Annotated in this window: 73 protein-coding genes, 1 tRNA gene and 1 pseudogene (1 of these 75 only partly in view); 36 read left to right on the top strand and 39 right to left on the bottom strand. The window is 65.0% G+C overall.

Going from position 1 to position 82174, the window contains the following annotated elements; translation table 11 throughout:
- A protein-coding gene (locus UB43_RS13450) for a CsiV family protein (RefSeq protein ID WP_045211671.1) crosses the window boundary here: on the top strand, nt 1–391 show its 3' portion. The gene continues 272 nt to the left of window position 1, outside the view; the window shows 391 of its 663 coding nt (coding positions 273–663); its start codon lies off the left edge, out of view; the stop codon is at nt 389–391.
- Nucleotides 392–526: 135 nt separating this feature from the next.
- Here the strand turns inward: UB43_RS13450 and UB43_RS13455 are convergent, their stop codons facing one another.
- From UB43_RS13455 to UB43_RS13470, 4 genes are read right to left on the bottom strand one after another with little or no spacing between them, the layout of a single operon-like run.
- Nucleotides 527–1264, bottom strand: a complete 738-nt coding sequence (locus UB43_RS13455) for an S-methyl-5'-thioinosine phosphorylase (RefSeq protein WP_045211672.1) — start codon at nt 1262–1264, stop codon at nt 527–529.
- 9 nt (nt 1265–1273) lie between these two features.
- Nucleotides 1274–2272 carry a beta-N-acetylhexosaminidase gene (gene nagZ / locus UB43_RS13460; protein WP_045211674.1) on the bottom strand — a complete coding sequence of 333 codons (999 nt, stop codon included), beginning with the start codon at nt 2270–2272 and terminating at the stop codon, nt 1274–1276.
- Nucleotides 2273–2283: 11 nt separating this feature from the next.
- The gene (locus UB43_RS13465; RefSeq protein ID WP_045211676.1) at nt 2284–2808 is read right to left on the bottom strand and encodes a L,D-transpeptidase; all 525 of its coding nucleotides are present in this window, start codon (nt 2806–2808) and stop codon (nt 2284–2286) included.
- Nucleotides 2809–2864: 56 nt separating this feature from the next.
- Entirely contained in the window at nt 2865–3581 is a 717-nt protein-coding gene (locus UB43_RS13470; RefSeq protein WP_045211678.1) for a TetR/AcrR family transcriptional regulator, read from the bottom strand.
- Nucleotides 3582–3832: 251 nt separating this feature from the next.
- On the opposite strand from UB43_RS13470, the gene lexA reads away from it, so the two are divergent.
- Nucleotides 3833–4447 carry a transcriptional repressor LexA gene (gene lexA / locus UB43_RS13475; protein WP_026079098.1) on the top strand — a complete coding sequence of 205 codons (615 nt, stop codon included), beginning with the start codon at nt 3833–3835 and terminating at the stop codon, nt 4445–4447.
- A gap of 13 nt (nt 4448–4460) precedes the next feature.
- Nucleotides 4461–4934, top strand: a complete 474-nt coding sequence (sulA, locus tag UB43_RS13480; RefSeq protein WP_045211680.1) for an SOS-induced cell division inhibitor SulA — start codon at nt 4461–4463, stop codon at nt 4932–4934.
- Nucleotides 4935–4978: 44 nt separating this feature from the next.
- Here sulA and UB43_RS13485 read toward each other — a convergent pair whose 3' ends face one another.
- The 6 genes from UB43_RS13485 to fadB form a co-directional block, all read right to left on the bottom strand.
- Nucleotides 4979–5218: a hypothetical protein gene (locus UB43_RS13485; protein WP_045211682.1), complete on the bottom strand. Its 240-nt coding sequence runs from the start codon at nt 5216–5218 to the stop codon at nt 4979–4981.
- A 107-nt stretch (nt 5219–5325) separates the two neighbouring features.
- A complete protein-coding gene (locus UB43_RS13490) occupies nt 5326–5847 on the bottom strand; it encodes a DUF6586 family protein (RefSeq protein ID WP_045211685.1) in 522 nt (173 codons plus the stop codon).
- Nucleotides 5848–5914: 67 nt separating this feature from the next.
- On the bottom strand, nt 5915–8521 hold the full coding sequence (gene topA / locus UB43_RS13495; RefSeq protein ID WP_045211687.1) for a type I DNA topoisomerase: 2607 nt from the start codon (nt 8519–8521) through the stop codon (nt 5915–5917).
- A 92-nt stretch (nt 8522–8613) separates the two neighbouring features.
- Complete coding sequence (locus UB43_RS13500; protein WP_045211689.1) at nt 8614–8877, bottom strand: DUF1653 domain-containing protein; 264 nt, start codon at nt 8875–8877, stop codon at nt 8614–8616.
- 123 nt (nt 8878–9000) lie between these two features.
- On the bottom strand, nt 9001–10176 hold the full coding sequence (fadA, locus tag UB43_RS13505; RefSeq protein WP_045211692.1) for an acetyl-CoA C-acyltransferase FadA: 1176 nt from the start codon (nt 10174–10176) through the stop codon (nt 9001–9003).
- A gap of 30 nt (nt 10177–10206) precedes the next feature.
- On the bottom strand, nt 10207–12354 hold the full coding sequence (gene fadB / locus UB43_RS13510) for a fatty acid oxidation complex subunit alpha FadB (RefSeq protein ID WP_045211694.1): 2148 nt from the start codon (nt 12352–12354) through the stop codon (nt 10207–10209).
- 475 nt (nt 12355–12829) lie between these two features.
- Here fadB and UB43_RS13515 point away from each other — a divergent pair, with 475 nt between their 5' ends.
- On the top strand, nt 12830–13636 hold the full coding sequence (locus tag UB43_RS13515; protein WP_045211697.1) for a hypothetical protein: 807 nt from the start codon (nt 12830–12832) through the stop codon (nt 13634–13636).
- Nucleotides 13637–13663: 27 nt separating this feature from the next.
- On the opposite strand, the gene UB43_RS13520 is transcribed toward UB43_RS13515, so the two are convergent.
- Nucleotides 13664–14098 (bottom strand): hypothetical protein, encoded by a 435-nt coding sequence (locus UB43_RS13520; RefSeq protein ID WP_045211699.1) that lies wholly within the window; start codon nt 14096–14098, stop codon nt 13664–13666.
- An 81-nt stretch (nt 14099–14179) separates the two neighbouring features.
- Between UB43_RS13520 and UB43_RS13525 the strand changes: the two genes are divergently transcribed.
- Nucleotides 14180–14620, top strand: coding sequence for a universal stress protein (locus tag UB43_RS13525; RefSeq protein WP_024766849.1), 441 nt, complete (start codon nt 14180–14182; stop codon nt 14618–14620).
- Nucleotides 14621–14663: 43 nt separating this feature from the next.
- Here the strand turns inward: UB43_RS13525 and UB43_RS13530 are convergent, their stop codons facing one another.
- Together UB43_RS13530 and UB43_RS13535 are read right to left on the bottom strand one after the other, a co-directional pair.
- Nucleotides 14664–15350 (bottom strand): hypothetical protein, encoded by a 687-nt coding sequence (locus tag UB43_RS13530; protein ID WP_045211703.1) that lies wholly within the window; start codon nt 15348–15350, stop codon nt 14664–14666.
- 62 nt (nt 15351–15412) lie between these two features.
- Nucleotides 15413–17323, bottom strand: a complete 1911-nt coding sequence (locus tag UB43_RS13535; RefSeq protein WP_045211705.1) for an ATP-binding cassette domain-containing protein — start codon at nt 17321–17323, stop codon at nt 15413–15415.
- A 210-nt stretch (nt 17324–17533) separates the two neighbouring features.
- Here UB43_RS13535 and UB43_RS13540 point away from each other — a divergent pair, with 210 nt between their 5' ends.
- Together UB43_RS13540 and UB43_RS13545 are read left to right on the top strand one after the other, a co-directional pair.
- Entirely contained in the window at nt 17534–19459 is a 1926-nt protein-coding gene (locus UB43_RS13540; protein WP_045211708.1) for a transglycosylase SLT domain-containing protein, read from the top strand.
- 62 nt (nt 19460–19521) lie between these two features.
- Entirely contained in the window at nt 19522–19902 is a 381-nt protein-coding gene (locus tag UB43_RS13545) for a lysozyme inhibitor LprI family protein (protein ID WP_045211710.1), read from the top strand.
- A gap of 173 nt (nt 19903–20075) precedes the next feature.
- Here UB43_RS13545 and UB43_RS13550 read toward each other — a convergent pair whose 3' ends face one another.
- The 3 genes from UB43_RS13550 to yegS all read right to left on the bottom strand — a co-directional run bounded on the left by UB43_RS13550 (nt 20076) and on the right by yegS (nt 23011).
- Nucleotides 20076–20885 carry an MOSC domain-containing protein gene (locus tag UB43_RS13550; RefSeq protein ID WP_045211713.1) on the bottom strand — a complete coding sequence of 270 codons (810 nt, stop codon included), beginning with the start codon at nt 20883–20885 and terminating at the stop codon, nt 20076–20078.
- A gap of 162 nt (nt 20886–21047) precedes the next feature.
- Nucleotides 21048–21977: a chemotaxis protein CheV gene (locus UB43_RS13555; RefSeq protein ID WP_045211715.1), complete on the bottom strand. Its 930-nt coding sequence runs from the start codon at nt 21975–21977 to the stop codon at nt 21048–21050.
- A 113-nt stretch (nt 21978–22090) separates the two neighbouring features.
- Complete coding sequence (gene yegS / locus UB43_RS13560) at nt 22091–23011, bottom strand: lipid kinase YegS (RefSeq protein WP_045211717.1); 921 nt, start codon at nt 23009–23011, stop codon at nt 22091–22093.
- A gap of 207 nt (nt 23012–23218) precedes the next feature.
- On the opposite strand from yegS, the gene UB43_RS13565 reads away from it, so the two are divergent.
- Nucleotides 23219–23698 (top strand): hypothetical protein, encoded by a 480-nt coding sequence (locus UB43_RS13565; protein WP_177329796.1) that lies wholly within the window; start codon nt 23219–23221, stop codon nt 23696–23698.
- Nucleotides 23699–23701: 3 nt separating this feature from the next.
- Here UB43_RS13565 and UB43_RS13570 read toward each other — a convergent pair whose 3' ends face one another.
- From UB43_RS13570 to UB43_RS13580, 3 genes are read right to left on the bottom strand one after another with little or no spacing between them, the layout of a single operon-like run.
- Nucleotides 23702–25261, bottom strand: a complete 1560-nt coding sequence (locus UB43_RS13570; RefSeq protein ID WP_045212511.1) for an FGGY-family carbohydrate kinase — start codon at nt 25259–25261, stop codon at nt 23702–23704.
- Between the two features lie 25 nt (nt 25262–25286).
- Complete coding sequence (locus UB43_RS13575) at nt 25287–26864, bottom strand: glycerol-3-phosphate dehydrogenase/oxidase (protein WP_045211724.1); 1578 nt, start codon at nt 26862–26864, stop codon at nt 25287–25289.
- A gap of 4 nt (nt 26865–26868) precedes the next feature.
- Nucleotides 26869–28464, bottom strand: coding sequence for an FAD-binding oxidoreductase (locus UB43_RS13580; protein WP_045211726.1), 1596 nt, complete (start codon nt 28462–28464; stop codon nt 26869–26871).
- 148 nt (nt 28465–28612) lie between these two features.
- Between UB43_RS13580 and UB43_RS13585 the strand changes: the two genes are divergently transcribed.
- Nucleotides 28613–29641: an AraC family transcriptional regulator gene (locus tag UB43_RS13585; protein WP_045211728.1), complete on the top strand. Its 1029-nt coding sequence runs from the start codon at nt 28613–28615 to the stop codon at nt 29639–29641.
- Between the two features lie 213 nt (nt 29642–29854).
- On the opposite strand, the gene glp is transcribed toward UB43_RS13585, so the two are convergent.
- Together glp and moaB are read right to left on the bottom strand one after the other, a co-directional pair.
- A complete protein-coding gene (gene glp / locus UB43_RS13590; RefSeq protein WP_045211731.1) occupies nt 29855–31069 on the bottom strand; it encodes a gephyrin-like molybdotransferase Glp in 1215 nt (404 codons plus the stop codon).
- Nucleotides 31066–31605: a molybdenum cofactor biosynthesis protein B gene (moaB, locus tag UB43_RS13595; protein ID WP_045211734.1), complete on the bottom strand. Its 540-nt coding sequence runs from the start codon at nt 31603–31605 to the stop codon at nt 31066–31068. Before moaB ends, glp begins: the two co-directional genes overlap by 4 nt.
- Before the next feature lie 71 nt (nt 31606–31676).
- Between moaB and mobA the strand changes: the two genes are divergently transcribed.
- The 3 genes from mobA to UB43_RS13610 all read left to right on the top strand — a co-directional run bounded on the left by mobA (nt 31677) and on the right by UB43_RS13610 (nt 32799).
- A complete protein-coding gene (gene mobA, locus UB43_RS13600; protein WP_045211736.1) occupies nt 31677–32264 on the top strand; it encodes a molybdenum cofactor guanylyltransferase MobA in 588 nt (195 codons plus the stop codon).
- A gap of 91 nt (nt 32265–32355) precedes the next feature.
- Nucleotides 32356–32577: a YgdI/YgdR family lipoprotein gene (locus UB43_RS13605; protein WP_045211738.1), complete on the top strand. Its 222-nt coding sequence runs from the start codon at nt 32356–32358 to the stop codon at nt 32575–32577.
- 145 nt (nt 32578–32722) lie between these two features.
- Nucleotides 32723–32799 (top strand) — tRNA-Pro (locus tag UB43_RS13610).
- Between the two features lie 116 nt (nt 32800–32915).
- Here UB43_RS13610 and UB43_RS13615 read toward each other — a convergent pair.
- From UB43_RS13615 to UB43_RS13625, 3 genes are read right to left on the bottom strand one after another with little or no spacing between them, the layout of a single operon-like run.
- Nucleotides 32916–33791, bottom strand: coding sequence for an NAD(P)-dependent oxidoreductase (locus UB43_RS13615; protein ID WP_045211740.1), 876 nt, complete (start codon nt 33789–33791; stop codon nt 32916–32918).
- 52 nt (nt 33792–33843) lie between these two features.
- Nucleotides 33844–34083, bottom strand: a complete 240-nt coding sequence (locus tag UB43_RS13620; protein WP_045211742.1) for a glutaredoxin family protein — start codon at nt 34081–34083, stop codon at nt 33844–33846.
- 28 nt (nt 34084–34111) lie between these two features.
- Nucleotides 34112–34669, bottom strand: coding sequence for a TetR/AcrR family transcriptional regulator (locus UB43_RS13625; RefSeq protein WP_045211744.1), 558 nt, complete (start codon nt 34667–34669; stop codon nt 34112–34114).
- A gap of 178 nt (nt 34670–34847) precedes the next feature.
- Here UB43_RS13625 and UB43_RS13630 point away from each other — a divergent pair, with 178 nt between their 5' ends.
- From UB43_RS13630 to UB43_RS13640, 3 genes are all read left to right on the top strand, one after another.
- Nucleotides 34848–35444, top strand: a complete 597-nt coding sequence (locus tag UB43_RS13630) for a glutathione S-transferase family protein (protein WP_045211747.1) — start codon at nt 34848–34850, stop codon at nt 35442–35444.
- Between the two features lie 71 nt (nt 35445–35515).
- Nucleotides 35516–36382 (top strand): MBL fold metallo-hydrolase, encoded by an 867-nt coding sequence (locus tag UB43_RS13635; protein WP_082085838.1) that lies wholly within the window; start codon nt 35516–35518, stop codon nt 36380–36382.
- A 177-nt stretch (nt 36383–36559) separates the two neighbouring features.
- Entirely contained in the window at nt 36560–37831 is a 1272-nt protein-coding gene (locus tag UB43_RS13640) for an OprD family porin (RefSeq protein ID WP_045211749.1), read from the top strand.
- A gap of 137 nt (nt 37832–37968) precedes the next feature.
- Here the strand turns inward: UB43_RS13640 and UB43_RS13645 are convergent, their stop codons facing one another.
- Entirely contained in the window at nt 37969–39177 is a 1209-nt protein-coding gene (locus tag UB43_RS13645) for an ammonium transporter (RefSeq protein ID WP_045211751.1), read from the bottom strand.
- 404 nt (nt 39178–39581) lie between these two features.
- Here UB43_RS13645 and UB43_RS13650 point away from each other — a divergent pair, with 404 nt between their 5' ends.
- The 5 genes from UB43_RS13650 (at nt 39582) to UB43_RS13670 (ending at nt 43286) form a co-directional block, all read left to right on the top strand.
- Nucleotides 39582–39899, top strand: a complete 318-nt coding sequence (locus tag UB43_RS13650) for a YqjD family protein (RefSeq protein ID WP_045211754.1) — start codon at nt 39582–39584, stop codon at nt 39897–39899.
- A 15-nt stretch (nt 39900–39914) separates the two neighbouring features.
- Nucleotides 39915–40295 (top strand): phage holin family protein, encoded by a 381-nt coding sequence (locus UB43_RS13655; RefSeq protein WP_371318994.1) that lies wholly within the window; start codon nt 39915–39917, stop codon nt 40293–40295.
- Nucleotides 40292–40636, top strand: a complete 345-nt coding sequence (locus UB43_RS13660; RefSeq protein ID WP_045211759.1) for a hypothetical protein — start codon at nt 40292–40294, stop codon at nt 40634–40636. Before UB43_RS13655 ends, UB43_RS13660 begins: the two co-directional genes overlap by 4 nt.
- Nucleotides 40637–40718: 82 nt before the next feature.
- Nucleotides 40719–41885, top strand: coding sequence for an EAL domain-containing protein (locus UB43_RS13665; protein ID WP_045211761.1), 1167 nt, complete (start codon nt 40719–40721; stop codon nt 41883–41885).
- A 69-nt stretch (nt 41886–41954) separates the two neighbouring features.
- Nucleotides 41955–43286 (top strand): deoxyguanosinetriphosphate triphosphohydrolase, encoded by a 1332-nt coding sequence (locus tag UB43_RS13670; RefSeq protein ID WP_045211764.1) that lies wholly within the window; start codon nt 41955–41957, stop codon nt 43284–43286.
- A gap of 14 nt (nt 43287–43300) precedes the next feature.
- Here UB43_RS13670 and UB43_RS13675 read toward each other — a convergent pair whose 3' ends face one another.
- Nucleotides 43301–46375, bottom strand: a complete 3075-nt coding sequence (locus tag UB43_RS13675) for an ATP-binding protein (protein ID WP_256205162.1) — start codon at nt 46373–46375, stop codon at nt 43301–43303.
- A gap of 4 nt (nt 46376–46379) precedes the next feature.
- Between UB43_RS13675 and UB43_RS13680 the strand changes: the two genes are divergently transcribed.
- A complete protein-coding gene (locus tag UB43_RS13680; RefSeq protein ID WP_082085839.1) occupies nt 46380–46724 on the top strand; it encodes a response regulator in 345 nt (114 codons plus the stop codon).
- Here UB43_RS13680 and UB43_RS13685 read toward each other — a convergent pair.
- Entirely contained in the window at nt 46705–47052 is a 348-nt protein-coding gene (locus UB43_RS13685) for a YggL family protein (protein ID WP_045211769.1), read from the bottom strand. The genes UB43_RS13680 and UB43_RS13685 overlap by 20 nt on opposite strands.
- Nucleotides 47053–47307: 255 nt before the next feature.
- Between UB43_RS13685 and dacB the strand changes: the two genes are divergently transcribed.
- Entirely contained in the window at nt 47308–48744 is a 1437-nt protein-coding gene (gene dacB, locus UB43_RS13690; RefSeq protein ID WP_045211772.1) for a D-alanyl-D-alanine carboxypeptidase/D-alanyl-D-alanine-endopeptidase, read from the top strand.
- A gap of 40 nt (nt 48745–48784) precedes the next feature.
- On the opposite strand, the gene UB43_RS13695 is transcribed toward dacB, so the two are convergent.
- Both UB43_RS13695 and rlmKL read right to left on the bottom strand, forming a co-directional pair.
- Nucleotides 48785–51196, bottom strand: a complete 2412-nt coding sequence (locus UB43_RS13695) for a diguanylate cyclase (protein WP_045211774.1) — start codon at nt 51194–51196, stop codon at nt 48785–48787.
- Between the two features lie 102 nt (nt 51197–51298).
- The gene (gene rlmKL, locus UB43_RS13700; RefSeq protein WP_045211776.1) at nt 51299–53482 is read right to left on the bottom strand and encodes a bifunctional 23S rRNA (guanine(2069)-N(7))-methyltransferase RlmK/23S rRNA (guanine(2445)-N(2))-methyltransferase RlmL; all 2184 of its coding nucleotides are present in this window, start codon (nt 53480–53482) and stop codon (nt 51299–51301) included.
- 481 nt (nt 53483–53963) lie between these two features.
- Here rlmKL and rmf point away from each other — a divergent pair, with 481 nt between their 5' ends.
- Nucleotides 53964–54182 (top strand): ribosome modulation factor, encoded by a 219-nt coding sequence (gene rmf / locus UB43_RS29180; protein ID WP_081519407.1) that lies wholly within the window; start codon nt 53964–53966, stop codon nt 54180–54182.
- Between the two features lie 103 nt (nt 54183–54285).
- On the opposite strand, the gene UB43_RS13705 is transcribed toward rmf, so the two are convergent.
- Nucleotides 54286–55311, bottom strand: a complete 1026-nt coding sequence (locus tag UB43_RS13705) for a quinone-dependent dihydroorotate dehydrogenase (RefSeq protein ID WP_045211779.1) — start codon at nt 55309–55311, stop codon at nt 54286–54288.
- Between the two features lie 53 nt (nt 55312–55364).
- Nucleotides 55365–55586 (bottom strand): DUF2835 domain-containing protein, encoded by a 222-nt coding sequence (locus UB43_RS13710; RefSeq protein WP_045211782.1) that lies wholly within the window; start codon nt 55584–55586, stop codon nt 55365–55367.
- A gap of 149 nt (nt 55587–55735) precedes the next feature.
- Between UB43_RS13710 and UB43_RS13715 the strand changes: the two genes are divergently transcribed.
- The gene (locus UB43_RS13715; RefSeq protein WP_045211784.1) at nt 55736–56617 is read left to right on the top strand and encodes a DUF6685 family protein; all 882 of its coding nucleotides are present in this window, start codon (nt 55736–55738) and stop codon (nt 56615–56617) included.
- Between the two features lie 9 nt (nt 56618–56626).
- On the opposite strand, the gene UB43_RS13720 is transcribed toward UB43_RS13715, so the two are convergent.
- A complete protein-coding gene (locus UB43_RS13720; RefSeq protein ID WP_045211787.1) occupies nt 56627–57040 on the bottom strand; it encodes a helix-turn-helix transcriptional regulator in 414 nt (137 codons plus the stop codon).
- Between the two features lie 120 nt (nt 57041–57160).
- Between UB43_RS13720 and UB43_RS13725 the strand changes: the two genes are divergently transcribed.
- The gene (locus UB43_RS13725) at nt 57161–57373 is read left to right on the top strand and encodes a hypothetical protein (protein ID WP_045211788.1); all 213 of its coding nucleotides are present in this window, start codon (nt 57161–57163) and stop codon (nt 57371–57373) included.
- Here UB43_RS13725 and UB43_RS13730 read toward each other — a convergent pair.
- Entirely contained in the window at nt 57364–57894 is a 531-nt protein-coding gene (locus UB43_RS13730; protein ID WP_045211789.1) for a hypothetical protein, read from the bottom strand. The two genes, UB43_RS13725 and UB43_RS13730, sit on opposite strands and share 10 nt — an antisense overlap.
- A gap of 199 nt (nt 57895–58093) precedes the next feature.
- On the opposite strand from UB43_RS13730, the gene UB43_RS13735 reads away from it, so the two are divergent.
- A complete protein-coding gene (locus UB43_RS13735) occupies nt 58094–58309 on the top strand; it encodes a hypothetical protein (protein WP_045211791.1) in 216 nt (71 codons plus the stop codon).
- Nucleotides 58310–58783: 474 nt separating this feature from the next.
- On the opposite strand, the gene UB43_RS13740 is transcribed toward UB43_RS13735, so the two are convergent.
- Nucleotides 58784–63652: an NAD-glutamate dehydrogenase gene (locus tag UB43_RS13740; protein ID WP_045211793.1), complete on the bottom strand. Its 4869-nt coding sequence runs from the start codon at nt 63650–63652 to the stop codon at nt 58784–58786.
- Between the two features lie 641 nt (nt 63653–64293).
- Between UB43_RS13740 and UB43_RS13745 the strand changes: the two are divergent.
- A pseudogene (locus tag UB43_RS13745) lies at nt 64294–64632 on the top strand (helix-turn-helix domain-containing protein); the annotation flags it as partial.
- 700 nt (nt 64633–65332) lie between these two features.
- On the opposite strand, the gene UB43_RS13750 reads toward UB43_RS13745, so the two are convergent.
- Together UB43_RS13750 and UB43_RS13755 are read right to left on the bottom strand one after the other, a co-directional pair.
- The gene (locus UB43_RS13750; RefSeq protein WP_052969545.1) at nt 65333–66097 is read right to left on the bottom strand and encodes an OmpA family protein; all 765 of its coding nucleotides are present in this window, start codon (nt 66095–66097) and stop codon (nt 65333–65335) included.
- An 89-nt stretch (nt 66098–66186) separates the two neighbouring features.
- On the bottom strand, nt 66187–67482 hold the full coding sequence (locus tag UB43_RS13755) for an Ig-like domain-containing protein (protein ID WP_045211798.1): 1296 nt from the start codon (nt 67480–67482) through the stop codon (nt 66187–66189).
- Between the two features lie 273 nt (nt 67483–67755).
- Here UB43_RS13755 and UB43_RS13760 point away from each other — a divergent pair, with 273 nt between their 5' ends.
- The 8 genes from UB43_RS13760 (at nt 67756) to UB43_RS13795 (ending at nt 76654) form a co-directional block, all read left to right on the top strand.
- Entirely contained in the window at nt 67756–68628 is an 873-nt protein-coding gene (locus UB43_RS13760) for a DUF1353 domain-containing protein (protein WP_045211801.1), read from the top strand.
- A 61-nt stretch (nt 68629–68689) separates the two neighbouring features.
- Nucleotides 68690–69649, top strand: a complete 960-nt coding sequence (locus tag UB43_RS13765; RefSeq protein ID WP_045211803.1) for a MoxR family ATPase — start codon at nt 68690–68692, stop codon at nt 69647–69649.
- 1 nt (nt 69650) lies between these two features.
- Nucleotides 69651–70595, top strand: a complete 945-nt coding sequence (locus tag UB43_RS13770) for a DUF58 domain-containing protein (RefSeq protein ID WP_045211806.1) — start codon at nt 69651–69653, stop codon at nt 70593–70595.
- Complete coding sequence (locus tag UB43_RS13775; protein ID WP_045211809.1) at nt 70592–71089, top strand: DUF4381 domain-containing protein; 498 nt, start codon at nt 70592–70594, stop codon at nt 71087–71089. The genes UB43_RS13770 and UB43_RS13775 overlap by 4 nt, the downstream gene beginning before the upstream one ends.
- The gene (locus tag UB43_RS13780) at nt 71082–72116 is read left to right on the top strand and encodes a VWA domain-containing protein (protein ID WP_045211812.1); all 1035 of its coding nucleotides are present in this window, start codon (nt 71082–71084) and stop codon (nt 72114–72116) included. Before UB43_RS13775 ends, UB43_RS13780 begins: the two co-directional genes overlap by 8 nt.
- Nucleotides 72113–73873: a VWA domain-containing protein gene (locus tag UB43_RS13785; RefSeq protein WP_045211814.1), complete on the top strand. Its 1761-nt coding sequence runs from the start codon at nt 72113–72115 to the stop codon at nt 73871–73873. The genes UB43_RS13780 and UB43_RS13785 overlap by 4 nt, the downstream gene beginning before the upstream one ends.
- A complete protein-coding gene (locus tag UB43_RS13790) occupies nt 73870–75516 on the top strand; it encodes a BatD family protein (protein WP_045211816.1) in 1647 nt (548 codons plus the stop codon). Before UB43_RS13785 ends, UB43_RS13790 begins: the two co-directional genes overlap by 4 nt.
- 37 nt (nt 75517–75553) lie before the next feature.
- Complete coding sequence (locus tag UB43_RS13795; protein WP_045211819.1) at nt 75554–76654, top strand: alpha/beta hydrolase fold domain-containing protein; 1101 nt, start codon at nt 75554–75556, stop codon at nt 76652–76654.
- A 228-nt stretch (nt 76655–76882) separates the two neighbouring features.
- On the opposite strand, the gene UB43_RS13800 is transcribed toward UB43_RS13795, so the two are convergent.
- Entirely contained in the window at nt 76883–77299 is a 417-nt protein-coding gene (locus UB43_RS13800; protein WP_045211821.1) for a carboxymuconolactone decarboxylase family protein, read from the bottom strand.
- Nucleotides 77300–77413: 114 nt separating this feature from the next.
- Here UB43_RS13800 and UB43_RS13805 point away from each other — a divergent pair, with 114 nt between their 5' ends.
- Nucleotides 77414–78220: a cyclase family protein gene (locus UB43_RS13805; protein ID WP_177329797.1), complete on the top strand. Its 807-nt coding sequence runs from the start codon at nt 77414–77416 to the stop codon at nt 78218–78220.
- 172 nt (nt 78221–78392) lie between these two features.
- Here the strand turns inward: UB43_RS13805 and UB43_RS13810 are convergent, their stop codons facing one another.
- Nucleotides 78393–80774 (bottom strand): RND family transporter, encoded by a 2382-nt coding sequence (locus UB43_RS13810; RefSeq protein WP_045211824.1) that lies wholly within the window; start codon nt 80772–80774, stop codon nt 78393–78395.
- A 14-nt stretch (nt 80775–80788) separates the two neighbouring features.
- Nucleotides 80789–81805 carry a WD40/YVTN/BNR-like repeat-containing protein gene (locus tag UB43_RS13815; protein WP_373420693.1) on the bottom strand — a complete coding sequence of 339 codons (1017 nt, stop codon included), beginning with the start codon at nt 81803–81805 and terminating at the stop codon, nt 80789–80791.
- Nucleotides 81806–82174: the final 369 nt, after the last annotated feature.

An 82174-nucleotide genomic window follows, 5' to 3' on the forward strand; every position in this document is an offset into this window, starting at 1 on the left:
CAACCCGGTGAAGGTTTCCCTGACCGAGGGCGCAAAGCACGATGGCCATTTCCCGGTGGAGGGCACCATCACCTTCAGCCAGCAACGCTTCGTGAACACCCAGACCGACTTCTGGATCAACCAGTTCGGCCAGGACGGCCTGCTCGCCGCCAGCCAGCACATGGTCCAGGAAGCCAGCCTGAAGAACAGTGTGCTGACCTACCTCGACCACCCGAGCCTGGGCATGTTGATCAAGGTGACCCCGCTCAACGCCAAGCCCGCCTCCGCCCCGCCGCCGGGCATGGAAGACGAGGCTCCGACCGGCCCGGACGCGCCGCAGCAGCAACAGGCTCCCGCTGCCCCGGCAGACGGCGGCTTCGACGCCCCGCCGCCGGCACAGCCCGCGCAATAAATAAAAAGCCCGGCATTCGCCGGGCTTTTTATTTTGCTCTTCGCAGGAGCGAGCTTGCTCGCGAACCCGCAAGGCGCGGTGCCAAGCGGTTCGCGAGCAAGAACTAGACGTCCCCCTCGCTCCTACAGTATTGGCTCAGCTCACCAGCACGCGCCCCAGCACCTCGCGCACCTTGCCGATACCTTCGTGCAACGCCTGCTCGATCTCGGCCATGGTAATGATGCCGCTGGACTTGCCAGCCGCCGGATTCACCACCAGCGACAGGCAGGCGTAAGGCAGATCCAGCTCGCGAGCCAGCGCAGCCTCGGGCATGCCGGTCATGCCAATGATGTCGCAACCGTCGCGCTCCAGCTTGGCGACTTCCGCCACGGTTTCCAGGCGCGGGCCCTGGGTCGCGGCATACACGCCATGGCTGCTGTACGCATAGCCCAGCGCCTGCAGGGCGGCAATCAGCTTGAGCCGCAGCGTCTCGTCGTAGGGGTGGCTGAAGTCGATGTGGGTGACGTGCTCGATGTCGCCGGCAAAATAGGTGTGTTCGCGCCCCCAGGTGTAATCGACGATCTGGTGCGGCACGCAGAGATGGCCACTGCCCATGGCCGCGTGGATGCCGCCCACGGCGTTCACCGCCAGGATAGCTTCGGCGCCCGCCTGCTTCAGCGCCCAGAGGTTGGCGCGGTAGTTCACCTGGTGCGGCGGGAAGCGATGCGGGTGGCCGTGGCGGGCGAGGAAGAGCACCTCGCGGCCGGCGAACTCGCCGCGCTGGATGGCTGCCGAGGGTGCGCCGTAGGGCGTATCCAGCTCGATGGCGTCCTTCAGGGTCAACCCTTCCAACTGGGTCAGGCCAGTGCCGCCGATGATGGCGTAAACAGTCATGGCAAATCCTTAATCGATCAGTTGTGCGGCACGCAGCTCGCCGACGGCTTGTTGCCAGCGCGGCAGCTGCTTGTATTCGATACCTGGCCAAGCCTTGGCGCGCATGCGCTGCAGACGCTGCGGCGCGCTGACCTTGAGGCGCTGCAAAGCGCTCAGGGCCAGCTCGGCGGAGGCGCGGTCGTTGCACACCAGGCCCATGTCGCAGCCGGCACTCAGGGCGGCCTCAATGCGGTTGGCGGCATCACCGACCACGTGGGCGCCGGCCATGGACAGGTCATCGCTGAAGATCACCCCATCGAAGCCCAGTTCGCCACGCAGGATGTCCTGCAGCCAGCGGCGGGAGAAGCCGGCCGGATTCGGGTCGACCTGCGGGTAGATCACGTGAGCCGGCATCAGCGCATCCAGCTCGCCGGAAAGGCGCTGGAACGGCACCAGGTCCACGGCGCGGATCTGCTCCAGCGTACGTTCGTCCTCAGGGATACCCACATGGGAATCCACTTCCGCCCAACCGTGGCCGGGGAAGTGCTTGCCGGTGGAAGCCATGCCCGCGGCGCGCATGCCGCGAATGAAAGCGCGGGCCAGCTCGACGGCGCGCTCCGGATTGCCCTCGAAGGCTCGACTGCCAACGACAGCGCTGCGCTGGTGATCCAGATCGAGCACCGGAGCGAAGCTCAGGTCGAGCCCCACCGCGAGCACCTCGGTTGCCATCAGCCAGCCGCACTGTTCGGCCAGTCGCTCGGCATTGGCGTTATCGGCAATGGCGCGCATCGCCGGCAGGCGCAGGAAACCCTGGCGCAGGCGCTGCACCCGGCCGCCCTCCTGATCCACCGCGAGCAGCAGGTCGGGGCGCAGCGCGCGGATGGAGGCCATCAGCTCGCGCACCTGGCGCGGCGACTCGATGTTGCGGGCGAATATGATCAGGCCGCCGACTTCCGGCTGGCGCAGGATCTGGCGGTCCTCGGCGGTGAGCCAGGTGCCGCCGATGTCGAGCATCAGTGAGCCTTGCATGTACATTCCTTTCAATTCAATTGCGCCACCCGCCACTCGGGGCAGGCGGCCTCTTCGATGCGGACCCGGCAATGGAGGGGAACCTGCGGAAAGAGTTCCAGCAGGTCGTCATTGCGCAGGCGGATACAGCCGTGGGACAGCGGCGTGCCCATGGGCTCGCAGTCCGGCGTACCGTGCAGATAGATGTAGCGGCGGAAGGTATCCACCTCGCCAATCCGATTGCGCCCCGGCTCGCAGCCACTGAGCCAGAGGATGCGCGAGAGTATCCAGTCGCGGCCGGGAAACGCCTCGTGAAGCTTGGCCGTCCAGGTCTCGCCGGTCCAGCGCCGCCCCTTCAGAACCGCGCCTTTGGGCAAGCCATCGCCGATGCGCGCACGGACCTGGTGCAAGCCGCGCGGCGTGCAGCCGGAGCCGTTGCGCTCCCCCGCGCCGTTGACGGCGCTGGATACCGGAATGCGCACGACAAGACGCCCCTCGGCGAAGCCGTAGAGCATCTGGTCAGCAAGGGAGATATGGAGAAGATCGAGATCAGCCATGGCCGGCTACTGTAGCCGATCGAGCCGACGCAGCCCAGCGCGAAGCCGGGCCCGGATCAGACCTTGGCGGGCGCCTGGGCGGCACTCGACTTGGTGCGCGGCTTGAGCTGCGCCCCCGCCAGCGAAGGATCGCTGACGCCGCTGTCGGCGCGCATCCCGGCAGCCAGGAACGGCACCATCAGGCGCATCACCTGCTCGATGGAAGTGTTCACGCCGAAATCGTTCTCGGCCATGGCACGCAGCGCCTTGATGCCGGACATGCTGAACACCGCGGTACCCAGCATGAAGTGCACGCGCCAGAACAGTTCCAGCGGCGGCAAGCGCGGCGCGGACTCGTTCACCAGCAGCATGTAGCGACGGAAAACCTTGCCGTAGACCTCTTCGAGGTACTTGCGCAGGTGCCCCTGGCTCTGGCTGAACGCCAGCCCCAGCAGGCGCATGAAGATCGACAGGTCGTTGCCGCTGCGCGGCTTGACGGCCATGGCCTGGATCACGAGCAGTTCGAGCAGCTCTTCCAGCGTTGCGCGGGGCGCATCGGGCTTGGCCTGGCGGCGATCCAGCTCCTTCTCGAGGCTGGCGCAGAACGGGCCGAGGAAGCGCGAGAAGACCGCCTGGATCAGCGCCTTCTTCGAGCCGAAGTGGTAGTTCACCGCTGCGAGGTTCACCCCCGCCTTGCTGGTGATCAGACGCAAGGAGGTTTCGGCGAAGCCTTTCTCCGCGAACAGCTGTTCCGCAGCATCCAGGATGCGTTCGACGGTTTCCGACTGGGCCATGGCTACTCCGCCTGACAAACACTTGTTTGAAACATACGTTTCAGCGTCTTCTATTGTCAAGCAAAGTGCGATGGATTGTTACCAATATCATGGCAATGCGACGAGAGACCTTGTGTAAAGCAAGACGCTTGCCAGCGTCCAAAGGTTACATGCACGAACGTTCCACCGACAGCCGCGCCCAACAAAAGCATTGCCAGCCCGCCATCACTGTATATAATTCCAGGCACTGTATAAAAAGCCAGAGTATGGACATGCTGAAGCTCACGCCGCGCCAAGCCGAGATCCTCGCCTTCATCAAACGCTGCCTGGAAGCCAACGGCTACCCGCCCACCCGCGCGGAAATCGCCCAGGAACTCGGCTTCAAGTCGCCCAACGCCGCCGAGGAGCACTTGAAAGCCCTCGCCCGCAAAGGCGCCATCGAGATGACCCCGGGCGCTTCCCGCGGCATCCGCATCCCCGGCTTCGAGCCCAAGGCCGCCGCCAATGACGACGAATTGCCGATCATCGGCCGGGTTGCCGCTGGCGCACCGATCCTTGCCGAGCAGAACGTCGACGACACCTGCCGGATCAACCCCACCTTCTTCAATCCGCCCGCCGATTACCTGCTGCGCGTACGCGGCCAGAGCATGAAGGACGTCGGCATCATGGATGGCGACCTGCTCGCCGTGCATGTCACCCGCGAGGCGCGCAACGGCCAGATCGTGGTTGCCCGCCTGGGTGAAGAGGTCACGGTGAAGCGCTTCAAGCGCGAAGGCAGCAAGGTCTGGCTGCTCGCCGAGAACCCGGAGTTCGCCCCCATCGAGGTCGATCTCAAGGAACAGGAACTGGTCATCGAAGGCTTGAGCGTCGGCGTGATCCGTCGCTGAACAGGAGACACCCATGCAGTACCCGCAGCCGCAGAACCTGCCGCAACTCCCGCTGTTCCAGGAAGCACTCTGGGCGAGCGGTACTGCTCCCCTGCTCCCGGAGCTGATGGAAGAAGAACCCGTCGCCGACGAAAGCGCCTTCAGCGAGATCGCCCTGCGCGGCCTTCCCGGTCAGTGCCTGATGCTGCTGGCGCCCATGCTCCGCGAGCTGAGCGAGGAAAGCGATTCGCGCTGGCTGACCCTGATCGCGCCGCCGTCCAGCCTGACGCCGGACTGGCTGCGCAAGGCCGGCCTGAACCGCCAGGGCATCCTGCTGCTGCCAGCCCGCGATCAGGCCGCCGCCCAGGCCCTGGCCTGCGAGGCGCTGCGCCTGGGCAACAGCCACACCGTAGTGAGCTGGCTGAATCTCAGCGCGAAAGCGCGTGCGCAACTGTCCCGCTCGGCCGTGGCCGGCCAGGCGCAGAGCCTGAACATTCGTCTGGGTTGATCGGATCGGGAAGCTTCGCCGCGAACGCGGCGAAGCGGCAGCACTCAGTGCAGGACGCGCGGACCTTCGTCGTCCATGCTCATGTCGCCGCCTTCGGCGAGACGACCGGCCATCTGCACACCGACATTGAACATCGCCTTGGCGATCTCGATGTGCTGGCCCTGCAGGAAGCCCTTGGCATCGGCGGAGAACTCCAGGGTCACCAGCGCCTCCTCCTCGTCTGCACGACGCAGCACAATGCGCCCGTCAGGCAGTTCGACAATTTCCAGAAATGAGGTTGGCATAGCGACGTTCTCCACAGCAGAACGCGTAGTGTAACAGCCACATCCGCTACACCCTAGCCAAAGCTTGCGCGGACCGACCGGAAGGCCGGCACGCTGTGAAGCAGGAATCAGAGCTCGGTGAGCGATGCGCGGAAGCGCAGTACCAGGTCCTTCAGGGCTTTGCGCCAGGCTTCCAGCTCATCATTGCCCAGCTCGACCGGCGCCTCGTCGTCGACATTCACTGCCTGGATCAGCGGCTGGGTCGGATCGACCTTGGCTTTCTTTGGCTCGCTCGGCGGCTGGAACAGCGCGGCATAGCCGGCCAGCAAGCGGCCCAGCCAGGCTTCCGGCGATTGCGCCAGTTCGACCATTTCCGCCAGCTCCGGGCTTGGAGCGGCAGCCAGCACCTCGGCATTCAGCAGCATATCGACGCGCGGCGCACCGGCCTGGGGCAGGCGGTAGTAACCGGCGATCTCATGGGCCACACCCAGCACCGCCCCATAGAGATGGAACAACGCCGCTTCGCGCTCGGCCTGGATACGCGCCTGGGCGTTCATCGCACGCGCCGCTTCGGCGCTGCGCCAGGCTTCCAGGGCAAGGCCGGCGAAGAACAGCTTCTGGTTGGTGCGGGTATAGAGTTCGTTCGCCATGACCGGGCCCTCTGCAGTCGACTTCGGCAGTATAAGCACGCCCCGCCTCAGCAGGGCGCGCCTTCCATCAGCGTTTGTCTTCGACCTTCCACTTGCCGCCGTCGAAGAACGCACGCCAGCCGGTGGGCTTGCCGTCGACCTCGGACTGCACGTACTGCTCCTTGGTCTTGCGGCTGAAGCGGATCACCGCCGGACGGCCATCCGGGTCTTTCGCCGGGGCGGAAAGCAGGAAGTGGTACTTCGGATCCAGCTCTTCCTTGTGCGGCACCAGCTCGGCAACCAGCGGAGCACGAGTCTCGCGGTTCTTCGGGAACTGGCTGGCGGCGAGGAACAGGCCGGAAGCGCCGTCACGCAGTACGTAGATGTCGTCCACCTTCTCGCACTTGAGCTCCGGCATGCGGATGGCGTCCATCTTCGGCGGCGCGGGCTCGCCGCTCTTCAGCAGCTTGCGGGTGTTCTTGCAGGTTGGGTTGGTGCAACCGAAGAACTTGCCGAAGCGGCCGGTCTTGAGCTGCATCTCGCTGCCGCACTTGTCGCATTCCAGGCTCGGGCCTTCGTAGCCCTTGATGCGGTACTGGCCTTCCTCGATCTCGTAGCCGGCGCAATCGGGGTTGTTGCCGCAGATGTGCAGCTTGCGCTTCTCGTCGACCAGGTAGGCGTCCATCGCGGTGCTGCAGATCGGGCAGCGGTGCTTGCCACGCAGCACGCGGGATTCGGACTCGCCCTCGTCGTCCGCGGCGATTTCGTCGCCCGGAATCAGGTTGACGGTCGCCTTGCAGCGCTCTTTCGGCGGCAGGCTGTAGCCCGAGCAGCCGAGGAACACGCCGGTGGAGGCGGTACGGATCATCATCGGCCGGCCGCACTCGCGGCAGGGGATGTCAGTCAGGGTCGGCTGGTTGGCGCGCATGCCATCGTTGGAGGCTTCGGCCAGGTCGAGCTTCTTGCGGAAGTCGCCGTAGAACTCGTCCAGCACGTTTTTCCAGTCACGCTCGCCCTGGGCCACGTCATCGAGGTTCTCTTCCATGCCGGCGGTGAAGCCGTAGTCCATGAGGTTGGAGAAGCTCTCGTTGAGGCGGTCGGTGACGATGTCGCCCATCTTTTCCGCGTAGAAGCGGCGGTTGTGGGTGGTGACGTAGCCGCGCTCCTGGATGGTGGAGATGATCGCCGCGTAGGTGGACGGACGGCCGATGCCGCGCTTTTCCAGTTCCTTGACCAGGCTGGCTTCGGAGAAGCGCGCCGGCGGCTTGGTGAAGTGCTGGCTCGGGTCGAGCTTGAGCAGCTTCATCGCGTCGCCCTGGTTCATGACCGGCAGGACGTCATCCTCGCCCGGCTTGCTCTGCTGCGGCAGCACCTTGGTGTAGCCATCGAACTTGAGGATGCGGCCCTTGGCGCGCAGCTCGAAGTCACCGGCACCAGCGCTGACGGTGGTGGACAGGTACTCGGCCGGCGGCATCTGGCAGGCCACGAACTGGCGCCAGATCAGGTCGTACAGGCGCTCGGCATCGCGCTCCATGCCCGACAGCTGGGTCGGACGCAGGTTGACGTCGGAAGGACGAATCGCTTCGTGCGCTTCCTGGGCGCCTTCCTTGCTGGAGTAGAAATTCGGCTTGGCCGGCAGGTATTTCTTGCCGAACTCGCTGTCGATGAAGCCGCGCACCATGTCGATGGCGTCGGCCGACAGGTTGGTCGAGTCGGTACGCATATAGGTGATGTAGCCCGCTTCGTAGAGACGCTGGGCCATCATCATGGTCTTCTTCACACCGAAGCCCAGGCGATTGCTCGCGGCCTGTTGCAGGGTGGAAGTGATGAACGGGGCCGAGGGCTTGCTGGAGGTCGGCTTGTCCTCGCGCTTGGCGATGCTGTAGCTGGAAGCCTTGAGCTTCTCGAGGGCGGCCATGGCCTGCGCTTCATTGAGCGGCTTGAAGGCTTCGCCCTTCTCGCGCACCACCTCGAAGCGGACCTTGTCGTTCTTCGGCGTGCCGAGGTCGGCATGGACTTCCCAGTACTCTTCCGGGACGAAGGCGCGGATCTCGCGTTCGCGCTCCACCACCAGTTTCACCGCTACCGACTGCACACGGCCGGCGGAAAGGCCGCGAGCGATCTTCGCCCACAGCAGCGGCGAGACCATGTAGCCCACCACGCGGTCGAGGAAGCGGCGCGCCTGCTGGGCATTCACACGGTTGATATCCAGCTCGCCGGGCTGGGAGAAGGCCTCCTGGATGGCCTTCTTGGTGATTTCGTTGAAGACCACGCGCTTGTAGCGCGAGTCGTCGCCGCCGATGGCCTCGCGCAGGTGCCAGGCAATGGCCTCCCCTTCGCGGTCCAAGTCGGTTGCGAGATAGATGGTGTCGGCATCCTTGGCCAGGCGGCGCAGCTCTTCGATCACCTTTTCCTTGCCGGGCAGGATCTCGTACTTGGCCTTCCAGCCGTGCTCCGGGTCGACGCCCATGCGAGTGACGAGCTGGCGCTTGGCCTTCTCCTTCGGCGACAGGGCCGGCGCCTCGGCAGCGGTCTTGCGCGCTTTTGCCGCAGGCTCCTTCGAGGCGGACGAGCCGCTGGTGGGCAGGTCGCGGATGTGGCCGATGCTCGACTTCACCACGTACTGGTTGCCCAGGTACTTGTTGATGGTCTTGGCCTTGGCCGGTGATTCCACGATGACCAGCGATTTACCCATGGATCGGAAGATTCCTGCGTCGAAAAGATGAATTTATAAGGAGGGAGGAGCTAGGAGCGGCACCGCTATATATAGTGGCGGTCGCGCCAAGGTCAAGCTTGGGTTTCGCCGGACGGGCCGGTCTGAAGACCCAGCGGATCGTTTTCGGCACTCACCAGAGCGAAACGCGGAACGTTCTCACCGTTCACTTCCACCGCCTCGGTGAACATGCTCAGCGGGCGCACCCAAAGGCCGAATTCGCCGTACAGCGCCTGGTAGATCACCAGCTCTTCCTCGGTCTCCGAATGCCGGGCGACGCCGAGCACGCGGTACTGCTGTCCCTTGTAATGTCGATACAGTCCGGGCTGCAAGTGCATGTCGGTTCTCCCTCGGCCGGCCAAAAGGCGGCGATTGTGCTCATTGCGCTGCCGCCGGGCAATCCCCGTCCGACAAAAACGAAAGCCGGGGCACAAGGCCCCGGCTCTCCCATCGACGAAAGCTTAGACGCGTTCGAAGACGGTGGTGATGCCCTGACCGAGGCCCACGCACATGGTGGACACGCCCAGGGTGCCACTGTTCTGCTTCATCACGTTCAGCAGGGTGCCGGAGATACGCGCACCGGAGCAGCCGAACGGGTGACCCAGGGCGATGGCGCCGCCGTGCAGGTTGACCTTCTCTTCCATCTTGTCGAGGATCTTGAGGTCCTTCAGCACCGGCAGGGCCTGCGCAGCGAAGGCTTCGTTGAGCTCGAAGAAGTCGATGTCGTTGATGGTCAGGCCGGCGCGCTTGAGCGCCTTGTTGGTCGACGGAACCGGGCCGTAGCCCATGATCGCCGGATCAACGCCCGCCACGGCCATGGCGCGAACCACGGCCATCGGCTGCACGCCGAGGTCCTGGGCGCGCTGGGCGCTCATGACGATCATGCACGAGGCGCCGTCGGTGATCTGCGAGGAAGTACCCGCAGTCACGGTGCCGCCTTTCGGGTTGAAGGCCGGCTTCAGGGCCGCCAGGCTTTCCAGGGTGGTTTCCGGACGGATGGTTTCGTCGAAGTCGAAGATCTTCAGGAAGCCGTTCTCGTCGTAACCTTCCATCGGGATGATTTCGTCTTTGAACTTGCCTTCCTGAGTCGCTTTCCAGGCCAGCTGGTGCGAACGCACGCCGAACTTGTCCTGCGCCTCACGGGTGATGCCGTGCATCTTGCCCAGCATCTCGGCGGTCAGGCCCATCATGCCCGACGCCTTGGCGGCGTACAGGGACATGTGCGGGTTCGGATCGACGCCGTGCATCATGCCGACGTGGCCCATGTGCTCCACACCGCCGATGACGAAGACGTCACCGTTGCCGGTCTGGATCGCCTGCACGGCAGTGTGCAGGGCGCTCATGGACGAACCGCACAGGCGGCTGACGGTCTGGCCGGCGCTGGTGTGCGGGATCTGGGTCATCAGCGACGCCATGCGCGCGATGTTCCAGCCCTGCTCCAGGGTCTGGTTCACGCAGCCCCAGATCACGTCCTCGACTTCCGCCGGGTCGATCTTCGGGTTGCGCTCCAGGAGCTTGCTGATCAGGTGCGCGGACATGTTCTCCGCGCGGGTGTTGCGGTGCATGCCACCCTTCGAACGGCCCATCGGGGTGCGGCCGAAGTCGACAATGACGGCGTCTCTCGGATTCAGGCTCATAAATTCACTCTCGCTCTATTCGTTGCGCACTCAACCGAAGAACTTCTGGCCGCTCTTGGCCATTTCACGCAGCTTCGCGGTCGGGTGGTACAGCGCACCCAGGTCGGCGTACTGGTCGGCCAGTGCGACGAATTCGGCCACACCGATGGAGTCGATGTAACGCAGGGCACCGCCACGGAAGGGAGGGAAGCCGATGCCGTAGATCAGGCCCATGTCGGCCTCGGCAGCGGTCTCGACGATGCCGTCTTCCAGGCAGCGCACGGTTTCCAGGCACAGCGGGATCATCATGTAGTTGATGATGTCCTCGTCGCTCAGCTCGCGCTGCTCGGTGACGATGGACTTCAGCAGCTCATAAGCCTGCGGGTCGGTGACTTTCTTCGGCTTGCCGCGCTTGTCGGTCTCGTAGGCGTAGAAGCCCTTGCCGTTCTTCTGGCCCAGGCGGTTGGCGTCGTACATCACGTCGACGGCAGTCTTGCCTTCCACGGCCATGCGGTCGGGGAAGCCTTCAGCCATCACGTCACGGCCGTGGTGGCCGGTGTCGATGCCGACCACGTCGGACAGGTACGCCGGGCCCATGGGCCAGCCGAACTTCTCCATGATCTTGTCGATGCGCACGAAGTCCACACCGAAGCCCAGCAGCTTGGAGAAGCCGCCGAAGTACGGGAACAGCACGCGGTTGACCAGGAAGCCGGGGCAGTCATTCACCACGATGGGGTTCTTGCCCATCTTCTTGGCGTAGGCCACGGTGGTGGCGACGGCGACGTCGCTGGACTTCTCGCCACGGATGACTTCGACCAGCGGCATCATGTGCACCGGGTTGAAGAAGTGCATGCCGACGAAGTTTTCCGGACGCTTGAGCGCCTTGGCCAGCAGGTTGATGGAGATGGTGGAGGTGTTGGATGCGAGGATCGCATCTTCCTTCACGACGCCTTCAACTTCAGCCAGAACGATCTGCTTGACCTTCGGATTCTCGACCACGGCTTCGACGACGATGTCGACGTTGCCGAAGTCGCCGTAGGACATGGTCGGGCGAATGGCGTTCAGAGCCTCGGCCATCTTGGCCGGGGTCATGCGGCCTTTCTCGACGCGCTTGCCGAGCAGCTTCGAGGCTTCATTCAGACCCATCTGGATACCCTCTTCGCGGATATCCTTCATCAGGATCGGAGTGCCCTTGGAAGCGGACTGGTAGGCGATGCCGCCACCCATGATGCCGGCGCCCAGTACGGCGGCCAGTTTCACGTCCTTGGCGATCTCGTCGTACTGCTTGGCCTTCTTCTTCAGGTCCTGGTCATTCAGGAACAGGCCGATCAGGCTCTGCGCAACCGAGGTCTTGGCCAGTTTCACGAAGCCCTGGGCTTCGATTTCCAGCGCCTTGTCACGACCGAAGTTGGCGGCTTTCTGGATCGACTTGATCGCTTCGACCGGCGCCGGGTAGTTCGGGCCGGCCTGGCCAGCGACGAAGCCCTTGGCGGTCTCGAAGGCCATCATCTGCTCGATGGCGTTCAGCTTGAGCTTTTCCAGCTTCGACTGACGACGGGCCTTGTGGTCCAGCTCGCCGGCGATGGCGCGCTTGACCAGGTCCAGAGCGGCGGCTTGCAGTTGCTCGGGAGCCACGACGGCATCGACGGCGCCGACTTTCAGCGCGTCTTCAGCCTTGTTTTCCTTGCCCGAGGCAATCCACTCGACCGCGTTGTCGCAGCCGATGATGCGCGGCAGGCGAACGGTGCCGCCGAAGCCCGGGTAGATGCCCAGCTTCACTTCCGGCAGGCCGACCTTGGCGGTGGCGCTCATGACACGGAAGTCGGCCGCCAGGCACATTTCCAGACCGCCGCCCAGGGCGATGCCGTTGATCGCGGCTACGGTCGGAACGTTCAGGTCTTCGAAGTCACTGAAGATCTTGTTGGCTTCGAGGTTGCCGGCCAGCAGCTCTTCGTCGGACAGCTTGAAGTTGTCGACGAACTCGGTGATGTCGGCGCCGACGATGAACACGCCCTTGCCGCTGGTCACGATCACGCCCTTGACGGACGCATCGGCCTTGATGGTATCGACTGCTTGGCGCAGTTCATTCAGGGTGAGTCGGTTGAACTTGTTGACGGACTCGCCCTTGAGGTCGAAATTCAGTTCGACGATGCCGCTCTCAAGAGCCTTAACCGTGATGGCTTTACCTTGGTAAATCATCAACTGATCTCCACGCTAGGGAAGCTTGAAATCACACGTCGGACACCGTGTATCGGGACCGTTCGGCAGTCGCCGAGGATAGTCCCAAAGCTTGCGGCACACCCGCCGACGCGATAGCCGGGGCGTTCTGACCAAGTCGCTGCGCGGGGCAAACGCTCGATTCATACGCCCGTTTGATTTGGGTGCGCCCACCTTCTAGGAAAAGCCAAGGCTTGTCAATCAGCGAGACGTAACAGTCGCAAAGCGGCCGGGGCGTCTGGGCCGGAGCATTCAGCGCAACCCTGACGCCCCATTCACCACGCCTATCGTGACAATTGTTACCTGGCACCGACGTCCCGACAGCCACTGTTCAAACCCCATGGCCCGCGCTAGAGTCGGGCGCAATGGCGATCTGCCTCCTGCCAACGCTGGCGGACGCCTGGAACCTGTGCAAAACAAAACAACAAGAAGCCCATGGCTCCAAGGAGTTGGAACGATGTCCAGCCGTCCGCTCGTGCGTCTGCTGTCCGCGCTCGCGCTCACCGCCCTGCCCCTCATCGCTGCCGCCGACGCCGCCAGCGACCTGCTCAACGTCCACCAGACGCGCCTCGCCGCCCAGCGCAGCCTCGGCGACTTCTTCATGTTCAACGCGATGGAAGGCGACCAGAAGTACGCCAAGATGGTCGAGGCCTCGTCGCAGAGCGCCACCGACGCCCTGGGCAAGCTGGGGGAAATGCCCGGCAACGAATCGAAGAAGCTCAAGACCGAGCTGCTGGATGAATGGAAAGCCTATGCGGCCCAACTGCACACCCTCACCGGCGCACTGGACAAGAGCGGCTACACCGACCTGCAACCGGTCGCCGACCTCGCCGCACAGAACCGCAAGCTGCTGGATACCGCCGAGCAGCTCTACGCCAAGATCCAGGAGGAAAGCGGCAGCAAGGTCCCGCCGCTGACCCAGCAGACCCGCGAGCAGAGCCTGCTGATGCAGGACATCGCGGTGGACTACGCCTCGCGCAATGCCTCGGTGGGCGCCAGCTTCTTCGGCGGTGGCGAGGAGCGCCCGCTGGATGACCTGGCCAACCGCTTCGCGATCAACCTGGTGAAGCTGCAGCAGGCGCCGCAGACCACGCCGGAGATTGGCCAGGAGCTACGCGGCGTGGCGATCAAGTGGCGCTACATCGAGAAATCGCTGCAGAACTACAACCAGAACAGCGTGCCCTTCCTGATCAACAAGTACTCCGACCGCATCATCGAAGACCTGGAGAAAGTCTCCGGCCTGTATGCCGCGCAGCAGAGCTGATCGCTTCAGGCATGCTGCTCGAGGGCTTCAGGCTTGCTGTTTAAGGAAGGCAGCGACCCGCTCGAGGTCGCTGCTGTCGCCCCGTTCGCCCCAGTACAGCGCGAGGAACTGGGGTGTCGCCTCGACCATGTAGACGTCTTTCGGCAGGCTGGCCAGCGCCTGGGCCAGCTCGACAGGGGCGCTCGCCTCACGCCAGCGGTCCAGCCAGACGCCCGGCTCGCTCTGCCAGTAGCACCAGACGTCGCGGTTCTTCCCTCGGGCGCGGTGGTATTGCGCGCACTGGCGCGGCGGCTGCCGCTCCAGCCAGTGCGGCCACTCCTGCTGCGCCATCTGCATCGCCAGGCCCAGGCGCCGCGCCTGCAGGCGCAGGTCCATCTGCCCGCGCTGGCCGCGCGATGGGATCAGCCAGGTCAGCGGGCTGAGTACCAATGCGATGAGAAGAATTACCATCCAGGTGGTCATATCGGTTATACCGGTCAAACAGGTCAAGCACGGCCATTGGGGCCATACTGATTAATAACGAGTCCCCCGGAGGAGACGCTCATGCCCTACCAACACATTCTGGTCGCCGTCGACCTTACCGAAGAATGCGATCCGGTGATGAAGCGGGCGGTCGCACTGGCCAAGGCCAATGACGCCCGGCTCTCGGCGGTGCATGTGGTCGAGCCCATGGCGATGGCCTTCGGCGGCGACGTGCCGATGGACCTGTCGATGCTGCAACAGCAGCAGTTCGACCAGGCCAAGGAACGCCTGCACCAGTTCACCCTCACCTACGCCGAGATCACCAGCTCCCAGTGCCACCTGGTCTACGGCCAGCCGCGCCAGGAAATCCACCGCCTCGCCGATGAACAGGACTGCGACCTGATCGTCGTCGGCAGCCACGGCCGCCACGGCCTCGCCCTGCTGCTGGGCTCCACCGCCAACGACGTGCTGCACGGCGCGCCCTGCGATGTCCTCGCCGTGCGCCTGCAGAAAACCAGCTGAGCCAACCCAGGTAGACAGCGGGCCCTGCGGGGCCCGCTTCGTTTCAGGCGCCGAGCATGTCCCCGCTCATCAGCAGCGGCCGCACCTTCTGCAACTGCGCCTCCAGCGAATAGCTCATGCTCGATGCCATGGAGAAGAAGCTGAGGAAAGCCTTCAGGTTCGAGTCGCCGTCGCAGGTCTCGTGAATCCGCTGCCAGAACGCCTGGTTGACCAGTTGCAACTGCTGGAACTGCTTCACCAGCCCCTTCAGCTCCCAATCCGCATGCCGTCCTTCACGGAAGTTGAAGTACTGACGCATCAGGTACAGCGATACCGCGCGCAGGATGAACTCCTGGTTGCTGGCAAACGGCAAGTGCTGCTGGGCCATCGGCTTGAGCTTGCCCAGCAGCGGGCAGGCGCTGGTGGCCATGATCACGCCGAGCAGCGCGCGCAGGCCCTCTTCCAGCCCCGCGTGCTTGATGTACTCGCGCTCCGGCGTGCGTACCTGCACCGAGACCTTCTTGAAGGCCGGCAAACCACGGAAGTCCTCGATCACCCGGTGCAGGTCCACCGCCGCCGGGCAGTGGCTGTACTGCGCCGGGTTCAGCGGGCAGTTGCTGCATCGGTTGTTCTCCAGGCGCGTCCAGCGTGGCGTCTGGGCGGCTACCTGCGGGTCGTACTGGCGCTCCAGCTCGATGCGGTAACTGAACTCGTGCTCATCATCCAGGGTGATGCGGTACTCGATTGCCATTCGGCCATCCCTAACAGTCTTTGATCAGCGATACGCACGGGCACATCGCCGGACCGAACGGATCACTCTTCCAGTTCTGCCCAGCGCTCGATCAGCCGGTCCAGATCTTCCTGCAGGGTACCGAGGCGCGCGAGGGCAGCCTGGGCTTCATCCTGCGGGCGCTGGTAGAAGTCCGGTGACGCGGTTTCTTCCTGCAGCGCGGCCATGTCCGCCTCCAGGGCCTCGATCTGCCCGGGAATGGCTTCCAGTTCGCGCTGCAGCTTGTAGCTCAGCTTCTTCTTCGGCGCGGCCTCCACCGGCGCACTCACGGCCGCCGGCTGCTCGGGAGCGGGAGCAGCAGCGGGCTTGTCGCCCTTCTCCTCACCCACGCCGAGCAACTTGGGCGAGCCGCCCTGACGCAGCCAGTCCTGGTAGCCACCGACGAATTCGCGCACGCGTCCTTCGCCTTCGAACACCAGGGTGCTGGTCACCACGTTGTCGAGGAAGGCCCGGTCGTGGCTGACCATCAGTACGGTGCCGTCGAAGGTCAGCAGCACTTCTTCCAGCAGTTCCAGGGTTTCCACGTCCAGGTCGTTGGTCGGTTCGTCCAGCACCAGCAGGTTGGCCGGCTTGCTGAACAACTTCGCCAGCAACAGGCGTGCCCGCTCACCACCGGAGAGCGCTTTCACCGGGGTACGGGCGCGCTGCGGGGAGAACAGGAAGTCGCCCAGGTAGCTGAGCACGTGGCGATTCTGCCCGTTGATCGTGATGAACTCGCGGCCTTCGGAAATGTTGTCGATGACGGTCTTTTCCGGCTCCAGCTGGTGACGCAGCTGGTCGAAATAAGCCACTTCCAGTCGGGTACCTTCCTTGACGCTGCCGGAAGTCGGCTGCAGGTCGCCCAACAGCAGCTTGAGCAGCGTGGTCTTGCCGGTGCCGTTGGCGCCCAGCAGGCCGATGCGGTCGCCGCGCTGCAGCACCAGGGAGAAATCACGGATCAGCGCCGGGCCACCCGGATGGGCGAAGCCGGCTTTCTCGACGACGATCACCTGCTTGCCGGACTTCTCGGCCGTCTCCATCTGGAAGCTGGCCTTGCCCTGGCGCTCGCGGCGTTCGGCGCGCTCGTTGCGCATCGCCTTCAGCGCACGCACGCGGCCTTCGTTACGGGTACGACGGGCCTTGATGCCCTGGCGAATCCACACTTCCTCCTGGGCCAGGCGCTTGTCGAACAGTGCATTGGCCGCCTCTTCCGCCGCCAGCTCCTGCTCCTTGTGCACGAGGAAGCTGGCGTAGTCGCCGTTCCAGTCGATCAGGTGGCCACGATCCAGCTCGAGGATGCGGGTGGCCACGGCCTGCAGGAAGGAGCGGTCGTGGGTGATGAACAGCACGGCGCCGGGGAAGTCCGCCAGGGCGTTTTCCAGCCAGGCGATGGCACCGATGTCCAGGTGGTTGGTCGGCTCGTCCAGCAGCAGCAGGTCAGGCTCGGCCACCAGCGCCTGGGCCAGCAGCACGCGACGACGCCAGCCGCCGGAGAGCTCGGCGAGGGTCTTGTCGGCCGGCAGTTGCAGGCGGCTCAGGGTGGTGTCCACCAGCTGACCGAGGCGCCAGCCATCGCGGGCCTCGAGGTCCTGCTGGACCCGCGCCAGCTTGTTCAGGTCCTCTTCGCTTTCGATGTGCATGCTCAGGTGGTGATAGCGCGCGAGCAGCTCGCCGACTTCGGCCAGGCCTTCGGCAACCACGTCGTAGACCGTGCGGTCGTCGGCGCGCGGCAGTTCCTGCGGCAGCTCGCCGATCTTCAGCGAGGGTGCGCGCCAGATGTCGCCGTCATCGGGCTTCTGCTCGCCCTTGACCAGCTTGAGCATGCTCGACTTGCCGGTGCCGTTGCGGCCGATGATGCAGACCCGCTCACCGCGAGCGATCTGCCAGGACACCTTATCCAGCAGCGGAGTGGTGCCGAAGGCGAGGGACACGTCGGTTAACTTGAGCAGGGTCATGAGAGCATCTTCCGTAAAACAGGGCGCGCAGTTTAAGGGAAAGCGCGGAAAAGTCAGAGGGGTACGGACAAAGTGCAGGGGCGAGACATTCGTCCGCCTTTGAGCCAGGCAGCCCTGGTGGCGCTTTCACCCCCCGCGCGCAACAGGCTAAGCTACGGGGCAGCGGGCGCGCGCCATCCAGCGCCCACCGATCATCTTCCCGGAAGAGCCATGCGCGGTCGCCTTTTCTCACTGTTTTCCTGCCTGATCCTCAGCCTGTCCGCCTCGACAGCCAACGCAGCGTCCCTGCCCCAGCAGCGCCAGATGTACGACGAGGCGCAGAAGGCCCTGGCGCGCGGCGACAGCGGCCCGTACTTCGCCTACCAGTCGGCGCTGGCCGATTATCCGCTGCAGCCTTACCTGGCCTATGACGAGCTGACCAACCGTTTGAAAAGCGCCAGCAACGCCGAGATCGAGCGCTTCATCGAGCAGCACGGCGACCTGCCGCAGATCAACTGGCTGAAGCTGCGCTGGATGCGCCAGCTGGCCGATCGGGGGGACTGGAACACCTTCGTCCGTTATTACGACCCGAAGATGAACTTCACCGAGCTGGACTGCCTCTACGGCCAGTACCAGCTGGGCCACGGCAACAAGGCCGAGGGCTACGCCACCGCCGAGAAGCTCTGGCTGGTGGGCAAGCCGCAGCCCGATGCCTGCGACACCACCTTCGCGATGTGGCAGGCCGACGGCCAGCTCACCGAGGAGAAGGTCTGGAAGCGCCTGAAGCTGGCCGCCGAAAAAGGCAACTACAGCCTCGCCACGGTGCTTTCCAAGCGCCTGCCGACCCTCGGCAGCCAGGGCACGCTGATGGTCAATGTGGCGCAGAACCCTGCGCAGCTGAGCCAGACCACCCGCTTCGGCGCCCGCGACCACGCCACGGCCGACGTGGTCGGCCTGGGCTTGCGCCGCCTGGCCAAGCAGGATCCGGAGAAGGCCATCAACCTGCTCGACTACTACAGCTCGGTGCTGCCCTTCTCCAGCGACGAGAAGGTCTCCATCGCCCGCGAGATCGGCCTCAGCCTGGCGCGTCGCTATGACCCGCGCGCGCTGCCGATGATGGTCAAGTACGACCCGCAACTGCGCGACGACACCGTCACCGAATGGCGCCTGCGCCTGCTGCTGCGCCTGGGCCGCTGGGAAGAAGCCTACGAGCTGACCCGCGCCCTGCCGCCGTCGCTGGCCGAGACCAACCGCTGGAAATACTGGCAGGCGCGCTCGCTGCAACTGGCGCAACCGCAGAACAAGCAGGCCATCAGCCTGTACCAGCCGGTGGCCGGCGAACGTGACTTCTATGGCTTCCTCGCCGCCGACCGGATCAACGCCCCCTATCAGCTGAACAATCGTCCGGTATCGCTGGACGCGGCAACGATGCAGCGCGTGCGCAATGCGCCGAGCACCCGCCGCGCCCTGGAGTTCTACGCCCGTGGCGAGATCATCAACGCCCGCCGCGAGTGGTACCACGCCGCTCGCCACCTGAGCCACGACGAGCTGCTGGCCCAGGCGAAGATCGCCTACGACATGCAGTGGTACTTCCCGGCCATCCGCGCGATCAGCCAGGCCAAGTACTGGGACGACCTGGATATCCGCTTCCCCATGGCCTACCGCAACACCCTGGTGCGCGAGGCGCGCAACCGCGGCCTGCACTCCAGCTGGGTATTCGCCATCACCCGCCAGGAAAGCGCCTTCATGTCCGATGCGCGCTCCGGCGTCGGCGCCACCGGCCTGATGCAGCTGATGCCGGCGACCGCCAAGGAAACCTCGCGCAAGTTCGGCATCCCGCTGGCCTCGCCGCAGCAACTGATCGTGCCGGACGTGAACATCCAGCTCGGCGCTGCCTACCTGAGCCAGGTACACGGCCAGTTCAACGGCAACCGCGTGCTCGCCACCGCCGCTTACAACGCCGGCCCCGGCCGTGTGCGCCAGTGGCTGAAGGATGCGCGCCACCTGGCCTTCGATGTCTGGGTGGAGACCATTCCGTTCGACGAGACCCGCTCCTACGTGCAGAACGTGCTGTCCTATGCGGTGATCTATGGGCAGAAGCTCAACGCGCCGCAGCCCATCGTCGACTGGCATGAACGATTCTTCGACGAGCTCTGACACCCTCTACCGCCCGGCACTCGCCGGGCGGTCTTCATTACCTCAAGGAAAAGGAAATTCCCATGCGCCAGTCGCTCGTCTCTTTCACCGTCCTGGCCGCCGGCCTGCTCAGCGCCGACCTGGCTCTCGCCGCCTGTGAGAAGCCGCGCAACGCCTTCGACAGCGTGTACTGCCTGAGCACCGAATATGCCCAGGTCGACCGCGAGCTGAACAATGAATTCGGCACCCTGCGCAAGATGCTCAACGACGGCCAGAAGGCTGCGCTGAAGAAGAGCCAGATTGCCTGGATCAAGGACCGCGACGCCCAGTGCAGCTACGAGCGTGATGGCGGCTACTTCGTCAACCTGCAGTGCGCCGTGGACAAGACCAACGAACGCCTGGCTGTTCTGCGCGAGCGCGAGCGCGAATGCCAGAGCACCGGCTGCGTCGACAGCAAGCTGTAAGGCGTTGACGGCGAACAACCGTGAAGGTTGTTCGCCCTGCGGTTACCTGCAGGAGCGAACTTGCTCGCGAACAGATTTTACGGCGGCCCAGGCGTCAGGCGGGTTCGCGAGCAAGCTCGCTCCTGCAAGTTGGGGCCCGGCACACAACCCTGCGCGTAATGTGCCTGTGCGCCCTACTCCAGAACTTCCACTTCCATGCCCACGCGCAGCGTTCCGCTGTTCAGGGCGATCAGGTTCTGGCCGAACAGCGCCTCGCCATTGACGTTGCGGTAGCCCAGCAGGGTCGCCAGCGGCTCGCGGGCGGCATCGCGCTCGCCGGTGTGCGGGTCGATGGTGGTGAGGATGCAGCGCGAACAAGGCTTGGCCACCTTGAAGGTAACCTCGCCGATGCGGATGCGCTTCCAGCCGTCTTCGGCGAAAGGATCGGCGCCGCTGACCACCAGGTTCGGGCGGAAGCGCAGCATCTCCAGTGGGCGACCGACCTTGGCCGACAGATCGTCCAGCGAACCCTGGCCGATCAGCAGCAGCGGGAAGCCATCAGCGAAATGCACATGCTCGCCGGGTTCGGCATAAGCGGTATCCACCTGCCGCGCGCGCTGCTCGGGCATCTGCACCAGGCGCACGTCGCGGCCGAGGAAGCTGCTCAGCCACTGCGCGGCCTCATCGCCGGCGTCCGGCACCTGCAGCATGTCACGCCAGATCAACACACCGCGCAGGTTGTCGTCGCTTTCGGGCACTGGCACGAAGATATCTTCCATTCCCGGCGCACGCAGGCGCAGGCCATGGAAGTCATCCTGCCAGCGCGCCTCGATGCGCCCCATCTGCGGCAGCAGGCGCTGGGTCAGGAAGCGGCCGTTGGCTGCCTCCACCACCATCCAGCGTCGATCCCCTTCCAGGCCCAGGGCATCCAGGCGAACGGACTCCAGGGGCTCGTAGGCGGTGGACTTGACCGGGTAGCGGTAGAGCTCGCTGAGGGTGTACATCGGGGGCTTCCTTTCGGGCGGGCGAAAGCGACCTTATACGGCGAGGGACGGACGTCTAGCAATGGCAACGAACCTGTAGGAGCGAGCTTGCTCGCGAGCGCTTTTCTCCGGACGCACAGGTATCAAGCGGTTCGCGAGCAAGCTCGCTCCTACGAAAACAAGCTAGGCGGGGACTTTCTGCAGGCGGCGGCGTACCACTTCCACCAACTGGTCCGGCTGGAACTTGGAGAGGAAGTCGTCGCAGCCGACCTTCTTCACCATGGCATCGTTGAAGCTGCCCGACAGCGAGGTGTGCAGCACCACGTAGAGGTCACGCAGGCGCGGGTCGCTGCGGATCTCGGTGGTCAGCCGGTAGCCGTCCATCTCCGGCATCTCGGCGTCGGTGAAGACCATCAGCAGCTTCTCTTCCATGTCATGGCCTTCGTCGGCCCAGCGCTTGAGCTGCTGCAGAGCACGCAGGCCATCGGTCGCCACGTGCAGGCGCAGGCCGAGCTGGCCGAGCGTGTCACGCAGTTGGGCAATGGCGACGCTGGAGTCATCCACCACCAGCACTTCACGGCCACGGGTCTGGCTGAGCAGCTTGTCGTCCAGGCGGTCGCTGGAGACACGGGTGTTCATCGGCACGATCTCGGCCAGCACCTTCTCGACGTCGATGATCTCCACCAGGCGGTCTTCCACCTTGGTGATCGCGGTCAGGTAATGCTGGCGGCCGGCGCCACCGGGCGGCGGCTGGATCGACTCCCAGTTGAGGTTGAGGATGCGCTCCACGCCGCCCACCAGGAAGGCCTGCACCGAGCGGTTGTACTCGGTGACGATGATGGTGCTGTTGGCATCCGGGGTCAGCGCGCGCATGCCGATGGCGCGGGACAGGTCGATCACCGGGAGGGTCTGGCCGCGCAGGTTGATCACTCCGCAGATCATCGGGTGGCGCTGCGGGATCAGCGTCAGGCGCGGCAGCTGCAGCACTTCCTGCACCTTGAACACGTTGATCGCGAACTGCTGCCGCCCGGCGAGACGGAAGACCAGGATTTCCAGGCGGTTCTCGCCTACCAGTTGGGTGCGTTGATCGACAGTGTCGAGAATACCGGCCATGCCTGCTCCAGATTCGGAATGAGTCGTGCGGGAACGCTATCGGCCGAATCCTGCGGAACAAGATACTGGCCGTGCGCCATCATGCACGACTTGCCCGGTCCGGGCCAGACCGATCAGCCCATTGGTGCGCCGAGCCGCCCGGTGGATGAAAGCAGCGGCGAATCCGCCGGCAAGTGCATGGAGAGCGCCGCCGGGCGGATCTCGAAGCGCAGTTTGCGGCCTTCCAGCGGCTCGCCGTCGAGGTTGACGTCCAGTCCCTCGCGGGCCTCCACCTCGACCCAGGGCACCCGCGCGCGGATGAACACATCCTGGGTGCCAAAACCGCTGCCGAGCAAAGCGCCGAGTGTCCCGACCATGTCCTGCGGGGTCGGCAGGATGCTCAGGTCCAGCAGCCCGTCGTCCGCCGTCGCCTGCGGGCAGAGCACGTGCCCACCCCCCGCCTGCCGACCGTTGCCGATGCCCAGGGCCAGGAATTCGCCTTCCCAGCTGAAGTCCGGCCCGGTGAAGCGTCCCTGCGCCGCATGCACTTCGGAAAAACGCGTCAGCCCGGTGAGCAGGTAGGCCGCGCCGCCGAGCAGCTTCTTCAAGTCTTCCGGGGTGTTGGCCGTGACCTTCGAGCCGAAGCCGCCGGTGGCCATGTTGAGGAACATCTGCCCGTCCACCTCGCCCAGGTCGATGGGCCGCGCCGGTACGTCCAGCAGGGCCAGCGCAGCGGCCGGCTCCAGCGGCACGCCAGCGGCGCGGGCGAAATCATTGGCAGTGCCCAGCGGCAGGATCGCCAGGCTGGCCTTGCCGCCGGCCTGGGCCAGCGCCTCGGCGACATCGCGCACGGTGCCATCGCCGCCGCCGGCGATCAGCGTGGTGTAGCCCGCCGCCAGCCCCTCCTCCACCAGCCGCCGGGCGTCGCCGCCCTCCCAGGTCACCCTGACATCCAAAGCTCGCCCCGCCTCGCGCGTGGCCAGCACGGCGGCGCGCACTTCATCGTTGGCGGCTTGCTTGCCGTGCAGGATCAGCAGGGCCCTGGGTTGGGTCATGGGTCACACCTCAGATTCAGGGATATTGGACACCCAGTTCATTGGAATCAGCCAGCCCGGATACGAACAAACGCACACTGGCCGGAATTTGGACCGTGAGATGGCCAAGAAAGTTGACCTGTTACTCAATGCAACTATTGACTACCCGCTTTTAGCCGCTCGTCCGCCCCTATGCCCTTGTTCCTCAGCGCTCTGCTTATCGTGGCCATGCTTGAACTACTGGCCATGATCTTCTGGTCAAAGCTATGGTTCAGACTTGGAATTCCGGTCTTTTCGCGCCAGGTAACAGGACACTGCACCCGTGTGGCCATGACTCCGGACGAGTTGATTGAAAGGCAACCTCCCAGCAGGTTTCAGCCCTTTCTCTTCGAACGTCTGAGCAGCAGAAGTATTGGCTTCCGCGAGTGGCTGCTGCCTGGCTCGCTCGTAGCCCTCCTCAACCTCTCCATCTTGAATTTCTACACACCGGTCATGCGCGGGCGTCTGGAAATCGACTCCTTGGGCAATGTCCGAATTGTAGGATTGCTGAACTACTTTCCGCTGTTGCTAGGGCTCTACCTGCTCGAATTCGCCATCGACAGCAAAGGCTCAGCTGCTCCGCTGATAGGCCTCGCTCTATTAGCTGCCATCTATGTCGTGCAACGCGGTCGCTTCAAGCAACTCGCCGCAGTGCTTTCGAGTTTCTAGGGCTCATGCCGGGTACCCCGTGATCTCCCGGATGCTCTGGTACAGCGGCTTGAGCTGCTTGTACATGCGCTGGTAGACCTCGTTGTAGAGCCGTTCGTAGGTACGCTGCGCTTCCGGGCGCGGGTGGAAGACGTCGCCCACGCGGGTCATGGCGGCGATGGCGCTGGCGAAGTCCGGATAAAGCTGCAGCCCCACCGCGCAATCGATGGCCGCGCCCAGGCCGGAAGCCTCGTAGACGTGCGGACGCTCCGCCGGCAGGCCGAAGATGTCGGCGGTGAGCTGCATCGCCGCGTCGCTCTGCGAGCCGCCACCAGCCACGCGCAGGCGCTGGATGCGGGTGCCGGAGCGTTTCTCGATGCGCTCCTTGCCCTGGCGCAGCGCATACGCGAGACCTTCGAGGATGGCGCGGTAGATGTGCGCGCGGGTGTGCACGTCGCCGAAGCCAATGATCGAGCCCTTGGCTTCCAGCCCCGGCTCGCGGATGCCGGGCGTCCAGTAGGGTTGCAGCATCAGGCCCATGGAGCCCGCGGGCACGCTGTTGACCAGCTCGTCGAAGAGCTTCTCCGGCTCGATGCCCAGTTCCTCGGCGCGCTGCATCTCGCGCAGGCCGAACTCGCGCTTGAACCAGCTGACCATCCAGAAGCCGCGGTAGATCATCACTTCGGTGTTGAAGTGATCGGGGATCGCCGCCGGGTATGGCGGGATCAGCGGGATGGTTTCCAGGTAGCGCGAGCGGGTGGTGTTGATGGTCGCGGTGGTACCGTAGGACAGACAGGCCACTGTCGGGTCGATGGCACCCGCGCCGAGCACTTCGCAGGCCTTGTCGGCCCCCGCGGCAATCAGCGGCAGGCCTTCGGGAATCCCGGTCAGGCGGCTGGCCTCGGCGGTGATCTCACCCAGCTTCTCGCCGGGCTTGAACAGCTCCGGCAGTTGCTCGCGGCGCACGTCCAGCGCCTGCCACTTCCAGTCGCGCGGCGTCGCCCATTGCAGCTTCTTGTAGTCGAATGGCAGGTAGGCGACGCTGCAGGCGACCGAGTCCACGTAACGCCCGCACAGGCGCTGGGTGAGGAAGCCGGAGAGCAGCAGAACCTTGTGCGTGCGCTGATGGATATCCGGCTGCTGCTGGGCAACCCAGTTGACTTCGGCCTGGGTGCGGAAGTAATCCACCGCGCCCTGCGCGCCCACCAGCTTGAACAACCAGCCCCAGGGGCCCTTGATCGAACCTTCCAGTTCCGCGCGGCGCTGGTCCAGCCAGATGATCGCCGGGCGCAAGGCCTGGCCGGCCTGGTCGACGTGGATCACCGTGCCGCGCTGGGTGGTCAGCGACACGCCACGGATGCGGCTGCGGTCGATGTCGACGCTGGCCCACAGGCGCTGGCACGCCTCGCCCAGCTGCTCCCAGTAGTAGTCCGGGTGCTGCTCCGCCCAGCCGGGCTGCGAGGAGAAATAGGCTTCCAGCTCGACCTTGCCCTTGCCCACCAGGTTGCCCTGGAGGTCGAAGAGCAGCGCGCGCACGCTCTGAGTGCCGTTGTCGATGGCCAGCAGATAGTTGTTGTTATTCATGGGGCTCTTGGTCATGGAGACTCGGTCAGTGCGGAAGGCTGTAGCAACGACGCCACAACGCCAGGTAGTCCTGTTCTTCGCGTTTCCAGCGCGCGTCGTCCCAGCCCAGGCGTGGCTGGCACAGCGCGCGAATTCTTGGCAGTTCGTGGGCGCCGCCGTCGGCCAGGAGCAGGCCGATGCGGGTGCGGCGCAGCAGCAGATCATCCAGGTGCAGCACCAGTTCGCCTTCCGCCGCCCAGGCCAGCTCGGCCCAGAGTGAATCGGTATGGCCGATGCATTCGCTGCCCACGGTTTTCAGTACCCGCGCCAGCTCCGGCAGTGCACGGCCATGGCGACCTCTCAGGCGAACTTGCTGGGGCGGGGTCAGACCCGGCAAGGCGATCAGTTCAACCGGCTCGAAGACTTGCTCGCCCGCCGCTTCCAGCGGGCGCTCCAGCATCGGCGCGCAAGCGGCGAGCACCTCCAGCGCCAACAGGCGGAAGGTGGTGAGCTTGCCGCCGGCCAGCGTCACGCAGCCCGGCTCGACCCACAGCGCATGTTCACGCTTCTCGTCCGAGGGCTTGAGCGACGGCGCGCCCTCACTGACCACCGGGCGCACGCCGGCCCAGGTGGAGCGCACGTCACCGGCGGTAATCTGCGCGGACGGGAATTGCTGTGCGCAAGCCGCCAGCAGGTAATCCACTTCCTCGCGGCTGATGGCAGCGTCATCGTCCAGCGTGTCGCGGTGATCGAGGTCGGTGGTGCCGACCACGGTCGCGCCTTCCCAGGGGAAGACGAAGACCGGGCGCTTGTCCTGCCCATGCATGAAGCTGAAGGCGTGGGCGACCGGCAGGCGCCAGGCCGGCAGCAGCAGGTGGCTGCCCCGCAGCGGGCGGATGTGCTCGCTGCCGTGCTTCTGCCGCAGCGCATCGGCCCAGGCGCCGGTGGCCAGCGCCACGGCGCGGGCGCGGAAGGTGAAGCGCTCGCCGCTCTCGCCGTCCTCGGCGACCAGCCCCTGAACACGGCCATCGCGGCGCGCCAGCTCGACCACCTTCAGGCCGTTCAGCGCTTCGCCGCCTTCGCCGCGCGCTTCGCCCAGCACGCGCATCACCAGGCGCGCGTCATCGGTCACCGCATCCTGGAAGCGGGTGCCACCCAGCAGGCGATCTTCCTTGAGGCCCGGCGCCAGGTAGCGCAGCTCCTCCAGGCGATGGAACAGATGATTGCGCCGCCCCGCCAGCGCGTCGTACAGCGACAGCAGGGTGCCAAACACGCGCGGGCCGGGGAAGCCGCCCTGGTAGTGCGGCATGATGAAGCTCAGCGGGTCGACCAGCCCCGGTGCCTCGCCCAGCAGGCGCTGGCGCTCGCGCACCGAGTCGCGGGTCAGGCCGAACTGGCCCTTGGCGATGTAGCGCAGGCCGCCGTGGACCATCTTCGACGAGCGGCTGGAGGTGCCCCAGGCGAAGTCGCGCTGCTCGATCAGCAGGCAGCGCCAGCCGCGCCGAGCCGCCTCGCGCAGGATGCCGGCGCCGGTGATGCCGCCGCCGACCACGATCAGGTCCCAGTCGCGCGCCGCCAGCTCCGGCAGCGCCTGCGCGCGCCAGGCTGCGTTCCAGGCAGGCATGGGCTCAGTCCTGCAGCAGGGTGCCGGGGTTCAGCCGGCCGGACGGATCGAAATGCCCGGCCAGCGCCTTGATCGCCGCCATGCCCAGCAGCCCTTTCTCCACCGGCAGGTAGGGCGCGTGGTCCTTGCCCACGCCGTGCTGGTGGCTGATGGTGCCGCGGTTGTTGGCGATGGTCTGGCTGGCGGCGTGCTTGAGCTTGCGCCAGCGCTCGTGGGTTTCCGCGTAGCTGGCCGCCGGGCGGAATACGTAGGTGGTGTAGATGCTCGAGCCTTCGCCATAGACGTGCGACAGGTGGGTGAACACGTGCACGCGCTCGCCCTCGGCGGCCAGGCCTTCGCGCAGGCTGGCCTCGATGCGGTTGAGCAGGTTGTCGACGTTGGACCAGTCGGTGGCGGTTTCCAGGGTGTCGACCACGTAGCCGTTCTCCCACAGCGCCTCGCGCAGGTAGGGGAAGCGGAAGCGATTCTGTGCCCACTTCTTGCCCAGCAAGGTGCCGGTGAACACGCCACCGAAGCCCTTCAGCAGCCGCCGCGCCGCGCGCAGCGACGTCGCGTTCTGCGCGCGGTCGCCGGTGACGCCGAAGGTCAGCATGCACTTGCCCTCGGCCGCGCCGCGCAGCTTCAGGTAGCGCTCCAGCCAGGCGATCTGCCCCGGATGGCCGGCCAGGGCCAGTTGAGTGGTCGTTTCGATGGCGTTGGACAGGCGCAGCATGGACAGCGGCACGCGCGCCTGCACCAGGGTGCGGATGCCTTCCAGCGCCTGCTCCCAGGACGGCAGGAACACCGCGTAGAAGCGTTCGTCCTCGGCGATGCGCGTGACCCGCACCTTCACCGACGAGAGAATGCCGAAGCGGCCTTCGGAACCCATCACCACTTCACGCAGGTCCGGGCCGGCGGAGGATGCCGGGAAGGTCGGGACTTCCAGGCTGCCGGCGAAGGTTTCCAGGGTGCCGCCAGCAAACAGCTGCTCGATGCGCCCGTAGCGCAGCGACTGCTGGCCGCTGGAGCGGCTGGCAACCCAGCCGCCGAGGGTGGACAGCTCCCAGGACTGCGGGAAGTGGCCGAGGGTATAGCCCCGTGCGCGCAACTGGCTTTCCACCTGCGGGCCGTTGGCGCCGGGGCCGAAGGTGGCGATCAGGCTCTGCTCGTCCAGCTCCAGCAGGCGGTTCATGTGTTCCAGGGAAACCGTGAGCACCGCCTTGTCCGACGCCGGCGGGTTGATGTGGCCGGCGACCGAAGTACCGCCGCCATAGGGGATCACCAGGCAGTCCCAGAGCTCGGCGAACTTCAGCAATTCGCGGATCTGCTCGGCGGTCTGCGGGTAGGCAACGCCATCGGGGAACACGCCGAAGTCGCCTTCGCGCATCGCCAGCCAGTCCGGCAGGCTCTGGCCTCGGGCGTGCAGCAGGCGGTCGCGGGCTTCGCGCACCACCAGCGGATGCTCGGGCAGGCGCGAGGCCGGCACCTTGGCGAGTACCTGCTCCAGCGTCGCGTCCGGCAGCGTCAGGCCCGGGCCGACCAGTTCGGCGAGAAAACCGCGTCCGTTGTCGGGCAATTCCACCACCGTCGTTTCTTCACCCCAGCCGTTCCAGCGTCGCATGCCCGCTCCTTTCTCTTTATAAGGTCTGAATCTGCTATTTCGATGCCGCTTGATGGCTGCCTATACTAGCCAGCCGCCCTGCCCTGTCACTGTCGGATCAAGACAGGCGCAGTTGCCGATCGAGACACCCAGAACAAGAACTCACGCCATGCATTCCCTCGGCTATACCTCCGTCCCCGCACTGCTGAAATACCTGCGCCACGCCGAGTCCCTCGGCATGGACCTGGACGTCGCCCTCCAGGCGGCGGGTCTGGAACGCTCGCAACTGAGCGACAACAGCCAGCGCCTGCCCAGCGAGGCCCACGAGCGCCTGCTGCAGCACCTGTGTGCGCACTCCGGCGACCCGCTGTTCGGCCTGCATTCCGCACGCTTCGTGCAGCCGGGCTCGTGGAGCGTGCTGGGCTACATCACCATGAACTGCGCCAACCTGGGCGAAGCCATGGGCCGCATCATTCCCTACGAAAAGCTGGTCGGCGACATGGGCGTCAGCCGCCTGGAACCAGGCACGGATCACATCAAGCTGATCTGGAACTGCCGCCACGAAGCCGCGCAGATCCGCCGGCACATGGTGGAGAACGTGCTGGCGTCCTGGCTGCTCTACGCGCGCTGGATCGCCGACACCAATGGTTCGCCGCAGGAAGTCTGGTTCGAACACGCGCAGCCCGAGGGCGCCGACGTCGCCGAATACGAGCAGCTGTTCGGCTGCCCGGTTCGTTTCGGACAACCCTTCAGCGCCCTGCTGGTGCCCCTGCAGTTGCTCAGCTACCCGCTGCGCCAGGCTGACGCCAACCTGCTGCGCACCCTGGAAGAACACGCCCTGGCGCTGATGGCCGAGCTGGACGACGACGAGCCACTGCCGTTACGGGTGAAGAACGCCCTGCGCCTGCTGCTCAAGGACGGCCTGCCGCGCAAGGAGCGCGTCGCCGAGCGCTTCGAGATGACCGTGCGCACCCTGCAGCGCCACCTGCAGCAGGCGGGCACCAGCTACCAGCAGATCCTTGACGAACTGCGCCAGGAGCTGGCCGAGCATTACCTGGTGCACAGCGACCTGCCGATCCAGGACATCGCCCAGTACCTGGGCTTCACCGAGTCGCGCTCGTTCCACCGCAGCTTCAAGGGTTGGACGGACCAGACACCCGGCGAGTATCGCCAGCAGCATAAAAAAACGCCGGTCTGAGACCGGCGTTTTTTTCGGGAGTTGCTGGCCGCCCGGCACGACCTGCAGGAGCGCACCATGCGCGCGATCGCGGGCATGGCCCGCTCCTACAGGCAACTGCGAACGTTGGACCAGGCGTAGGAGCGGACTCCGTCCGCGATTGGCTGATCCCCGCGTGGAGCTTGTCCACGGAGCAGCCAGCAGGACATCGCGGACAGAGTCCGCCCCTGCACGTCAGTCGAGGAGTTCGCTGAACGGAATGAAGGTCAGCCAATCACCCTCTGCCACCGTCGCCCCCTCGCGCACCTCCGCCAACCCTTCCGCCCAGGCCGCACTGCGCAGCACGCCCGAGCTCTGGTTGGCATAGGGCACTGCCCGGCCGTTCTCCAGGCGCGCGCGCAGGTATTCACGGCGGTTGCCCGGCTTGGTCCAGTTGAAACCGGCGGGCACCTGCAGGCGCAGCGGCTCGACCTTCTGCATGCCGAGGCGGCGCATCAGGTAGGGCCGCGCCAGCAGCGCAAAGGTCACCAGGGTGGATGCGGGGTTGCCCGGCAGGCCAATCACTGGCACCTGCTGGTAATGGCCGACGGTCAGCGGTTTGCCCGGCTTGATCGCCAGTTTCCACAGCGCCAGCTCGCCGGCTTCGCGCAGGGCCGCACCGAGGAAATCCGCCTCGCCAACGGAGACTCCGCCGGTGGAAAGAATCAGGTCCACCTTCGACAAACTGGCCAGCGCCGCGCGGGTGTGCTCCAGGTCGTCCGGGAGGATGCCGGCGTCCACCACCTCGCAACCGAAGCGTTGCAGCCAGGTGCGCAGCAGATGGCGGTTGCTGTTATAGATCTGCCCCGGCGCCAGCGGCTCGCCCGGCTCGACCAGCTCATCACCGGTGGACAGCAGCGCCACGCGCGGACGGCGACGCACAATCAGTTCGGCATGGCCAAGGGATGCGGCCAGCCCGATCTCGATCGGCCCCAGTCGCGTGCCAGCCGGCAGCACACAGTCGCCCTTGCGGGTTTCCTGGCCCTGTGGGCGTACATGCTGGCCCACCTTGAGTGTTTCGAGGAAACGCACGCGGCCGTCTTCCAGCACCTCGACGTTTTCCTGCATCTCGACGCAATCGGCGCCCTGGGGTACCGGCGCGCCAGTGAAGATCCGCACGCAGGTGCCCGGCAGCAACGGCTCGCCCGCCTGCCCGGCGAATATCTTCTGACTGACGGGCAGCGGCTCGCCCTGCCAGTCGGCCTGGCGCAGCGCGTAGCCGTCCATGGCGCTGTTCGGCCACGGCGGCAGGTCCAGGCCGGCGAGCAGCGGCTCGGCGAGCACGCGGCCATCGGCCTCGCTCAACGGCAGGGTTTGGGTATCGAGGATCGGCGCCTGCTCCGCCAGGCTCAGCAGGCGTGCCAGGGCATCCTCGACCGGCAGCAGTCCCGGCTTGTCGCAGCAGCTCATCCGCGGCTCTCGCAGGGCGCCGCCTTCTTCAGGTGCGGCACGAAGTTGCAGGGACGATGACCGGCATCCAGCTGTTCGCCGAGGATGCCGTCCCAGGCAGTGCGGCAGGCGTTGGTAGAGCCCGGCAGGCAGCAGACCAGGGTGCCGTTGGACAGGCCAGCCAGCGCGCGGGACTGCACGGTGGAGGTGCCGATGTCGGCCACGGAAATCTGCCGGAACAGCTCGCCGAAACCGTCCACCACCTTGTCCAGCAGGCAGGTCACGGCTTCCGGGGTACTGTCGCGGCCGGTGAAGCCGGTGCCGCCGGTAACCAGTACGACCTGCACTTCGTCCTCGGCAATCCAGGTCGCAACCTGGGCGCGGATGCGATAGAGGTCGTCCTTGAGCAGGACGCGGGCGGCCAGGTTGTGGCCGGCGGCCTTGAGGCGGTCGACGAACAGCTGGCCGGAAGTATCGGTTTCCAGGGTGCGGGTGTCGCTGACGGTGAGGACGGCGATGTTCAGCGGGACGAATGGCTGCTCGGCCTTGTGGCTCATGATGAGGGCCCTTGCTTGTGAGGTTGGAATGCGCGGTGTTATATCACAGGCCCGCCCCGGAGACCCCTGACATGCCACAAGCCCCGCTGCCCCCCTGTTCCGTCCTGATTCTCGCCGGAGGACGCGGCCAGCGCATGGGCGGCCAGGACAAGGGCCTGCTGGAGTGGCAGGGCCGCCCGCTGGTGAGCTACGCCGCCGCCCTCGCCCGCCCGTTCAGCGACGACCTGATCATCTCCTGCAACCGCAATGCGGACATCTACGCCGGCTTCGCCGACCGTCTGGTGCAGGACGACAGTGCGGACTTTCCCGGCCCGCTGGCCGGCATCCGTGCGGGCCTGGCCTGCGCACGCCACACCCACCTGCTGGTACTGCCCTGCGACGCGCCACGCCTGGATGCCGACTTGCTCGAGCGCCTGCTGCGCGCATCCGCCGCCGCGCCGGACATCGTGCACATGCTGCGCTGCGGCACGCAGTGGGAGCCATTGTTCAGCATCATCCCGGTGGCGCTGCGCGCCCAGATAGAAGAAGCCTGGAACCAGGGCGACCGCAGCCCGCGCCATGTGTTCTCGAACCTGGGCCTGCAGGCAGTGGATTGCCCGGCCGAGGACCCGCGCCTGGCCAATCTGAATACCCCGGAGCTGCTCTATCACGCCCGATAGCGACAGAGTCGAAAATTTTCCGGGAACTATGCTGCAAAGCTCCCGGTCAGACTTTTCGTACTTTTTTGTTCGCCCATCAGGAGATTCACCCATGAACAAACGGATGCTTCCCGCCTTCCTGCTCGCCCTGGGCTTTGGAGTGCTCGCTGGTTGCTCCACTCCGTCCGTCATCACCCTGAACGATGGTCGCGAGATTCAGTCGGTCGACAAACCCAAGTACGACCAGGAATCCGGCTTCTATGAATTCGAACAGCTGGATGGCAAAACCGCCCGTGTGAACAAGGATCAGGTACGGACCGTCAAGGACCTCTGATTCTCCCGGTGGTGAAAACGCCCCGCAGGCTCTGATCGGTCTGCGGGGCGTTCGCGTTTTCACGGGGGGGCGAAATCTTTTTTCAAAAATTTTTCGCTAACCCCTTGTGCATCAAAAGTTTTTCGGTAGAATGCGCGCCATCAAACGGAGCGTAGCGCAGCTTGGTAGCGCGTCTCGTTCGGGACGAGAAGGTCGCTGGTTCGAATCCAGTCGCTCCGACCAAATCCCGAAAAACCCGCCTAACGGCGGGTTTTTTATTGCCTGCGATTTTTCCTCAGACGAAGAATTCGCGGGCACAAAAAAGCCCGTCCACCAGGACGGGCTTTTTCATGGGCGAATCAGAGCTGCCCGGATTTGCGCAGCGCGACCTGCGACAGGGCGCTCCAGTCCAGCTCGCCGTCACCGTGAGCGATGGCTTCGAGCAGATTGTCACGCAGGAGGCTGGCGAGCGGCAGCGGCACCCGCTGCTCGTGCCCGGCCGATAGCGCCAGGCCGACGTCCTTGAGCCCCAGCACCAGGCGGAAGCCGGCCGGATCGAAGCGCTGCTCGGCGATCTGCGCGCCGTAGTTGCGGTAGACAGGCGCGTTGAACAGGGTGTTGCCCATGATCTCCATGAACTCGCCCGGTGCCACGCCGTAGGTCTTCACCAGCGCTGCACTTTCCCCCATCGCCTCGATGGCGCTGGCAATCATGAAGTTGCCGGCGATCTTCACCGCGACAGCGCGCAGCGGGTCGTCGCCCAGCGGCCAGGTCTTCTGCCCCAGCACGTCGAGTACCGGCTGCACCTTGGCAATGGCTGCTTCGGGGCCGGCCACCAGGATGTTCAGCTTGCCGGCGGCGGCGACGTCGGTGCGACCGAATACCGGCGCGGCGACGAATTCGACGCCCTGCTCGCGGTGCAGCTCGATCAGCTCACCGACGAAGGCGGTGGACAGCGTAGCCATGCTCAGGTGCACCAGGCCAGCCCTGGCCGAACCCAGGGCGCCGCTGTCGAGCAGCACGGCGCGGGTGGATGCATCGTCGGCCAGCATGGAGATCACCAGTTCGACATCGAACGCCTGCACGGGTGTAGCGGCAGCGATGGCGCCCAGCGCCACCAGCGACTCGGCGGCGCCGGGCGAGCGGTTCCACACGACGACCTGATGGCCGGCCTTGATGAGGTTGGCAGCCATGGCGGTGCCCATGCCGCCCAGCCCGATAAATCCGATCTTCATTGCAATGCACCTCACATCGGTTCACTGAGAAAAGGGAGAGCCGCCGAAAACCTCAGCAGCCGAGGAAAGCAGCGACCTGTGCGGCGTCGAAGGGCCAGTTGAGCTCGGCGCCGGAATCGCAGCGACGCAGCACGGGAATGGTCAGGCCGTACTGCTCGACCCACTCCTCGCGGTCGGCGATGTCCACCAGTTCGACCAGCAGACCGTGTTCCACGAAGGGCATCAGCACCGCTTCGGCTACTTCGCAGAGGTGGCAGCCAAGGGTGCCGAAGAGTTGGCATTCCGGGGGCATGGAGGGCTCCAGGGTTGACGACATGGATTCAGACTCCGGCGTGCTTGAGCAGCGTATCGGCCACGGCGCGGGCTTCTCGCCCCTGCTGCGCCGGGCCCTGCATGTGCGCCATCACCAATACGCCTTCGAGCAGGTACTGCAGCTGGCGCGCCAGGGCTTCCGGCTCCGTCGCACCCAATCGCGTCAGCTGGGCCGCAAAGAAGCGGCCGAGAAACGCCTTGTGCTCGGCGGCCTGCTGGTGGATGGGATGTTCGCGGTCGTGGAACTCGCCGGCGGCGTGGATGAAGGCGCAACCGCAGAAGTCCGGGCCGTTGAGCACTTCCTGCAGGCCGTCGAAGACCGCCAGGATCGCCTCGCGCGGTGCGAGGACGCGTTCGGCCGCTTCCACGCGCTCGACCATGCGGGCATGGCGCTCTTCCAGCGCCGCCATGATCAGCTCGTCCTTGGACTTGAAGTGCTTGTACAGCGTCATTTTCGCAACGCCCGACTCGGCGAGGATGCGGTCGATACCGGTGGCGTGATAGCCCTCGCGGTAGAACAGATCCTGGGCGGTGGTGAGCAGCAGCTCGCGTTTGCTGGATGCCATGGCATTACCTCCTGACCGGACATTATGCGCGAGGCTCGGCGCTCATGGGGAGCCGGGCCGCTGTCGAGGGCGACGGCGCGGATGCCGATTGGCGGACGGTCATTTCGCTTGAACTATACAGACCTGTCTGTCTAATATCTATCTCGTCGTCCCCACAACAATGCACAGGGCTCTCGCCATGAAACTCCACGACGTCGCGCTTTCCGGTAACTGCTACAAGGTTCGTCTGTTCCTCGGGCTCATCGGCCACAAGGCTGAGCTGGTGCCGGTGGACCTGCAGGGCGGCGCGCACAAGCGCCCGGCCTTCCTGGCGATCAACCCGCGCGGCCAGGTGCCAGCGTTGGAGGATGGCGAACTGCGCCTGGGCGATTCCCACGCCATCCTCGCCTACCTCGCCCGGCAGTACGCCGAGCCGCACTGGTACCCGCAGGACGCCGTTACCCAGGGGCGCATCGCCAACTGGCTGAGCTTCTCGGCCAACGAGGTGCAGCACGGGCTGGCGATGGCGCGGGTGATCCAGTTGTTCAAACGTCCCGGCGACCTGGCTGCCGCCCAGGCCAAGGGCCGTCATGCGCTGGAATTGCTGGACGCGACGCTGGCCGACCACCGCTGGTTGGCGCAGACGGACAAGCCGAGCATCGCCGACATTGCCGTCTACCCCTACGTCACTCTGGCGACGGAAGGCGGCCTGGAGCCATCCGGCTATCCCTATGTGCAGGACTGGCTGGCCCGTGTGCGCGCCCTGCCCGGCTACGTCGCGCAGCCCGCCTTCTGATTCCCTTCCGATTGGCCGCGCCGCCGCCCATGCGGCAGCGCTCTCTTCCGCTCCACGAAAAGGAAACCCCGATGCGCCTGCCATCCCTGCTATTGGCCGGACTGTTCGCCCTTGCCTGCCTGAGCGTCCAGGCCGCCGACCTGCGTTTCTCGCTGATACGCACCTCCGGCGTCACCACCCTGGATGCGTTCACCGTGGCAGGCGGCGACTGGACGCAGAAGGTGCCGCTCAACCACACCGCCGTACTGGTCCAGCACCACGCCGCCACCCTGCTGTTCGACACCGGGCTGGGCAGCCAGGCGGACGCCCAGTTCAAACAGGACATGCCCTGGTGGGACAAGCCACTGTTCCACTATGAAGGCCTTAAGCCGGCACGCGAGCAGTTGCAGGGAAGCGGCATCCGGATCGACCGGATCATCCTGTCGCACGCCCACTGGGACCATGCCTCGGGACTGTCGGACTTCCCGGAAGTCCCGGTCTGGGCGACCTATGACGAGATCAACTACGCGCATATCGCCCAGCCGCCGGCGGTTTTCCCCAGTCAGTTCCGCCATCCGGTGAAGTGGGTGCCCTTCCAGTTCGAGTCGGGGCCATTCCTGGGCTACGACCGCAGTCTCGACCTGTTCGGCGACGGCAGCCTGGTGCTGGTGCCCATGCGCGGCCATACACCCGGCTCGGTCGGCCTGTTCATCACCCTCGATGATGGCCGGCGCTTCTTCTTCAGCGGCGACACCACCTGGCGCCTGTCCGGCTTCACCGGCCCCCGAGAGAAGTTCTGGGTCAGCCGCAAACTGGTGGACAGCGACCGCGACCAGACACTGGCCGAAGTGGCCCGCGTCCACGAACTGATGCTTGCCTATCCAAAGCTGACCGTGGTGCCCGCCCATGACGCCCAGGTGCAGGACAAACTCGGCTACTACCCCCACTGGATTCAGTGAAAGCCACGCCAGCCGCAGTCCGACGCTTCAATAGCCAGCTTACTAATCAGCGACTAAGGTCTAAGGGTCGTCAACATTCGGTAATGATTTAGTAGATAGGCTGTAACAGATTGACATGCCGCCCCTGATCCAGTCGGCATCATCAAACTGCCCCAAGCGCTCGAGGAGACAATAACAATGAGCAAGACCCCGATCGCCCGTGCCGTGGCTTTGGCCGCGCTGGGTACCAGCTTTATCCTTCCGACACTCGCCCACGCTGACTTCATCAAGGACAGCAAGGCTTCCGTCGAACTGCGTAACTTCTACTTCAATCGTGACTTCCGCCAGGACAGCCCGGCCCCCACTCAGAACAAAGCCGAGGAATGGGCCCAGGGCTTCATCCTCAAATACGAATCGGGCTACACCGACGGCACCATCGGTGTCGGCGTCGACGCCCTGGGCACCCTGGGCCTGAAACTCGATTCCTCGCCCGACCGCAGCGGCACCGGTCTGCTGCAGCGCTCACGCAGCGACAACCGCGCCGAGGACAGCTACGGCGACCTGGGCGTTACCGCCAAGCTGCGCGCGTCCAAGACCACCCTGAAGGGCGGCACCCTGATGCCGAAGATGCCGGTGGTGCAATTCAACGACACCCGCCTGCTGCCGCAGACCTTCAGCGGCTTCGCCCTGAACTCCGCCGAACTCGACGGCCTGACCGTCGACGGTGGCCGCCTCTACCAGGTCAACCAGCGCGACTCCTCGGACTACGAGGACATGACCATCACCGGCGGCGGCAAGCGCAACATCAAGCTCGGCGATAGCCTCACCTCCAACAAGTTCCTGTTTGGCGGCCTCACCTACAAGTGGACCGATAGCCTGAGCACCAGCTACCACTACGGCGGCCTGGAAGACATCTACAAACAGCACTACCTGGGCCTGATCCATGTGCTGCCGATCGCCGACAAGCAATCGCTGAAATCCGACATCCGCTGGGCCAAGTCCGATGACGATGGCGGCAGCAACGTCGACAACAAGGCGCTCAACGCCATGTTCACCTATGCCCTGGGCTACCATGCCTTCGGCGTCGGCTACCAGAAGATGAGCGGCGACACCGGCTTCGCCTACATCAACGGCACCGACCCCTACCTGGTGAACTACATCCAGATCGGCGACTTCGCCAACAAGGACGAGAAGTCCTGGCAGGCGCGCTACGACTACAACTTCGCCGGCCTCGGCATTCCCGGCCTGACCTTCATGACCCGCTACGTGAAAGGCGACAACATCGACCTGATCACCACCGACGGCGAAGGCAAGGAATGGGAACGCGACACCGACATCGCCTACGTCTTCCAGGACGGCCCGTTGAAAAACCTGGGCGTGAAGTGGCGCAACGCGACCATGCGCACCAACTACACCAACGACTACGACGAGAACCGCCTGATCGTCAGCTACACCATGCCGCTCTGGTAACCCACACGGCATGACGAAGAAGCCCGGCATCTGCCGGGCTTTTTTTGCTCTTTTTCAGGAGCGAGCCTGCTCGCGAACCTCTCTACCGCCACTCCGGCGCGAAGCGTTCGCGAGCAAGCTCGCTCCTGCAACATCCTTCAGTCCTGGCTGAGCGCACCGATCTTGTGGATCGACAGGTCCGCCCCGTAGTACTCCTCTTCCTTCGTCAGACGGATGCCCACGGCCGACTTCACCAGTCCGTACACCAGCAGGCCGCCGGCGAAGGCCACGGTCACACCGAGCAACGTACCGACCGCCTGACTGGCCAGGCTGACCCCACCCAGGCCGCCGAGCGCCTGTTGGCCGAAGATGCCACAGGCGACGCCGCCCCAGGCACCGCACAGGCCATGCAGCGGCCAGACGCCCAGCACATCGTCGATCTTCCAGCGCACCTGGGTCGCGGTGAACGCCCAGACGAACAGCGCACCCGCCACCATGCCGGTCGCCAGGGCACCGATCGGGTGCATCAGGTCGGAGCCGGCGCAGACCGCCACCAGTCCGGCCAGCGGGCCGTTGTGCAGGAAGCCCGGATCATTGCGACCGACCAGCAGCGACGCCACCGTGCCGCCGACCATCGCCAGCAATGAGTTCACCGCCACCAGGCCGCTGGCGCCAGCCAGCGACTGAGCGCTCATCACGTTGAAGCCGAACCAGCCGACGATGAGAATCCAGGAGCCCGCCGCCAGGAATGGAATGTTCGACGGCGCGAAGGCCACCAGGCGCCCCTCGCGATAACGACCATTGCGCTGCCCCAGCAGCACAACCGCCGCCAGCGCCAGCCAGCCGCCAAAGGCGTGCACCACCACGGAACCGGCAAAATCATGGAAGGCCGCACCAAACTCGGCCTTGAGCCAGTCCTGGAAGCCGAAGTTGCCGTTCCAGATCAACCCTTCGAAGAAGGGATAGACAAAGGCGACGATCAGCGCGGTCGCCATCAACTGCGGGCCGAACTTTGCCCGCTCGGCGATGCCGCCCGAGATGATCGCGGGAATCGCTGCGGCGAAGGTCAGCAGGAAAAAGAACTTCACCAGCGCGTAGCCGTTTTCGTGCGTCAGTTGCGCCGCCGGCTGTAGAAAGGTCACGCCATAGGCGATCCAGTAGCCGACGAAGAAGTAGGCCAGGGCCGAGATAGCGAAGTCCGAGAGAATCTTCGACAGGGCATTCACCTGATTCTTCAGGCGCACCGTACCCACTTCCAGGAAGGCGAAGCCCGCGTGCATGGCCAGCACCATGACCGCGCCCATCAGGAGGAACAGCGTGTTGGAACCGTGGACCAGCGTCTCTACGGCACTATTGAGGTTTTCCATCGCTACAGGCAGCCCCGGAGGTCAAGGGGAAAGCACCAAAACGGCTCGCGGCGCCCCCGAGTCGCACCACGCTGAAGCAGCGGTGCACCACAGAGGAGCCGAGCGCTGAACCAGAATGGCCCACGAGCCATCCGACCAGCTTCGCAATTTCCTGTACTTCCTTATGTTTTTCAGTGGTTTGAGCTCATATTCCCAGCCGCTCCAGGCACCGGGAACGCCCCGCCGTGGGGCGCTCGGCTCTCCATGCGCACCAGAGAAATGCAAGCGGCATACCACCAGTGAAACCATCAGCGACTAGGCTTCAACTCGCACCCGAGAGCGGCCCCAGGGTGAATTTATGAGAAACTTTCTTCCGCCCCTGGGGCTCGAAAACTAGGAACCTCAACCCGCACAAGGAGCATCACATGCCTCGCAAGACCGCAGTGAACGCCGCCAAGGATGAACTCCTGGCCGAATTCCAGGCCCTCGTCAGCGACACCGAGAAACTCCTGCAGAGCTCGGCTGACCTGGCCGGCGCCGAAGCCGATCAGATGCGCGCGCAGATCCACGAGAGCCTCAAGCGTGCCCGCGATGCCATCTACTCGACCAAGGACTCCGTGCGCGACCAGGGCAAGGCCGCCGTGGACGCCACCGAAGACTATGTCGGTGACCACCCGTGGCAGGCCGTGGGTATCGCCGCCGGTGTCGGCTTCCTCCTCGGCCTGCTGGTCAGCCGGCGCTGATCCATGAGCGACGGAATGGACGCCGGGCCGAAGAATTCGGCCAACTCCCCTTCCCCGCGGCGCTTCGGCGCCGCGGTTCTGGGCCTGCTGCACGGGCACGTCGAGCTGCTCGGCATCGAATTGCAGGAGCAGAAGACCCGCACCGTGCAGATGCTGCTGATGGCCGGCCTCGCGCTGGTCTTCGCCCTGCTGCTGCTGGTTGCCCTGTCGGTGCTGGTACTGATCCTGTTCTGGGACAGTTACCGCCTGCAGGCCGCCATCGGACTCTGCCTCTTCTACATCGGCGGCAGCCTGTTCTGCGCCTGGCGGCTGCACATGCTGGTCAGCGACGAGAGCTCGCCGTTCAGCGCCACCCTCGAAGAACTGGCCCGCGACCGGGAGCGACTGTTGCCATGAGCGAAATGCCCGATGCCCGCAACCTGACCCGCGCCGAACTGCGCAAGGCCATCATCCGCCTGCGCCTGGAAATGCAGCGCCAGCAGATCCGCCAGGAAGGCGAATTGCTGCTGCAACCCCTGAAACAGGCACGCAGCCTCGGCCAGAACCTGCGAAGCGGCCTGGGCGCCAGCACCCCGCTCTGGGGCGCTGGCGGCGCCGCGGCCCTTGCCCTGCTTCTCGGCCGCAAACGCCGCTGGGTGCGCCTGCTGCGCGTCGGCATCGCCCTCCTGCCGATCATCCTGCAGATGCGCAGCAAGCCCGAGCCCAACGACCCGCCCGCCCCCTCGACGCACCTCTGACGTCTAGACTGGCCACATTCTTGCTAAGTGACACTGAGCTGCGCGAGAGCGCTTTCCTGTCACGCCACTAAGGATGTGTCCCTTGATCGACGGGCAACCCATCGCCTGCTTCCAGCCCTTCATCGACACCGCGACCGGCCTGATCGCCGGTGTCGAGGCACTGGGCCGGTTGCGCCAGGACAACGGCGACCTGCAATCGGTAGGCCCGCTGTTCTTCAACCCGCGAGTCGGCCTGGCCGAACTGCGCCGTCTCGACCGGCAGATCCGCGACGCCGCCCTCGCCCGCATCCATGAAGCGCCCAAGGACTGGTTCCTCAGCCTGAACATCTCGCCACGCTGGATCAGCCGACTTCGTCCGAACCAGCCGCTGCCCAGCCTCAAGCAACTGCAGCAGCAAGGCGTACCACCAGAGCGCGTGGTCTTCGAAATCACCGAACTGGGCGGTGCCCACCAGCGCCTGCCGGAAGTGGTCGCGCGCTACCGCGATGCCGGCGCACGCATCGCCATCGACGACTTCGGTGCCGGCTACTCGCAGCTGGACCGCGTTCTGGCGCTGCAGCCGGACATCCTCAAGCTGGACATGCGCCTGTTCCAGGAAGCCGCCCGCGGCGGTCCCAGCGGCGAAGTGGTGAAGGCCCTGGCGCAGATGGCGGAGAAAACCGGCTGCTGGATCATCGCCGAGGGCGTGGAAACCGAAGAGGAAATGGACTTCGCCCTGGAATGCGGCGCACGCTACGTGCAAGGCTTTCTGTTCGCCAGACCGGCCTTGGAGTTCCCTGCCAGCGACGCCTTCCGCGAAGCCTTCGCCCAGCGCCGCGACCACTACGTGCATCGCAAGCTGCAGGAGCGCTCCAACCTCATCCAGCTGCGCCAGCAACTCTCCGAACTGATGAACATGCTGCGCCCCTGGGCGGAGGGCGGCGCCATGCTCAGCAGCCTGCCGCCGGCGCCGGAATCCTTCAGCCGCCTGCTACGCATCTACCAGTGTGACCGCCACGGCACCCAGACTTCGCCGAACCTGGAATGGAACGGCCTTTTCTGGAAGGAGAACCGCCGCTACCTGGGCCACAACTGGTCCTGGCGCCCCTACTTCTACCAGTTGCTCGCCGAGGGCTGGGAAGAGCGCCGCCTGACACTCTCCAATACTTACCGCGACGCCACCACCAACCAGTACTGCATGACCGCCGGCCAGTTCATCGACCAGGGTCGACGACTTCTGCTCATCGACATCGATGCCGAAGGCCTCTAGCGCGACGATTGAGATTGCCGGCGCGAACGGCTAGCGTTGCCGGTAACTCTCTCGATTGCGGAAAGAAGAATGGATTGGCACACCCTGCTCCCCCGGGAGCGCCTCGGCAAACCGGTGCACAGCAGCGCCGAACTCGGCCGCAGCGCCTTCCACAAGGACCACGACCGCATCATCTTCTCCGGCGCCTTCCGCCGCCTGGGGCGCAAGACCCAGGTGCACCCGGTATCGAGCAACGACCACATTCATACCCGCCTGACCCACTCACTGGAGGTCGGCTGCGTCGGCCGCTCGCTGGGCATGCGCGTTGGCGAGATCATTCGTGACCGCCTGCCGGATTGGTGCGACCCGGCGGACATGGGCGTGATCGTGCAGTCCGCCTGCCTCGCCCACGACATCGGCAACCCGCCCTTCGGCCACTCCGGCGAAGACGCCATCCGCCACTGGTTCCAGCAGGCTGCCGGGCGCGGCTGGCTGGATGGCATGAGCGAGGAGGAGCGCTCCGACTTCCTGCACTTCGAGGGCAACGCCCAGGGCTTCCGCGTACTCACACAGCTCGAATACCACCAGTTCGACGGCGGCACCCGCCTGACCTACGCCACCCTAGGCACCTACCTGAAATACCCCTGGACAGCGCGCCACGCCGACTCCCTCGGCTACAAGAAGCACAAGTTCGGCTGCTATCGCAGCGAACTGCCACTGCTGGAGCAGATCACCCACAAGCTGGGCATGCCGCAACTGGAAGACGAACGCTGGGCGCGCCACCCGCTGGTCTACCTGATGGAGGCCGCGGACGACATCTGCTACGGCCTGATCGACCTGGAAGACGGCGTGGAAATGGAACTGCTCGACTACAGCGAAGTGGAAGCGCTGCTGCTCGACCTGGTCGGCGACGACCTGCCGGAAACCTACCGTCAGCTCGGCCCGAAGGACTCTCGCCGGCGCAAGCTGGCCATCCTGCGCGGCAAGGCCATCGAGCACCTGACCAACGCCGCCGCCCGCGCGTTCGTCGAACAGGAAAAGACCCTGCTCGCGGGAAGCCTGCAAGGCGACCTGGTAGAGCACATGCACGGCCCGGCCAAGCGCTGCGTGCAACGCGCGAAGGCGATGGCGAGGGAGAAGATATTCCAGGACAAGCGCAAGACCCTTCACGAGATCGGCGCCTACACCACCCTGGAAATCCTGCTGAACTCTTTCTGTGGCGCCGTGCTGGAGCAACACCGCCAGAGCACGCCGTCGTTCAAGCACCAGCGGATCCTCGACTTGCTGAGCCACTACGCGCCAGACCCGAGCTGGACGCTCTATCGCTCCTTCTTGCGTGTAACAGACTTCATCGCCGGGATGACCGACAGCTATGCCACCGAGATGGCACGGGAAATGACTGGCCGTTCCAGCCCGAGCTGAAGCGGCCGCGCAAGCTAGGCGGCCAGCTTGCGCAATTGCTGCAGCAGATCGTCCTGCAAGGCCGCCATTGCCTGCTCCACCGCCAATGCGCGATTACCCAGCTCCCGGCTGTCGAGACCATCCTTGCAACCACCCTCGAGCTTGCTGCAGAGGTCCTGGAGCGTGTCCGCATTGACCAGTCGCGCCGCGCCCTTCATACGGTGGGCCAGCTCGGCCAGCTGCTTCCAGTCGCCAGCCTCCCAGAGCGGCCGGACCTGATCGATATCGATCCGGTTGCTGCTGTGCAACTCCTCCAGCAGGCGGCGGATCAGGCCGGGATTTCCGCCGGTCATCTCGCGCAGCGACTTCAGGTCGAACCCATCGACCCGCTTTTCCACAGCGGCCTGATCGTCGTGGGCAGATGACATCTTCGGCACTGCATCCAGTCGTGCACGCAGGTTATCCAGGCCTATGGGCTTGAACAGGCAATCATCCATGCCGGCCCGCCGGCAGTTCTCGATCTCGTCGGGCTGGGCGTTGGCGGTAAACCCGAAGATCACGCAGGGTTCGGCTTCCATCTCCTGTTCAAGCTCGCGAATTCGCCGAGCCAGACCATAGCCGTTGAGCACCGGCATATTGCAGTCGGTGATCACCAGATCGAAGTCACCCGGATGCCACAGCTGCAATGCCTGGGAGCCGTCGGAAGCCACCTCGACCTGATGCCCCAGGTGCTCCAGTTGCTGGGTCAGCAGCATCCGGTTGGCCACATGGTCGTCGACCACCAGGACCTTCAGCGACTGGACAGTCCTCGGCACCGCCACGGCGTGCCCCACCTCGCATTCGGGCAGGCTTTCCAGGGTCTGCAGCAACAGCCGCACCGTGACCGTGGTGCCCTCGCCGGGCCGGCTTTCCAGGCGCACAGTGCCCCCCATCATCTCCGCCAGCTTGCGGCAGATGGTAAGACCCAGCCCTGTGCCCCCTCGATTCGCATTACCACTACGGGCCACCTGGCTGAAGGGTTCGAACAGCTGGCGCTGTTCATCCTCGGAAATACCGATACCGCTGTCCTGCACACTGACCTCGAGGGCCAGGCGCTCGCCTGCAACACGCTCGCCGTAGACGCGAATCTTCACATGGCCGAAGTCCGTGAACTTGATGGCGTTGCTGACCAGGTTCGACAGGATCTGCTTGAACCGCAGCGGATCGATCAACACATCGCAGGCGGCTTCCGCCTCGATTTCCAGCCTGAGTTCCAGCGCCTTCTGCCGCGCCAGCCCATCGAAGACACGCGCAACGGACTCCACCAACTCGCGCAGGTGAGCACGCTCCGGCATCAACGTCAGACGCCCGGACTCGATCTTCGCCACATCGAGGATGTCGCCGATCAGCGTCAACAGCGAGCGCGCCGAATCGTAAGCGACCTCGACCGGCTCGCGCTCCCAGTGCCCCTGGCTCGCGCGGGTGAGCGCCAACTCGAGCATGCCGATCACCGCGTTCATCGGCGTGCGGATCTCATGGCTCATGGTCGCGAGGAAGGTACTCTTCGCGCGGCTGGCTTCCTCGGCCTGCTCCTTCGCCGCTTCAAGCTGGTGGTGCAGCCGCTCGCGCTCGGTAACATCGATCCAGCCCGTCACCACGCCGGAAATATCACCACCCGGCCCGCGGTAAGGAGTGGCCCAGTAATGTATTTCCCGAACCTCGTCGCGAATCTGCAGGATCAGATCGGAGGCTACTTTCCCGTCCTGCTCCATGGCCTGCTGGTGAATCAACTGCAATGTCTGTGCGTCGTGCGCCTGCAACCAGGGGCAATCGTTGACCTGGGAACCTTCCACCGAGTCGCGCGGCATTCCGGTTTCCTTGAGGAAACCGATATTGCAGGTGACCAGTCGCCCATCACGATCACGTACCGCCACGGGCTGGGGAATACCATCGATCAGTGCGCGCTTGAATTCGAGGCGGTAACTGAGCTCTTTCTCCGATTCCCGGCGGCGGCGCACCTTGCGCCAGAGCCACCCGTTCCACAGCAATACGATGAGCAATGCCATCGCTGCCGCCCAGGCGAGCTGGATGAATTGCTTGCGGTAGCCCTGCCAGACGCTGTCCGGCCTGTCCACGCTGGCAGACCAGCGCGTGGTGATGTTGCTCAGGTCTTCGGGCGCGATGGCCAGTAGCGCCTTGTTCAGGATACTGAGCAGCTCCGGGTCCGCCTGCGACACCGCCAGCGAGAACTGCCCGGGCTCGCTGTCCAGGGCCAGGGCGATCTTGAGATCCGGGTAATAGCGGGAGATCAGGTAGTTGGCAGACGACAACAGGTGAATGCCGGCGTCCACCTTGCCTTCACTGATCATGGAAAGGTCGTCGACATTGTTCTCGACCTCCAGCAGTTTCACTTGCGGGTGGCGGGCGCGCATGAAGTCCGCGATGACGGAGCCTCTGGGAACGGCGACGCTGTGACCATCGAGATCGTCCAGGCTTTGCAGCCAATCGCTCCCCTCTGGCACCACGACAACGAAGGACGCGGTCATGTAGGGGCGCGTAAAACTCAGCCACTCCTCGCGCTGGCCAGTCGGAGTCAGCGCCGCAATCACATCAGCCTTGCCCGTACGCACCTGCTCCAGCATCGCCGTGACGCTTGGCTGCGGGCGCACATCGAATTCGACGCCGGTACGGCTCTGGACAAGCTGCAGCAGGTCGGCGGCAATCCCTCGGAACTGGCCCTGGGCATCGAAGAACGACACGGGAGCCAACGCCTGGTCGATCACGACCTTGGGCCGCGGGTGACGGTCCACCCAACGCTGCTCCTGAGGCGTCAGGATGAGACGCTGGCCGGCGATGGGGCTGCCGCCGCCGGGACTCCAGCGTCGTTGAATGGCCGTCTGGGCCTGACGTGGAATCGCGCTCAGAGTGCGGTCGATGATGGCCAGCAACGTCCGGTCGGAAGCGTTCAGGGCAAAACTGAATCCCTGGCCATTGAAGCTGGCAAAGTTGAGGAGCTTGAGATTGGCCAGGTATCCCTGGCTGATCAGGTATTGCGCACTGAAGGCATCGCCGACGAAGAGGTCCGCCTGACCGAAGGCAGTCGAAGACCACCCCTTCCAGCTGATCGCCACGCAAATGCAACTGAACAGACTGGGCTTCTTCCGATTGACGCCGGCTCTCGATGCCAATGAAGCGCGCGAGGAATGTGCACGCCGCAACGAACCTTTCGACTTGCTGCTCTGCGATATCAACCTGCCGGATACTGACGGCATAGAACTGCTCGGCGAACTGGCCGAAGCCGGTCATATTCGCCAAGCGGTCTTCCTGAGTTGCCGTGATACCGAAGAGCTGCAGGCCCTGCAGAAAACCCTGCGCGAACAGGGTTTACCCGTCCTGGCCTGCCTGTCCAAGCCACTCAATGAATGGGCGCTGCTGCAAATCCTGGAAAAGGACGAGGGCCTCAGGGCGCGGGCAGATTGACTGGCTGGTCCGGGTACCACGCATCGATCAGCGGGCTGAGGCTGAAACCTGCGAGTTCCGGCTGCTGCTTCAGCCATCCGTCGATCAATTCGCGCTGCTCCTCGCTCACCGAGCCGCGCCGGGCGAGGCAGATGAATCCGTACTCGTCGCAACCGCTATAGACCAGATCGTTGGGTTCGACGGCGACGCCCGCGAATCGCTTCATGAAAGCGCCAACAGCCTCTTCGCCTGTGCCTTCCTTGTACTGAAAACTCAGTTCGAAGCCGAGCTCCTGGAACTCATCGACACACAACTTCTTGCGTAAACGACGGGAACGATGGGTCGCCATCTGAATCTCTCCTCAGGAGGGCTTTCGCCGCTCGATGCACGAATGTGCCCGGAACATATCCGGGACTTGCGCGAACAATGTCCCGATGCGCCTCTGCGTGACGACCGGCATCCGAAGGCCAGCGCATCCTGGAACGGCTTGCGGCATAATGTGCCGCAGCTCCCGGTCCAACAGGGAGTATTTCATCTGTAGTGTTGCGCTTCATCTTTTCATTTTTTCAAGTCAATGCCCGACCACTGGGATGTCATCTTTTCTATGTTCAAGTCTCTGCGTGTCCTCGCTCTCGCTACCTTATTGCCCTTCGCCTTGCCGGCCGTTGCCCAGATCAACAGCACCCTGCCCGAACGTGTACAGAAAGCGCTGAGGGCCAGCAAACTCACCGACGATGCCCTGTCGCTGGTGATGATCCCTCTGGAAGGCCCCGGTAACGCCACCTATTTCAACGCCGACGTCTCGGTGAACCCGGCGTCGACCATGAAGCTGTTCACCACCTATGCCGCCCTGGAAATGCTCGGCCCGACCTACCAGTGGCAGACTGAGTTCTACACCGACGGCCAGCTCAAGGACGGCACCCTCAACGGCAACCTCTATCTCAAGGGCGGCGGCGATCCGAAGCTGAACCTGGAGAAGCTCTGGCTGATGATGCGCGACCTGCGCGCCAACGGCGTGAACAAGGTCACCGGCGACCTGGTGCTGGATCGCAGCTATTTCAACATCCCGCAACTGCCGGTCTTCAACGACGACGGCGGCGACGACAACAAGCCGTTCCTGGTCGGCCCGGACTCGCTGATGGTCAACCTGAAGAGCGTGCGCCTGGTGATCCGCACCGAAGGCAGCAAGGCCACCGTGCTGATGGACCCGCCACTGGCGAACGTGCGCATCGACAACCAGATCCAGGTGAGCAAGGCCGCGGCCTGCCCGGCCTGGCCGAAACTGCGCTTCAGCCCGGTGACCCAGTTCGACGGCACCTCGCTGGTCGCCACCGGGCAGATTCCGCAGGGCTGCAGCGCCCAGACCTACATGTCCCTGCTCGAGCACCCTGCCTACACCGCCGGCGCAGTACGCGGCATCTGGCAAGAGCTGGGCGGCAGCATCCTCGGCAAGGACCGCGAAGGCACCGTGCCGAAGAACGCCACCCTGGTGGCCCGCGCCATGTCGCCAGACGTCGTGGAAATCATCCGCGACATCAACAAGTTCAGTAACAACACCATGGCCCGCCAGCTGTTCCTCTCGGTCGGCCGCCAATATCGCAATGGCGCCGACGCGGACGACGCCCAGGCTGCCCAGCGGGTGATCCGCCAATGGCTGGCGCGCAAGGGCATCACCGCAAGCCACCTGGTGATGGAAAACGGTTCGGGCCTGTCCCGCGACGAGCGAGTCAGCGCCCGCGAAATGGCCGCCATGCTCCAGGCCGCGTGGCACAGCCCCTACGCTGCGGAGTACATCTCCTCGCTGCCGATCGTGGCCAAGGACGGCACCATGCGCAAACGCCTGCGTGGCACGCCCATGGCCGGCGAAGCCCACGTGAAGACCGGCACCCTGAACACCGTGCGCGCGCTCGCCGGCTTCAGCCGCGACGCCAACGGCCGCACCTGGGTCGTCGTGGCGATCCTCAACAGCAACCGGCCATGGGGCGCCTCGTCGATCCTCGACCAGGTGTTGCTGGACCTCTACAGCAGCACTAAGCGCTGACCCCCACGCGAACCCCGGCCAACTGGCCGGGGTTTTCGCATCAGGCTTCGACCTTCTCCAGACGATCCCGACCCAGCCGCTTGGCGCGATACACTGCGCGGTCCACCTTGCGCATCAGGTCGTCCGCGCTTTCGCCGGGGCACCAGGAGGCAACGCCGAAGCTCGCCGTCACCACGCCGACGCCCTCCATCGGCTGCCCGCGCAGGGCCTTCCAGAGTGCCTCCGCCAGTTGCCAGGCCTGATCCGTGGTGCTCCCCGGGCAAAGCACCACCAATTCCTCGCCACCGATCCGACAGAACACATCCACTTTGCGCAGGCGCTGCGCGATGCGCTGGCACAGGGTGACCAGCACGATATCGCCCGCCTCGTGACCGAAGCGGTCATTGATGTCCTTGAAGTGGTCGATGTCGAACATCACCAGCGACAACGGATCGCCACTGCGGGCACAGCGCGCCATGCCCTGATCCAGTTGCTCCTTGAAGTAGCGGCGATTGTGGATGCCCGTCAGTGCATCGGTGACCGACAGGCGACGCAACTCCATCTCCGCCTCCTTGCGCCGGGTAATGTCAGTGGCGATGCCCAGATAACCCGTGGTGTTGCCCGCTGAATCGCGCACGCCGGTAATGATCAGGTTGATCTTCAGTTGCCGGCCATCGCGGCGCACACAGGTCCACTCGTGCTCCTCGTGCCCCTCGCCCACGAGCGCGCCGACGACGTCGAAGCCGCGAATCTCGCGTCCAAGCGTGCTCGACAGGTCCTGCGCGCGGCGACGGATCTCATCCTTGACGAAGACGTTCTCCGGCACCGGCCGCCCGATCACTTCCTGGGCGCTGTAGCCAAACATGCGCTCGGCGCCCACATTGAAGCTGCGCACGAAGCCGCGCAGATCGGTCGAGACGATGGCCACCTGGGTCGCCGCATCGAGCAGGCCGTGCAGGCGACTGTTGACCTCGCCCAGTTCCAGCTCGGCGGCCTTGCGCGAACTGATGTCGGTCTGGGTGCCGATCATGCGTCGCGGCGAACCGTCGTTGTCGCGTTCGACCACCTGGCCACGATCCAGCACCCAGAGCCAGCGCCCACTCTTGCAGCGCAACCGGTGCTCACTCTGATACAGCGAGGTTTCGCCGCGAAGATGCCGGCGCAGCGCATCGCAGCGCGCGACCTTGTCATCGGGATGGACCCGGCTGAGGCTCTCGTCGGTGGTTGTGCCCACCTCACTGTCGCGGTAGCCGAGCATGGCCTTCCAGGCATGGGAATAGAACACGTTGCCGGTATCCAGACTCCAGTCCCAGACGCCGTGGCCGGCGCTGTCCATGGCGAAGTGCAGGCGCGCCTGGTTCTCCTGCAGCTCCAGCTGGTTGGCCCGCAGTTCGGCGGTGCGCTCGTCCACCAGTTGCAGGGCGCGCTGGCGCTGCCCCAGCAGCGCCAGCACATAGCCCGCCAACAACAGCGAAGTCAGCCCGCCAGCGAACGCCACCCAGAGCTGCGGATGCCCCTGGTTACGCCGCAGGAAGTCGCTGGAAGGCTCGACGCGCACCAGGTAGTCACGTCCGGCAAAAGGCAGGTGCCGCTCGGCAACCAGTCCCGCCGTCTGATCGGCCGCCACCGGGCTGCGATACAGCGGCACATCCGGGCGCGGGTCGCCAGCATCACGCAGTGTCAGCGCCAACTGCTCGCCGCGCGCTTCCGATCCCTGCTCGATGAGCAGGCGGTAGCTGATCGCTGCCAACAGGATGCCCTGGATACCGACTCGGGTTTCGGCTGTCGGGCTGGGCTTCGTGCTGCTGCGATAGAGTGGCGCCGCGAGCAGCAAACCGGTGGAATCCGCCGGCGGCGCACCCGGCAGGACCACGGGTATCGAGGCCGCCACCGAGCGCGTCTTCACCACGCGCTGGGTCAACTCGCGCCCCGGCAGGGTCGAGTTCAGGTCCAGGCCCAGGGGCATCTCCTCCAGGTACTCGGAGGCACCATAGAGGACGGGAAAATAGCGCTCGCGAACCTGTGCCGGAATCGGCTGACCCTGCAGGTCCAGCTCGAAAAGCATGTAGTCGAGCATGCCGGCATCATGGGCGCGGGCTTCAAAGGCCTCGCGCTGACGCTGATCCACGCGCGGCAGCCAGGCGTAACCCAGCGTATCGCCCAGCAACGGACTGACGAAGTGTTCGAACTCCTCGCGGGAAACGTTTGTGGAGTTCTCAAAGAAGCGCTGGATCGATTCCAGTTCGCTCTGCTGATTCGATAGCCGCTCGCGCAGGCGCTCGATCCGCTCGTTGGCAGCGAGGGAAAATTGCTGTTCCAGAAAGGTGCGGGCGTTGCGCCAGGCATTCCAGCCGAGCAACGCCGTCAGCAAGAGGCCGGCCACCAGCACGACGCCGGCGGCACGCAGGGCTTTCTTCTGGCTGGCGACTCCCTGAGCGGCGGGCAACTGCTCGTAGGCCGGCAACTGAGTCATGCGCTTTCCCAACTCTCAGGGTGACTCAGTTTTTATAGCAGCCGATGGCCATTTGCCCAGCTTTCGCGCGACGCACGGCCCGGGCCGTGCGCCGCTCGGGCCCTAGCGTACGCTGATGCGCCAGGCGCGGTGGATCTTGCTGTTGCGGGCGAAGTCCTGGTCCAGCGTCTGGGCGCTGATTTCCTCGACCTGGTAACGCGCTGCCAGCCCTTCATCCAGCTCGAACTTGCGGAAGTTGTTGGAGAAGTACAGCACCCCGCCCTTGGCCAGACGCGCCATGGCCAGGTCGATCAGCTCGACATGGTCGCGCTGCACATCGAACACGCCTTCCATGCGCTTGGAGTTGGAGAAAGTCGGGGGGTCGATGAACACCAGGTCATATTCACCGCGGTCCTCGCGCAGCCATTCCATGACATCGCTCTGCACCAGGCGCTGCTTGTCGGAGAAGCCGTTGAGCGACAGGTTACGCCGCGCCCAGTCCAGGTAGGTCTTCGACAGGTCGACGCTGGTGGTGCTGCGCGCATCGCCCTTGGCGGCATGCACGGTGGCCGTGGCGGTGTAGCAGAACAGGTTGAGGAAGCGCTTGCCGGCAGCCTCGCGCTGGATGCGCAGGCGGATCGGGCGGTGGTCGAGGAACAGGCCGGTGTCGAGGTAGTCGGTCAGGTTGACCAGTAGCTTCACGCCGCCCTCTTCCACTTCCATGAAACGGCCTTCGGCATTCTGCCGCTCGTACTGTTTCTTACCGGTCTGGCGCTCGCGACGCTTGATGACGATGCGCTCGGTGGGGATGCCCAGCGCCTGCGGCAATGCGGCGAGCGCATCGAGCAGGCGGATCTGCGCCTTCTCCGGGTCGATGGACTTGGGTGCCGCGTACTCCTGCACGTGCGCCCAGTCGCGGTAGAGATCCACGGCCAGGGCGTACTCGGGCATGTCGGCGTCATACACCCGGTAGCACTCGATCTTTTCCTTGCGCGCCCACTTGCCGAGCGCCTTGACGTTCTTCTGCAGACGGTTGGCGAACATCTGCCCGCCTTCGCTCAGACGCGCCTGCTCGATCACCGCGGCGCCCCGGGCCGGCGACGACTCGCTGCGCTCGCCGCGGTCGCCGGTCACGAACTGACGCGGCTCCACGTCGAGCATGATCAGCTTGCAAGGCAGCGCACCGTTGAAGAAGGCGTACTGCTTGTGGCTGCGAATGCCCATGCGCTTGCCCAGCTCCGGCGCGCCGGTGAATACTCCGGCACTCCAGCCCAGGCAGCTCTGGCGCAGACGCTCGCCCAGGTGCTGGTAGAGGTACAGCAGACTGGCTTCGTCACCCAGGCGCTCGCCGTAGGGCGGGTTGCAGATGATCAGGCCCTTCTGGCCCTTGTCCGGGCGCGGCTCGAAGGTGGCCAGCTCGCCTTGGTAGATCTTGACCCATTCGGCAAGGCCGGAGCGTTCGATGTTGTTGCGCGCCGGCTGGATCAGACGCGGGTCGGCTTCGTAGCCGCGAATCCACAGGGGAGTCCTGGCCAGGCCGACTTCGGCACGCTGCTGGGCTTCCTCGATCAGCTTCTTCCAGATCGCCGGCACATGGCCCAGCCAGTTGCTGAAGCCCCAGCGCTCACGCTTGAGGTTCGGCGCGACGTCGGCGGCGATCAGACCGGCCTCGATGAGGAAGGTACCGACACCGCACATCGGGTCGGACAATGCGCCGCCTTCAGCGGCGATCTTCGGCCAACCGGCGCGGATCAACACAGCAGCGGCAAGGTTTTCCTTCAGCGGCGCAGCGCCCTGCTGCAAGCGGTAGCCACGCTGGTGCAGGCTGTGACCGGAAAGGTCCAGCGACAGCACGGCCTGGCCGCGATCCAGGTGCAGGTGCACGCGGATGTCCGGGTTGACCTTGTCCACACTCGGCCGCTGGCCGAATTCGGCGCGCAGGTTGTCGACAATGGCGTCTTTCACCTTCAGCGCGCCGAAGTGGGTGTTGTCGATGCCCGAGCCCTTGCCGCTGAACTCCACCGCCAGGCTGCCGCCGGCCTCCAGATGGTCGCCCCACGGTACGGCGTTGACCCCCAGGTAGAGGTCTTCGGCGTTGCTCACCGGGAAGCGCGACAACACCAGCAGCACGCGGTTGGCCAGGCGCGACCAGAGGCACAGGCGATAAGCCGTCTCCAGGTCGCCCTTGCCGCGAACGGCCGAAACCTGGGCGCGCGCCTCGGTCAGCCCGAGCGCCTGGGCTTCTTCCAGCAACAGGCCATCGAGCCCTTTCGGGCAGGTGAGGAAGAGATCGTGCAAATCCGACATGCAAATAGTTCCCGGGCCACAGCCCTTTCATCAAAGCCGCTAATGGCCTTGTCGGCCACCTTGGGTTCATTCGAGAGAACCCAGGCAACCCCTGTAGTCATTTTCAGGGATGGACCGGCAACCGGCCTGCGGCCTCGCGTCGCAGAAAGTCATCCCACTCGTCGGAACGAGAGGCGGTCTCAATTAGACACACATTCCTCTTGATCCTTGGCAAGCTCCCGCCGCTGGCGGGTTATGCCGTACTGGCATTTTGCAAACCGGACGAACCTTATGGCCCAAACCCATAAGAGTTACGTCCTTATGACAAATTGGTCATTCACAGCCCCGGAACCTTTCGATAGAACTCGGGGTAATCCTTCACCGCAATGGTGTCGGGCGGGGCGCGTCACGCCGGCAATGCGCCCCATTGGCGGAACATTCCGCCCGGCCTCCCTGGGGGGGCCAACGGGACATAACAGTCAACAAGTGAGGGCAACACCCTATGAGAAGACTTAAGCGTGATCCGTTGGAAAGAGCCTTTTTGCGTGGTTATCAGCACGGCATTACTGGAAAATCTCGCGACCTCTGTCCGTTTACCCATCCCACCACCCGGCAATCCTGGCTCAACGGCTGGCGTGAGGGCCGCGGCGACAACTGGGATGGTTTGACCGGCGCCGCCGGTATTCAACGAGTGAACCAATTGCAGCACGCAACAGGCTGAATCCAGGGTCACCCACGACTTCCCCAAGCCGCCCCATCCGGGCGGAAAAGGGCGCAAGCCCAAGGGCTCCGAGAGGAGCCCTACTTATTTCCACTACTGGTATTTACGCCCGCCTGGCCGCCGCAATGGCGTCCACCGCTTCGCGGATCAGCGCCGGGCCCTTGTAGATGAACCCGGAATAGATCTGCACCAGGCTCGCGCCCGCGGCGATCTTCTCGGCTGCATGCGCGCCTTCGGTAATACCGCCGGCGGCGATGATCGGCAGGCGACCACCCAGCTCACCCGCCAGCACCTTGACGATGTGGGTACTCTTCTCGCGCACCGGAGCGCCCGACAGGCCGCCCGCCTCGTTGCCGAACGGCAGGTGCTCGACGCCTTCGCGGCCCAGGGTAGTGTTGGTGGCAATCACCGCATCCATGCCCGACTCGATCAGCGCGGCGGCGACCATGGCAGTCTCCTCATCACTCATGTCCGGGGCGATCTTGATCGCCAACGGCACGCGACGACCGTGCTGCACGGCCAGGTCCTCCTGGCGCAGGCGCAGCGCTTCGAGCAGTTGCTTGAGCGAGTCGCCGAACTGCAGGCTGCGCAGCCCGGGGGTGTTCGGCGAGCTGACGTTGACCGTGACGTAGCTGGCGTGGGCGTAGACCTTGTCCAGGCAGATCAGGTAGTCGTCCACCGCGCGCTCGACCGGGGTGTCGAAGTTCTTGCCGATGTTGATGCCCAGCACGCCCTTGTACTTCGCCGCCTTGACCCGCTCGATCAGGTGATCGACACCGTGGTTGTTGAAGCCCATGCGATTGATGATCGCGGTGGCTTGCGGCAGGCGGAAGATACGCGGCTTGGGGTTGCCCGGCTGCGGACGCGGGGTGACGGTACCAATCTCGACGAAACCGAAGCCCAGCTGGGCGAAGCCATCGATGGCGTCGCCGTTCTTGTCCAGGCCGGCGGCCAGTCCCACGGGGTTGGCGAATTCCAGCCCCATGACCTTTACTGGCAGGCTCTTGGGCGCCTGCGTCAGCAGGCCGTTGAGGCCCAGGCGGCCGCCAGCGCCAATCAGGTCGATGGACAATTCATGGGAAGTTTCCGGGGAGAGCTTGAACAGGAGCTCGCGGGCCAGGCTGTACATGGTCGGGCATCGGTCGGCAAAATGGGGCGCTATTATAGCCAGCCCGCCCTCGCTCAGGCGAGGCGACGCAGCGCCAGCAGCCGCCCGGAATCGTCGAATTCCAGCTCGAAGCTGCCGTGGACTCCGGAGTGAGTGACGAATGGACGCAGGTGATGCGCCGGCAGATTGACCCGTCGGCCATCGCGACTGGTCACCTGGACCCGGTTGGCATGCCCACGATAGAGCGCCTGCAGCCGGTCCGCCGACAGGGATATATCCAGCACAACGCAAGCCATGGAGGCCTCCAGCAAGTGAAGGAAAGAATTTTGCCACAACGCATGCGCCCAACAGCGCCAGGGTTTTCTATGCTTAAGGCAATTCGCCGCGCATCGGGCCCGGCGCTTCCTGCACTGACCCGCCGGCCATCGGGAGTCTTGCGTCGTCCATGAGTCAATCACCTCGCCCCCGCAGCGTGACCAGTCGGCTGGCTGCCCTTGCCCAGCGCCTGGGCATTGGCAGTGCCGATGGGCGTAACGTCGCCGAGCGCAGCCGGAGCCTGTCCCTGCCCTTCGAACCCTTGCCCAACTGGCCTGCCGGCCTTGGCTGGCAGTCCGGCGCACCGCTGTACCGGCTGATCGACCTGCCTCGCGGCGCACTGTCCGGCCCCGTGCAGGAAGACAAGGCGCGCATTCATAGCGTTCTCAAGCGCCTGGTGACCAGCCACCGCGAAGAGCATCCCGCTGTCGACATTCGGAGCATCGATGGCCTCTGCTGCCGCAGCCTGCTTGACAGCCCCCTGGCAGGGCTTGAAGAACTCTCCAACTGCGAGCAGTGCCGCAAGGTGCGGATCATCAGCTACAACGACTTCACCAAGGTGCTCGGCGTAGCCCTGCCCGGTTTCGAGCGCAAGGCGCCACTGCTGTTACGCAGTGCGGGCTGGCACGGCGCGCGGCTGTTCTGGGATGACGACAATCATCCCTGCGAACTGGCCAATGCGGTGGTCTATGCCCGCCGCCGGGGGCTGGAGATCATCCTGCCGGCGAGCATTCAGCGCTTCGAGCTGCAAGCCTCTGCACTGGATGAGCTGGAGCGCGACTTCCACATGCTGGCCATGCCGGCCAAGGCCTGGAGCGACGCGTCCTTCATGGAACTGCTGCTGGAGACCGGCATGCCCTATGCCCGCTTCGGCCTGTTCAACTCCGAAACCCCGGAGAGTCTGCTGCTGCCTCGGGACCATCCGCAGTCCGACGCCTTCGGCCACGGGCTGCGGGAGGCCGGTGCGCCAGACGTGATCGCCTATCTGCGCCACGCCGGAAAGACTGCCTGACCCGCGCAATCACCTCTCAGGCACATTCTCGCCGAATTGGCGTTCTTCCTCGTCCAGGCTCTCCAGCACCTCATGGTGCCGGGCTTGCCACTCTTCCAGGCTGAGCCCCAGGGTCGCCAGCAGTTGCGGATTGCTCCTCACCAGGTAGACCGCCGCGCGCTGGGCGGAATCCTCCACCTTCCAGTTCACCTCTTCCGAATCGATCGGCCCCTCATAGGTGATCCAGCGGGCGAAGTCCGGATACACGCTGCAAACCTTCTGGAAATCAAAGTCACGCATGCGCTGGTTGCCGTACTCGATGTTCTCGACATCCTTGGCCTTCATGCCGACCGTCTCGGCGAAAGCGCGGCGTGATAGCCCCGTCAACGAGCGAAGCGCCCGTAGTCTTTCTCCCGCAGTGAACAGGAAACGTTTCTTCATCATGCGTCATCCATCTCCGAGACTGCCAAAGCCCGGAAAAACACCCTAACAATTAGGATAAATTCACAGCCCAGACCGCCGCAGAGGCCGTGGATCAAAGGACGGGATGGTGCGGGACACAGCATGAACGAGGAAAGCGGATTCAGCCCTGACCTGCTCGCAGGTGGCTATTACGTGACGCCCCAGCGCTTTGCGCAGCTGGTCGGTCTGAACGATCGTCCCGCCATTGTGCAAGGCTGGATCGATCAGGGAGTGATACCGACGTGTCGTCAGGGCAGCCAGGTCCTTGTCGACCTGGGCGCCCTGCTCCTGCTGACGCAGCCGGATCAGTCCTGATCCGCTTCCTGGGCGGCCTGCAGCGCCGGTACGGCGGGAATGCCGATATCCACGCAGAGTGCCAGGACGCGTTCCAGGTCATTGCGATAGACCAGCACGCACTGCAGTTCGGTATCCAGCGGCTCGCTGAAGTCCACCAGCACGTAGCCGCCCTTTTCCGGGTACAGCGCACCGAGCTGGGTCTGGATACGGTTCAGCGCGGCCATCGGCTCGGCCTTGCGCAGCTGCTTTGCCTGCAGCACGAAGCTCACGCTCGGGTCGAAGGAGGCGCGGATCTCGCTGAACAGTTCTTCGTAGCTGTCCCCCATGAACAGCACGATTTCCGGCAGGCTGCCCACCACCACCCACTCACCCAGCGGGATAGGGAAGTCCTCGTCGTAGTTGATGTCCGGATTGGCGGCGAGGAAGGCGGTCGGATCGGCGTAGGCCTGCGAAGCCTCGTCGGCGACCTGCTGGATCTCATCTTCCCCCAGGCAGCCTGAGCTGATCAGCGTGAGGAGTTCGACGAGTTGCGCTTTCATGGGGAGGTCCTGAATAGGGATAGACAGCCGGAAAGGATATCCGTATTCGCCGTAAAACGCCGCAGCTGGGAACTTTCTGTAAGACAAAGGCGTCCGAAGTCGCCAGAAACGATACCCACTATTGAACGGGATGATTTCTGCTCGCATCGAGCGGTTGATAGCCTGACAACCATCCCGAACCAGCCTGCGTGTGAAAACCATGAACCGTGCCCTCGCCCTTCTCTCCCTGACCCTGCCTTTATGGCTGGTGGGCTGCGCCAGCCAGCCTGCGCCGCAGCACGAGCCTTACAGCGATGAGCAAGTGAAGTCCTTCGCGCTGAAGATGCTGGGTGCCAGCACCATGTCCGATGAGTTGTACGCCAAGTACCGCCGGGCGCTGACCGAGCCACGTGAGGATGGGCGGAGCGGGAGCTGATTTCACGTCGCTCCTGTTTCTGATTGCCTCCGCGAGACGCTCCTGCAGTCCAGCCCTGTCGGCCTTGCTTTCTGCTCTTCTGATCGGGAGTCTCTGCGCCGCCTCGGCGTGCGCGCAGGGCCAGTCGTCCTCCCCTTCGGGTGGCCTGCTTTGCCAAGCCCCACAACGTAGGCAAAGGCCTCGCCACTCCGTCCGCATTCTGCTTCGCGAAAAGCCCTCTCAGTCACTCAGACCTCTGAACAGGGCTCTTCGACACGCCTGGAGGTTTTTCTGGAAGCCATTCGTAGCCGTAGCCCTATGAACTGTTCGCGAGCAAGCTCGCTCCTACAATCCAGTTGAGCAGCGCTCTTGGCAGGAGCGAGCTTGCTCGCGAACACGCCCCGTCTCCGTGCTGGATGGCCTGTCAATCACGGTAAAAAAAAGCCCCGCACTGGGCGGGGCTGGAGCATCAAAAGGGTTTAAAGGCGTGGAGCATCAGACCGGGCAGGAGCCCTGCTGGTTGCTCTGCGCCAGGTCGAGCAGCTCGCGGTTGGCCACGGCGTACATGGCGTAGTCGGTGCTCGTGGAGGCACGCAGCTCAACCAGCATGGCGCGCCAGCGGGCCACCATCGGGGCGTGCTGGTCCAGCCAGAGCGCCACGCGCGCGTCGATCTCCGCCGGGCCGTCCTGCATCTGCAGCACGGAGACGGTGATCGCCCGCTGCTGCCAGTCCAGGTCGTCGCGGAAGGCTTCGCGGGCCAGCGCCTGCCAGTTGTTCTCCACCGGCAGGGAGCTGATCTGCTGCAGGTACCAGGTCAATTCCAGCTCGCTGCCCAGGGCGAAGTAGGCGCGCGCCACGTCGGCCGGGTCGCGGCCGGTAACGTCCGCCGCTTCGATGATCGGCAGCAGGGTATAGAGGTGACTGGTACCGGCGACCATGCGCGCCAGCAGCTCCGGCACGCCAGCGTCGACGTAAGCCTGGTAGCGTGCCTGCCACAGCTCGCGCGTCGGGCCTTCCAGCAGTTCGTTGAGTTTCAGGCCCAGCGCAGCGATGCGCGGACCGAAGTGCCCGACGTCACGGGCAGCATCCTGCTCATTGCGACGGCTGCGCAGGAACCAGCGGGTAGCACGACGCCCCAGGCGCATCAGTTCGTCCATCAGGGTCAGTTGCACTTCCGCCGGCACCTGGTAGTCCAGCGCCTCGATCTGGCGGAACCAGTGCGGCAGATGGAAGACATCACGCACGATCACGTAGGCACCCGCCACATTCGCCGGCGTCATGCCAGTGGACTCCTTCAGGCGCTGCACGAAGGTGATGCCCATGTGGTTGATCAGGTCGTTGGCGATCTGCGTGCTGACGATCTCGCGCTTGAGGCGGTGCTTGCGCATGGCCGGGCCGAAGGTGTCGACCAGGGTCTGCGGGAAGGCCGTCTCCATGTCGCGGGTCAGGTAGTCGTCGTCCGGCACCTGCGAGCCCAGCAGCTGTTCCTTCAGATCGATCTTGCTGTAGGAAATCAACACAGCCAGTTCGGCGCGGGTCAGGCCCTGTCCGGCGGCGATGCGCTCGGCGAGGCCTTCGTCAGTGGGCAGGAACTCCAGCGCGCGGTCCAGCTTGCCGCGGCCTTCCAGGTCGCTCATCAGGCGCTTGTACTCGGCGATGCGTTCACGGGCGCGACGCTCGGCCAGGGACAGCGCCTGGGTCTGCTTGTAGTTGTTGCCCAGCACCAGGTCGGAGACCTGGTCGGTCATTTCCGCCAGCAGCTTGTTGCGCTGCTTGCTGGTCATGTCGCCGGCAGTCACCACCTCGTTGAGCAGGATCTTAATGTTCACCTCGTGGTCGGAGCAGTCCACACCACCGGCGTTGTCGATGAAGTCGGTGTTGCACGCGCCGCCGTTGAGGCCGAACTCGACCCGCGCCAACTGCGTCATGCCGAGGTTGCCGCCCTCGCCCACCACTTTCACCCGCAGATCGCGGCCGTCCACGCGCAGGCCGTCGTTGGCCTTGTCGCCGACGTCCGCATGGGTTTCATCGCTGGACTTCACATAGGTGCCGATACCGCCGTTCCACAGCAGGTCCACGGGCGCCTTGAGCAGCGCGTGGATCAGCTCGGTCGGGGTCAGGCGCTCGGCGTCGATGTCGATGTCGAAGCGTGCTCGCACTTCCGGGGTCAGGGTGATGCTCTTCGCGCTGCGCAGGAAGATGCCGCCGCCGGCGGAGATCAGCGAGGCATCGTAGTCAGCCCAGCTGGAACGCGGCAGGTTGAACAGCCGCTGGCGCTCGGCGAAGCTCGCCGCCGCATCCGGGTTGGGGTCGAGGAAAATGTGCAGGTGGTTGAAGGCCGCGACCATCTGCAGCTTGTCCGACATCAGCAAGCCGTTGCCGAACACGTCGCCGGCCATGTCGCCGATACCGATGACGGTCACGTTGTCCTTCTGCACGTCGATGCCGCGCTCGCGGAAGTGACGCTGCACCGAGACCCAGCCGCCGCGAGCGGTGATGCCCATGCCCTTGTGGTCGTAGCCGGCGGAGCCGCCGGAGGCGAAGGCGTCGCCGAGCCAGAAGTTGTAGTCGGCGGAGATGCCGTTGGCGATGTCGGAGAAGGTCGCGGTGCCCTTGTCCGCCGCCACCACCAGGTAGGGATCATCCAGGTCGTGGCGCACCACGTTGGCCGGCGGCACGATCTGGCCTTCCTTGATGTTGTCGGTGATGTCCAGCAGCCCGGAGATGAAAATGCGGTAGCAGGCGATGGCCTCGGCCTGGATTTCATCGCGGCTGCCGCCGACCGGCAGGCGGCGCGGGATGAAGCCGCCCTTGGCGCCGGTCGGTACGATCACCGCATTCTTCACCTGCTGCGCCTTCACCAGGCCCAGCACTTCGGTGCGGAAATCTTCCTCGCGGTCAGACCAGCGCAAGCCGCCACGGGCCACATCGCCGAAGCGCAGGTGCACGCCTTCCACGCGCGGGCAGTAGACGAAGATTTCGAACTTCGGCGTCGGCCGCGGGATTTCCGGGATGGCCTTGGGGTTGAACTTGAAGCTGAAGTAGCTCTTGTTCTGCCCGGTGGCGTCCGGCTGGTAGAAGTTGGTGCGCAGGGTCGCCTTGATCAGGTCGAGGTAGCGCCGCAGGATGCGGTCCTCGTTGAGCACCTGGACGTTGTCCAGGGCCGCGAGAATCGCCTGCTCCAGCTTCTGCTGCTTGTCTTCCAGGTCCTCGGCGGTGAGTTTGCGGGCCAGGTAGAAGCGGGTCTTGAACAGCCTCACCAGTTCGCGGGCGATGTCCACATGGGCGTTCAGCGCGCTGGCGATGTAGCCCAGGTCAAAGCCCAGGCGGATCTGCTTGAGGTAGCGGGCGTAGGCGCGCAGCAGCGCCACGTCGCGCCACGGCAGGCCGGCGGTCAGCACCAGGCGGTTGAAGGCGTCGTTCTCGGCATCGCCGTTGACGATGTGGACGAAGGCGTCCTGCAGGGTCTCGTTGAGCTCCTGGATGTTGACGTCCAGGCCTTCGGCGTAGGTGAACGCGAAGTCATGAATCCAGTACTCGCGGCCGTTGGTGTGGCGCAGGCGGTAGGGGAACTCGCCGAGCACGCGCAGGCCGAGGTTCTCCAGGATCGGCAAGACATCCGACAGCGCCAGAGGCGTATCGGCGTGATACAGCTTGCAGTGCAGCTGCTGTTCACCCTGGGCCAGCGGCTGGTAGAAGCTCATCACCAGCGGGCGGTTGTCGCCCAGGCTGGACAGGTGCTGCAGGTCCACCACGGCAAAGTGCGGGGCAAAGCGCTCGCGGTAGCCGGCCGGGAAGCCTTTGGGGAAGTCTTCCAGCAGGTTGTTGCCCTGCCCTTCGCCGAAGTTCTCCAGCACCAGCGCGGCGTAGTCGTCCTGCCAGGAGCGGCAGGCCTGGATGGCTTCCTGCTCCAGCTGGGCGGCGTCCACGTCGATGCGGTTCTTCGGGTCGACGCGCAGGATGAACTGCACGCGGGCCAGGGTGGATTCGGAGAAGAAGGTCCAGAACTCGCAATCGCTGGCCTTCAGGCGCTCCATCAGCACCTGCTGGATTTTCATCCGCGTTTCGGTGGAATAGATGTCGCGCGGCACGTAGGCCAGGCAGTAGGCGAAGCGGCCGTAAGGGTCCTTGCGCAGGAACAGGCGAATCTTGTTGCGTTCCTGGATCTGCACGATGGACATGGCGGTGTTGTACAGCTCGTCCACCGGGGTCTGGAACAGGTCGTCGCGCGGCAGCACCTCGAGGATCTGTGCCAGCTCCTTGCCCAGGTGCGCCTTGCTGTCGAAACCGGAGTTCTTCAGGACGGCGGCAACCTTGCCGCGGATGAACGGGATGTCGAACACGCTCTCGGCATAGACCGCCGAGGTGTACAGGCCGAGGAAGCGGAACTCGCGGACGACCTTGCCCTTGGCGTCGATCTCGCGGATCGATACGTAGTCCGGGTAGGCCGGGCGGTGTACGCGGCTGGGTTGCGAGGCCTTGGCGAAGGACAGCAGCACCGGCTCGCGCAGGTAGGCCACCGCGTAGTCCTCGATGTGCAGGTCTTCCTTGTTCAGGCCGGCGCGCAGCAGCTTGGTCAGGCCGAGGAAAGCCTTGTCGTCGTATACCAGGTGGCCGCCATCGGCCTCCTCCTGCACGGTGAACTCTTCATAGCCGAGGAAGGTGAAGTGGTTGTCCAGCAGCCATTCGAGGAAGGCGCGCACTTCGGCGGTCTCTTCCGCGCGAGCCTTGGCCTTGGACTTGCCCAGCCAGGCCAGCAGTTCCTCGGCCTTGCTGCGCATGGCCGGGAAGTCGGCGACCGCCAGGCGGACTTCGCCGAGCACTTCCAGCAGGGCCTTCTCCAGGGTGCGCAGTTCGCCGGTCTGGGAGACGCGGTCGATCTCCAGGTACATCAGCGATTCCTGGTGCACGTCCTTGCCGGTGCTGTTCTTCGGCAGGATTTCCAGCAGCTCGCCCTTGGCATTGCGGCGCACGCTGAGCACATTGGTCTGCAGGGTGTGGATGCTGTAGCCGCGGCGGTTCAGCTCCATGCGCACCGAGTCGACCAGGAACGGCTGGTCCGGGTGCAGCACCTGCACGGCGGTGTGAGTGGATTGCCAACCGTGCTTTTCGTAATCGGGGTTGTATACCGCCACTTCAGGCTGGGCGGGGTCGAAGCGTTCCAACAGGCGCCAGGAAGACAAGGTGCAGCCGACCAGGTCGGACAACCTGCGCTGGGTCAATTCGTCGAGGGAGATGAAACCGAAGAACTGCTCGGCGAACAGGGCCACTTGTGGCAGACCCTTGTCGTCGACGTGCTGCGCCAGGGCCGCTTTCAGTTGTTGCTGGAAGTCGGCTTTGCTGGCTGCGGTGAAGAACGCCATGTTGTTACTCCGCTGGGCTCGAATTATTGGATTGAGCGTAGAACGCATATCGTCTTGTGTCGGGCCACAGGTATAGTCGGGCAGTGTGACCCTCGATTGACAGCCTCGACCGGGCGGTCATCGATCCTGCCGAGCTTATCGGGAGTCGAGCGGCGGGCGCTTACGGAGCTGCGACATATTCGTTCAGCAAGGGTTCGCCACTCGCGCTGCCGCCTGACGCTCCTGCCGCTTCCGCACCCGAGAAGCCCCTGCCTTATTGCTCATCGAAATAAGTCGAGCCACTCAAGCCGCCGCAGACACCGGTGTGGCGCGCCATTCAACCCAAAGCATTGCCTCCTCGCCGCTCACTGCGGGAACACCAGTTCCCAACGGCTGCCTACGAAGTCGTCGGAATGGCCGACCTGAAACGCCACGGGGCAAAAACCAAGCCACCCAAGACGTAGTTGCTTCGGATTTACATGTACGAAAGAACCTTTTGTCGGACAAGTTACCGCCTTCACGCTGTAGGGAAAATTCTTCGCAACTACTTCCGCTTCTCTTAAAAGGGAGAATTCCTACCTTTAGAGTGGAGTGCCAATTTGCCAAGTCCTTCATACCAACGGGGAGTTGCTCAACCATCCAGGTGGAACTGGAGGGTTGCCATGTCAAAAGAAGAATCGAAACATCTTGCGGAGCGTGTGGGCCAGGCAATCGCTCGACACCGGGTTCGCTGCGAGTTGAACCAGGAACAGGTGGCGGAAATGCTGGGCATCGGGAGCGAGGCCGTGTCACGCATCGAGCGCGGCGTGGTGATGCCCAACATAGGGCGGCTGGCGGAGCTGGCGAGCATCTTCGGCTGTGAAACGGCCGACCTGCTGACCGAATCCGGTGCGCGCGCGGAGGATCAGTCGCGCAAGCTCTACGATTTGCTGTCGCAGCTGAACTCACGCGACCGCGAGTTCGTGATGGATGTGCTGGAGCGGCTGGTGATGCGCTTTTCGGCCGATGCCAAGGGAGCCGCTCTCGATCCACCTGGCAGGTCGGTCGGCGAAGACCCTCGTCCGCCCACGCCCATGAACCACCCCCGCATCAACTCGCCTCATTCGTGAGGGCGAAGCGGCTCATGTTTACTGCCTGACGAGCGTCGGGCATGCCCCCTGCTGGTCGCGTTCTCCCGAGGTGGGAAAGTTGGCGAGGCTGGCGGGTTGCTCCACCCCGGGCGCGGCAGTGATCTCGCTGTCGTCGACCCGGGCCCTATTGCGCAGGCCTCGTGCCCCCCGCCAGACCCACTCTCCCGAGGTGGGGGAAAGTTGGTGGGCCCGGCAGGTTGCTCTTTTCCAGGGACGGGGAGGATCTCGCACCATCGACCTGGTCATCTGGTTAGCAAGGCGCGCTCGGGCGCCGCTGAGCGGCTATTTAGACAACCTTTCAAGTTGCCATCTAACCTTGAAAGGTTGATGGGCTGGCAAAAGGTTGCCTCCAACAGCGATTTACTTTGAAGACATTGAATCAACCTTAAAGGTCGCATAACAACCTTGAAGGTTGATAAGAGTAACAGTGAAGCTGATCTTTGACGGATTTCGCGCTTTCGAGCAGTCAACGGCACGTTTCCCTGCCTTCGTCCTGCACGATCATCCGCGTGAGTCAGAGGGTTTGACGGCGGCCCGGCAATGCTGCCGGGCGCCGTCGTAGTGGCTGTCCTCAGCCGTCGTTACGTACGTTGCCGATCACCAGCTCGACGCGACGGTTCGGCGCGTTACAGGCGATGTTCGCTGCAGTGCGGGTCACACCGCAGTTCACGATCGGTTCGGAGCTGCCACGGCCACTAGCATGCACCAGCTCACTCTGGATGCCCTGCTCCAGCAGTACCCGGCGCACGGTTTCGGCGCGCTGTTGCGACAGGCGCTGGTTGGCAGCGGCTTTACCGATCGGGTCGGCGTGGCCGACCACTTCGATGCCCTTGATCTGCTCCTGGCCCTGCTTGATCTCCTGGACAACCCTGTCCAGTTCCGCACGGCCTTCGCCGGTCAGGTCGTTGTAGCCGCCCTTGCCAAAGTGGAACAGCACGTCGCTGCGCAGGCTCAGCTTGGTGACGGTCTGGCACGGGGTCACAGAGGACGCACGGCTGATCACGTGGATCTGCTTGCGCAGGCCTTGCAGGCTCTGGTCGGCGTCCTTGCCGGTGTGCACGATCGGGGTGCTCTGGCCGGCGGCGACCGGGGCTTCCAGCACATAGGTCTGGCCGCCACTGAACTTGGCGAAGGCCTGGGGGTTGCGCTTGCCGGTGTACAGCGGCGCGTCGCCAATATAGGACTCCACCGAGTGCTCGCCCGCCGGCACGCAGAAGGCGGTGTAGCCGCCGGGCATCAGCGCGCTTTGCAGCTCGCCGTCGATGTAGACGTGGGCGGCTTCCTTGCCATTGTCCAGGCCGCGGTACATGACGATCTGGGTTTGGCTGCCGATCACCGACTGGACCTTGGTGTAGGACTCGCCGTAGATGGAATCGTTTTGTGCGAAGGCGGCCGAGGCGAAGCCGATGGCTGCAACCAGGGCGCTCAGGCCACGGCGGCGCTGTAGCTGGTGCCGTTGAGCTTGAAGCTGACGATGTCGCCGGCCAGGAACTCGCCCGTGGCTTTACCGCTAATGACCTGCGGCACGGTGGATTCGGCCTGGTTGACAATGTCGTCACCCGTGACCGGATCGATGCTCAACTGCGCCACCGGCGGCAACAGGTCGACGGTGTACGGGTGGTTGGCGGTCGCGGTGCTGCTGTTGCCAGCCGCATCGTGGGCGACCAGGGTGGCGTCGATGCTACTGCCCTTGGCCAGGTCGGTACCCGAGACTTGTACGCTCCAGGTGCCATCGGCGGCCACCTTGGCGCTGTAGTCGGTGCCGTTGAGGGTGAAGGTCACCAGGTCACCGGCCAGGAACTCACCACCGGCCTTGCCGCTGATGGTCTGGTTGGTGTTGGCTTCGGAGGCGTTGACGATGTCGTCGCCGGCGACCACGTTGATTTCCAGGGTCGCGACCGGCGGGATCAGATCGACGTCATAGTCCAGGCCTGCGGTTACGGTGGTGGTGTTGCCCGCGATGTCGGTCGCCACGAAGCTCGCGTCGATGTGGTGATCGGTGTCGGCCACCAGTTCCGAACCCGGAACGGTGATGCTCCACTTGCCGTTGGCGTCGATGGTGGTGCTGTAGGTCACATCGTTGACGACGATGCTGATGACGTCACCCGCGCGGCCACCCGAGGAACCCCCGGTGATGGCCTGGTTCTCCTGGGATTCGGCCAGGTTAATGACGCCGTCGCCGGCCACCGGGTCGATGTAGACCGAGGGCTGGGGCGGGGTGAGGATGACCTGGTAGCCATGGTCGATCACGACATCGGTGGGGTTGCCCGCGGTGTCATGGGCGACCAGGGTGGCGTGGATGTTGGTTGCTGCGGCGAGGTCCGCACCGGCTACGGTGACGCTCCACTTGCCATCGGCGGCGACTGCGGCGCTGTAGTCGTGACCATTGAGGGTGAAACTGACGATATCGCCCTTCTGGAACTCACCGGTGGCCTTGCCGCTGATGATCTGCGGGACCTTGGATTCGTCGAGGTTGACGATGTCGTCACCGGTCACCTTGTCGATGCTCAGCTGAGCGACCGGCGGGGTGGTGTCCACGTCGTAGTGGCGGCTTTCGGTAACCCGCTTGACCGTGACGTTTTCCGGAGCCACGGTTTCAATATCGACCTGCAGCAGGTATTTGGTGCCTGCATGCGCTTTGATTTTGCCGCCGTTCTTGACGACAACCTTTTTGGCCGCATCTTCAGTAACGGCAATGATTCCAACCTTTTCGGTTGCCATGCTCAACTCCTTAAGTTGATTTTCGAACACGGCGCGAACTCTAAGTCTGTCGAGATCGAGAGGGGTGCATGAAAACCCTGAGTCCTGAGTCTGAATTGTCTTGCCAGGAGAAGGCCCCTTCGCTCAGAGGAATCCCGGGACAGCGGCCTGAGCGGAAAAACCAAGACCAGGCTGTCGAAACGGGTCTGCTCCGAAGCGGGGCTGACAGCTGGTTTACTGCCGCAAGGCATGGCAACGCGCTACCATGGGATTTCCTACCCTGGAACGGATGCCATGCAACGCCACCCTCCCCTGCACCGCCCGCTGCTGCGCCACCTGGACAACCTGCTGGTCACCCTGCTGGGCGTGGCGCTGCTGGTACTGGCCTGGCTGTTCCTCGATGAGGCAGTGCGGCCGCTGCTGATCGGCGCGGTCCCGGTCTATCTCGGCGTACTGCTGCCGCGCCTCATCGGCCGCGACGAGCGCCTGCGCCGCGTCGAAGCCGCGCGCGAGCGTTCGGTACGCGACTGGGGCTTCTGCAGCCGCGACCGCAACGGGCCATGGATCAACTACATCGACTTCCCACTGGTCTGCGAGGACCCGGTGTTCAACGGCCGCTTCTTCTACAGCGAATGGCTGGTGGTGCACGACGGCCGCATCATCATCAACCCCGGCCCCGCCAGGGTGGACCTCGCCGCCGGCACCGTCGGCTACGACTTCGGCTGCACCCGCACCTACGCCTGGGACGGTTGTTCGCCGAAAGTGCCGTTCTTCTGGATTGCCACGCTCGGCACGCCGGACTGGTGGGAACACCTGGAAAGCGTGCAGTGCCTGCGCCACGGCCAACAGAAGGAGCGCGTGATGTTCTGGCCGGTGGCGCACCACGCCAGCCTGGTGCACGACGCGCTGTACCAGTTCCTCAACGTCGCCCCGGTGACCAAGGCGGAGGCGGACGAGCTGTTCCACCGCATGCTGCTGCGCGCCGGCATGCCACGCGGGGTGGCCTGGGTCTACCGTTTCGCGGTGGTCCACGGTGGTGCGCGCGACATGCGCCATCAGCGCAACCCCAATACCTCGCTACGCTGCCTGACTCCCCCGCCCGGTGTCGAAGCGCCGCAGGAACCACTAGCGCCGCACAAGGCTCGAAGCGCAGCGCTGCAAGAGTGACGGCCGATGCAGTAAAGTAGGCGGCCCGACAGCCCCACCCTTCGTCCAGGAAATCCACGCGATGGAACATCGTGAGTCGCTCCTTGCACTGCGCCAGTATCTCTCCAGCCAGATCCTCGGCCAGGAAAAGCTCATCGAGCGGCTGCTCATCGCCCTGATCGCCGACGGCCACCTGCTGGTGGAAGGCGCGCCGGGCCTGGCCAAGACCAAGGCAATCAAGGACCTGGCCGAAGGCCTGGAGGCCGAGTTCCACCGCATCCAGTTCACCCCCGACCTGCTCCCGGCCGATATCACCGGCACCGAGATCTACCGCCCGGAAAACGGCAGCTTCGTGTTCCAGCAGGGGCCGATCTTCCACCACCTGGTGCTGGCCGACGAGATCAACCGCGCGCCGGCCAAGGTGCAGTCGGCCCTGCTCGAAGCCATGGCCGAGCGCCAGGTCAGCGTGGGCCGCAGTACCTATGACCTGCCGCCGCTGTTCCTGGTGATGGCGACGCAGAACCCCATCGAGCAGGAAGGCACCTACCCGCTGCCCGAGGCCCAGCTCGACCGCTTCCTGATGCACGTGAAGATCGGCTACCCGGAAGCCTCCGTGGAACGCCGCATCCTCCAGCAGGCCCGTGGCGAGGCGCTGCACGGCGAGACAAAACCCGAGCGCCGGGTCACCCAGGAAGCCATCTTCGCCGCCCGCCACGAAATCCTCGGCCTGTACATGGCCGATGCCGTGGAGGAATACCTCGTACAGCTGATCATGGCCACGCGCACCCCGGCCAAGTACGACGCCGAGCTGGCCGAATGGCTGTCCTACGGCGCCAGCCCGCGCGGCTCCATCGCCCTGGACCGCTGTGCACGCGCCCATGCCTGGCTGGCCGGGCGCGACTTCGTCAGCCCCGAGGACATCCAGGCGATGCTCTTCGATGTGTTGCGCCACCGCCTGATCCTCACCTTCGAGGCGGAAGCCGCCGGGATCGACCAGGACCGCGTGGTCCAGCGCATCCTCGACGTGGTCGCCGTCGCCTGACATGCACAATGTTCTGGCGCCCGGCGTCGCGGTTTCCCTCGGCGAGCTGATCGAGATCCGCCACCGCCTGCACGAAGTCCAGCTGTTCTCCACGCCCTCGCGGCGCAGCCCGCTGATCGGCCTGCACCACTCGCGCCTGCGCGGCCGTGGCGTGGACTTCGACCAGGTGCGCGTGTACCAGGCCGGCGACGATGTGCGCACCATCGACTGGCGCGTCACCGCGCGCACCCAGGAGCCGCACACCAAGCTGTTCCATGAAGAACGCGAGCGCCCGGTGTACGTCCTGGTGGAACAGAGCGCGCGGATGTTCTTCGGCTCCGGGCAATCGTTCAAATCCGTGCTCGCCGCCCGTGCCGCGGCCTTCGTCGGCTGGGCCGCGCTGGCGCACAACGACCGCATCGGCGGGCTGGTGTTCACCGACAGCGAATGCCACGAGATCAAGCCGCGCCGCAGCAAGCAGAGCCTGCTGCAGCTGTTCAACCTGATCGTGCGCGCCAACAACGCCCTGCTCGCCGGCTCCAACCTCAGCCACCACGGCGACGGTTTCGGCATGGCCCTGCGCCGCGCCCGCGAGGTGCTGCGCCCCGGCAGCCTGATCATGGTGATGTGCGACGAGCGCGCGCTCAGCGACGTGGCCGAGCAGCAATTGTCCCTGCTGGCGCGGCACACCGACCTGGTGATGCTGCCGGTCTCCGACCCGCTCGACCATGCCCTGCCCGCCGCCGGTCTGTTGAGATTCGCGGAGGGCCAGGCGCAGCTGGAACTGGATACCCATATCGATGAACAACGCCTCGCCTACCGCGCCCTCGGCGAAGCGCGACGCGAACGCTGGCAACGCCTCGCCCTGCGCCTGGGCGTGCCACTGCTGCCGCTGACCACCCAGGAAGAACTGGTGGAGCAATTGCGCAACCTGCTGGAACAGCACCAGCCGGGATACGCCAAATGAATGCCCTCGACCAGTTGCAACCGCTGATTGAACCGGCCGCAGTGCCCTGGTGGCCCCCGGCGCCGGGCTGGTGGCTGCTCGCCGCGCTGGTACCGGTGCTGCTCTGGCTGCTGTGGCGCAACCGCCAGCGCTGGCTGCCCAAACGCAAGGCCAAGGTCATCGTTGAGGCTCCGCTGGACCCGCTGCGTGAAGCGGCGCTGGACGAACTCAAGCGCCTGCCGCGCCCCTACGACCGCGCACCGGCCGGCCCCTGGCTGCAATCGCTCAATGGCCTGCTCAAGCGCCTGTCGCGCGCCCGCTGGCCGGAAAGCCACAGCCATACCCTGAGCGGTCGCGCCTGGCTGGCGTTCCTCGACACCCGCTGCCCGGCCGCCGGCCTGACCCGCTGGATGATCCTGGTGGAAGGCGGCTACCGCGCCGAGTGCAAGCTGGACGACAAGGCCATCGACGGCCTCGCCGCCTCCGTGGAAACCTGGGTGCGCAAGCATGTTTGAATTCGCCTGGCCCTGGATATTCCTGCTCGCCCCGCTGCCCTGGGTGATGCGCTTCATCCTGCCGCCGGCCGACAATGGCGAGGCGGCGCTCAAGGTCAGCTTCCTCAAGGAACTCGAAGGACTCGCCGGCCGCCGTGCCCGTGCGCGCTTGCCGGCCTGGCGCCAGCAGGCGCCCTTCGCCCTGCTCTGGCTCTGCCTGCTGCTGGCCGCGGCACGCCCGCAGTGGGTCGGCGAGCCACTGCCGATCCCCGCCACCGGGCGCGACCTGCTGGTAGCGGTGGATGTGTCTGGCTCCATGGATTACGCCGACATGACCTGGGATGGCGCGGAAGTCAGCCGTCTGGACCTGGTGAAGAAGCTCTTCGGTGACTTCATCGAAGGCCGTCGGGGCGACCGAGTCGGGCTGATCCTGTTCGGCACCCGCGCCTACCTGCAGGCGCCGTTGACCTTCGACCGCCATACCGTGCGCATCTGGCTGGACGAGGCGCTGATCGGCATCGCCGGCAAGGACACCGCCCTGGGCGACGCCATCGGCCTGGCGGTCAAGCGCCTGCGCCAGCGCCCGGCCGAGAGCCGCGTGCTGGTGCTGATCACCGACGGCGCCAACACCGCCGGCGAGATTTCCCCGCAGACCGCCGCCAAGCTCGCCGCCGAAGAACAGGTGAAGGTCTACACCATCGGCATCGGCGCCGATCCCAAGCAGGGCGGCGTCGCCGGGCTGTTCGGCCTCAATCCGGGGCTGGACCTGGACGAACCGGCCCTCAGGGCCATCGCCGAAAGCACTGGCGGCGAATACTTCCGCGCGCGCAACGGCGAGGAGCTGCAACGTATTTCCGACAGCCTCGACCAGCTCGAACCGGTGGAACAGAAGCCGACCCAGGCACGCCCAGCCATCGCGCTGTACCGCTGGCCGCTGCTGCTGGCCCTGCTGATCAGCGCGGCGCTGGTCGTCGGCACCCTGTGGCCGCCCGAGGACTGGCGCTGGCCGGCCTGGATGGCGCGCCTGCAGAAGGAGCGCCGGCCATGAACCACCTCTGGCCGCACCTGCTGCACCCGCTCTGGCTGATCCTGCTGCTGCCGCTCGGCTGGCTGCTGTGGAAACTCTGGCACCGCGAACGACGCGCCGGCCGCTGGCAATTGCTGCTGCCCCCGGCCTTCCATCCGTGGCTGCTGTCCGGCGGCAGCGGCCGCCATGAGCGCCGCCCGTGGATCTACCTCGGCATCGCCTGGCTGCTGGCCGTGCTCGCCCTGCTCGGCCCGAGCTGGGAGCAGGTGGAGCAACCGACCATGGAGCGCAGCGACCCGCTGGTGGTGGTGCTGGAACTCACCCCGCAGATGCTCGCCACCGACCTCAAGCCAACGCGCCTGGAACAGGCCCGGCACAAACTGCTCGACCTGCTGCAGAGCCGCAGCGACGCGCAAACCGCCATCGTCGTCTACGCCGGCAGCGCCCACACGCTGGTGCCGCTGTCCAACGACCTGGGCACCGCGCGCAACCTGCTGGACGCACTCAAGCCGTCGATCATGCCCGAGCCGGGCGAACGCGCCGACCTCGCCGTGGCCCAGGCGCGCCGCCTGCTCGACAACGGCGCCGAGGGCAACGGCCGCATCCTGCTGATCACCAGCGCACTGGACGCCCGCGAGCGCCAGGGCATCCGCCAGGCACTCAAAGGCAAGGGCAAGGACCTGCTGCTGCTCGCCGTCGGCACCCCCGGTGGCGCGCCCATCGCCCAGGAAGACGGCACCTTCCTCAAGGATGAGCAGGGCAACATTCTGGTGCCGCGCCTCGACGAAAGCTCGCTGCGCGTGTTCGCCACCGACATGGGCGGACGCTTCCAGCGCCTGCGCACCAGCAGCAGCGACCTGCGCTCCCTCGGTCTGCTGGACAGCACCCAGGGCCTGCAGGTGAGCGAAGAAGATGCCCTGCTGCGCCTGCAACGCTGGGCCGACCAGGGCTACTGGCTGCTGCTGCCGCTGCTCCTGCTCGCCGCCTGCGCCGGCCGGCGCGGCTGGTTGTTCAGCCTGCCGCTGCTGCTGCCGCTGCTGTGGGCCCCGCCGCAGGATGCCAATGCCTTCGAGCTGAACGATCTCTGGCTGCGGCCGGACCAGCAGGGCCAGCGCCTGCTCGATGCCGGGCGCCCCGCCGAAGCCGCCGAGCGTTTCGACGACTTCCGCTGGAAGGGCCTGGCGTTGTACCGCGCTGGCGACTATGTCGACGCCGCCCAGGCCTTCGCCCAGGGCGACGCGGCAGCCGATCACTACAACCGCGGCAATGCCCTGGCCAGACAGAACGAACTGGAAGCGGCCATCGATGCCTACGACCAGGCACTGGAGCGCGACCCCGAGCTGGAAGTCGCCAAGCGCAACAGGGCGCTGCTCGAAGACCTGCTGCGCCAGCGAAAGGAGAACCCCGCTGGCGACGGTACCGACCAGCCACCGCAGCAGAACCAGGAACCCGCCCAGAGCAGCGATCCTCAGGCCGCCAAGCCGCAGGACTCGCAGCAAGAGGAAGAACATTCCAGCGAACGCGACTCGCAGCCGGCACCGGCAGCGAAGAACCCTTCGCAGGAAGCCGATCGCCCCTCCTCCAGCCAGCGCGACAAGCCCGGCGAAGACGCCCGCGAAGAACAGGAAACCAACCCGGAAGATGCCGGTCCACTGGGAGACGAGCGCCGTCAGGCCCTGGAACAGTGGCTGCGGCAGATTCCCGACGATCCGTCCGAGCTGTTGCGCCGCAAGTTCTGGTACCAGCAACAGCAGCAGCGCCAGGAACCCAACCCATGAAAAGGCTGATCTGCCTGACCCTGCTCTGCCTCGCCGCCTTCCGCGCCGAGGCCAGCTTCACCGCCAGCGTCGACCGCGCGCGCCTGAACCAGGGCGAGAGCGTCGAGCTGACGCTGGAGTCCGACGACCCGACGCTGTTCGGCAAGCCCGACCTGAAACCGCTGGACGAGCACTTCGTGGTCCTGGGCACCCGCCAGGTCAACCGTCTCACCACGCTCAACGGCAAGGCCCAGGCCACCACGCGCTGGATCATCACCCTGCAGCCACGCAGCGAAGGCAAGGTGGACATCCCGCCGATCCACCTGGGCGGCAACGCCAGCGAACCGATCAGCCTCGATGTGCTCAAGGCCGAGGACAGCGCCGAGGGACAGAAGCTCGCGCCGGTGTTCATCGACGCCAGCGTCGACCGCGAGGAAAGCTGGGTGCAGGCCCAGGTCATCCTCACCCTGCGCATCTACCACTCGGTGTCGCTGTACGACGACAGCAGCCTCAGCCCGCTGCGCATGAACGACGCCCGCGTCGAGCAACTGGGCGAGCCGCGTACCTACGAGAAGGACATCAACGGCGTTCGCCACGGCGTGATCGAAGTGCGCTACGCGATCTTCCCGCAGAAGAGCGGCACCCTGACGATCCCTGGCCAGACCTTCAAGGCCACCCAGGTGGCCCAGCGCCGCAACGACGATGACTACAACCCGTTCGGCCCGCAGCCGGGCAAGCAGGTGCTGGTCACCTCGCCGAGCATCCCGTTGCAGATCGACCCCAAGCCCGCGGATTACCCGAAGGACGCACCCTGGCTGCCGGCACGCTCGCTCAGCCTGAGCGAGACCTGGAGCCCGCAGCCCGAGGAAGCCAAGGCCGGCGAATCGCTGACCCGCAACATCATGCTGCGCGTGGATGGCCTGTCCGGCGCCCAATTGCCGCCGCTGCCGATAACCCTGCCCGAAGGCCTGCGCCATTACCCGGACCAGCCGCAGCTGGCCAACGAAAGCAGTGACCAGGGCATGATCGGCAGCCGCGAGGAACGCGAAGCGCTGATCGCCGACAAGGCCGGTCCGGTCGAGCTGCCGCCGGTGGAAGTGGTCTGGTGGAATACCCAGGAGCGCCGGGTCGAGCGCACCAGCCTGCCGGCGCGCACGCTGCAGGTCGCCGCCAACGCACAGCTGGAAGAACACGCCGAGCCACCCGCCGCGCCCAGCGAAACGCTGGTCAGCGACGCGCTGCTGTGGCCCTGGCAGCTCGCCTGTGCGGTGCTCAGCCTGACCACCCTGCTCGGCTTCGGCCTGTGGTGGCGCGCCCGTAGCCAGCCGGCGGTGATCCGCGTGGCGCAGGCCGGTCCCAGCACCCGCACATTGCTCGATGAACTGCGCCGCGCCTGCCAGGCCAACGACTCCCACGCCACTCGCCAGGCACTGGACGCCTGGGCCCGCCAGCAGCCGGAAACCCTGGCCGACATGGCGGCGCGCTTCGTGCCGCTGTCCGACGCGCTGGATGGCCTCAACGGCGCGCTCTACAGCGACAGCGAAGGCGGCCGCAACTGGCAGGGCGAAGACCTCTGGCGCGCCATCCGCACCCTTCCGGGCGCCGACCCGGACGCACCACCGGCGCCGGAGGCCAGCAGCCTGCCGCCGCTCTATCCACGCTGACGGCTATGCTGGAGGCAACCCCGCCTGAGGTGCCTCCATGCCCGCCCACCGGCTGATTCCGGCGCTGGCCGCCGGCCTGCTGCTGATCTGCAACCTGCTCCAGGCAGCCCCGTCGGGCGCTGTTGAGGTCCTGCCACCAACCCAGCCGCTGCAGGGCCCCGGTGGTTCGCACTACGCCCACGCCGACGTGCGCCAGTGGCACTTCACCGCTGACGGCAACGAATACTGGGTGTTCACCCCGGACCGCCCTGCTCCGTCCACTGCCCCCGTCGTGGTCTTCACCCACGGCTGGAGCGTCATGCAGCCCGACCTCTACCGCGCCTGGATCGAGCACATCGTCCGGCGTGGCGCCATCCTCATCTACCCGCGTTACCAGGCGACGCTGAAGACGCCGGCGGCGGAGTTCCTGCCCAACGCAGCCGACTCGGTGCGCCGCGCCCTCGCCGATCTGCAGGCGGGCAAGCTGGGGGTGAAGCCGGAGCTGGAGCACGTCGCCTATGTCGGCCATTCGGCGGGCGGGCTGATCGCCAGCGGCTTGGCAGCCTCCTGGCAACGGCTGGGTGTACCGAGGCCTCGCGCACTGATGGCGGTCGAGCCAGGCAAGAGCAGCGGCCCGCGCTGGCGGCAGGTGCCTCTGGAGCCACTGGCGAACATTCCCGCCGGCACCCTGCTGCTGGCCGTTTGTGGCGACGAGGACGAACGCGTCGCCTGTGATGACGCGCGGCGCATCTACTCGGAAAGCACCGAGGTCGCGCCTCACGACAAGGACCTGCTCCTGCTGCGCAGCGACCGCCACGGCAGCCCGCCGCTGCTGGCCAACCATGCGGCGCCGACCGCACCGCGCTTCGATCCGCGCTACCCGCCCAGCGACTCTTCCAGCTGGCTGCTCAACCGCGTGCAGGAGCGTGTGAAGCAGCGTCTGAAACAAGGGCAACCCTCGGCCCACAACGCCCTGGCGACCGACGCGATGGACTGGTTCGGGCCGTGGAAGCTGTTCGATGCACTGTGCGATGCGGCCTTCTACGGCCAGGACCGCGATTACGCGCTGGGCGGCGGGCCGGCGCAGCTGTCCATGGGGCGCTGGAGCGATGGCACGCCGGTGAAGGCGATGCAGCGGTTGTCCCCGTCCAGCCCCTGATGGTTCGAGCGGGGCGAAAACCATCGCGGACGGAGTCCGCTCCTACGGGGCATGAAATAGCGTAGGAGCAACTGCCTTCTTCCGGTGAATCCGTGCCGATACTTTCCCCTCACCCCAGCCCTCTCCCGGAAGGAGAGGGTTAGGGTGAGCAGAAGCATCTCGTGGGAGCGGACTCCGTCCGCGATAGCCCCCAGCAGCTCCGAACCCGAACCCGAACCCGAAACCGGCTCAGCTGCCGCTGCTCTCCATCACCGCCCCCTTGAACACATCGTCCAGCGGCACCTGGTAGCCGATGGCGAGGCGGTTGGTCTCGTTGGCCATGGCCACCACGGCCATCAGCTCGCCGAGCATGGCGTCGTCCATCCCCGCCTTGCGCGCCGCCGCACCGTGTGAGCCGATGCAGTAGTTGCAGTTGTTGGTGACGCTGACGGCAACGTAGATCAGCTCCTTCACCAGCGGGTCCAGTTGCCCCGGCCCCATCACTTCCTTGAGGCTTTCCCAGGTGCGCTTGAGGGTTTGTGGATGATTGGCCAGCGCCTTCCAGAAGTTGTTCACCCAGTCGATCTTGCGGGTCGCCATGATGTCGTCGTAGACGGCACGGACTTCGGGGCTGGCGTCGGCGTACTCGATCAGTTGAAAGGACATGATTGCTCCCTATAAGTTTTGGAATAAGAAAAGCAGAATTCAGAATTGGATGATTGGACAAGCGATGGAGAAAGATAAGGCGTTCTCTCCCATCCCCGTCAAGGAATCAGACCCATGCAACGCCGCCCCGCCCTGCTCTTCGCCGCCGCCCTGCTACCGCTTCTCGCCTCGTCGGCCCAGGCCGCCCAGCCGGGCCTGTGGGACACCTACGCCAGCCTCAGGCAGCACGAGTGGGTCGACCTGACCCACGCGTTCGACAGCAATACACCGCACTGGAAAGGCTTCGAGCCCATGGGCCGCAAGACGCTCTACACCGTGGACAAGGACGGTTTCCAGGTGGAGCTGTACAGCCACGTTGGCCAGTGGGGCACCCACGTCGATCCGCCGGTGCACTTCCACAAGGGCCTGCGCAGCGTCGATCAACTCGACGTGAAGGAGCAGTTCCTGCCGCTGGTGGTGTTCGATATCCACGAGCAGGTGGCGAAGAACCCCGACTACGTGCTGACCCTGGCCGATGTGAAGGCCTGGGAAGCCAAGCATGGTCCTGTACCGCAAGGCTCCTTCGCGGCGCTGCGCACCGACTGGTCCCAGCGCTGGCCGGACCAGGCGAAGATGCAGAACCAGGACGCCAAGGGTGTCGCGCATTACCCGGGCTGGAGCAAGGAGGCGCTGGTGTACCTCTACGAGACGCGCAAGATCACCGCCTCCGGCCACGAGACCACGGATACCGATCCCGGCATCGCCACCAGCAAGGACGACTATTCGCTGGAGTCATACATCCTGGGCACCAACCACTACCAGATCGAACTGCTCGCCAACCTCGACAAGGTGCCCGAAGCCGGCGCGCTGGCGGTGGTGAGTTTCCCGAAGATCGCCGAGGGCACGGGCTTCCCGGCGCGGGTGTTCGCCATCCTGCCGTGATGCAGCAACTGTAGGAGCGCGCCATGCGCGCGATCGCGGGCGTGGCCCGCTCCTACAGGAAGATCGCAGCCTGAACCCGAGCGGAGCGAAACCAATCGCGACTCAGAGCACGATCCGGAAGCCATAAAAAAACGCGGCCCGAGGGCCGCGTTTTTTATGGCTCGAGCGTCGATCAGTGAACCAGGATCGAAGCCTTCTTCTGACGCACCTTCTCCGGGTTGATCAGGAAGCGTGCCAGCGCCGGCAGCAGCCACAGCGCGCCGAACATGTTCCAGAGGAGCATGAAGGTCAGCATCAGGCCCATGTCGGCCTGGAACTTGATCGCCGAGAAGATCCAGGTGGCGACACCGATGGCCAGGCACAGGCCGGTGAACAGCACGGCTTTACCGGTGGACTTCAACGTCTCGTAGTAGGCCTCCTGCAGGGACAGGCCCTGGCGCAGGAAGGACTCCAGGCGGGTGTAGATGTAGATGCCGTAGTCCACGCCGATACCCACGCCCAGCGCGATCACCGGCAGGGTCGCCACCTTCACGCCGATGCCCAGGGTCGCCATCAGCGCGTTGCCCAGCACCGAGGTGAGGATCAGCGGCAGCACGATGCACAGGGTCGCGGCGAGGGAGCGGAAGGTGATCAGGCACATCAGCGCTACGCAGATGTACACCAGGATCAGGATGGTCAGCTCCGAGTGCTTGATCACGTCGTTGGTGGCGGCCTCGATACCGGCGTTACCGGCGGCGAGCTTGAACTTCAGGTCGTCCTTCTCGTTGGCCTTGGCGAAGTCCTGCACGACGGCCACGGCGCGGTCGAGAGTCTCGGCCTTGTGGTCGTTGAGGAACACCAGCAGGGGCGCCAGCGAGCAGTTGCTGTTGAACAGGCCTTCGGCGCGGCTGATGGAGTTGTTCAGCACGTCCTGGTTGCGCGACAGCGACTCCCACTTCAGGTTGCCTTCGTTCATGCCCTTGATCATCTGCTTGGAGACGGTGACCAGGGAGATGGCCGACTGCACGCCCTGGGTGTTCTCCAGGCGCCAGGCCAGCTCGTCGATGGCGGACAGGGTCTTGTGGGTGGAGCAGCCTTCGGCCTCGGACGCCACCATCACCACCAGCACGTCGGAGCTGGTCGAGTAGTTGCGGATGATGAAGTCGTTGTCCAGGTTGTAGCGCGAGTCCGGACGCAGCTCCGGCGCGCCCTGGTCGAGGTCGCCGATCTTCAGGTGATGGCCCTGCCACATGCCGCCGGCGAACATCGCCAGGGCGATGACCACGGAGATCGGCGCCACGGACGGGCTGGCGAAGTTGGACAGCGCACGCCAGAAGGGATGGTCGCGCACGGCGTCTTCCTTGCTGCGCTGCACCGCCTTCTTGCTGATGCCGATGTAGGAGATGGCGACCGGCAGCAGGATCAGGTTGGTGAACACGATCACCGCCACGCCGATGGAGGCGCCGATGGCCAGCTCGCGGATCACGCCGATGTCGATCACCAGCAGGGTGATGAAGCCCACAGCGTCCGCGAGGATGGCGATCATGCCCGGCAGGAACAGCTGGCGGAAGGTGCGGCGGGCGGCCAGCAGCGGGGTTTCCGCGTCACTGGACTGCAGGGCGATACCGTTGATCTTCTGCACGCCGTGGGAAATACCGATGGCGAAGATCAGGAACGGCACCAGCATCGAGTACGGGTCCAGCCCGAAGCCGATGATGTGCAGCAGGCCCAGTTGCCAGATCACCGCCACCAGCGTGGTGGACAGCACGGCGATGGTGGAGCGCACGCACTTGGTGAACCACAGCAGCAGCACCAGGGTGATGACGAAGCAGATGCCGAAGAAGCCGACCACCATCAGCAGGCCGTCGATCAGGTCACCGACCTTCTTGGCGAAGCCGGTGATGTGGATCTTCACATTGGGGTTCTGCAGCTGGTACTTGTCGCGGATCTTCTCTTCCAGTTCATGGGAGAACTGGCGGTAGTCCAGCTTCATCAGCTTGCCCTGGTCCTTCGGGTCCGGGTAGACCTCCAGCAGCGGCACGTCGACGATGCTCGACTTGAAGTTGTTGGCCACCAGGCGGCCGATCTGGCCGGACTTGAGCACGTTGTTGCGCAGCAGGTCCAGGGCCTTGGCGGAACCGTCGTAGGTCTGCGGGATGACCTCGCCGCCGGCGAAGCCTTCCTCGGTCACTTCGGTCCAGCGTACGCTCGGGCTCCACAGCGACTTCATGCCGGAGCGGTCGACGCCGGGGATGTAGAAGACCTCGTCATGGATCTGCCGCAGCGTCTCCATGTATTCCTTGGTGAAGATGTCGCCGTTCACCGCTTCCACCGAGATGCGCACGGTGTTGCCGAGGTTGGCCAGGTCGTTGCGGTGCTCCAGCATGTTCTGGATGAACGGGTGCTGCAGCGGGATCATCTTCTCGAAGCTGGTGGAGGGGCGCACTTGCGTGGCCGACCAGGCGAGGAAGACGGTCACCAGCAGGCACGCGATGATCACGAACGGCCGGTGGGTGAAGATGATGCGTTCCAGGAAAGTCGCCTTGTCCTGTTGATGCTTGTTCAGAGCGTTCATTGCGGCTCCCCGGCTTATTGTTGTTCTGTCAGCTCGGCGCCGGTCGCCGAAGCCAGGTGGATACCGCCCTGGCCGACCAGCACCAGGTTGCCATTGCCGGCCGCGCTCACGCCCGCGAGGGACAGGCGGTCCGGACGGTTGACGACACTGAAGCTGACGCCGTCGTCCTTGCTCTCCAGTACGCTGCCGCCATGGCCGACGACGACGATGGTGCCGTCATCCAGCAGGCTGCCTTCGGAGAGACCGAACTCCAGCTCGCCGCCATTGGCGGTGGGCAGGCTGACCTGCTGCCAGGTGTCGCCGAAATCGGTGGAGCGGAACAGGTGGCCGCGCAGGCCATAGGCCAGGACGGTGCCGGCGTGGGTGGTACCGGTGGCGCCGAACAGCGAGCCTTCATAAGGGCCCTGGAGCTTTTCCCAGGTCTCGCCCCAGTCCTTGGAGCGGAACATGCTGCCCGCCTCGCCGACCACGAACAGGCCGGAATCCTTCACCGCCGTGATGGCGTTGAGGTGGAACTGGTCTTCGTTGTCCAGGCGATCGCTGACGTCTTCCCAGCTCTTGCCGCCGTCGGTGGTTTCCAGCAGCGCGCCATAGGCGCCCACGGCCACACCGTGGTTCTCGTCCTGGAACCAGATGTCCAGCAGCGGCGCTTCGCGCTTGAGGTCTTCGAACTGGCGCACCCAGGTGGTGCCGCCATCGGTGGTGGCCAGGACCTGGGCGTCATGGCCGACGGCCCAGCCCTTCTTGTCGTTGACGAAGAACACCGCGGTCAGCAGCTGGCGGGTCGGCACGGTGGCCTGGGTCCAGCTCTTGCCTGCATCGTCGGAATAGAGGATGTGCCCGTGGTCCCCCACCGCGACCAGCCGCTTGCCGGCATGGGCGATGCTCAGCAGCAGGCTGCTGGAGGCCTTGGCGGACATGATCGAGTTGGAATCACTGGCGGCGTCCGTTGCGGCAACGGCATGCAGCGGAGCCAGGGACATCATCAGGAAGGAAAACGCGCCGAGCAGGGAAACTGTCTTGCGCGACATCGGGAAGGAGCTTCGCACTCCCGATACGGGCTGCTCGCTCGAAGTGCGCCACAGGGGCTCACGCATATGCCTTTACCTCTTTTTCTTATGCAGGCGGTATGTAGTTTGGAGCTATATAGCCAGCCTTTTCCGAGGCTGACAATTAACGGCACGTTATCTTTTGTTAAGCCCTGGCCGCCTCACTCGAAAGGATGAGTGCATTCCGCCATCTCGCCCGAAAGGCGCGCGGGTGGCGGCTTCCAGCGGGTGGAGCGGTAACACTTTTGCCCTTTCGCACTGTCGCCCAGGCAAAAAAAAGCCCCGCCAGAGCGGGGCTTCTCGAGGGGGTGCGGCCAGCGTGGGTCGATAGCTCCCTGTAGGAGCGGGCCA

The sequence above is a fragment of the Pseudomonas sp. 21 genome, from assembly GCF_000955805.1.
GTDB lineage: Bacteria > Pseudomonadota > Gammaproteobacteria > Pseudomonadales > Pseudomonadaceae > Pseudomonas.

What these genes read in the sequence shown, in the direction of transcription:
- UB43_RS13455 (WP_045211672.1), bottom strand. Translation starts at nt 1,264, where the DNA reads ATGACTGTTTACGCCATCATCGGCGGCACTGGCCTGACCCAGTTGGAA.
- nagZ (WP_045211674.1), bottom strand. Translation starts at nt 2,272, where the DNA reads ATGCAAGGCTCACTGATGCTCGACATCGGCGGCACCTGGCTCACCGCC.
- UB43_RS13465 (WP_045211676.1), bottom strand. Translation starts at nt 2,808, where the DNA reads ATGGCTGATCTCGATCTTCTCCATATCTCCCTTGCTGACCAGATGCTC.
- UB43_RS13470 (WP_045211678.1), bottom strand. Translation starts at nt 3,581, where the DNA reads ATGGCCCAGTCGGAAACCGTCGAACGCATCCTGGATGCTGCGGAACAG.
- lexA (WP_026079098.1), top strand. Translation starts at nt 3,833, where the DNA reads ATGCTGAAGCTCACGCCGCGCCAAGCCGAGATCCTCGCCTTCATCAAA.
- sulA (WP_045211680.1), top strand. Translation starts at nt 4,461, where the DNA reads ATGCAGTACCCGCAGCCGCAGAACCTGCCGCAACTCCCGCTGTTCCAG.
- UB43_RS13485 (WP_045211682.1), bottom strand. Translation starts at nt 5,218, where the DNA reads ATGCCAACCTCATTTCTGGAAATTGTCGAACTGCCTGACGGGCGCATT.
- UB43_RS13490 (WP_045211685.1), bottom strand. Translation starts at nt 5,847, where the DNA reads ATGGCGAACGAACTCTATACCCGCACCAACCAGAAGCTGTTCTTCGCC.
- topA (WP_045211687.1), bottom strand. Translation starts at nt 8,521, where the DNA reads ATGGGTAAATCGCTGGTCATCGTGGAATCACCGGCCAAGGCCAAGACC.
- UB43_RS13500 (WP_045211689.1), bottom strand. Translation starts at nt 8,877, where the DNA reads ATGCACTTGCAGCCCGGACTGTATCGACATTACAAGGGACAGCAGTAC.
- fadA (WP_045211692.1), bottom strand. Translation starts at nt 10,176, where the DNA reads ATGAGCCTGAATCCGAGAGACGCCGTCATTGTCGACTTCGGCCGCACC.
- fadB (WP_045211694.1), bottom strand. Translation starts at nt 12,354, where the DNA reads ATGATTTACCAAGGTAAAGCCATCACGGTTAAGGCTCTTGAGAGCGGC.
- UB43_RS13515 (WP_045211697.1), top strand. Translation starts at nt 12,830, where the DNA reads ATGTCCAGCCGTCCGCTCGTGCGTCTGCTGTCCGCGCTCGCGCTCACC.
- UB43_RS13520 (WP_045211699.1), bottom strand. Translation starts at nt 14,098, where the DNA reads ATGACCACCTGGATGGTAATTCTTCTCATCGCATTGGTACTCAGCCCG.
- UB43_RS13525 (WP_024766849.1), top strand. Translation starts at nt 14,180, where the DNA reads ATGCCCTACCAACACATTCTGGTCGCCGTCGACCTTACCGAAGAATGC.
- UB43_RS13530 (WP_045211703.1), bottom strand. Translation starts at nt 15,350, where the DNA reads ATGGCAATCGAGTACCGCATCACCCTGGATGATGAGCACGAGTTCAGT.
- UB43_RS13535 (WP_045211705.1), bottom strand. Translation starts at nt 17,323, where the DNA reads ATGACCCTGCTCAAGTTAACCGACGTGTCCCTCGCCTTCGGCACCACT.
- UB43_RS13540 (WP_045211708.1), top strand. Translation starts at nt 17,534, where the DNA reads ATGCGCGGTCGCCTTTTCTCACTGTTTTCCTGCCTGATCCTCAGCCTG.
- UB43_RS13545 (WP_045211710.1), top strand. Translation starts at nt 19,522, where the DNA reads ATGCGCCAGTCGCTCGTCTCTTTCACCGTCCTGGCCGCCGGCCTGCTC.
- UB43_RS13550 (WP_045211713.1), bottom strand. Translation starts at nt 20,885, where the DNA reads ATGTACACCCTCAGCGAGCTCTACCGCTACCCGGTCAAGTCCACCGCC.
- UB43_RS13555 (WP_045211715.1), bottom strand. Translation starts at nt 21,977, where the DNA reads ATGGCCGGTATTCTCGACACTGTCGATCAACGCACCCAACTGGTAGGC.
- yegS (WP_045211717.1), bottom strand. Translation starts at nt 23,011, where the DNA reads ATGACCCAACCCAGGGCCCTGCTGATCCTGCACGGCAAGCAAGCCGCC.
- UB43_RS13565 (WP_177329796.1), top strand. Translation starts at nt 23,219, where the DNA reads ATGCTTGAACTACTGGCCATGATCTTCTGGTCAAAGCTATGGTTCAGA.
- UB43_RS13570 (WP_045212511.1), bottom strand. Translation starts at nt 25,261, where the DNA reads ATGAATAACAACAACTATCTGCTGGCCATCGACAACGGCACTCAGAGC.
- UB43_RS13575 (WP_045211724.1), bottom strand. Translation starts at nt 26,864, where the DNA reads ATGCCTGCCTGGAACGCAGCCTGGCGCGCGCAGGCGCTGCCGGAGCTG.
- UB43_RS13580 (WP_045211726.1), bottom strand. Translation starts at nt 28,464, where the DNA reads ATGCGACGCTGGAACGGCTGGGGTGAAGAAACGACGGTGGTGGAATTG.
- UB43_RS13585 (WP_045211728.1), top strand. Translation starts at nt 28,613, where the DNA reads ATGCATTCCCTCGGCTATACCTCCGTCCCCGCACTGCTGAAATACCTG.
- glp (WP_045211731.1), bottom strand. Translation starts at nt 31,069, where the DNA reads ATGAGCTGCTGCGACAAGCCGGGACTGCTGCCGGTCGAGGATGCCCTG.
- moaB (WP_045211734.1), bottom strand. Translation starts at nt 31,605, where the DNA reads ATGAGCCACAAGGCCGAGCAGCCATTCGTCCCGCTGAACATCGCCGTC.
- mobA (WP_045211736.1), top strand. Translation starts at nt 31,677, where the DNA reads ATGCCACAAGCCCCGCTGCCCCCCTGTTCCGTCCTGATTCTCGCCGGA.
- UB43_RS13605 (WP_045211738.1), top strand. Translation starts at nt 32,356, where the DNA reads ATGAACAAACGGATGCTTCCCGCCTTCCTGCTCGCCCTGGGCTTTGGA.
- UB43_RS13615 (WP_045211740.1), bottom strand. Translation starts at nt 33,791, where the DNA reads ATGAAGATCGGATTTATCGGGCTGGGCGGCATGGGCACCGCCATGGCT.
- UB43_RS13620 (WP_045211742.1), bottom strand. Translation starts at nt 34,083, where the DNA reads ATGCCCCCGGAATGCCAACTCTTCGGCACCCTTGGCTGCCACCTCTGC.
- UB43_RS13625 (WP_045211744.1), bottom strand. Translation starts at nt 34,669, where the DNA reads ATGGCATCCAGCAAACGCGAGCTGCTGCTCACCACCGCCCAGGATCTG.
- UB43_RS13630 (WP_045211747.1), top strand. Translation starts at nt 34,848, where the DNA reads ATGAAACTCCACGACGTCGCGCTTTCCGGTAACTGCTACAAGGTTCGT.
- UB43_RS13635 (WP_082085838.1), top strand. Translation starts at nt 35,516, where the DNA reads ATGCGCCTGCCATCCCTGCTATTGGCCGGACTGTTCGCCCTTGCCTGC.
- UB43_RS13640 (WP_045211749.1), top strand. Translation starts at nt 36,560, where the DNA reads ATGAGCAAGACCCCGATCGCCCGTGCCGTGGCTTTGGCCGCGCTGGGT.
- UB43_RS13645 (WP_045211751.1), bottom strand. Translation starts at nt 39,177, where the DNA reads ATGGAAAACCTCAATAGTGCCGTAGAGACGCTGGTCCACGGTTCCAAC.
- UB43_RS13650 (WP_045211754.1), top strand. Translation starts at nt 39,582, where the DNA reads ATGCCTCGCAAGACCGCAGTGAACGCCGCCAAGGATGAACTCCTGGCC.
- UB43_RS13655 (WP_371318994.1), top strand. Translation starts at nt 39,915, where the DNA reads ATGGACGCCGGGCCGAAGAATTCGGCCAACTCCCCTTCCCCGCGGCGC.
- UB43_RS13660 (WP_045211759.1), top strand. Translation starts at nt 40,292, where the DNA reads ATGAGCGAAATGCCCGATGCCCGCAACCTGACCCGCGCCGAACTGCGC.
- UB43_RS13670 (WP_045211764.1), top strand. Translation starts at nt 41,955, where the DNA reads ATGGATTGGCACACCCTGCTCCCCCGGGAGCGCCTCGGCAAACCGGTG.
- UB43_RS13680 (WP_082085839.1), top strand. Translation starts at nt 46,380, where the DNA reads ATGCAACTGAACAGACTGGGCTTCTTCCGATTGACGCCGGCTCTCGAT.
- UB43_RS13685 (WP_045211769.1), bottom strand. Translation starts at nt 47,052, where the DNA reads ATGGCGACCCATCGTTCCCGTCGTTTACGCAAGAAGTTGTGTGTCGAT.
- dacB (WP_045211772.1), top strand. Translation starts at nt 47,308, where the DNA reads ATGTTCAAGTCTCTGCGTGTCCTCGCTCTCGCTACCTTATTGCCCTTC.
- UB43_RS13695 (WP_045211774.1), bottom strand. Translation starts at nt 51,196, where the DNA reads ATGACTCAGTTGCCGGCCTACGAGCAGTTGCCCGCCGCTCAGGGAGTC.
- rlmKL (WP_045211776.1), bottom strand. Translation starts at nt 53,482, where the DNA reads ATGTCGGATTTGCACGATCTCTTCCTCACCTGCCCGAAAGGGCTCGAT.
- rmf (WP_081519407.1), top strand. Translation starts at nt 53,964, where the DNA reads ATGAGAAGACTTAAGCGTGATCCGTTGGAAAGAGCCTTTTTGCGTGGT.
- UB43_RS13705 (WP_045211779.1), bottom strand. Translation starts at nt 55,311, where the DNA reads ATGTACAGCCTGGCCCGCGAGCTCCTGTTCAAGCTCTCCCCGGAAACT.
- UB43_RS13710 (WP_045211782.1), bottom strand. Translation starts at nt 55,586, where the DNA reads ATGGCTTGCGTTGTGCTGGATATATCCCTGTCGGCGGACCGGCTGCAG.
- UB43_RS13715 (WP_045211784.1), top strand. Translation starts at nt 55,736, where the DNA reads ATGAGTCAATCACCTCGCCCCCGCAGCGTGACCAGTCGGCTGGCTGCC.
- UB43_RS13720 (WP_045211787.1), bottom strand. Translation starts at nt 57,040, where the DNA reads ATGATGAAGAAACGTTTCCTGTTCACTGCGGGAGAAAGACTACGGGCG.
- UB43_RS13725 (WP_045211788.1), top strand. Translation starts at nt 57,161, where the DNA reads ATGAACGAGGAAAGCGGATTCAGCCCTGACCTGCTCGCAGGTGGCTAT.
- UB43_RS13730 (WP_045211789.1), bottom strand. Translation starts at nt 57,894, where the DNA reads ATGAAAGCGCAACTCGTCGAACTCCTCACGCTGATCAGCTCAGGCTGC.
- UB43_RS13735 (WP_045211791.1), top strand. Translation starts at nt 58,094, where the DNA reads ATGAACCGTGCCCTCGCCCTTCTCTCCCTGACCCTGCCTTTATGGCTG.
- UB43_RS13740 (WP_045211793.1), bottom strand. Translation starts at nt 63,652, where the DNA reads ATGGCGTTCTTCACCGCAGCCAGCAAAGCCGACTTCCAGCAACAACTG.
- UB43_RS13755 (WP_045211798.1), bottom strand. Translation starts at nt 67,482, where the DNA reads ATGGCAACCGAAAAGGTTGGAATCATTGCCGTTACTGAAGATGCGGCC.
- UB43_RS13760 (WP_045211801.1), top strand. Translation starts at nt 67,756, where the DNA reads ATGCAACGCCACCCTCCCCTGCACCGCCCGCTGCTGCGCCACCTGGAC.
- UB43_RS13765 (WP_045211803.1), top strand. Translation starts at nt 68,690, where the DNA reads ATGGAACATCGTGAGTCGCTCCTTGCACTGCGCCAGTATCTCTCCAGC.
- UB43_RS13770 (WP_045211806.1), top strand. Translation starts at nt 69,651, where the DNA reads ATGCACAATGTTCTGGCGCCCGGCGTCGCGGTTTCCCTCGGCGAGCTG.
- UB43_RS13775 (WP_045211809.1), top strand. Translation starts at nt 70,592, where the DNA reads ATGAATGCCCTCGACCAGTTGCAACCGCTGATTGAACCGGCCGCAGTG.
- UB43_RS13780 (WP_045211812.1), top strand. Translation starts at nt 71,082, where the DNA reads ATGTTTGAATTCGCCTGGCCCTGGATATTCCTGCTCGCCCCGCTGCCC.
- UB43_RS13785 (WP_045211814.1), top strand. Translation starts at nt 72,113, where the DNA reads ATGAACCACCTCTGGCCGCACCTGCTGCACCCGCTCTGGCTGATCCTG.
- UB43_RS13790 (WP_045211816.1), top strand. Translation starts at nt 73,870, where the DNA reads ATGAAAAGGCTGATCTGCCTGACCCTGCTCTGCCTCGCCGCCTTCCGC.
- UB43_RS13795 (WP_045211819.1), top strand. Translation starts at nt 75,554, where the DNA reads ATGCCCGCCCACCGGCTGATTCCGGCGCTGGCCGCCGGCCTGCTGCTG.
- UB43_RS13800 (WP_045211821.1), bottom strand. Translation starts at nt 77,299, where the DNA reads ATGTCCTTTCAACTGATCGAGTACGCCGACGCCAGCCCCGAAGTCCGT.
- UB43_RS13805 (WP_177329797.1), top strand. Translation starts at nt 77,414, where the DNA reads ATGCAACGCCGCCCCGCCCTGCTCTTCGCCGCCGCCCTGCTACCGCTT.
- UB43_RS13810 (WP_045211824.1), bottom strand. Translation starts at nt 80,774, where the DNA reads ATGAACGCTCTGAACAAGCATCAACAGGACAAGGCGACTTTCCTGGAA.
- UB43_RS13815 (WP_373420693.1), bottom strand. Translation starts at nt 81,805, where the DNA reads ATGTCGCGCAAGACAGTTTCCCTGCTCGGCGCGTTTTCCTTCCTGATG.